Origin of the sequence: Streptomyces lothianensis (assembly GCF_047779955.1) — a bacterium.
GTDB lineage: Bacteria > Actinomycetota > Actinomycetes > Streptomycetales > Streptomycetaceae > Streptomyces.
Window position 1 is genome coordinate 57,672 of sequence record NZ_JBLMKT010000028.1, and the last position, 115,343, is coordinate 173,014.

Annotated in this window: 92 protein-coding genes and 1 pseudogene (2 of these 93 cut by a window edge); 28 read left to right on the forward strand and 65 right to left on the reverse strand. The window is 71.2% G+C overall.

Annotation, left to right across the window (positions count from 1 at the left end; all coding sequences use genetic code 11):
- From ACLF6P_RS08300 to ACLF6P_RS08320, 5 genes are all read right to left on the reverse strand, one after another.
- On the reverse strand, positions 1-2,388 hold the 5' portion of the coding sequence (locus ACLF6P_RS08300; RefSeq protein ID WP_415949205.1) for an ATP-binding protein. It extends 339 nt beyond the left edge of the window; the window shows 2,388 of its 2,727 coding nt (coding positions 1-2,388); the start codon lies at positions 2,386-2,388; its stop codon lies beyond the left edge, outside the window.
- Positions 2,389-2,529: 141 nt separating this feature from the next.
- Positions 2,530-3,264 carry an ABC transporter ATP-binding protein gene (locus ACLF6P_RS08305; protein WP_415949343.1) on the reverse strand — a complete coding sequence of 245 codons (735 nt, stop codon included), beginning with the start codon at positions 3,262-3,264 and terminating at the stop codon, positions 2,530-2,532.
- 288 nt (positions 3,265-3,552) lie between these two features.
- Positions 3,553-4,314, reverse strand: coding sequence for a DUF3710 domain-containing protein (locus tag ACLF6P_RS08310; protein ID WP_415949206.1), 762 nt, complete (start codon positions 4,312-4,314; stop codon positions 3,553-3,555).
- Position 4,315: 1 nt separating this feature from the next.
- On the reverse strand, positions 4,316-4,852 hold the full coding sequence (gene dut / locus ACLF6P_RS08315) for a dUTP diphosphatase (RefSeq protein ID WP_415949207.1): 537 nt from the start codon (positions 4,850-4,852) through the stop codon (positions 4,316-4,318).
- Positions 4,849-5,433 (reverse strand): PaaI family thioesterase, encoded by a 585-nt coding sequence (locus ACLF6P_RS08320; protein WP_415949208.1) that lies wholly within the window; start codon positions 5,431-5,433, stop codon positions 4,849-4,851. Before ACLF6P_RS08320 ends, dut begins: the two co-directional genes overlap by 4 nt.
- Positions 5,434-5,490: 57 nt before the next feature.
- Here ACLF6P_RS08320 and ACLF6P_RS08325 point away from each other — a divergent pair, with 57 nt between their 5' ends.
- Positions 5,491-5,937: a DUF3093 domain-containing protein gene (locus ACLF6P_RS08325; protein WP_415949209.1), complete on the forward strand. Its 447-nt coding sequence runs from the start codon at positions 5,491-5,493 to the stop codon at positions 5,935-5,937.
- A gap of 49 nt (positions 5,938-5,986) precedes the next feature.
- Here the strand turns inward: ACLF6P_RS08325 and ACLF6P_RS08330 are convergent, their stop codons facing one another.
- The 4 genes from ACLF6P_RS08330 to ACLF6P_RS08345 form a co-directional block, all read right to left on the reverse strand.
- Positions 5,987-6,985, reverse strand: a complete 999-nt coding sequence (locus ACLF6P_RS08330; protein WP_415949210.1) for a hypothetical protein — start codon at positions 6,983-6,985, stop codon at positions 5,987-5,989.
- Between the two features lie 14 nt (positions 6,986-6,999).
- Positions 7,000-7,296, reverse strand: coding sequence for a DUF4193 domain-containing protein (locus ACLF6P_RS08335; RefSeq protein ID WP_093611216.1), 297 nt, complete (start codon positions 7,294-7,296; stop codon positions 7,000-7,002).
- Positions 7,297-7,693: 397 nt separating this feature from the next.
- Positions 7,694-8,950 carry a sensor histidine kinase gene (locus ACLF6P_RS08340; protein WP_415949211.1) on the reverse strand — a complete coding sequence of 419 codons (1,257 nt, stop codon included), beginning with the start codon at positions 8,948-8,950 and terminating at the stop codon, positions 7,694-7,696.
- Between the two features lie 6 nt (positions 8,951-8,956).
- Positions 8,957-9,610: a response regulator transcription factor gene (locus tag ACLF6P_RS08345; protein WP_415949212.1), complete on the reverse strand. Its 654-nt coding sequence runs from the start codon at positions 9,608-9,610 to the stop codon at positions 8,957-8,959.
- 528 nt (positions 9,611-10,138) lie between these two features.
- Between ACLF6P_RS08345 and ACLF6P_RS08350 the strand changes: the two genes are divergently transcribed.
- Positions 10,139-10,300 (forward strand): hypothetical protein, encoded by a 162-nt coding sequence (locus ACLF6P_RS08350; protein WP_415949213.1) that lies wholly within the window; start codon positions 10,139-10,141, stop codon positions 10,298-10,300.
- A gap of 119 nt (positions 10,301-10,419) precedes the next feature.
- Here the strand turns inward: ACLF6P_RS08350 and ACLF6P_RS08355 are convergent, their stop codons facing one another.
- Positions 10,420-11,235, reverse strand: coding sequence for an inositol monophosphatase family protein (locus ACLF6P_RS08355; RefSeq protein ID WP_415949214.1), 816 nt, complete (start codon positions 11,233-11,235; stop codon positions 10,420-10,422).
- A gap of 247 nt (positions 11,236-11,482) precedes the next feature.
- Positions 11,483-12,604, reverse strand: a complete 1,122-nt coding sequence (locus tag ACLF6P_RS08360; protein ID WP_415949215.1) for a ferrochelatase — start codon at positions 12,602-12,604, stop codon at positions 11,483-11,485.
- A 185-nt stretch (positions 12,605-12,789) separates the two neighbouring features.
- On the opposite strand from ACLF6P_RS08360, the gene ACLF6P_RS08365 reads away from it, so the two are divergent.
- Both ACLF6P_RS08365 and ACLF6P_RS08370 read left to right on the forward strand, forming a co-directional pair.
- Positions 12,790-14,049 (forward strand): MFS transporter, encoded by a 1,260-nt coding sequence (locus ACLF6P_RS08365; protein WP_415949216.1) that lies wholly within the window; start codon positions 12,790-12,792, stop codon positions 14,047-14,049.
- Complete coding sequence (locus ACLF6P_RS08370; RefSeq protein WP_415949217.1) at positions 13,991-15,328, forward strand: D-arabinono-1,4-lactone oxidase; 1,338 nt, start codon at positions 13,991-13,993, stop codon at positions 15,326-15,328. The genes ACLF6P_RS08365 and ACLF6P_RS08370 overlap by 59 nt, the downstream gene beginning before the upstream one ends.
- Before the next feature lie 64 nt (positions 15,329-15,392).
- Here the strand turns inward: ACLF6P_RS08370 and ACLF6P_RS08375 are convergent, their stop codons facing one another.
- Positions 15,393-16,565 (reverse strand): hypothetical protein, encoded by a 1,173-nt coding sequence (locus ACLF6P_RS08375; protein WP_415949218.1) that lies wholly within the window; start codon positions 16,563-16,565, stop codon positions 15,393-15,395.
- 473 nt (positions 16,566-17,038) lie between these two features.
- Here ACLF6P_RS08375 and sepH point away from each other — a divergent pair, with 473 nt between their 5' ends.
- Positions 17,039-18,196 (forward strand): septation protein SepH, encoded by a 1,158-nt coding sequence (gene sepH, locus ACLF6P_RS08380; RefSeq protein WP_415949219.1) that lies wholly within the window; start codon positions 17,039-17,041, stop codon positions 18,194-18,196.
- A 19-nt stretch (positions 18,197-18,215) separates the two neighbouring features.
- On the opposite strand, the gene ACLF6P_RS08385 is transcribed toward sepH, so the two are convergent.
- Entirely contained in the window at positions 18,216-19,202 is a 987-nt protein-coding gene (locus ACLF6P_RS08385; RefSeq protein WP_415949220.1) for a sulfurtransferase, read from the reverse strand.
- A 151-nt stretch (positions 19,203-19,353) separates the two neighbouring features.
- Between ACLF6P_RS08385 and ACLF6P_RS08390 the strand changes: the two genes are divergently transcribed.
- The 5 genes from ACLF6P_RS08390 to ACLF6P_RS08410 all read left to right on the forward strand — a co-directional run bounded on the left by ACLF6P_RS08390 (position 19,354) and on the right by ACLF6P_RS08410 (position 26,466).
- The gene (locus tag ACLF6P_RS08390; protein ID WP_415949221.1) at positions 19,354-20,133 is read left to right on the forward strand and encodes a VOC family protein; all 780 of its coding nucleotides are present in this window, start codon (positions 19,354-19,356) and stop codon (positions 20,131-20,133) included.
- Positions 20,134-20,283: 150 nt separating this feature from the next.
- A complete protein-coding gene (gene glxA, locus ACLF6P_RS08395; RefSeq protein ID WP_415949222.1) occupies positions 20,284-22,302 on the forward strand; it encodes a radical copper oxidase GlxA in 2,019 nt (672 codons plus the stop codon).
- Positions 22,303-22,494: 192 nt separating this feature from the next.
- On the forward strand, positions 22,495-24,384 hold the full coding sequence (locus tag ACLF6P_RS08400; RefSeq protein WP_415949223.1) for an NAD-binding protein: 1,890 nt from the start codon (positions 22,495-22,497) through the stop codon (positions 24,382-24,384).
- A gap of 398 nt (positions 24,385-24,782) precedes the next feature.
- Positions 24,783-25,220 carry an NfeD family protein gene (locus tag ACLF6P_RS08405; protein WP_415949224.1) on the forward strand — a complete coding sequence of 146 codons (438 nt, stop codon included), beginning with the start codon at positions 24,783-24,785 and terminating at the stop codon, positions 25,218-25,220.
- A gap of 37 nt (positions 25,221-25,257) precedes the next feature.
- Entirely contained in the window at positions 25,258-26,466 is a 1,209-nt protein-coding gene (locus tag ACLF6P_RS08410) for an SPFH domain-containing protein (protein WP_415949225.1), read from the forward strand.
- A gap of 51 nt (positions 26,467-26,517) precedes the next feature.
- On the opposite strand, the gene ACLF6P_RS08415 is transcribed toward ACLF6P_RS08410, so the two are convergent.
- Positions 26,518-26,745 (reverse strand): hypothetical protein, encoded by a 228-nt coding sequence (locus ACLF6P_RS08415; protein WP_415949226.1) that lies wholly within the window; start codon positions 26,743-26,745, stop codon positions 26,518-26,520.
- Between the two features lie 104 nt (positions 26,746-26,849).
- Positions 26,850-28,178 carry a cation:proton antiporter gene (locus ACLF6P_RS08420; protein WP_415949227.1) on the reverse strand — a complete coding sequence of 443 codons (1,329 nt, stop codon included), beginning with the start codon at positions 28,176-28,178 and terminating at the stop codon, positions 26,850-26,852.
- A 568-nt stretch (positions 28,179-28,746) separates the two neighbouring features.
- On the opposite strand from ACLF6P_RS08420, the gene ACLF6P_RS08425 reads away from it, so the two are divergent.
- Together ACLF6P_RS08425 and ACLF6P_RS08430 are read left to right on the forward strand one after the other, a co-directional pair.
- Positions 28,747-31,290: a penicillin acylase family protein gene (locus tag ACLF6P_RS08425; protein WP_415949228.1), complete on the forward strand. Its 2,544-nt coding sequence runs from the start codon at positions 28,747-28,749 to the stop codon at positions 31,288-31,290.
- A gap of 54 nt (positions 31,291-31,344) precedes the next feature.
- Positions 31,345-32,439, forward strand: a complete 1,095-nt coding sequence (locus tag ACLF6P_RS08430) for an alpha/beta hydrolase (protein ID WP_415949229.1) — start codon at positions 31,345-31,347, stop codon at positions 32,437-32,439.
- A gap of 134 nt (positions 32,440-32,573) precedes the next feature.
- Here ACLF6P_RS08430 and ACLF6P_RS08435 read toward each other — a convergent pair whose 3' ends face one another.
- From ACLF6P_RS08435 to ACLF6P_RS08480, 10 genes are all read right to left on the reverse strand, one after another.
- Positions 32,574-34,508, reverse strand: coding sequence for a glycosyl hydrolase family 32 (locus ACLF6P_RS08435; RefSeq protein WP_415949230.1), 1,935 nt, complete (start codon positions 34,506-34,508; stop codon positions 32,574-32,576).
- 121 nt (positions 34,509-34,629) lie between these two features.
- A complete protein-coding gene (locus ACLF6P_RS08440; RefSeq protein ID WP_415949231.1) occupies positions 34,630-36,186 on the reverse strand; it encodes a twin-arginine translocation signal domain-containing protein in 1,557 nt (518 codons plus the stop codon).
- Positions 36,187-36,389: 203 nt separating this feature from the next.
- Positions 36,390-37,967, reverse strand: coding sequence for a serine/threonine-protein kinase (locus ACLF6P_RS08445; protein ID WP_415949232.1), 1,578 nt, complete (start codon positions 37,965-37,967; stop codon positions 36,390-36,392).
- On the reverse strand, positions 37,964-38,791 hold the full coding sequence (locus ACLF6P_RS08450; RefSeq protein ID WP_415949233.1) for a serine/threonine protein kinase: 828 nt from the start codon (positions 38,789-38,791) through the stop codon (positions 37,964-37,966). Before ACLF6P_RS08450 ends, ACLF6P_RS08445 begins: the two co-directional genes overlap by 4 nt.
- A 350-nt stretch (positions 38,792-39,141) precedes the next feature.
- The gene (locus ACLF6P_RS08455) at positions 39,142-41,241 is read right to left on the reverse strand and encodes an N-acetylmuramoyl-L-alanine amidase (RefSeq protein WP_415949234.1); all 2,100 of its coding nucleotides are present in this window, start codon (positions 41,239-41,241) and stop codon (positions 39,142-39,144) included.
- Between the two features lie 169 nt (positions 41,242-41,410).
- Positions 41,411-42,403 carry an alpha/beta hydrolase gene (locus ACLF6P_RS08460; RefSeq protein WP_415949235.1) on the reverse strand — a complete coding sequence of 331 codons (993 nt, stop codon included), beginning with the start codon at positions 42,401-42,403 and terminating at the stop codon, positions 41,411-41,413.
- Between the two features lie 223 nt (positions 42,404-42,626).
- Positions 42,627-43,277 carry a thymidine kinase gene (locus ACLF6P_RS08465; RefSeq protein WP_415949236.1) on the reverse strand — a complete coding sequence of 217 codons (651 nt, stop codon included), beginning with the start codon at positions 43,275-43,277 and terminating at the stop codon, positions 42,627-42,629.
- Between the two features lie 70 nt (positions 43,278-43,347).
- Positions 43,348-44,541, reverse strand: a complete 1,194-nt coding sequence (locus tag ACLF6P_RS08470; RefSeq protein WP_415949237.1) for an alkaline phosphatase family protein — start codon at positions 44,539-44,541, stop codon at positions 43,348-43,350.
- Complete coding sequence (locus tag ACLF6P_RS08475) at positions 44,541-45,128, reverse strand: DUF5998 family protein (protein WP_415949238.1); 588 nt, start codon at positions 45,126-45,128, stop codon at positions 44,541-44,543. The genes ACLF6P_RS08470 and ACLF6P_RS08475 overlap by 1 nt, the downstream gene beginning before the upstream one ends.
- 398 nt (positions 45,129-45,526) lie before the next feature.
- Positions 45,527-48,778 (reverse strand): bifunctional acetate--CoA ligase family protein/GNAT family N-acetyltransferase, encoded by a 3,252-nt coding sequence (locus tag ACLF6P_RS08480; RefSeq protein ID WP_415949239.1) that lies wholly within the window; start codon positions 48,776-48,778, stop codon positions 45,527-45,529.
- A 206-nt stretch (positions 48,779-48,984) separates the two neighbouring features.
- Here ACLF6P_RS08480 and ACLF6P_RS08485 point away from each other — a divergent pair, with 206 nt between their 5' ends.
- Positions 48,985-49,266, forward strand: coding sequence for an HPr family phosphocarrier protein (locus ACLF6P_RS08485; protein WP_415949240.1), 282 nt, complete (start codon positions 48,985-48,987; stop codon positions 49,264-49,266).
- 205 nt (positions 49,267-49,471) lie between these two features.
- On the opposite strand, the gene ACLF6P_RS08490 is transcribed toward ACLF6P_RS08485, so the two are convergent.
- The 4 genes from ACLF6P_RS08490 to ACLF6P_RS08505 form a co-directional block, all read right to left on the reverse strand.
- Entirely contained in the window at positions 49,472-50,179 is a 708-nt protein-coding gene (locus ACLF6P_RS08490; protein WP_415949241.1) for a GntR family transcriptional regulator, read from the reverse strand.
- Positions 50,180-50,279: 100 nt separating this feature from the next.
- Positions 50,280-51,065: a M23 family metallopeptidase gene (locus ACLF6P_RS08495; RefSeq protein ID WP_415949242.1), complete on the reverse strand. Its 786-nt coding sequence runs from the start codon at positions 51,063-51,065 to the stop codon at positions 50,280-50,282.
- A 432-nt stretch (positions 51,066-51,497) separates the two neighbouring features.
- A complete protein-coding gene (locus ACLF6P_RS08500; RefSeq protein ID WP_415949243.1) occupies positions 51,498-52,883 on the reverse strand; it encodes a M16 family metallopeptidase in 1,386 nt (461 codons plus the stop codon).
- On the reverse strand, positions 52,880-54,274 hold the full coding sequence (locus tag ACLF6P_RS08505; protein WP_415949244.1) for a M16 family metallopeptidase: 1,395 nt from the start codon (positions 54,272-54,274) through the stop codon (positions 52,880-52,882). The genes ACLF6P_RS08500 and ACLF6P_RS08505 overlap by 4 nt, the downstream gene beginning before the upstream one ends.
- A 269-nt stretch (positions 54,275-54,543) precedes the next feature.
- Here ACLF6P_RS08505 and ACLF6P_RS08510 point away from each other — a divergent pair, with 269 nt between their 5' ends.
- Positions 54,544-56,997, forward strand: a complete 2,454-nt coding sequence (locus ACLF6P_RS08510) for a DNA gyrase/topoisomerase IV subunit A (RefSeq protein ID WP_415949245.1) — start codon at positions 54,544-54,546, stop codon at positions 56,995-56,997.
- A 100-nt stretch (positions 56,998-57,097) separates the two neighbouring features.
- On the opposite strand, the gene ACLF6P_RS08515 is transcribed toward ACLF6P_RS08510, so the two are convergent.
- Positions 57,098-57,703 carry a helix-turn-helix domain-containing protein gene (locus ACLF6P_RS08515; protein WP_415949344.1) on the reverse strand — a complete coding sequence of 202 codons (606 nt, stop codon included), beginning with the start codon at positions 57,701-57,703 and terminating at the stop codon, positions 57,098-57,100.
- 168 nt (positions 57,704-57,871) lie between these two features.
- Between ACLF6P_RS08515 and ACLF6P_RS08520 the strand changes: the two genes are divergently transcribed.
- Positions 57,872-58,858: an alpha/beta fold hydrolase gene (locus ACLF6P_RS08520; RefSeq protein WP_415949246.1), complete on the forward strand. Its 987-nt coding sequence runs from the start codon at positions 57,872-57,874 to the stop codon at positions 58,856-58,858.
- Here ACLF6P_RS08520 and ACLF6P_RS08525 read toward each other — a convergent pair.
- A complete protein-coding gene (locus ACLF6P_RS08525) occupies positions 58,849-59,988 on the reverse strand; it encodes a CobW family GTP-binding protein (RefSeq protein WP_415949247.1) in 1,140 nt (379 codons plus the stop codon). The genes ACLF6P_RS08520 and ACLF6P_RS08525 overlap by 10 nt on opposite strands.
- 347 nt (positions 59,989-60,335) lie before the next feature.
- Here ACLF6P_RS08525 and ACLF6P_RS08530 point away from each other — a divergent pair, with 347 nt between their 5' ends.
- Both ACLF6P_RS08530 and ACLF6P_RS08535 read left to right on the forward strand, forming a co-directional pair.
- A complete protein-coding gene (locus tag ACLF6P_RS08530; protein ID WP_415949248.1) occupies positions 60,336-60,866 on the forward strand; it encodes a DUF6082 family protein in 531 nt (176 codons plus the stop codon).
- Between the two features lie 87 nt (positions 60,867-60,953).
- Positions 60,954-61,190, forward strand: coding sequence for a hypothetical protein (locus ACLF6P_RS08535; protein ID WP_415949249.1), 237 nt, complete (start codon positions 60,954-60,956; stop codon positions 61,188-61,190).
- 755 nt (positions 61,191-61,945) lie between these two features.
- Here ACLF6P_RS08535 and ACLF6P_RS08540 read toward each other — a convergent pair.
- A complete protein-coding gene (locus tag ACLF6P_RS08540) occupies positions 61,946-62,635 on the reverse strand; it encodes a type III effector protein (RefSeq protein WP_415949250.1) in 690 nt (229 codons plus the stop codon).
- A gap of 128 nt (positions 62,636-62,763) precedes the next feature.
- Here ACLF6P_RS08540 and ACLF6P_RS08545 point away from each other — a divergent pair, with 128 nt between their 5' ends.
- The 4 genes from ACLF6P_RS08545 (at position 62,764) to ACLF6P_RS08560 (ending at position 65,614) form a co-directional block, all read left to right on the forward strand.
- Complete coding sequence (locus ACLF6P_RS08545; RefSeq protein ID WP_415949251.1) at positions 62,764-63,195, forward strand: Hsp20/alpha crystallin family protein; 432 nt, start codon at positions 62,764-62,766, stop codon at positions 63,193-63,195.
- A gap of 105 nt (positions 63,196-63,300) precedes the next feature.
- On the forward strand, positions 63,301-63,696 hold the full coding sequence (locus ACLF6P_RS08550; protein WP_415949252.1) for a DUF2267 domain-containing protein: 396 nt from the start codon (positions 63,301-63,303) through the stop codon (positions 63,694-63,696).
- A 53-nt stretch (positions 63,697-63,749) separates the two neighbouring features.
- Positions 63,750-64,193: a DUF2267 domain-containing protein gene (locus ACLF6P_RS08555; RefSeq protein ID WP_415949253.1), complete on the forward strand. Its 444-nt coding sequence runs from the start codon at positions 63,750-63,752 to the stop codon at positions 64,191-64,193.
- A 443-nt stretch (positions 64,194-64,636) separates the two neighbouring features.
- Entirely contained in the window at positions 64,637-65,614 is a 978-nt protein-coding gene (locus ACLF6P_RS08560; RefSeq protein WP_415949254.1) for a sucrase ferredoxin, read from the forward strand.
- Between the two features lie 56 nt (positions 65,615-65,670).
- Here ACLF6P_RS08560 and ACLF6P_RS08565 read toward each other — a convergent pair whose 3' ends face one another.
- From ACLF6P_RS08565 to ACLF6P_RS08595, 7 genes are all read right to left on the reverse strand, one after another.
- Positions 65,671-66,048: a nuclear transport factor 2 family protein gene (locus ACLF6P_RS08565; protein ID WP_415949255.1), complete on the reverse strand. Its 378-nt coding sequence runs from the start codon at positions 66,046-66,048 to the stop codon at positions 65,671-65,673.
- A 101-nt stretch (positions 66,049-66,149) separates the two neighbouring features.
- Positions 66,150-67,742: a solute symporter family protein gene (locus ACLF6P_RS08570; protein WP_415949256.1), complete on the reverse strand. Its 1,593-nt coding sequence runs from the start codon at positions 67,740-67,742 to the stop codon at positions 66,150-66,152.
- Positions 67,739-68,218 (reverse strand): DUF485 domain-containing protein, encoded by a 480-nt coding sequence (locus ACLF6P_RS08575; RefSeq protein ID WP_415949257.1) that lies wholly within the window; start codon positions 68,216-68,218, stop codon positions 67,739-67,741. The genes ACLF6P_RS08570 and ACLF6P_RS08575 overlap by 4 nt, the downstream gene beginning before the upstream one ends.
- Before the next feature lie 229 nt (positions 68,219-68,447).
- Entirely contained in the window at positions 68,448-68,627 is a 180-nt protein-coding gene (locus tag ACLF6P_RS08580; protein ID WP_415949258.1) for a response regulator transcription factor, read from the reverse strand.
- Complete coding sequence (locus ACLF6P_RS08585) at positions 68,552-69,016, reverse strand: hypothetical protein (protein WP_415949259.1); 465 nt, start codon at positions 69,014-69,016, stop codon at positions 68,552-68,554. The genes ACLF6P_RS08580 and ACLF6P_RS08585 overlap by 76 nt, the downstream gene beginning before the upstream one ends.
- A gap of 236 nt (positions 69,017-69,252) precedes the next feature.
- The gene (locus ACLF6P_RS08590) at positions 69,253-69,678 is read right to left on the reverse strand and encodes an NUDIX hydrolase (protein ID WP_415949345.1); all 426 of its coding nucleotides are present in this window, start codon (positions 69,676-69,678) and stop codon (positions 69,253-69,255) included.
- Positions 69,679-69,732: 54 nt separating this feature from the next.
- On the reverse strand, positions 69,733-71,862 hold the full coding sequence (locus ACLF6P_RS08595) for a DNA gyrase/topoisomerase IV subunit B (RefSeq protein WP_415949260.1): 2,130 nt from the start codon (positions 71,860-71,862) through the stop codon (positions 69,733-69,735).
- A 499-nt stretch (positions 71,863-72,361) separates the two neighbouring features.
- On the opposite strand from ACLF6P_RS08595, the gene ACLF6P_RS08600 reads away from it, so the two are divergent.
- Positions 72,362-72,592: a DUF7455 domain-containing protein gene (locus tag ACLF6P_RS08600; RefSeq protein WP_415949261.1), complete on the forward strand. Its 231-nt coding sequence runs from the start codon at positions 72,362-72,364 to the stop codon at positions 72,590-72,592.
- A gap of 133 nt (positions 72,593-72,725) precedes the next feature.
- Here the strand turns inward: ACLF6P_RS08600 and ACLF6P_RS08605 are convergent, their stop codons facing one another.
- The 6 genes from ACLF6P_RS08605 to ACLF6P_RS08630 all read right to left on the reverse strand — a co-directional run bounded on the left by ACLF6P_RS08605 (position 72,726) and on the right by ACLF6P_RS08630 (position 81,150).
- Positions 72,726-73,595, reverse strand: coding sequence for a S1 family peptidase (locus ACLF6P_RS08605; protein ID WP_415949262.1), 870 nt, complete (start codon positions 73,593-73,595; stop codon positions 72,726-72,728).
- Between the two features lie 525 nt (positions 73,596-74,120).
- Positions 74,121-75,677, reverse strand: coding sequence for an RNA polymerase sigma factor (locus ACLF6P_RS08610; RefSeq protein ID WP_415949263.1), 1,557 nt, complete (start codon positions 75,675-75,677; stop codon positions 74,121-74,123).
- A gap of 434 nt (positions 75,678-76,111) precedes the next feature.
- On the reverse strand, positions 76,112-77,002 hold the full coding sequence (locus ACLF6P_RS08615; RefSeq protein ID WP_415949264.1) for a FadR/GntR family transcriptional regulator: 891 nt from the start codon (positions 77,000-77,002) through the stop codon (positions 76,112-76,114).
- A gap of 160 nt (positions 77,003-77,162) precedes the next feature.
- Positions 77,163-79,073 (reverse strand): ATP-binding cassette domain-containing protein, encoded by a 1,911-nt coding sequence (locus ACLF6P_RS08620; RefSeq protein ID WP_415949265.1) that lies wholly within the window; start codon positions 79,071-79,073, stop codon positions 77,163-77,165.
- Positions 79,074-79,239: 166 nt separating this feature from the next.
- The gene (locus ACLF6P_RS08625) at positions 79,240-79,986 is read right to left on the reverse strand and encodes an NUDIX hydrolase (protein ID WP_415949266.1); all 747 of its coding nucleotides are present in this window, start codon (positions 79,984-79,986) and stop codon (positions 79,240-79,242) included.
- Positions 79,987-80,157: 171 nt separating this feature from the next.
- Positions 80,158-81,150 carry a GlxA family transcriptional regulator gene (locus ACLF6P_RS08630; protein ID WP_415949267.1) on the reverse strand — a complete coding sequence of 331 codons (993 nt, stop codon included), beginning with the start codon at positions 81,148-81,150 and terminating at the stop codon, positions 80,158-80,160.
- Positions 81,151-81,224: 74 nt separating this feature from the next.
- On the opposite strand from ACLF6P_RS08630, the gene ACLF6P_RS08635 reads away from it, so the two are divergent.
- On the forward strand, positions 81,225-81,812 hold the full coding sequence (locus ACLF6P_RS08635) for a cysteine hydrolase family protein (protein WP_415949268.1): 588 nt from the start codon (positions 81,225-81,227) through the stop codon (positions 81,810-81,812).
- A gap of 135 nt (positions 81,813-81,947) precedes the next feature.
- On the opposite strand, the gene ACLF6P_RS08640 is transcribed toward ACLF6P_RS08635, so the two are convergent.
- From ACLF6P_RS08640 to ACLF6P_RS08650, 3 genes are all read right to left on the reverse strand, one after another.
- On the reverse strand, positions 81,948-84,026 hold the full coding sequence (locus ACLF6P_RS08640) for a glycogen debranching N-terminal domain-containing protein (protein ID WP_415949269.1): 2,079 nt from the start codon (positions 84,024-84,026) through the stop codon (positions 81,948-81,950).
- 218 nt (positions 84,027-84,244) lie between these two features.
- Entirely contained in the window at positions 84,245-85,801 is a 1,557-nt protein-coding gene (locus tag ACLF6P_RS08645; RefSeq protein WP_415949270.1) for a DUF4192 domain-containing protein, read from the reverse strand.
- Between the two features lie 289 nt (positions 85,802-86,090).
- Positions 86,091-88,325, reverse strand: a complete 2,235-nt coding sequence (locus tag ACLF6P_RS08650; RefSeq protein ID WP_415949271.1) for a RecQ family ATP-dependent DNA helicase — start codon at positions 88,323-88,325, stop codon at positions 86,091-86,093.
- Between the two features lie 372 nt (positions 88,326-88,697).
- Between ACLF6P_RS08650 and ACLF6P_RS08655 the strand changes: the two are divergent.
- Positions 88,698-89,240, forward strand: a pseudogene (locus tag ACLF6P_RS08655) (hypothetical protein); the annotation flags it as partial.
- Between the two features lie 344 nt (positions 89,241-89,584).
- Here ACLF6P_RS08655 and ACLF6P_RS08660 read toward each other — a convergent pair.
- From ACLF6P_RS08660 to ACLF6P_RS08670, 3 genes are all read right to left on the reverse strand, one after another.
- Positions 89,585-90,253, reverse strand: coding sequence for a hypothetical protein (locus ACLF6P_RS08660; protein ID WP_415949272.1), 669 nt, complete (start codon positions 90,251-90,253; stop codon positions 89,585-89,587).
- Between the two features lie 131 nt (positions 90,254-90,384).
- A complete protein-coding gene (locus ACLF6P_RS08665; protein ID WP_415949273.1) occupies positions 90,385-91,089 on the reverse strand; it encodes a ribonuclease HII in 705 nt (234 codons plus the stop codon).
- Between the two features lie 214 nt (positions 91,090-91,303).
- On the reverse strand, positions 91,304-91,936 hold the full coding sequence (locus ACLF6P_RS08670; RefSeq protein WP_415949274.1) for a TetR/AcrR family transcriptional regulator: 633 nt from the start codon (positions 91,934-91,936) through the stop codon (positions 91,304-91,306).
- A 400-nt stretch (positions 91,937-92,336) separates the two neighbouring features.
- On the opposite strand from ACLF6P_RS08670, the gene ACLF6P_RS08675 reads away from it, so the two are divergent.
- The gene (locus tag ACLF6P_RS08675) at positions 92,337-93,824 is read left to right on the forward strand and encodes an MFS transporter (RefSeq protein WP_415949346.1); all 1,488 of its coding nucleotides are present in this window, start codon (positions 92,337-92,339) and stop codon (positions 93,822-93,824) included.
- A gap of 110 nt (positions 93,825-93,934) precedes the next feature.
- Here the strand turns inward: ACLF6P_RS08675 and ACLF6P_RS08680 are convergent, their stop codons facing one another.
- From ACLF6P_RS08680 to ACLF6P_RS08700, 5 genes are all read right to left on the reverse strand, one after another.
- Entirely contained in the window at positions 93,935-95,677 is a 1,743-nt protein-coding gene (locus ACLF6P_RS08680; protein ID WP_415949275.1) for a DUF4153 domain-containing protein, read from the reverse strand.
- A 307-nt stretch (positions 95,678-95,984) separates the two neighbouring features.
- Positions 95,985-96,914, reverse strand: a complete 930-nt coding sequence (locus ACLF6P_RS08685; RefSeq protein ID WP_415949276.1) for an ADP-ribosylglycohydrolase family protein — start codon at positions 96,912-96,914, stop codon at positions 95,985-95,987.
- Between the two features lie 12 nt (positions 96,915-96,926).
- Complete coding sequence (locus ACLF6P_RS08690) at positions 96,927-97,598, reverse strand: histidine phosphatase family protein (RefSeq protein WP_415949277.1); 672 nt, start codon at positions 97,596-97,598, stop codon at positions 96,927-96,929.
- A gap of 66 nt (positions 97,599-97,664) precedes the next feature.
- Complete coding sequence (locus tag ACLF6P_RS08695; protein WP_415949278.1) at positions 97,665-98,759, reverse strand: C45 family autoproteolytic acyltransferase/hydolase; 1,095 nt, start codon at positions 98,757-98,759, stop codon at positions 97,665-97,667.
- A 232-nt stretch (positions 98,760-98,991) separates the two neighbouring features.
- Positions 98,992-100,056, reverse strand: a complete 1,065-nt coding sequence (locus ACLF6P_RS08700) for an amidohydrolase (protein WP_415949279.1) — start codon at positions 100,054-100,056, stop codon at positions 98,992-98,994.
- On the opposite strand from ACLF6P_RS08700, the gene ACLF6P_RS08705 reads away from it, so the two are divergent.
- The gene (locus ACLF6P_RS08705) at positions 99,976-100,251 is read left to right on the forward strand and encodes a hypothetical protein (RefSeq protein WP_415949353.1); all 276 of its coding nucleotides are present in this window, start codon (positions 99,976-99,978) and stop codon (positions 100,249-100,251) included. The two genes, ACLF6P_RS08700 and ACLF6P_RS08705, sit on opposite strands and share 81 nt — an antisense overlap.
- A 48-nt stretch (positions 100,252-100,299) precedes the next feature.
- Here ACLF6P_RS08705 and ACLF6P_RS08710 read toward each other — a convergent pair whose 3' ends face one another.
- Positions 100,300-100,905 (reverse strand): YdbC family protein, encoded by a 606-nt coding sequence (locus tag ACLF6P_RS08710; RefSeq protein ID WP_415949280.1) that lies wholly within the window; start codon positions 100,903-100,905, stop codon positions 100,300-100,302.
- Positions 100,906-101,012: 107 nt separating this feature from the next.
- Here ACLF6P_RS08710 and ACLF6P_RS08715 point away from each other — a divergent pair, with 107 nt between their 5' ends.
- Positions 101,013-101,540 (forward strand): TerD family protein, encoded by a 528-nt coding sequence (locus tag ACLF6P_RS08715; RefSeq protein ID WP_415949281.1) that lies wholly within the window; start codon positions 101,013-101,015, stop codon positions 101,538-101,540.
- A 104-nt stretch (positions 101,541-101,644) separates the two neighbouring features.
- Here the strand turns inward: ACLF6P_RS08715 and ACLF6P_RS08720 are convergent, their stop codons facing one another.
- The 3 genes from ACLF6P_RS08720 to nrdR all read right to left on the reverse strand — a co-directional run bounded on the left by ACLF6P_RS08720 (position 101,645) and on the right by nrdR (position 106,321).
- The gene (locus tag ACLF6P_RS08720) at positions 101,645-102,514 is read right to left on the reverse strand and encodes an alpha/beta fold hydrolase (RefSeq protein WP_415949282.1); all 870 of its coding nucleotides are present in this window, start codon (positions 102,512-102,514) and stop codon (positions 101,645-101,647) included.
- A 149-nt stretch (positions 102,515-102,663) separates the two neighbouring features.
- Positions 102,664-105,549, reverse strand: coding sequence for a vitamin B12-dependent ribonucleotide reductase (locus tag ACLF6P_RS08725; RefSeq protein WP_415949283.1), 2,886 nt, complete (start codon positions 105,547-105,549; stop codon positions 102,664-102,666).
- A gap of 178 nt (positions 105,550-105,727) precedes the next feature.
- A complete protein-coding gene (nrdR, locus tag ACLF6P_RS08730; RefSeq protein WP_415949284.1) occupies positions 105,728-106,321 on the reverse strand; it encodes a transcriptional regulator NrdR in 594 nt (197 codons plus the stop codon).
- Between the two features lie 455 nt (positions 106,322-106,776).
- Between nrdR and lexA the strand changes: the two genes are divergently transcribed.
- Positions 106,777-107,562, forward strand: a complete 786-nt coding sequence (gene lexA / locus ACLF6P_RS08735; RefSeq protein ID WP_415949285.1) for a transcriptional repressor LexA — start codon at positions 106,777-106,779, stop codon at positions 107,560-107,562.
- A gap of 200 nt (positions 107,563-107,762) precedes the next feature.
- On the opposite strand, the gene ACLF6P_RS08740 is transcribed toward lexA, so the two are convergent.
- From ACLF6P_RS08740 to ACLF6P_RS08760, 5 genes are all read right to left on the reverse strand, one after another.
- Complete coding sequence (locus ACLF6P_RS08740) at positions 107,763-109,763, reverse strand: ATP-dependent DNA helicase (RefSeq protein WP_415949286.1); 2,001 nt, start codon at positions 109,761-109,763, stop codon at positions 107,763-107,765.
- Positions 109,764-109,803: 40 nt separating this feature from the next.
- On the reverse strand, positions 109,804-111,663 hold the full coding sequence (locus tag ACLF6P_RS08745) for an IucA/IucC family protein (RefSeq protein WP_415949287.1): 1,860 nt from the start codon (positions 111,661-111,663) through the stop codon (positions 109,804-109,806).
- Between the two features lie 169 nt (positions 111,664-111,832).
- Positions 111,833-112,720: a GNAT family N-acetyltransferase gene (locus tag ACLF6P_RS08750; protein ID WP_415949288.1), complete on the reverse strand. Its 888-nt coding sequence runs from the start codon at positions 112,718-112,720 to the stop codon at positions 111,833-111,835.
- Positions 112,721-112,747: 27 nt separating this feature from the next.
- On the reverse strand, positions 112,748-114,931 hold the full coding sequence (locus ACLF6P_RS08755; RefSeq protein ID WP_415949289.1) for an IucA/IucC family protein: 2,184 nt from the start codon (positions 114,929-114,931) through the stop codon (positions 112,748-112,750).
- A gap of 34 nt (positions 114,932-114,965) precedes the next feature.
- Positions 114,966-115,343, reverse strand: the final stretch of a protein-coding gene (locus tag ACLF6P_RS08760; RefSeq protein ID WP_415949347.1) for a diaminobutyrate--2-oxoglutarate transaminase family protein. The gene runs 984 nt beyond the window's last position; only the last 378 of its 1,362 coding nucleotides appear in the window; its start codon lies beyond the right edge, outside the window; its stop codon occupies positions 114,966-114,968.

Below are 115,343 nucleotides of genomic sequence, written 5' to 3' on the forward strand. Positions count from 1 at the left end.
GCCCACGCCCGCGCCGCGCGGGGCGTCCCCGTACCGCTGGAAGGGCTCGAAGACGCGCTCCTTGGCCTCGTCCGGAATCCCGGGCCCCCGGTCCACGACCCGGATCTCGACCCGCTCCCCGATCGCGCTCGCGCAGACCCGTACCGGCGTCCGCTCGGGACTGTACTTCACGGCGTTCTCGACGACATTGGCGACGGCCCGTTCCAGGAGCCCCTTGTCGACGCGGACCATCGGCAGCGTCTCGGGGATGTCGAGATCCGCCGAGCCCTCCGGAACGCCGCCGAGCGCCATCGGCACCACCTCGTCGAGGTCGATCCCGCGGATCAGCGGGGTGACGGTCCCGGTCCGCAGCCGGGACATGTCGAGCAGATTGCCCACGAGGTGATCGAGCCGGTCCGCGCCGTTCTCGATGCCGGCGAGCAGTTCGGCCCGGTCCTCCTCGGACCATTCGACATCGTCGGAGCGGAGCGAGGAGACGGCCGCCTTGATGGCGGCGAGCGGTGTGCGCAGATCATGCGATACGGCGGCGAGCAGGGCGGTACGGATCCGGTCGCCCTCGGCCAGGGCACGGGCCTGCTCGGCCTGGTCCTTCAGGCGCTGGCGGTCGAGTACGACAGCGGCCTGGGCGGCGAAGGCGGCAAGGACCCGGCGGTCCTCGGCGGGCAGCACCCGTCCGGTGAGCGCGAGCGCCATGTGGTCGCCGACGGGCATGTCGACATCGGCGTCCTCGGGCCGCTCCATGGGGGTGTCCGCGCCGACGCTGCCCGCACAGCTCCAGGGCTCGACATCGCTCGTGCGTTCCAGGAGCGCGACGGCCTCCATGTTGAAGGTCTCGCGGACCCGCTCGAGCAGGGCGTCCAGGGTGGTCTCGCCGCGCAGGACACTGCCCGCGAGGAAGGAGAGGATCTCGGATTCGGCGCGCAGCCGCGCCGCCTGGTGCGTACGCCGGGCCGCGAGGTCGACGACGGAGGCCACCGCGATCGCTACGCCCACGAAGACCACGATCGCCACGATGTTCTGCGGGTCGGCGATGGTGAACCGGTGGAAGGGCTGTGCGAAGTAGTAGTTCAGGAGCAGCGAGCCCATCGCCGCGGAGGCGAGCGCGGGCAGCAGACCGCCGATCATGGCAGCGGCGACGGTCAACGACAGGAAGAGCAGCATCGTGTTGGCCAGGCCGAGGTCGCCCGGGACGGCCCTGAGCAGCAGCGCGAGCAGTACCGGGGCGAGCACGCCGGTCAGCCAGCCGGCGATGATCCGGGAGGTGCCGAGCCGGGCGCCGCGGGCGACCGGCAGACCGCGCCCCTTGCCCACGGCATCGTGGGTGACGATGTGCACGTCGAGGTCGGGGCCCGATTCCCGGGCCACCGTGGCGCCGACGCCGGGCCCGAACACGTACTGCCAGGCCTTGCGGCGGCTGGAGCCGAGGACGATCTGGGTGGCGTTGACGCCGCGGGCGAAGGCGAGCAGCGAGGTGGGGACGTCATCGCCGACGACGTGGTGGAAGGTGCCGCCGAGGTCCTCGACGAGGGTGCGCTGGAGTGCGAGCTCCTTGGGCGAGGCCTCGGTGAGGCCGTCGCTGCGGGCGATGTAGACGGCGAGCAGCTCGCCGCCCGCGCCCTTCTCGGCGAGGCGTGCGCCGCGGCGGATCAGGGTGCGGCCCTCGGGTCCGCCGGTCAGGCCGACGACGATGCGTTCGCGGGCCTGCCAGGTCGAGTCGATGTTGTGCTCGCCGCGGTACTGCTGGAGGTAGGCGTCGACGCGGTCGGCGACCCACAGGAGGGCGAGTTCACGCAGGGCCGTGAGGTTGCCGATGCGGAAGTAGTGGGAGAGCGAGGCGTCGATCTTGTCCGGCTGGTAGATGTTGCCGTGCGCCATGCGGCGCCGCAGCGCCTGGGGAGACATGTCGACCAGCTCGATCTGGTCGGCGTGCCGGACCACCGCGTCGGGGACGGTTTCCCCCTGCCGTACGCCGGTGATCGATTCGACGACATCGCCGAGTGACTCGAGATGCTGGATGTTGACGGTGGATATGACGTCGATGCCTGCGGCGAGCAGCGCCTCGACGTCCTGCCAGCGCTTGGCGTGCCGGGAGCCGGGCACGTTGGTGTGCGCGAGCTCGTCGACGAGGGCGACCTGGGGACGGCGGGCCAGGACCGCGTCCACGTCCATCTCGGTGAAGCCGGCGCCGCGGTGCTCCAGCGGGCGGCGCGGGATCTGCTCCAGGCCGTGCAGCAGAGCTTCGGTCCGCGGGCGCTCGTGGTGCTCGACGAAGGCGAGTACGCAGTCGGTGCCGCGCTCCACGCGCCGGTGCGCCTCGGCGAGCATCGCGTACGTCTTGCCGACGCCCGGTGCCGCACCGAGATAGATCCGAAGCTTCCCGCGTCCCATGGGCCCATTGTCTTTCACCGCGCGCAACGGGCCTGCGGGGGTTTCCCTGCACTGCCCGCGACTGGCCCGTGGGGGGCCCTGCCCCGCACGCGGCGGGCCGCGAAGATTGCCTGGCACCGCGTGCGGTGGGCCCGCGAGGGCTCAGTCGGCCTCGACGATCTCGCCGTCGCTGAGCTCGAGGACCTGGTCCGCGAGGTCCAGCATCGCTGCGTCGTGGGTGGCGACCAGGGCGGTGACGCCCTCGCTGCGGACGACGGCGCGCAGCAGTTCCATGACCGCGTGTCCGGTCTCGGCGTCCAGCTGTCCCGTGGGTTCGTCGCAGATGAGGAGCGCGGGCCGGTTGGCGAGGGCGCGGGCGATGGCCACCCGCTGCTGCTGGCCGCCGGAGAGCTCGGCCGGGCGCTGCTTGGCGTGGTCGGCGAGCCCCACCAGGGAGAGCAGCAGTTCGACGCGCTCCTCGCGCTCGGCGGGATCGGCCTTGCGCAGCCGCAGCGGCACGCCCACGTTCTCGGCCGCGGACAGGATCGGGATCAGTCCGAAGGACTGGAAGACGAAGCCGATACGGTCCCGGCGCAGCGCGAGCCGCCCGCTCTCGCCGAGCTCCCCGATGTCGAGACCGTCCACGGTGACGGTGCCGCTGTCCGGCGCGTCCAGGCCGCCGACCAGGTTGAGCAGCGTCGTCTTGCCCGAGCCCGAGCGGCCCTTGAGGGCGACGAGCCTGCCGTGCGGCACGCTGAACGAGACCCCGCGCAGCGCGTGCACCGCGGCGGCCCCGCTGCCGTAGGAGCGGTGCACGTCCTCGACGACCACCATCGGCGCGCCGTCACCGGCCTCGGCCGCGACCGTCTGCGTGGCCCCGCTCGCGCTCTGCGTCATGCTCAACCCCCGTACGGTGCTGTGTCTGCGCGCCAGTATCACCACTGGCGCGGGGCCGGGGCAATGGACAGGCCTTCGATCATCGGATCCGTCCATGGCCGGCGGCGCACGCACCACGGACGGCCGGCGGCGCACGCACCACGGACAGCGGCGCACGCACCACGGACAGCGGCGCACGCAACGCAGGCATGAAGGCAGGCACGAAAGGGCCGCACCCTCAGGAAAGGGTGCGGCCCTCGCGTAGCGGAAGAACGGCGCACAGCGGAGAACCGCGCGCCGGGGAAGGGCTCAGCGGACCTCGGAGATCTCCGGTCCGCGCTGCAGCTGGCCCATGCCGCCCGAGAAGCGGGACTCGCTCTGGGCCTCCTCCTTGACGCCCTCGGGGACCATCTGGGCGTCCTCGGGGAGCTTCAGGACGATCGGATCGCGCGGGGCCATCGGGCCCTCGCCGCGCACCACGACCGTGTCGCGGAAGATCTGCTCCAGGAGGCCGGCGGTCTGCGGCTGCACGGCACCCTGGCCGGAGATCACCCCGCGCAGGAACCAGCGCGGCCCGTCCACACCCACGAAGCGCACCACCTGGACACCGCCCTTGCCGTCGGGCAGCTGGACCGGCACCTGGGCACGCAGCTCCCAGCCGAGCGGGCCCTCGACCTCGTCGATCACGCCGCCCTGCTGGGTGATGCCGGAGGCGATCTCCTCGCGGACCTCGCCCCAGATGCCCTCCTTCTTGGGGGCGGCGAAGGCCTGCAGCTGTACGGCGCTGTCCTGCAGCACCACGGTGGCCGCGACGATCGCATCGCCGGCGACCTCGACGCGGAGCTCCATGCCCTCGACGCCGGGTACGAACAGACCACCCAGGTCGACCCGGCCCTCGGCGGGCTTGCCGACCTCGGAGACATCCCACGGCCCGTCGGGGCGCGGGGCCGGCGGAAGGTTCGGCCGCTTCGGCTCGCCCTCCTCGTCGGTCTCCTGATCCAAGTCCTCGACGACCTGCTCGGCCTCGCCCGCCGCAGCCTCGGCCGCGTCCTTCTTACGACGTCCGAACACGTCACTGTCCTTCCCGGTCGGATACGACCGAAGCGTATCGATTCCCACCCTTGCCGGCGGCTGCATCTTCGACGCCGCCCGCCTCGCCGTCCACCGCGGCATGCCCTCCGGTGGACCCGAAGCCCCCCTCGGCCCGAGCCGATCGGGGAAGCTCCGCCACCTCGTGGAAGCGGACCTTCTCGACCTGCTGGACGACGAGTTGGGCGATCCGGTCGAAGCGCTCGAACCGCACGCTCTCGCGCGGATCGAGATTCACCACGATCACCTTGATCTCTCCACGGTACCCGGCATCCACCGTCCCCGGGGCATTCACGAGCGCCACACCACAGCGGGCGGCGAGCCCGGAGCGCGGGTGCACGAAGGCCGCGTACCCCTCAGGGAGCGCGATGGCCACCCCGGTGGGCAGGACGACGCGTTCGCCGGGTGCGAGGACGCAGGCCTCGGTCGTGCGCAGGTCGGCACCCGCGTCGCCCGGCATCGCGTACGCGGGGAGCGGGACCTGCGGGTCGAGGCGCCGGATGCGTACGTCGAGGCTCACGGGTTCACCTCGAAGGCGCGGGCCCGGCGGATCTGGTCCGGGTCGCTCATCGCGGCGTCGATCTCCTCGGCGCGGCCGTTGTCGATGAAGTGATCGACCTTGACCTCGATGAACAGGGCGTCCGCGCGGACCGCCACCGGGCCCTCGGGGCCGCCGATGCGGCCCACGGCCGAGCAGTAGATCTTCCGTCCGGCCACCGCCGTCACCTCGGCGTCCAGGTGCAGCACGGTGTCGACGGGCACGGGCCGTACGAAGTCCGTCTCAAGGCGGCCGGTCACGGCGATGACGCGCAGCAGCCAGTTCAGGGAGCCGAGCGTCTCGTCGAGCGCGGTGGCGAGCACGCCGCCGTGCGCGAGGCCCGGGGCGCCCTGGTGCTCGGGCTTGACGGTGAACTCGGCGGTGATCGCCACACCTTCGCCGGCCCTCGCCTCAAGGTGCAGTCCGTGCGGCTGTGCCTCGCCGCAGCCGAAGCAGTGCGCGTAGTGCGCGCCGAGCAGTTCGCCGGGGGCCGGGGCGTCGGGGTGCCGCACCGGGGCCTTGGCGTCCTCCGGCGGCGTCAACGATGGGGTTCGTCCACTCACAGGCGCAGACCTTACCCGCGCGGCCGGGTGACCTGGACACCGTGCCAAGCTTGAGGCATGCAGCACGCCACGGAAACGTACGACGAACGACTCACCGCCCCCCGCTCCTGGTGGGTGATCGCGGCCCTCGTGGGGGTCTCGTGCGCCCTGATGCTGCTGCCGCTCGGCGCGCTCTGGCTGCTCGGCGGGCTGATCGGCGGGACGGCGCTCTCCGCGGTCCTGGTCAGCTCCTACGGCTCGGCCCGGGTCCGGGTCGTGGCGGACTCGCTGGTCGCGGGGCAGGCGCGGATTCCGCTGTCCGCGCTCGGGGTGCCGGAGGTGCTGGACGCAGAGGAGGCGGTGGCGTGGCGTACGCACAAGGCCGATCCACGGGCGTACCTGCTGCTGCGCAGCTATGTGCCCACGGCGGTACGGATCCCGGTCACGGACCCGTCGGATCCGACGCCGTACGTGTATGTGTCGACACGGTCGCCTGAGCGGCTGGTGGCGGCGCTGAAGGGCTGAGTGAGGCTTCGCCCTCCTGCCTCCTGCCTCCTGTCGCGCCCATCGCGCCTCAAGGGCGCTCGTCCCGAGCCGCCGGACGCGCCGGCAGCAGCGGGTTCAGGGGGTCCACCGGGTTCTCCGGGCGTTCCAGGGCCGGGAGGGAGGCCAGGGCGTCCCAGGGGACCTGGTGGGCGCGGAGGTCCTTGCGGACCTTCTCCGCGAGTTTCTTCGTGTCGCGGCGGTTCATCACGGCGCCCACCGCCGCGCCGACCATGAACGGCATCAGGTTCGGCAGGTTGCGCACCATGCGCTTCATGATCTGCTGGCGCAGCTCGCGTTTGACCTGGCCGCCGAACGCCCCGTTCATCGTCTGTGGCTTCGAGATGTCGATACCGCGCTCCTCCGTCCAGGCGGTCAGATACGCGGTGGAGCGGGTCTTCAGGCCGCCGGGCGGCCGCTGCCCGTAGACCTCGTGCAGCTCGGCGACGAGCTTCAGCTCGATCGCGGCCACGCCGGTGATCTCCGCGGCCATCTCGGCCGGCATCGCGGGCGGTACGGGCAGCATCGCGGCGGCGCCCACTCCGGCGCCGACGGTCGAGCTGGCGTTCGCCGCGCCGACGATGAGTTTGTCGGCGAGCTGCTCGGGGCCGAGGCCCGGGAACTGTCGCCTGAGGGCGGCCAGATCGCGTACGGGCACGCGCGGGGCGATGTCCATGACGCGGTCGGCGAGGTAGCCGATGCCGGCCTTGGCGCCCTCCTGGCTCCTGCGCACGCCTGACTTGACCTTCTCGAGCCTGCGCGCACGGGCGGCGGCGGACAGCTCGCCGTCCGTGGAGGAGGGCTCCGTGGTTGTCTCCACGGGCGCGAGGGTGCCCGTGGAGACGGGGTCACCGGTGGCGTCCGTGGTCTCGAGCAGGGCCGCCGGGCCCCGCTCGTCCTGACGTGCGCCGTCGAGCGGTGCGGACTCCCCCGAGCTCTCAACTGCATTCGAGCGGGGAGTTACCCCCTTTGAGTCGTCCGCCTTACGCTTCCGGAACGGCCGCTTCCGCGGCGGGGTCGAACCATTCACGGCCGACCCGCGCCTCAGTCGCAGTCGCGGCAGATGGGCTGGCCGTTCTTCTCGCGGGCCAGCTGGCTGCGGTGGTGGACCAGGAAGCAGCTCATGCAGGTGAACTCGTCCGCCTGCTTGGGCATGACCCGGACGGCGAGCTCCTCGTTGGAGAGGTCTGCTCCGGGCAGCTCCAGGCCTTCCGCGGCCTCGAACTCGTCGACGTCGACGGCCGAGGTCGACTTGTCGTTCCGCCGGGCCTTCAGCTCTTCGATGCTGTCGGACTCGACGTCGTCATCGGTCTTGCGTGGGGTGTCGTAATCCGTTGCCATGTCGCTCTCCCCCTCTGGGTGTCTGCGGGTGTCTCCAGCGCACGTAACGCGTGAGAGGCCGGACTTGTGCCCGACCCGAGGCGGAGATTTTGCCTCACATCAAGGTCTGTTACTCAATCGACACCCAACCTCGCCCCGCTTTGGGGCCCGGCTGGGATGGCGATGGGGACCGTACACGGTCCTGCGGGTTCGGCGCACGGGCGCCACCCCGTGTACTTCCCGTGATCAGGATCCCCGAAAACCCGGGCTTTTCCCGGCTTTCCGCCCCCTCTGGTGATCACGGAGAGTAGACGGCCGAAAATTCGCCCCTGTGATCGATTCCACATGAAGCTTTTCGGATCAGATCCCGAAAATTCCGCTATAGGCGAACATCTTCTGTGGGTTCGAAGGCAGCATCTCAGACGGGGAGGGTGACTCGCATCACGAGACCACCCCCCTCACGCGGCTCGGCGATGATACGGCCCCCGTGGGCGCGTGCCACGGACTGCACGATGGACAGGCCCAGGCCCACGCCCTTGTCACTGCCGGTCCGCTCCGTACGAAGACGCCGGAAGGGCTCGAAGAGGTTGTCCACCTCGTACGCCGGCACGACCGGGCCCGTATTGGAGACCACGAGGACCGCCTGGCCCTCGGTGAGCTCCGTGGTGACCTCGACCCAGCCCTTCCCCTCTCCGGGGGTCAGGTTGTACCGCACGGCGTTCTGCACGAGGTTCAGCGCGATGCGCTCCAGGAGGACGCCGTTGCCCTGGACCACAGCCGCGGCCCGCTCGCCGCGGATCTCCACGCCCTTCGCCTCGGCCTCGGGCCGCACCTGGTCGAGGGCGCGCGAGGCGACCTCCGCGAGGTCGACCGGCTTGCGCTCCACGATCTGGTTGTCGCTGCGGGCGAGCAGCAGCAGGCCCTCCACCAGCTCCTCGCTGCGCTTGTTCGTGGACAGGAGCGTCTTGCCGAGCTGCTGCAGTTCGGCGGGCGCGCCCGGGTCCGAGAGGTGCACTTCGAGAAGCGTGCGGTTGATCGCGAGCGGGGTGCGCAGTTCGTGCGAGGCGTTGGCGACGAAGCGCTGCTGGGCCGTGAAGGCCCGCTCCAGGCGCTCCAGCATCTCGTCGAAGGTGTCCGCGAGCTCCTTCAACTCGTCGTCCGGTCCGTCGAGTTCGATCCGCCGGGCCAGGTCCGAGCCGGCCACCTGGCGGGCGGTCCGGGTGATCCGGCCGAGCGGGGACAGGACACGCCCGGCCATCGCATAGCCGAAGCCGAAGGCGATGACGCTGAGGCCGAGCAGGGCGAGCAGGGAGCGGCTCAGGAGGTCGTCCAGGGCCTTCTGGCGCTGGTGATCGACACAGATGCGTACGGCGTCGTTGAACACATCACTGCTGGTGAACTTGCGGCCGGAGAGCGCGGGACAGGTGTTGGATTCGATCCGGAACTCGCCGTCGGTCACCCGGAACGGCAGGTCATTGCCCGCATGTACGGCCTGTGCGGCGAGCAGGTAGATGATCGAGAGCAGCAGGATCCCCGCGATCAGGAACATCCCGCCGTACAGCAGCGTGAGCCTTATCCGGATGGTCGGGCGCAGCCACGGGAAGGGCGGATCGCTCTTGTACGGGTCCCACGTGGGCTTGGGGGGCGCCGATGGCGGCACCGGAGTGGCGGCCATCGGGCATCAGATCCGGTAGCCGGAACCGGGGACCGTCACGATCACCGCGGGCTCGCCGAGCTTGCGTCGCAGGGTCATGACGGTGACCCGGACCACGTTCGTGAACGGGTCGGTGTTCTCGTCCCAGGCCTTCTCCAGTAGCTGCTCGGCGGAGACCACGGCGCCCTCGGAACGCAGCAGCACCTCGAGGACGGCGAACTCCTTCGGGGCTAGCTGGATCTCGGTGCCGTCCCGGAAGACCTCGCGGCGGTTCGGGTCGAGCTTGATGCCCGCCCGCTCCAGGACGGGCGGCAGCGCCACTGTCGTACGTCGGCCGAGGGCCCGTACGCGGGCGGTGAGCTCGGTGAACGCGAACGGCTTGGGCAGATAGTCGTCCGCGCCCAGTTCCAGGCCCTCCACGCGGTCGCTGACATCGCCGGAGGCGGTGAGCATCAGGACGCGGGTGGGCATCCCGAGCTCGACGATCTTCCGGCAGACGTCGTCGCCGTGGACGAGGGGGAGGTCGCGGTCGAGTACGACGACGTCGTAGTCGTTGACCCCGATGCGCTCCAGGGCGGCGGCGCCGTCGTACACGACGTCCACCGCCATGGCCTCACGGCGCAGCCCGGTGGCCACGGCATCGGCGAGCAGCTGCTCGTCCTCGACGACGAGTACGCGCACGTCGCAGTCCCTTCTGTGAGCCCGGTGAGCGGGCCGGATCGTGGTGAGCCCGCTGAGCAGTGGGCCGCGTCGGTGACCGGTCCGGCGCGCGGGCGACGGACTCCGGTCACATGGTGATGCCTCCATCCTGCCCCTTTGGCCCGTAAACCGGCTGTAAGACGACCCCCGTCCCAGCTAGGGACGGCCCCCGTCCCAGCTCGGGGCGGCCCTCGCCCCACCTCGCGGACCCGGGGTGTACCGGCGGGCCTCCGGGGGATGCCCGTGGGCCTCAGGGTGAACGCCCGGAGACTGCGGGCCGTCGCAAGGGAATCGGACAGATCCGTGGGGAGGTTGAGGTTTCCCGGGGAGGAACCGAGGGGAGGACCGCCTTACACCCGCGATCACTCTTAGCAAGTGGCACGCCACGAACCGCTTCCGCCGAGCGGCACCCGGTCCGCATCGGTTTGGAGTGGCCAGAGACGTGATCGCCCCTTCCCGAGGGCACACCCCCGTGCCACCGAAACTCGACCCACGACGAGGGGGCGCACCATGGACGCTTTCACCGCAGGACTGCTGCAGCGCATAAGGGCCACGGAGTCGGACCTCACGCGGGCACGTGAGGACGGCGACGACTTCCTTGTGGAGGTGGAGCAGGGAGAGCTCGACGACCTGCATCGCCTCGCTGCCGAACATGGAGTGCAGGTCGCCTGAGGGCGGTCGGCGCAGGTTTTCGTACGGAGGGGCCCACCGCAATCCATGCGGTGGGCCCCTCCGTGTGTGCGTCCGGTGGTGCGTACCCCCCCCCCCCGGGGAGGGCCGACAGGTCCGGCTCAGTCGTGCCAGGCGCCCAGTTCTTCGAGGTGGGCCTGCAGCGGCTCGAAGACGCCCGGGGAGGCGGCGACCGTCAGGTCCCAGGAGGGGCGCTCGCCGGGACGGCCGCCGGTCAGTGCGCCCGCCTCGCGGGCGATCAGGTCGCCCGCCGCGAGGTCCCAGGGGTGGAGCCCGCGCTCGTAGTAGCCGTCGAGGCGGCCCGCGGCCACATCGCACAGGTCGACCGCGGCCGAGCCGCTGCGCCGGATGTCGCGCAGCAGCGGGATGAGCCGGTGGGCGATCCCGGCCTGGTGGGCGCGGACCTCGGCGACGTAGTTGAAGCCGGTGGAGACCAGCGACTGGTCGAGCGGCGGTGCGGGGCGGCAGGCGAGTCGGCGCTCGCCCTCCCAGGCGCCGGTGGCCCAGGCCCCGCCGCCGCGGACCGCGTGGTAGGTCTCGCCGCGCATCGGGGCGGCGACGACGCCGACCACCGTTTCGCCGTCCTGTTCGGCGGCGATGGAGACGGCCCAGGTGGGAAGCCCGTAGAGGTAGTTGACGGTGCCGTCGAGCGGGTCGATCACCCAACGGATGCCGGTGGTGCCGACGGTGGCGGCACCCTCCTCGCCGAGCAGCCCGTCCTCCGGACGCCGCTCGGCGATCAGGCCGGTGATCAGCTTCTCCGCCGCGATGTCCATCTCGGTGACGACGTCGATGGGGCTCGACTTGGTCGCGGCCACCGCGAGATCCTCCGGCCGCCCGTCCCGCAGCAGCGCTCCGGCGCGGGCGGCTGCCTCCTGGGCGAGGGCGAGCAGGTCCTGGTGCAGGGAGTGGTTCAAGTCAGGTGTTTCCTCACGCGTAGGGGGTGTCCGGCGGATCAGGCCGGCGTCGGGCTGCGGCGCCCTTGGTGGACGGGTGAGCGGTGGTCTGGTGCGTGCAGCTGCAAGGCGGAGGAATGAGTCGACGCGAATGGGGTCTCCCCTGCTCGAGCGAAGCCGAGAGCTTGGGGAAGTCGGCGACTGACGACAACGCAGCAGATGTGCGTGCCGGACCACCGCGTCGGCGGCATGATCCGCCGGGCACCCCCTAAGGACTGTCGGCGCCCGCGGCAGCCGGCTTGGGGGTGCGCGCCGGGCAGCAGCCCGCCGGGCACAGGTCGTGGCTCGCGCCCAGGGCACCGAGCGCGCAGGGCGTGACGCGCTCGCCGCGCTCGGTCGCGGCGCGCTCCAGGAGCAGCTCGCGCACGGCGGCGGCGAAGCGCGGATCGGCGCCGACGGTGGCCGAGCGGGCCACGGGCAGGCCCAGTTCGGCGGCCTTCGCGGTGGCCTCGGTGTCGAGGTCGTAGAGGACCTCCATGTGGTCCGAGACGAAGCCGATCGGGACCATCACCACGGCGGGCACGCCCTTGGTGTGCTGCTCCTCCAGGTGGTCGCAGATATCGGGTTCGAGCCAGGGGATGTGCGGGGCACCGGAGCGCGACTGGTAGACGAGCTGCCAGTCCCGCTCGACACCGCTCTCCTCGCGTACGGCATCGGCGATGATCCGGGCGACGTCCAGGTGCTCCCGTACGTACGCACCGCCCTGGCCGTGGCCCTCGGCCGGTCCGGAGGTGTCGGCGGAGGCGTCCGGGATGGAGTGCGTCGTGAAGGCGAGGTGGGCGCCGTCCCGTACGTCCTCGGGGAGCTCGGACAGGGACTTCAGGACGCCGTCGATCATGGGCCGGATGAAGCCGGGGTGGTTGAAGTACTGCCGCAGTTTGTCGATCCTCGGCAGCGGCAGGCCCTCCGCCTCCAGGGCGGCCAGCGCCTCCGCGAGGTTCTCGCGGTACTGGCGGCAGCCCGAGTACGAGGTGTACGCGCTGGTGGTGAGGACCAGGATGCGGCGGTGGCCGTCGTCGACCATCTCGCGCAGGACGTCCGTCAGATACGGCGCCCAGTTGCGGTTGCCCCAGTACAGCGGCAGGTCGAGGCCGTGCTCCGCGAAGTCCTTGCGCAGGGCATCGAGCAGGGCGCGGTTCTGGTCGTTGATCGGGCTCTTGCCGCCGAACAGGAAGTAGTGCTGCCCCACTTCCTTCAGCCGCTCCTTGGGGATGCCGCGGCCTCGCGTCACGTTCTCCAGGAACGGGACCACGTCGTCGGGGCCTTCGGGCCCGCCGAAGGACAGCAGCAGGAGGGCGTCGTACGGGGTGGGGTCGGGCGCGTGGGACATGCTCCCGATCCTAGGTCTTCGCGCCGACAGGACCTCCCGGACCTCCCGGACCTCCGGGACCTCCGGGACCTTCGTCCCGGCCCGGGACGTCTGGCGTCCCTGATGGATCCGGAAATCGGCGGGCATACCTCCGCATCACGGCCGTAAGCTGTATCCACCCATCACACGCCTTACCGGAGCGCTCCTTGGCCAGCCCCTACCGCGAGATATTCACGCCGCCCGGCACCCGGTCCTTCTCCGCGGCAGGACTCATCGGGCGGCTGCCCCTGGCCATGATGAGCATCGGCGTCGTGACGATGATCTCCGAGCTCACCGGGCGCTACGGCCTCGCGGGCGCCGTCTCCGCCACGCTCGCACTGTCCGCGGCCGTGATCGGACCGCAGATCTCCCGGCTCGTGGACCGCTACGGCCAGGCCCGCGTCCTGCGCCCGGCCACCCTGGTCTCCCTCACCGCCGTGGCCGCGCTGCTGCTCGCCGCGAAGTTCTCGGCGCCGGACTGGACACTGTTCCTGTGTGCCGCGCTCGTCGGCGCCGTACCGTCGATGGGTTCGATGGTGCGCTCCCGCTGGGCTGCGGTGTACCGCGGCGACCGGCGGCTGCTGCACACCGCGTACTCCTTCGAATCCGTCGTCGACGAGATCTGCTTCATCTTCGGGCCGATCATCTCGATCGGCCTGTCCACGGTCTGGTTCCCCGAGGCGGGGCCGCTGCTCGCCGCCGTGTTCCTGGGGACCGGCGTCTTCTGGCTCACCTCGCAGCGCCGCACCGAGCCGGTCCCCCACCCCCGCGAGCACCACACGGGCGGCAGCGCCCTGCGCTCCGGGGGCCTTCAGGTGCTCGTGGCCACCTTCGTGGCCACGGGTGTGCTCTTCGGCGCGATCGACGTCGTGACCGTGGCCTTCGCCGAGCGCGAGGGCGCCAAGGGGGCGGCAAGCCTGGTGCTCGCCGGGTACGCGGCCGGATCCTGCCTGGCCGGCGTGGTCTTCGGCCTTGTGCACTTCAAGGGCCCGGCCGCGAAGCGGTGGCTGCTGGGCGTGTGTGCGATGGGCGTGAGTATGATCCCCCTCCTACTGGTCGGGAACTTGCTGTTCTTGGCCGTGGCGCTGTTTGTCGCGGGCCTGGCCATCGCACCGACGATGATCACGACGATGGCCCTCGTCGAGCAGCACGTACCCCGGGCGAAGCTGACCGAGGGCATGACGTGGGTCTCCACGGGTCTCGCGGTCGGTATCGCTCTCGGTTCCTCGGTGGCCGGCGCGGTCATCGACGCGATCGGCGCGGACCGGGCGTATGTGGTGCCGGCGGTTGCCGGCGGCGCCGCGGTCGTGATCGGGTTCCTCGGCTACAGCCGGCTGACCAGGCCGGTTCCGCTGCGGGGAGGACCTGATGGGTACCACAGGCACGACCGAGAGCCCGAAGCCGTCGTACGGGACGACATGGCGTAACTGGGCGGGAAACGTCACCGCAAGGCCCGAGCGGGAGGTCACCCCCGCCTCGGTGGAGGAGCTGGCCGCGACGGTCCGTCAGGCGGCCGAGGACGGCAGGCGGGTCAAGGCAGTCGGCACCGGGCATTCGTTCACCTCCACCGCGGCCACGGACGGGCTGCTGGTCCGGCCCGATCTGCTGACCGGGATACGGAGCCTCGACCGCGAGGCCGGCACGGTCACCGTCGAGGCGGGCACCCCGCTCAAGCGCCTCAACCTGGCGCTCGCCCGCGAAGGGCTCTCGCTCACCAACATGGGCGACATCATGGAGCAGACGGTCGCGGGTGCCACCAGCACCGGAACCCATGGCACCGGGCGTGACTCGGCCTCGATCTCGGCGCAGATCAAGGGCCTGGAGCTCGTCACGGCCGATGGTTCGGTGCTGAACTGCTCGGAGAGGGAGAACCCCGAGGTCTTCGCGGCGGCCCGGATCGGGCTCGGCGCGCTCGGGGTGATCAGCGCGATCACCTTCGCCGTGGAGCCGGTCTTCCTGCTGAGCGCCCGCGAGGAGCCGATGAGCTTCGAGCGGGTGACGGCGGAGTTCGACGCGCTGCACGCGGAGAACGAGCACTTCGAGTTCTACTGGTTCCCGCACACCGGCAACTGCAGCACCAAGCGCAACAACCGCAGCGCGGGCCCCGAGCAGCCGGTGGGCAGATTCAGCGGCTGGTTCGAGGACGAGTTCCTCTCCAACGGGCTCTTCCAGGCGGTCAACTCGCTGGGCCGCGCCGTGCCGGGGACCATCCCCACGATCGCGAAGATCTCCAGCCGGGCGCTCTCCGCCCGTACGTACACCGATATCCCCTACAAGGTCTTCACTTCTCCGCGCCGGGTGCGCTTCGTGGAGATGGAGTACGCCCTGCCGCGCGAGGCACTCGTCGAGGCGCTGCGTGAGCTGCGGGCCATGGTGGAGCGCTCCGGGCTGCGGATCAGCTTCCCCGTCGAGGTGCGCACGGCGCCCGCCGACGACATCACGCTGTCGACGGCCTCCGGGCGGGAGAGCGCGTACGTGGCGGTTCACATGTACAAGGGGACGCCCTACCAGGCCTACTTCACAGCCGCCGAGCGGATCTTCACGGCGCACGGCGGGCGGCCGCACTGGGGCAAGGTGCACACGCGGGACGCCGCGTACTTCGACTCCGTCTACCCGCGCTTCGGCGAGTTCACGGCGCTGCGCGACCGGCTTGACCCGGAGCGGATGTTCGGCAACGACTACCTGCGGCGGGTGCTGGGCGACTGAGCCCCGCGGGCCTCTCCCTCCCTGCCGCCCGGTCCCGCTGCGGCCGCTGCGGGACCGGGGCACCTCACCCGGCCGTCTCGCCTTCCTCCGGTTCCGGTGCCGACGGCTCCGTGGTCGGGTCGTCCGGGGTCGGGGTGGGGGTGGGGGTCGGCGTGGGAGTGGGTGTCGGTGTCGGCGTGGGGGTCGGCGTCGGTGCGGGCGTATTCTTGCCGCCGTCGTCCGGCGTGGGCTCGGGCCGGACGGTCGGGGTGCCGTCGCCCTGCTTCCGGCCGGTCCCGGTGGACGGGTCGGTGTCGGGCGAGGGGTCCTGGGACGGCGGCGTGTCGTCCCCGCCCCGGTGGGTGCCGCCGCCGGAGAACACACTGCCGATCGTGGTCGAACCGCTGCCCGTGCCGGCCAGGTTCCGGTTCGCCACCTCCTCGTAGACGGTGATCCCGCCCATCGTCACACCGAACACCGCTGCGGCCGCGAGCACCGGCCGCGTCCAGCTGCGGATGCGCCTGCCCTGAACCTCCGAGACGCGGTACGGGGGCGGGGTGGCGTCGGGTGGCGTGGGCCGTACGGTGCCGAGGACGCGGGTGGCGTCCTCGGGAACGGGTGCACGGCTCGCGTCCGCGGAGGCCAGCACGCGAGCGACGTCCTCGGAGGCGAGTGCGCGGGTGGCGTCCTCGGAGCCTCCGGTCTCGCCCAGCAGCCGCGTGACCTCGGCCGATTCGAGCAGCTGCGTGCGGTCGGCGTCCGGGCTCGGTTCCGGTCGCGGACCGGCCGCCGGGAGCACCGTCGTCGCCTGCTCGTCCAGCGCAGCCAGCTCGTCCTGTGTGGTCGCCGCGGCGGGCACGTCCACGACGCCCGGGCGCCAAGTGGTCGTCATCGCCCGGGTGTTCGGTGCGGTGCTCGGTGCGGTGTACGTGACGGGGTCGGGCCGGGCACGGAAGGTCTCCGGCACCGGCGAGCCATCTCCCGTCACCGGGACCTGGCGGGAACGGCCCGGCTTCGCCTTGACCGCGGCCTCGCGCACCTGCTCGCCCGTGCGCTTGAAGAAGTGCTGGAAGACCGGGCCGCCGCAGGTGGCCACGATGCTCATGACGCCCGCGCCGAGGATCGTCCCGTACACCCCGAAGCTGGAGGCGAGTTTCGCGGCGAGCACCGCCGCGAGCGCACCGCCCGCCACCTGCGGGACATTGACGTCTATGCGCTTCTTCTTCTCGTCCGCCCCGTTTTCCACCTGCTGCGCCATCCCCGTCCCTTGGTCTCCGAATCACCTGACTGCCACCCTTAAGGGACCTTTGGGCGAAGCGGATAGTTCCGTTTCCGGAGTTTCTGTGAAGCAGCACACCTCTGTAAGCAGGGGATATGGGAGCGACGGGGGCCAACTCCCTTGCCGGGGGACAACTTCGGCGGCGCGGCGGTCCACCCAGGTGGCCCGAATGGAGTACTGTTGCGAGCCCTGGGTTCGGACTCCCGCCTGGGTGCCCAGGGCCCGCGAGGGACCTTCGGGAGGGGGATCGCTGCACAGGGTGACCAATGTGGGCAACTTCGGTCACTTTGCGTGGCGAATACGTAACCGTGCCATAGCGGCGATCAAGGACCCATGCCCGACACGCCGGGCAACTCGGCAAGGTTGTGGCAGGCTGCACCCGGGCAGGCCACACTCGACTAGCGGAAGCAGCGACGCACGTGACGTCGGCAGGCACCACCCGGGAGGTCCCCATGCCCGAACTGCGTGTCGTGGCCGTCTCCAATGACGGCACACGGCTGGTGCTGAAGGCTGCGGACGGGGCGGAGTACACGCTTCCGATCGACGAACGCCTGCGCGCCGCCGTGCGCGGTGACCGGCCACGACTCGGCCAGATCGAGATCGAGGTCGAATCGCATCTGCGTCCCCGGGACATCCAGGCGCGTATACGTGCGGGTGCGACCGCGGAAGAGGTCGCCCAGCTCGCCGGCATCCCCGTCGACCGCGTCCGCCGCTTCGAGGGCCCGGTGCTCGCGGAGCGTGCCTTCATGGCGGAGCGGGCCCGCAAGACGCCGGTGCGCCGGCCCGGCGAGAACGCGGGGCCGCAGCTCGGGGAGGCCGTACGGGAGCGGCTGCTGCTGCGCGGCGCCGACAAGGACACCGTGCAGTGGGACTCGTGGCGTCGCGACGACGGCACCTGGGAGGTCCTGCTCGTGTACCGGGTCGCGGGTGAGCCGCACTCGGCGAGCTGGACCTACGACCCGCCGCGGCGGCTCGTGGCGGCCGTCGACGACGAGGCGCGCTCGCTGATCGGCGAGTCCGATGACATCGCGGCCCCCGAGCCGAGCTTCCCGTTCGTGCCGCGGATCGCGCGGCTGCCGCGTGACCGGCCGCTCGACCGTGCGCTGGACCGCCAAATGGAGCGGCCCGACCGGCAGATCCCCGGCCCCTCGCCCGAACCGGCGGAGGAATCCACGGGCTCCGAGCGCGACTCGCTCACCAGCCTGCTCGAGGCGGTCCCGAGCTTCCGTGGCGACCTGGTGGTCCCGGAGCGCCCCACAGCCGCTCCGGCGACCCCGTCGGCCCCCGCCTCGGCCTCCCCGTCCACCGCCGGGCCCGGGTCCCCGGCCCCGTCCGGCGCTCCCTCGCCGGAGCGGACCGGCGAGGAAGGGCCCCTGAAGGAACCCGAGGACCAGGAGCCGGAGGCCGAGGAGCCGCCCGCACCCGCGGCATCGGCGGGCGCCGCGTACGCGGACGTCCTGATGCCGCGCGCGGTGGCCGGCCACCGCGACCGCCTCGTCGGCACGACCGACCGGCAGGCCGAGGCGGACGGGGTGCGGCCCGGGCGCCGGGCGGCGGTCCCGAGCTGGGACGAGATCGTCTTCGGCACGCGCCGCAAGAAGAAGGACTGACCCCCCGGCCCCGTACCTCCTACGGGTTCGGGCCCGTGGCCACTGGGCGGCTCTCGTCCGAGGACCAGTTCGACCACGAGCCCGCGTACAGCTCGGCCTCGATGCCGGCGATGGCCAGGGCGAGGATTTCGTGGGCGGCGGAGACTCCCGAACCGCAGTAGACGCCCACGCGGGGTGCCTTGTCCGCGCCCAAGGCGTGGAAGCGGGTGGCCAGTTCGGCGGCGGTACGGAAGTGGCCGTCCGGTGCGGCGTTCTCCGTCGTCGGGGCCGAGACCGCGCCCGGGATGTGACCGCCGACGCGGTCGATGGGCTCCACCTCGCCGCGGTAGCGCTCGCCCGCGCGGGCGTCGAGCAGGAGTCCGGAGCGGGCGAGGGCCGCCGCCTCGTCCGCGTCGAGGACGGGGAGCGAGCCGGGGCGCGGGACGAAGTCGCCCGGCGTCACCGGGGGCGTCCCGGATTCGAGGTCGCCCGGGGCGAGCGAAGGCGTGCCGGCTTCACGCTGGGCGGCCGGGGAGGCGTCGGGCGCCGGGGAGGCGTAGAGCGCCGGGGCAGTCGGGGCCGGTGCCACGGTGGTCCCGTCCGGTGCCGGGGCGGTCGGCGCCGGTGTCCGGCCGGCCGTCCACGCCTTGAGGCCGCCGTCCAGAACGCGGACCGAGTGGTGGCCCGCCCAGCGCAGGAGCCACCACGCGCGGGCCGCGGCCCAGCTCTGGCCGCCGTCGTAGATGACGACAGGGCGGTCCGAGCGTACGCCCGCCGCACGCATCACGGAGGCGAAAACCTCCGGCTCGGGGAGCGGATGGCGGCCGCCCGCGCCCGGCGGGCCCGCGAGCGCGGTGTCGAGGTCGACATAGGCGGCGCCGGGGATGTGCCCGGCCGCGTAGGCGGCGCGGCCGTCGAACCCGGACCCGCCGGCCAGCGTCATCTGCCAGCGCACGTCGAGCAGGACCGGAGGACTCTCGCCGTTCGACTCGCTCGCCAGTTCGGCAGCGGAGATGATGGGATGCATGGGCACATCCTTGCGCATTCCCATGGCGCCGCGGACCCTGCTCATGACAGCGGGGGGATGAGCGGGCCCGCAGTGGGCATGCTGCCCAAGACACGGCGGGCACGCTGCTCATCACGCCCCGGCCTGTGGCCGCCCCGAGGAGAGAGTGACGATGACCGAGTCAGCAGCTCGGCGCGAACCCGGCACGCCCTGCTGGGTGAGCCTGATGGTGCACGGCCTGGCCGATACCCAGAAGTTCTACGGCGCGCTCTTCGGCTGGGACTTCCTGCCGGGCCCCAAGCAGCTCGGCCCCTACGTACGGGCGGTCCTTGACGGCCACGAGGTCGCCGGGATCGGTGTCCTGCCGCGCGACCGGCATCTGCCGATCGCCTGGACCCCGTATCTGGCCTCCGATGATGTGGACGCCACCGCGGACACCATCCGCCACTGCGGCGGCACGGTCGGCGTGGGCCCGCTCGACGCGGACCGCGCGGGTCGGCTGCTGATCGCCTCGGATCCGGCCGGCGCCGTCTTCGGTGTCTGGCAGGGCGCGGAGCACGCGGGTGCGGGCGTCACCGGCCTGCCCGGCACCCCGGTGTGGAACGAGCTGGTCACGCGCGACACCGCCTCGGTCGCGAAGTTCTACCAGGCGGTCTTCGGCTACACCGAGCAGCCCGTCGTCTCCGCCGATTTCGACTATCTCTCCCTGTGGGTCGGCGATCACGCGGTTGCCGCGATCCATGGCGTGGGTAACGGGCTGCCCCGCGACCGCGGGCCGCACTGGACGACGTTCTTCGAGGTCGAGGACGTGGACGGCACGGTGGAGCACGCCGTCGAGCTGGGCGGGCATGTGGTGCGCGGCCCGCACGACAGCGGGCACGGGCGGATGGCCACCGTTGCGGACCCGGAGGGCGCGGCCCTCAACCTCGTACGGAGCACCGAGCCGGCGTAGGTCCGGCCCGGCGGAGCGAACACACCACCGGCCGAAGCGGGCAGCATCCTGCATGCCGCCGACCGGGCGGGCCCGCGTGCGGGGACCTTTGCACTGTCCTAAGGTCGCATTCCGTAACAAACCGCACACATCGCCCGCAGGAGCCGCTGTATGCCGGAGCCGAAGCGCCGCCGTCCGCGCCATCGACGCACCACCAAGTTCCTGCTCGGTACGGGCGCCGTGCTGGTGCTCGGCGCGGCCAATGCGCCCGCCGCGTACGACTTCGCCTCCACGCGCTACCACGCGTACAAGATCGGTCAGCCGGAATACAAGGCCGGGCACGGCGAGTGGACCGTGGTCGACGTGCCCGAGAAATACCGGATCAACACCATCCACGCGGCGCTCCTGCACACCGGGAAGGTGCTGCTCGTCGCGGGTTCGGGCAACGACGCCACGCAGTTCGACGCGAAGACCTTCCGCACAGTCCTGTGGGATCCGGAGAAGAACACGTTCAAGAACATCCCCACTCCCGCCGACCTCTTCTGCGCGGGCCACACCCAACTCCCCGACGGGAAGCTGCTTGTGGCGGGCGGAACCCAGCGGTACGAGACGCTCGAAGGCGATGTCGAGAAGGCCGGCGGCCTGATGATCGTCTACAACGAGAACCCGGACAAGCCGAAGACCCTGCCCGAGGGGACCCGGTTCACCGGGCGGGACAACGGCAAGACCTTCGTCTCACAGGCCGGCATCGTCGTACCGCGCGCGGAGAAGAAGACCGATCCGAAGACCGGGAAGACCGAGGTCACGGCGTCGAGTGCGCGGGTGTACGTGGAGGCCGAGAAGAAGGGGCCCGAGCACCAGACCGGCGCACAGGACCAGTACGCCGTCTCCGGTCTCCAAGGCGCGGAGAAGCAGAACATCTACGGGATCGCGCAGAAGCTGTCCTTCGACAAGAAGGACTTCCAGGGGATCAAGGACGCCTTCGAATTCGACCCGGTGGCCGAGAAGTACATCAGGGTCGACGCGATGCACGAGGCACGCTGGTATCCGACGCTGACCACGCTGGAGGACGGCAAGGTCCTGTCGGTCTCCGGGCTCGACGAGATCGGGCAGGTCGTGCCCGGCAAGAACGAGGTCTACGACCCGAAGACGAAGGAATGGGAGTTCCTGCCCGAGGCACGGTTCTTCCCCACGTATCCCGCGCTCTTCCTCGCCTCCGACGGACGGATCTTCTACACCGGCTCGACCGCCGGCTACGGGCCCGCCGACCAGGGGCGCGAGCCGGGGATCTGGGACCTTGACAGCAACGAGTTCGACAAGGTTCCGGGGCTGAGCGACCCCGATCTGCTCGAAACCTCGATGTCCGTGCTGCTGCCGCCCGCCCAGGAGCAGCGGTACATGGTGCTCGGCGGCGGCGGGGTCGGTGAGTCGCCCAAGTCGACGGACCGCACGGCGATCGTGGACCTCGACGCGGATGCCCCGCGTTTCCGTGACGGGCCGAAGCTGTACGAGAAGGCGCGCTACCCGAGCAGTGTGGTGCTGCCCGACGACACCGTACTGACCACCAACGGCTCCGGTGACTATCGCGGGAAGTCCGACAGCAACGTCCTCAAGGCCGCGATCTTCGATCCGAAGACGAACAAGTTCACCGAGGCGGCCGCTCCGCTGGTCGGCCGCAACTACCACTCGGGCGGGCTGCTGCTGCCCGACGGCCGGGTGATGACCTTCGGCTCGGACTCGCTCTTCGCCGACAAGGCGAACTCCAGGGCCGCCACGTTCGAGCAGCGCCTGGAGCTGTACACCCCGCCGTATCTGCACCAGGGCGGCGAACGGCCCGTGCTGCGGGATCCCGAGGGCGGGGAGCGGACGGTGCGGCTCGGCGCGACGGTGGCGTACGAGAGCGAGGACCCGCAGGCGATCGACCGGATGCGGCTGCTCAGGCCCGGCTCGTTCACGCATGTCACCAACGTCGAACAGCGGTCGATCGCGCTGGACTTCGAGCGCACGGACGGCGGCGTGGAGGTCACGCTGCCCGAGAACCCGGCGCTCGTGCCGCCCGGCTGGTACATGCTGATGGCGGTCGACGAGCGCGGCGTGCCCTCCGAGGCGGTGTGGCTGCACGTACCGGTCTCCAAGGACGCGCCGACGCACAAGACGACCAGTAAGGACCCGGAGCCGGCGCTGAAATAGCCTCGGCCGACCGGGGCTTGTACCCGGTGCCACGGCCGGGCGACCACGGCTTGCACCCGGTGGCACGGCCGGGCGACCACGGCTTGCACCCGGTGGCACGGCCGGTGTCGCCTTGGCAGCACCGCACCTCATGCGGCACGCTTCACCCTCGTGTCCGATGCTTCTGATCACTCAACTTCCGTCACCGGCCGCATGATTGTCTGCGGCGACGACGCCCTCGCCCAGCGCCTGGCCGGAGAGTTGCGCGAGGTGTACCGCGCGCAGGTGACCTTGGTCGTGCCGCCCGCGGGAAGCCGGCCCCAACTGCCGCTGACCGGGCGGGAACGGGCGGGTGCCCTGCTCGGCAGGGTCTCTGCGGTGCTCGGACGGGGTTCGGGCGACGCGGAACAAGCGCCGCAGGAGCAGAGCGTGATGGAGGCGGCCGAACTCAACGACGAGGTACTGGCCGAGGCAGGCGTACGGGAGGCCGCGGCCCTCGCCCTGGTCAACGACGACGACGAGACGAACATCCGCGCCGCCCTCGCCGCCCGCCGGCTCAACCCGCGGCTGCGCCTGGTGATCCGGCTCTACAACCGCAAGCTCGGCCAGTATCTGGCGGAACTCCTCGACCAGGCCACCCCCTTGCCGTACCCGCCCGCCACCATCCGCGATGCCTCCACCACCGTGCTCTCGGACGCCGATACGGCCGCCCCCGCCCTCGCGGCCGCCGCAGTGGCCGGCACCCGCAAGGTGCTGCAGACGGACGGGCTGCTGCTGCAGGCGGTGGAGCAGCAGCCGGGCCGCCGCGGCGAGGCACCCGCCGAAGGCCTGTGCACGCTCGCGCTGCTGTCCACCACGCGCGACGGCGGCGCCGGCGAGGGCTTGCAGCTGCTGCCCGACGACATGCAGGTCGCGGCGGCCGCCGCCGAGCGCGGCACGGTCGTCCTGCAAACCGTCCAGCACAGCGCCCCCGCCCTGGCACCGCGCCGCGCGGCCCGGGGTGCGCCGCTGCGCGAGCTGTTCTCGCGGCAGCTGCGCTTCGCGCTCGCCGGGCTCCTGGCCGCGGTGCTCGCGCTCGCGGTGACGTCCTCGCTGACCACCCACGCGCATCCGCTGCACGCCACGTACACGACCCTGCTCGACCTGTTCGCCCTGAACGACCCGGCGACGGACGGTCCGCACAGCCGGCAGATCCTGCAGCTGCTCGCCGCCCTGGCCGGGCTGCTGCTCCTTCCGGTGCTGCTCGCGGCGGCGCTCGAGGCCTTCGGCACCTTCCGTACGGCCTCGGCGCTGCGCCGCCCGCCGCGCGGTCTGTCGGACCATGTCGTGCTGCTCGGCCTGGGCAAGATCGGCAGCCGGGTCCTGACGCGACTGCGTGATCTCGACATCCCCGTCGTCTGCGTCGAGGAGGACCCGGAGGCGCGCGGCATCCCGCAGGCGCGGCGACTGCGGGTTCCGGTGGTGCTCGGGGATGTCGCCGAGGAGGGCGTCCTGGAGGCGGCGAAGATCCACCGCGCCCATTCGCTCCTGGCGCTGACCAGCATCGACACCACGAACCTCGAGGCCGCGCTGTACGCACGCTCCGTGAAGCCGGACCTGGGTGTGGTGCTGCGCGTGTACGACGACGAGTTCGCCACGGCCGTCTTCCGTACCCTGAGCGCGGCACACCCCCGGGCGACCACGCGGAGCCGCAGCGTGACCACCCTGGCCGCGCCCGCCTTCGCCGGGGCGATGATGGGGCGCTCGATCCTGGGCGCGATCCCGGTCGAGCGCGAGGTGCTGCTCTTCGCCGCGCTCGACGTGGCCGAGCACTCCGAGATGCGGGACCGCACGGTCACGGAGGCGTTCCGGCCCGGCTTCTGGCGCGTCGTGGCCCTCGACACCTCCGCCCCCGCACAACGCCTCCCCGACCTCTCCATCACCCCGTCCCCGTACTCCCAGGGCCACACCCCGGGACTCGTCTGGAACCTGCATCCCGGCCAGGTCCTGACCGCCGAGGACCGTGTGGTCGTGGTGGCCACCCGGCGCGGCCTCGCGGAGCTCCTGGGCGGTCGGCGGGGCCCGGGGCGGGTGGGGCCGCCGCGGACGGGCGGGCCCGAGTGAGCTCGCGGGGGTGAATCCGGCGGGGGCTCCACGGAGCGGGTCCCGCGCAAGGTGGACCAGCCGAGGGTGGGTCCTGCGGAAGGTCGGTCGTACGCAGGGGTGGGCCTGCGGAGGGTCGGTCCCGCGGAGGGTCGGTCCCGCGGAGGATCGGTCCCGCGGAGGATCGGTCCCGCGGAGGATCCGTCCGGCTGAGGATCGGTCGTACGCGGGGTGGGTCGTCCTGTGACTGCCGAGGCCCGGCAACGTTGCGTGTGCCTTGGCTGCCGTGCGTATGCAGTCGCTCCCTCGGACGGCATCTGGCCTGCGGGGTTCCGCTCCGTGGGGCGCTTCCGGGACCTGTTGTGGCGCGGTTCCAGGGCGTAGCGTGGTGAGTAGGTTCCCCGAGGGAGGGTGATCCGATGCCGTGGTTCTTGTGGCTGCTCGCCGCCGGTGTGCTGGGCGCGGCAGAGTTCTTCACGCTGACGGTGGTGTTCGGGCTCCTGGCCGGTGCCGCACTGGTCGCCGCCGTGGTCTCCGGCCTGGGTGTCGGCCTGCTCGGCCAGCTCGTCGCGCTCAGCGTGGCAGCGGCGGCCGGGCTCGTGGTCGGGCGTCCGTTCGTGCTGCGGCAGATGGCGCGCCAGCCCCTCACGTACGAGGGCAGTGATGCGCTGATCGGCCGGAGCGGCGAGGTGACGAGCGAGGTCACGGCCACGCACGGCCTGGTGAAGATCTCCGGCGAGGAATGGTCCGCACGCGCCCTCGACGAGACGCTTGTGATCCCGGTCGGAGCCATGGTGGACGTGATGGAGATCGAAGGTGCGACCGCCGTCGTCTATCCGCGGGAGCTGCTGCCATGACTTCCGCGACGGCTGATGACAGACCTACGGAGGAAGCATGGATCCGCTGATCATCCCGATTTTCGTGGCCGCGATCGTCGTCGTCTTCCTCGTGGCGTCCACCATACGGATCGTGCCGCAAGCCCGCCGGTACAACATCGAGCGCTTCGGCCGGTACCGACGCACGCTGCAGCCGGGCCTGAACTTCGTGCTGCCCGTGGCGGACCGGGTCAACACCAAGCTCGACGTGCGAGAGCAGGTGTACTCCTCCGACCCCAAGCCGGTGATCACCGAGGACAACCTCGTGGTCAACATCGACACCGTGCTCTACTACCAGATCACCGACCCGCGGGCCGCCGCCTACGAGGTCGCCGACTACCTCCAGGCGATCGACCAGCTCACCGTGACCACGCTGCGCAACGTCATCGGCAGCATGGACCTGGAGGAGACCCTCACCTCGCGCGAGGAGATCAACACCCGGCTGCGCACGGTCCTGGACGACGCGACCGGCAAGTGGGGCATCCGCGTCAACCGCGTGGAGATCAAGGCCATCGACCCGCCGCACACCATCAAGGAGGCGATGGAGAAACAGATGCGCGCCGAGCGCGACAAGCGCGCGGCGATCCTGCACGCGGAGGGTGAACGGCAGGCCAAGATCCTCACGGCGGAGGGCACCAAGCAGAAGGACATCCTGGAGGCACAGGGCACCCAGCAGGCCATGATCCTGCGGGCGGACGGCGAGGCGAAGGCGGTGGAACGGGTCTTCCAGGCCGTGCATCGCAACAACGCCGACTCGAAGGTGCTCGCGTACAAGTACCTGGAGACGCTGCCGCACCTGGCGGGCAGCGACAACAACACGTTCTGGGTGATCCCGGGTGAGCTGACCGAGGCGATCCGTTCGGTGTCCCAGGCGTTCGGCGACCACACGCAGACGGGCGCGGCCGGGCTCTCCGGCGATCAGTCCGGAACCGCCCCCGCGCCGCCGGACACGGCCGCAGTCGAGTCCGGCACGGGCGGCGAGGCGGGCGCAGCGCTCGCAGCCGGCACGGGCCGCGGGTCCGGAGCGGCTCTGGGCTCCGGCGCGGACAACGGCGCCGCAGATCCGGAGATCGAGACCGGCTCGACCCTCGCCCTGGATGCCGCCGCGGCGGCCGAGGAGGTCGCCCGTCAGTCGGCGGCGGTCGTCAGCGATGCGAAGGCCGAGGCGGAGGCGGCGCGTACCACCACCCAGGCACCGGGACTCAACACCTCGTCACCGGAGGAGTGACCGCACGGCGGCGGCCACTTCGCCGGACTGCGACTCGGATACGCCGTGCGGTCATGCCTGCGCCCGGGTCGTCTGGAGGTTGGGGTTCACGAACATGTGGACGTATCCGCAGGTCCAGCAGATGAGTCCGGTCGCGGCCTCGTTCGCCCAGGCGAGGTTGAACAGCTCCATGCCGGAGCTGTTCAACAGCACCTCGCGCTCACGGAATCGGTCGCCGCCGCAGACGTGGCACCGTATCCACATGCTCCCCAGCTGTGCGTGTACAGGCTTGGCTGCCATACGTCCCCCTTGGTGAAGCCCTCGCCGGGTGTGCGACGGCGATGCCCGGTCACCGTGGGCACCCCCGGATTCATGCGCGGGAGTGCGCTCGCTCCCCCTGCGCCCTACTTGCCCTTCTCGCTCATCGCACCTTCCCCACTCCTCGCGGGCTGCGCACTCCTCTCGCCCTGCGTGCCCTCCGCACCCTTCCCGCTCTCCTCGCCGTGCTGCGCCGGTACGGCGGCGCCCTCCGGTGAGCCGTCCGCGCCGCCGGGGATGCCGGCGAGGTCGTTGACGTGGAAGAGGCGCGCGATCGGCACGTCGGTGCTGCTGTGCGCGATGATCGACACCGCGATGCACACGGCGATGAGGGTGAACGCCTCCTCGCCCTGCGGAATCCCCGCCTGCAGCACGAGCAGCCCGTAGACCACCGAGGCGAAGCCCTTCGGGCCGAACCAGGCGGCGACCAGCTTCTCCTGCCGCGTGAACCGCGTGCCGAGCAGCGAGACCAGCATCGAGGCCGGGCGGATCAGGACGATCGCCAGGACGACCGCCACATAGCCGCCGAACGACAGGTCACCGAAGAGCTGCGGGGTGAGCAGCGCGCCGAACACCAGCAGGGCGGCGAACTTGGCGAGCTCGGCGAGCGCCTCGCCCAGGGGCTCGAAGGCGCTCTTCGACTCCGGTGCGATGGCGGTGATCACCGCGCCCGCGGAGAACGCGGCGAGGTAGGGGTTGGCGTGCGTGAGGTGGCACAGCGCATACAGGATCACGCCGGTCGCGAGTGGAAGCAGCGGCTGCAGCTTCGGCTCGGCGCCGAGCAGACGGAAGCGCACCAGAGCGTTCACGATCAGCGGCAGCGCGACACCGAAGGCGAGGCCGAGGCCCAGTTCGAGACCGATCTCGCCGCCCGAGGTCGTGATGTGGCCGGAGGTGGGACCGGCCATGGCGATGAAGATGAGGACGATGGGCAGCGCGAGGCCGTCGTTGATCCCGGACTCGACGTTCAGCAACTGCCGCAGCTTCGCCGGAACTTCCTTGCGGCCGATGATCGCCGAGGCGAAGACCGGGTCGGTCGGCGCGAGCACCGCACCGACGAGGAACGACGTCGTCCAGTCCAGGCCCACCACGAAGTGCGCGAGCAGCGCCATCCCGATGAAGGCGAGCGGCATGCCGAGCCCGAGCGCGCGGGCCGGGTGCTTCCAGTTCTCCTTCAGCTTGCCGAAGTGGACGTGCATGCCGTCGGTGAACAGCACGGCGAACAGGGCCAGATCGGCTGTCACGGCCACGATCTCGCTGTCCGGCGTGATGTGGATCAGCCCGAGAAAGCCGTCACTGACGAGCGCGCCACCGACGAGGAAGAGGAAGGACGTGGACAACACGGTCCGGGCGGCGAGTCCGGACAGTAGTACGGCCACCAGCAGCGCCACCCCGAACACGGCTACCAGCAACATGACATACGCTCCCGATCGGCACAGTTGTCCACCTCGCGGCCCTTGCCGCCGAGTTCGCCGACCAGAGACTCCCCTGCTCAGCACTGCGGACCTTACCTGCCCTTTAGACGATCTTGACAGGCTGGTGGCGTGCAAACGGCCGGGGGTCCGATTGCCGTGTTCCGGCAAATGAGAGCGTGTTGGCAAACCCCCGTCCGGATCAGACCACTCGGGCCCGGGCGGGGGATTGCCAACACGCTGTGAGATGTGCGGCGCGACGCAGAAGCGGGCAGCCCGGCCCGATCAGCCGATTCCGGAGGAGCGTACGGACGGTGCGGGGCTTGGGAATCCGGAACGCTACGGAGTGACGGGGGTCGGCGACCCGGGATAGGACCCCTTGTATACCCACGGCCCCGTGGTCAGGCCGTGCGGTCGGCCCTGCCCCGGGGGACTCTTCTGCGCCTTCGAGTCTCATCGGTCCTCCTTGGCATGGCCGCGCCCGGACAACGGCCCATACGACAGGAGGAAGACGCCGATGGCGCTGAGCAGGTCATGGAGGGGACGCCGAGCGAGACTGCTGGTGCCGGTCATGGCGGCAGCGGCCGTGATGAGCACGCTGGCGGCAACCGGGACGGCCGCCGGCAGTGCGGCAGCGGCGGCGGCCGATACCGGCCCTGACAAGCCGACGATCCGTTACACCGAGTACGGAATCCCGCACATCATCGCCTCGGACTGGGAGGGTCTGGGAACGGGCTACGGATACGCGGCCGCGAAGGACAATATCTGCACCCTCGCGGACACCTATCTGATGGTCAACGCCCAGCGATCCCGATACCTGGGACCCGACGGCAGGGCGAGCCCCGGAGAGAAGCAGAACACCACCACCAACCTCAACAGCGACCTCTACTTCCAGCGGATCAAGGACGACCGGGTGGTGGAGCGGCTCCTCGACGAGCCCGCGCCCGAAGGACCGGCGCCGGAGGTCAGGGAGGCCATCCGCGGCTATGTCCAGGGGTACAACAGGTATCTGACCGAGACCGGCGTGGACAACATCACCGACCCTGCCTGCCGAGGCGCGGACTGGGTGCGTCCGATCACGGAGCTGGACGTCTACCGGCATGCGCATTCCGAGATCATCATGGGCAGCGCCGACGCGTTGCTGGACGGCCAGGTGAACGCCGCGCCCCCGGGGTCCTCGGCCACCGCGCAGTCGACGCCCTCGTCCTCGAAGAGCGCGGCGGAGACCTCGGCGCTGGACGCGAAGAACGACGCCGAGAACGACACGGAGAAGGACGCCGAGAAGGACGCCGGGAAGGACGCGAACAAGTCCACGAAGAAGGCCGCGAGGGAGACCGCGGAGAAGATTCGCGACGCGCTGGCCGTGAGCCGCCGGCAGGGCATGGGCAGCAACGCGCTGGCGGTCGGCTCGCAGGGCGTGTCCGAAGGCACCAGCATGCTGCTGGCCAACCCGCATTTCCCGTGGCAGGGCAAGAACCGGATGTGGCAGAGTCACCTGACCATCCCGGGCAAGGTGAACGTCTCCGGGGCGAGTCTGCTGGGATTCCCCGTGGTGAACATCGGCCACAACGAGAACGTGGCCTGGAGCCATACGGTCGCCACGGTGGCCCCATTCGGGCTCTTCGACGTGCAGGTTGATCCGCTGAACCCCACCAAGTACCTGGTGGACGGCGTCTGGGAGCAGATGACCTCACAGGAGGTCTCGGTCGACGTGCGGAAGCCGGACGGCTCCCTCTCCGAGGTCACCAGGACGCTGTGGTCCACCCGCTACGGCCCGGTCACCACCTCGATGCAGGGCGTCCCGCTGCCCTGGGTGGTCAGCGCGCACGCGGTACGCGACGTGAACATGCACAACCTGCGGGCGATGAACACCTGGTTCGGCCTCGACCAGGCCGACGACGTCCATGACGTGGTGAACGTCCTGGAGACCACCCAGGGCATCCCGTACTTCAACACCGTCGCCTCCGACCGCAAAGGCAACGCGCTGTACGCGGACATCCAGGCCACCCCGAACATCACCGACAAGCACGCGCGATCGTGTCTCACCGAGACCGGCAAGCTGCTGTTCAACCAGTCGCTGCGGCTGCCGAACGTGCCGCCGATCTCCATCCTCGACGGCAAGCGCAGCGCGTGCGACTGGCCCGACGACCCGAACGCGGCCGCACCGGGCCTCCTCGACCCGCACGAACAGCCACGCCTGATCCGGTCCGACTTCGTGGGCAACGCCAACGACAGCCCCTGGCTGGCCAATCCCGAGGAGCCGCTGTCCTTCCCCCGGGTGATGGGTGACACCTCGGCGCCGCGGTCGCTGCGCACGCAGGAACTCATCCTGACCGCGCAGAACCGGATCAACGGGACCGACGGCCTGCCGGGCAAGGGCTTCACACCGGAGACGATGGGGCGGCTGCTGTTCGCCGACAACAGCAGGGCCGCCGACCTGGCCCTGGACGCGACGGTGAGGATGTGCCGGAACACCGCCTTCGGACTCATCCTGGTGGACGGCACCCTGGTCGACGTGAGCGAGGCGTGTCCGATCCTGGCCGCCTGGACGAGCCACGACTACACGGCGGACAGCCGGGGTTCCTGGCTCTTCGCGAACTACTGGGCCTTCCTGCAGAACGGCCGGGGAGTCGAGAAACTGCCGTGGCGGGTTCCCTTCGACCCCAAGGACCCGGTGCACACACCCAATTCGCTGGACTCGGGGAACTCGGAGGTCAAGGCGGCGTTCGGCCGTGCCGTGCTCGCGCTGCGCAGGGCCGGCATCCCTCTGGACGCGCCGCTGTCCGACGTCCAGCACGTCACCCGCGGCGGCGAGCGGATCCCGGTCCACGGCTCGCTCAGCAGTCTGGGCGTGCTGAACGTGATCACCCCCGGCCAGGTCGACGGAGAGACGGACGTCGTGTTCGGGTCCAGCTTCATCCAGCAGGTGCGGTTCACCGCGGACGGGCCGCCGCAGGCGTTCTCCGTCATGGCCTACTCCCAGTCGGCCAACCCGAACTCGCCGCACCACGCCGACCAGACCAAGCTGTTCTCGGCCGGTGAGTGGGTGACCGAGCGGTTCACGGAGGAACAGATCGCGGCCGCTCCGGAACTGCGGACCAAGGTACTGAACTGAGCGCGCTGACAGCCCGAAAGCCGTGGGTCGACAACCCTGGAGAAGGAGAACGCAGTGACAAGGAGAGCCCACTGGTGGCGCCTGACCGTGGCGTGGATGCTCGCCGCCGTGGCCATGACCGTGGCCGCGCCGCCGAGTTCGGCACAGTCCGCCGACTCGGGCGGCGCACCACCGCCGATGGACGACGGTTTCGGCCTGACCCAGGTCGGCGCGGCGAACGGAAGCGCCACCGACTTCTACCTCACCGTGAACACCCCCGAGGTCGAGGGCGAACAGCATGTCAAGATCATTCTGCCGAGCGGCTACTACGCCGATCCGGACCGGCGTTACCCGGTGCTGTACTTCCTGCACGGCTCACCCGACGATCCGGTGGGGCAGACGTATCCGGCGCTGTCCATGTCGGATGACATGATCACCGTCATTCCGGACGGCGGCGCTCGGGGCTGGTATGCCAACTGGCTCGACCAGAACACCCCGGCAGGGGCCCAGAACTGGGAGAACTTCCACCTCAAGCAGGTGATCCCGTTCATCGACGCGAACCTGCGGACCATCGCCGCCAAGAAGGGCCGGGCCATCGCCGGGGTCTCGATGGGCGGGTTCGGCGCCTTCCACTACGCGCAGGTCCGTCCCGACCTGTTCAGCCACACCGCGTCCCTGTCCGGCGACATCGACCTCTCCGCCAGGTCCATGGACCTCCGGTTCGCCGTCGTCGCCTCGCTCATCGACGCGCAGGGCGCTTGGTGCGCCTCGGCGTCCGGAACCTGTGACCCCGCAGACTCCCCGTACCAGCCCGCAGTGGACAGCGATGCCGCGTTCGGCTCGCCCTATCCGGTGTTCAACGTCGACTGGCGGTGGAACGAGGTCGACCCGTCACAGCACATGAAGGTCCTGGCCGACGCGGACGTCGGGATCTCCGTCTACACAGGCGACGGCGGTGGCTCGCCCGACACCCTGGAGTTCTGGGTCTCGGGAGCTGCCAAGAACGTCAAGGCCGCCATGGACGCCCTGGGCATGTCCTACTACTACGTCAACTACGGCGACGGGGCCGCCTGGGGCACCCAGTGCGACGGTCGCCACAACAGTGGCTGCTGGGAACAGGACCTGCGGGACCTGATCCCCAGGCTGGAAAGGGAATTCGCCGCCGCCTGACGCCAAGCGCCGTCGCCGTCCCGCCCACCGCAGCAGCAGCGTGGGCGGGACGGCGACGGCGTCATCGGCCAGGCCCGGAACACCGGGTCCGGCCCCGCAGCTTCGGCAATGACGCCGAAGCTGCGGGACCAGGCTCAGCCGAGCGTCGGGCCGCCGACCGGGATCCAGTTCGACCAACCACCGCTCGGGGTCAGTTGATACCTGCCGAACAGCGAGTCGTACGAGGTGCCGGCGATGATCTCGATGCGCCCGTCGGCGTTGGTGCCGTAGCCGGACCCGTGGGCGCCCGTTCCGAAGTTCTCCCAGGCGGACCAGCCGTTGCCGTTCTCCCAGCGGTGTGCGGTGGTCGTGGCGTTGGCCGCGATGATCTCGAGCCTGCCGTCGGCGTTGCGGGCGAGGTGCACCCGCGCGTTCGTGGGCCCGCCGAAGGCCGTCCAGGGCGACCAGGTACCTGACGGCCCGGACTGGGCGCGTCGGAAGATGCCCGTGGAGCCGCTTGCGACGAGTTCGAGCGCACCGTCCGGGCGGCGTTCGAGGGACACCTCGACGACGCCGGGCACCGTGCCGAACGTCTCGAAGCCCGCCGGCCAGCCGCCGCCCGGTGTGCTCTGCCGGCGACGGTGGACCACCCCGTCGGCCGCCGCGATGACCTCCAGGCGGCCGGCGGCGTCCCGTCCGGTGGCGATGGTGGAGTCGGCGGGTCCGCCGAACGGGGTCCAGCCGCCCCATGGACCGCCTGGGGACTGCTGCCACCGGTGGTAGATGCCTTGCGGACCGCTGGCGAAGACCTCAAGTCTGCCGTCGGCGTTCTGTGCGACGGTCAGGTCGTGTGCGGACGTACCGAAGTTCTCCCAGCCCTGCCAGGAGTTCGGCGCGGACTGCGCCCTGCGCTCCACTCGTCCCTCACCGGAGGCGAACAACTCGATCCGTCCGTCACTGTTGCGCGCCGCGGAGAGCATCGCGGACCTCGGACCGCCGAAGGGGTACCAGTCCGACCAGGGCGAGTTGCGGGAGGTCTGGTAGCGCCCCCACACCTGGTCCGGGCCGCCGGCGAAGGCCTCCTGCCGGCCGTCGGCGGAGGAGACGATCACCACCCTGCTCGCGGCGGGCGACGAGGCCTCGACCGCGTACTGCTGACTGCCGTTGCCGAAGTCGAGGCCCGCCAGCCACACTCCGCGCTGTCCCCAGCCTGCGTGACTGACCCGCCATCGGCCGCCGTCGTCGATCACTTCGGCGGCGTGGCTGAATATGTGGCCGGCGAGCTGGTCCGCCGAGAACCGGAACGGGTCGGTGCTGCGGAACACGTCGGTGCCGGCGTATCCGCTGCGGGGTCCCAGGAAGAGATGCCAGGCGCCGTTGGCGTACACGACGAACGGCGATTCGGTGTCACCGCCGCCGAAGCCGCTCGCCGTGCTGGTGAACGCGACGGACCGGCCGCTCCAGTGGATCAGGTCGGTGCTGGTGCGGTAGGCGACGACGTGGTGGCCGCCGCGAGGGTTGTCGGTCGCGGTGTAGTACATCACCCACCGGTCTCCGATGCGGGTGACGAACGGGTCCCGTGCCACAGCGCCGTCACGGAACAGCGGCCCGCCGGGGTGCCGGGTCCAGGAGTACAGGTCGGTGGAGGTGGCGACGCTGATGGCGTGCCGGCTCCCGTCCGGGCCGCCGCCGGCGTAGAACATGTAGTAGGTCGATCCGCTCCTGATCACGTGTGGGGCCCACAGATGGGTCTCGCCGTAGCCGGGGTCGGCCGTCAGCGCGGGCGGTTGCTTCGTCCACGGACCGTCCAGGGCGGGCGCGGTCGCGTGAGCGAAGGTCTTCTCGTCCTCGTCGTCGGACGGTTCGGCGTGCGTGATGCCGAACAGGTGCCAGGTGCCGCGCTCGTCCTGCACGAACGTATGGTCGTTGATGTACCACGGACTCGACTCACCCACGCTGGGGTCGTAAATCTGAACGAACGGGGTCGCCCCGACCTGCCCGGACGTCGCTGCCGTGGCTTTCGGGGGCGATCCGATCAGGACCGTGCCCAGTATGAGCGCCAAAGCCATCGCCAGCAGTCCGGTGCGCATGGCTTGGTTTCCTCTCGCAGGCATGACTCTCCATTCATGGCAAGGGGCCGTCTACGTTCATGGCAAGGGGCCTTCCACGGCCGTGCAGGCGGTGGAAGGCCCTCTGAGGCAGGTGCGACGGTCAGGGCATGGAGGGTCCGGGGCCGTTGACCGGTGCCCAGTCGGCCCAGGTCGTGGCCCCGGTCTGCCACCTGTGGTAGACACCGGTGGAGTTGGTGCCGAACACCTCGATCCGGCCGTCGGCGTTGTTGGTGGCGGTCACGCTCGTACCTGGTCCGCCGAACGTCTCCCAGTCCGAGTACGGCTGGTTCTCACCCAGTTGCCAGATGTGCGCCGCGGTCCGGTCGCTCATGGCGAACACCTCGACCCGGCCGTCCGGCGTGCGCGCGCAGCTCAGCTTCGCGTTCGCCGGTCCGCCGGTGCCCACCCAGTCCGACCACGTCGTCGGGCTGCTCTGCCACCGGTGGAAGACGCCACTGGAGTTCGATGCGAAGACCTCCAGGCGACCATCGGAATTGTGCTGGACCGTGACTTCCCGACCGCCGGTACCGAAGTTCTCCCACGCGGACCAGCCGCCGCTGGGAGCGGTCTGGAAGAGGTGTTCGAACGTCGAGTCCGACAGCGCGAACACCTCGAGACGACCGTCGGGTGCCGTCTCCATCGCCAGTCGGGAGTTCGCCGGTCCCCCGGCTCCGGCCCAGTCCGCCCAGCCCGAACTGGGGGCGCTCTGCCACCGGTGGAAGACGCCGCTCGAATTCGAGGCGAACACCTCGATCCGCCCGTCGGCGTTGTTGCCGACCGCGACCCGGTAGCCACCGGTGCCGAAGTTCGCCCAGCCCGACCAGCCGGCGTTCGGGGCGGTCTGCCATATGTGGTCGAACGTGGTGCCCGACAGCGCGAACAGCTCCAGACGGCCGTCGGCGTTCGGCGCGATCGCCAACTGCGCGCCGCGCGGGCCTCCCAGGTTCTCCCAGGCCGACCAGCCGCCGTTCACCGCCGTCTGCCAGGCATGGTGCACACCGTCGCCGCCGGCCGCGAACAGCTCCAGGCGTCCGTCCGCGGAGCGGCCCGACACCACACGGCCCGACATGTAGGGATGCTGTACGGCCGACGGGGCGCCGTCCTCGATGATGTGGTGGTACCGGCGCGCCTTGTAGTCGCCGTTGGGATGGCCGTCGAGCGTGGCGTCGTAGATGTTCGCGGTGAAGTACCCCGGAGGCTCGACTCCGCTGGCTCCGCCGCCGAAGCTGTAGTACCTGAATCCGCCGTGGTCGTCCACCCACTCGTGGAAGAGGAACACGTGGTCGTAGTACGAGTTGAGGATGTCTCCGGCACGCAGCTCGTCGCGCGAGATCTCGTAGGAGATGTCCGGCAGCGACCTCGTGGACGCGTCCCCGTCGAAGTGCCAGGCCATGATGACGAATCCGGAACAGTCGGTACGGTATCGGTGGTCGCCTCCGGGGCCCGGAATGTAGACCTGCTGGCTGTACGGCGGCGCCTGGTCGACCCAGATCCGGGCGCGCTGGATCACCTCGTTCCGGGTGATCGGGCCGCCCAGGTCCGAGGCCGAGGCCGGCGCGGCCGCCGCGAGGACGCCTCCGGCTCCCAGAGTCATCGCGGCCGAGACACCGCCGGTGAGTTTCAGGAAGTTCCTGCGTGATGGGTGCTGCCCGCTCAACGTGACCTCCAGGTGTCGGGAGCATGGCGAACTGTCCGGGAGCAGCGAAGGGCTGGGCACGGCCTGAACCAGGGGCGTTGCGTTCCTCGGCGCCACGAGCGCCCGCCCGCCGCGCTGAGGAACGTAACGACCCGGGCGGGGACCGGGAATCCGCGACCTTACGGAGTGACAGGAGCAGGAGGGCGGCCCTCGCCGCGCCGGCGCTACGGGGCAAGAGCGTCCGGGGAGGTCAGGGAGTCCGGACAGGGCTGGAGGCTCGGGCGGTCCTTCGTGCGTACGGCGGGCAGCCAGGCCGTGGACCGTACCGGGTCGTCCGGGAGACGGACTCGGTACCAGGCGGTCGATCTGCTGCCCGCCTCGTCGATGATGGGCATGCCACGGGCGAGTCGGCACTCGGCGTCGATGACGTCTCCGTGCCACACCCGGGTCAGTGCCACGTTGTCGGCGGTATAGGGCTGCAGAGGGTCGATCGCCAGACCGAGACTGCACTCGTACCGGCGTCGGGTGTCCGCCTGGCAGGGCCGCTCCGCGTTGAACACTCGGACCTGGCCCTTGGCACCGGACACCGGACCCGTGCCGTGCGTGACGGACGCTCCCGATGTGCCCAGTGCCCCGCCGGCCCGCGACGTACTGAATGCGCCGTCGTCCGCGGTGAACGGCAGCAGCGTCGCGGCGATCACGCACGCCACGACGGCCGTCACGGCCGCGACGGCGGACCGCTCACTCCGGCGTCGGCGTCGCGACGCGATCTCGTCACGGGTGCCGGTGGAGGCAGAAGCGACCTGACCGGTGGGCACCGGCTCACCAGTACGCCGTGCCGCGATGCGCGCCAGCAGGCTGTCGGCGGTATGCGCACTGCGGGCGGCATGGGTCGGGGCCAGGCAGTCGGCGGCCAGCCCGCGCCAGAACCCAGGCACCGAGTCGGCCATGCGCAGCGGGGCGCGCCCTTGGGCGTATTCCTGTACGGCGGCGCCTCGCGCCATCGGCGTGGCACCGGGAAACGGCGAGGTGCCGGACGCGAACACCTCGTGGATCACGACTCCGAGGGCCCAGATGTCGGCGCTGGGTCGGACCTGCACGCCGTGTTCACCGAGTGGGGCCTTCCAGCGTTCCGGCGGGAGGTAGTCGAAGGTGCCCATCGGAGGCGCGTATCCGTGCGTTCCGCGCGTCCCGGTCAGCTCGGTGGCGAGCCCGAAATCCGAGAGCCTGACCGAACCGTCCGCCATGAGCAGCACGTTGTCCGGCTTGAGATCGCCGTGCACCCAGCCGCTGCGGTGCAGATGGGCCAGGCCCTCGCAGATCTCCGTGCACAGCCGCTCGCTCTCGGCCTCCGCCGGGCCCGCCGCGCCCCCCTCCTCCGCCGCCCCGGCCCGGAGCAGATCCCGCAGGCTGCGACGGGCCCGCTCCATGACGAGGACGATCGCGCCGTCCAGGCAGGGGTCGTCGGGTTCGCTGAGCACGACAGAGTCCAGCAGACGGATCAGTCTCGGATGGCGGGCCCGCCGGCCGAGTTCGACTTCGCGCCGCGCGATGTCCACGACGTTCGCCGCCTGGCGGGGCGAGAGCCCCGCGGTCGGCATGAACTTCAGCGCGACATCACCGGCGACCGCCGCGCTGCCGCCCGTGCCGTCGCCCACCGGGCGCCCCGCGTAGACCGTCGCCCAGCCGCCGCTCCCGATGAGCTCGGCGACTTCCCAGTCGCCGATACGGTAGCCGCGCGGCAACGGTGACGGGTGACTCCCCGCGAGCCTGCCCGCCCGAGCACCCCCGGACAGGCTCACGGAGCCACGCTCACCGACGGGTCTCCCTGCCGTCCGCTCGCGGCACCGCTCCTGGCCCGGGGCGGGAGCAGAGCGAGATGTTCCTCGCGTACGAGACCGAACCGCACCGCGAGCCCGACGATCGCCTCCCGCTTGCCGTTGCGCCGGTTCTGCCTGCGTGACACCTCACCGGCCGACGGGCCGATCCGCATCTTCTCCGCGGCGAGGTAGTCGAGGTGCGAGGTGACCGCACGTGGCGTCAGGCTGCGGCAGGCGGCGTGGCCACTGAGCCGCTCGACGATCTGCGGGGTGGTCGGCACCGCGACCGGCGACTCGTCGCGCAGCCGCGGTTCGCAGAGCGCGACCAGGATCAGGAAGTACAGGGCCGTCTCGTCCAGGGAGTACGCCGTGACCGTGCGGCTCCCCGACTGGTCGCCCACGCCGTCCGGGTCGAGGTAGACGTGGTCGGGCGCGAACACCTGGAAAGAGACCGTGGTGTTGTGCCGGGTGGGCAGCACGACCCTGGAGAACTCGAAGGGAACGGGGGCTCCGGCCCGCCGTGGCGGCACGCGGAGATACTCTCCCGCGCCCTCCGGGTTCTCCACCAGGTAGCTCTGGGTCGTACTGAGGTTGCTGAGCTGCCAGTGGTCGTCCGTCGCCCGGATCTCCCCCGCGAGGCGGGATATCGCGGTATCGAAGAGGCGGAGCTCGACAGAAACGGACGCGGAACCCCGGCCGAAGCGCAAGGTCTCGCCGGGGCCCAGCCGCACCGTCGTCGTGCCGCCGCACGGCACCCCGCCGAACGCGCCGCACCCTCGCGGCAGATGGATCACCAGCCCGCTCACCGCTCCCCCTGACTCTGCGTCACCGCTCGTCGCGCACGTCGCACGCTACACACCGGGTACGGGTGGCCACCACACGAAGTCGGCCGATTTCGATGTGACGAACTCGTCGCTCGAGAGCTCGGATTTCGCTTGTGCGGTGGGCGGTTTCCGGTGCCGATCGCGACGACAGCGGCCGGGAGCGGCGCTTCGGCCGTCAACACGGAGGCGGGGGGGCGGGGGCTTGGTTGTGTGCGTCGGGCAGCGGGGGTGCCGGCCGGGCGGCGGGAGCACGAACGACTCCCGCCGTCCGGCCCTCCGCAGCAGGTTCTGTCTGCTGCGGAGGGCCTACGGCAGTCCCCGGAGGGACTGGATCAGTCGATGGCGGGTCCGGGGCCGTCGTTGAGCCAGCCCCACTGGGACCAGCTGGAGGGGCCGGTCTGCCACTTGTGGTAGACACCCGCGTGGCTGGTCCCGAACACCTCGATGCGGCCGTCGGCGTTCGCCGCGGCGATGATCTCCGTGCCGCCGCCCCCGAAGGAGTCCCAGGAGCCGTAGGGCGCGTTGACTCCCGTCTGCCACAGGTGCTGGGCGGCACTGCCGTTGATCGCGAACACCTCGACGCGCCCGTCGGGAGAGCGCTCGCTGGTGAGCTGTGCGTCGGCCAGGCCGCCGGTGGGCTCCCAGCCGGACCAGTCGGTGCTGCTTGTCTGGTACTTGTGGAACACGCCGACCGGACCCGAGGCGAAGACCTCCAGGCGCCCGTCCTGATTGTGGTCGACCGTCAGATCGTGCCCACCGCCGCCGAATTCCTCCCAGCCGGACCAGCCGCCGTTGACCGCCGTCTGGTAGAGGTGCTGGAACGTGTCGCCGTTGAGCGCGAAGACCTCCAGGCGCCCGTCCGGGGCCTTCTCCATCTCGACGCGGCTGTTCGCCGGACCGCCGCCCGCGGACTCCCAGCCCGACCAGCCGGCGTTCGGTGCGGTCTGCCACCGGTGGAAGACGCCGACCGGACCGGAGGCGAAGACCTCCAGGCGCCCGTCGCCGTTGGCACCCACGGCGATATCCCTGCCGCCACCACCGAAGTCCTCCCAGCCCGACCAACCGCCCGAGGGCTGGAGTTGATATCGGTGCTGGAAGACGTTCCCGTTGATCGCGAAGAGTTCCAGCCGCCCGTCCGCGTTCGGCCCGATCGCCAACTCCGCGTCACCCGGACCGCCCAGCGGCTCCCAGTCGGACCACGCACCGTTCACCGCGGTCTGCCAGGCATGGTGGATCCCGTCCGCCCCCGCCGCGAACACCTCGAGACGCCCGTCCGCCGACCGTGCCGAGACGACCCGGCCGGACTCCGCCGGATGCCCGGCGACCGGCGGGTTGCCCCCGGAGCCGCCGACCAGCTGCATGTAGTAGTCCCAGTTCCAGTGCGGGCCCGGGTCCGTGTGGTCGTTGCCGGGGACCTCGGCGTGACCGACGATGTGCGCGCGGTCCTTGGGAATCCCGTAGCGGTCGGCCAGGTGCCTGGTGAGTGCGGCCGACGAGCGGTACATCGAGTCGGTGAACCAGGTCGGGTCACTCACGTAGCCCTCGTGCTCGATCCCCAACGACGAGGGGTTGGCGGAGCGCGCGTGCCACGCCGTGTCGGCGTCCCGCACCATCTGCGTCACCTCCCCGTCCGAGGAACGCACCACGTAGTGGGCACTGGCCTCTGCCTGAGGATTCTGAAACCAGCTGATCGTGCCGGCGTACGAACCCTGTGTGACGTGGACGACGATCTGGCTGATCGGCTCGGAGCGCCCCTGGCTGAAGTTGCTCGAGGAGGCGGGGACCCACCCGGCGGGTGGGTAGTCGGCACTCGTCGTGCGGAGACCGCTCTCCTGGTAGGCGCCTTTGTCCGGGGTGACATCGCGCCGGGCGACGGACACCTTCTCGCCCTCCGCCATCGCGTCGATGCCCTGGGCGAGGAACGCGTACACGGCGTCCGCATACAGCCTGGCGGCGGCGCCCTCGGCGCCGCTGTAGCGGGCGACGGCGGGGTACCAGGCGTCGATGTCGCGCCGCTCGGCGCGGTCGAGGCCCAGCGCGTCGGCGTGTGCGCGCAGGACGGCCGCGCCGCCTTCGATGTTCGCCGCCGTGTCACGGCGCAGTTCGGCGGGGGAATGTCCGGTGAGTTCGGCGGCCCGGTCCAGCGAGTGGTTGACGGGGTTGCTGACCAGGTGCATGACGCCGTAGCCGCGGGCCTGGCTCGGCCGGCCGTCGTGGCCGTCGAGGTGCGTCTCGCTGTAGCCGACGGTGGCCAGCAGGTCCCGCGGAACGCCGTACTCCTTCGCAGCCCGTTCGAAGGCGGCGTTCATCGGAGTGTCGTCCGGCCCGGGTGCGGCGGTGGCCTGCGGCCCGGCGACGGACAGGGCCGCGGCGACACCGAGGGCCAGTACCGACGCGCGTAACCTGGTGGCCTTCTGAACGAATCTGAACACGATCGATCCTGTTCTGTGCGGGTCATGGGGGAAGTGGCTGCCCGCCCGCGTTGCTCCGAGAGAGCCGGGCGGGATCAGTCGAGTCCGGGTCCTCGGCCGTCGGCCGTCGGCCGTCGGCCGTGCGCCGACCGGTCAGCTGACCGCGAAGAGTTCCAGCCGCCCGTGGCCGTCAGGCCTTGCGCAGGCGTGCGATGACGCCGTTGATGTCGCGCTCCAGCATTTCGCGGCGGACGAAGTGGCCGCCCGGCAGCTCGTGTGCCTCGTGTGGGATGCCCACGCGGTCGAGGTGGTACCGGAACTCCCGCTGCGTGCGGAGCACCATCCCCTCGTTGGCCTGGTCCCACCAGTTGATGGGATCGGGGCTGGTGCCGGCGACCAGGAACACCCGCTTGTGCCGGTAGCTCTCGATCCGCTCGACCGGGTTGTCGGCACTGACCCTGGCTTGGTCCCAGTTCGGCATTCCGTAGACGCTGCCGCCGCCCAACTCCACGGCGGCGGAGGAGAAGTTGGCCCAGTGCGTCACCAGGTCGCCGTTGGCCCCGCGCAGGTTGGCCGGGCCGGAGTGGGCGCTGACCGAGGCGAAGTGGCCGTAGTACTTGGCCGCGTACTTCAACGCGCCGAAGCCGCCCATGGAGAACCCGGAGACGGCGCGGCCGTCGTACTCGGCGTAGGTACGGAAGTTCGCCTCGACCCACGGCAGCAGTTGCGCCATGTGGAAGTGCTCCCAGCTGCGGGGGCCGACGTTGGTGGTGACGGGGTTGGAGTACCAGCCCGCGCGTCCGCCGTCGGGCATCACGACGATGAGGTTCTTCCAGGCGGTCAGGCCCCGGATGTCGTCCTGCGCGTCGAAGGTGATGAAGTCCTGGTCGCCGCCGTGGAGCAGGTAGAGGACGGGGTAGCGGCGTCCGCTGGTGTGGTAGCCGTCGGGCAGCAGCACATTGACGGCGGGGTCCCAGCCGATCGCGTCGGTCCGGAACCGGTAGTACCACATGCGGTGGTCGTGCTCGTTGCGGTCCACGATGCTCAGGCCGAAGCCGTTGCCGACCGCCGAGGCCGCCGGCGCCGCCGCGAGGACGCCTCCGGCTCCCAGGGCTGCGGCGGCCGTGAGTCCGCCGGCACTCCTGAGGATGCTCCTGCGGCTGGGGTTGTGTGCGGTCAACATGACCTCCTGAGGGCGAGCGTTACCAGGAAAGACCCGGCCGCCAACCCGGCGGCAGGACCGTTCGGAACCTAGCGACGCCGCTCCGACGGGAGTATCCGCAATCTTACGGACTGACAGAACCGGCACAGGTCCGCTACGACCGCCACGGAGGCGCGATCCGGAGCTCGGCGGAACCTGCCGAGCTCCGGCAACGGGCATCGGCCGCGCGACGCCGACAGGAAACTCAGCTCGACGCCACCGGCAGCACATCCGGCGACAGCGCCGCGGCCCGTGCCGCCGCGGCCGTCATACGGCGGCGGTGGTGCCGTCGGCACAGCACCTCGTAACCGACCTCCTCCGGCGACCGGTTCACATCGCCCACGACGACCTGCTCGCCGTCGACGACCATCGCACCGGCCACCGTCCGCGCGTTGTGCGTGGCCCGCGCCCCGCACCAGCACATGGCCTCGACCTGCAAGGTCTCTATACGGTCCGCCAGCTCGATCAGCCGCTGCGAACCCGGGAACAGCTTGGTGCGGAAGTCCGTCGTGATGCCGAAGGCGAAGACGTCGAGCTCCAGGTCGTCGACGATGCGCGCCAGTTGGTCGATCTGCCCCGGTGCCAGGAACTGAGCCTCGTCCACGATCACGTAGTCGACCCGGCCGCCCTTGGACAGTTCGTCGACCACATGCGCGTAGAGGTCGAACCCGGCACCCGCCTCCACCGCGTCGGTCACCAGGCCGAGCCGGGAGGACAGTTTGCCCTCGCCCGCGCGGTCGTCGCGCGTGAAGATCATGCCCTGCAGTCCGCGGGCCGAGCGGTTGTGCTCGATCTGGAGAGCGAGGGTGCTCTTTCCGCAGTCCATCGTTCCGGAGAAGAACACCAACTCGGGCATGGGGAGGCGAAGACCTTTCAGGCGGAGGGAGGAGGGGGCGTAGGCGCGGGGCGAGGTGATCGGGGCGGGGTCAGGTGCGGACCTGGAGCAGGGGGACCAGTTGTTCGGCCGGGGTCATCGAGCCGTGGTTGCCGGTCATCAGGGACTCCTTCGGCTCGCGTTCGGTCGCGATGATCAGGACGTCGTCGCGGGCCGCGGCGATGACGTCGCCCAGGCGGTGGTAGACCCGCTGGTCGTACGCTCCGGGCGGGCCGAACCAGCCCGCGGCCAGGGCCTCTTCGCGCGAGGCCACCCAGAACTGCTCGCCGAGCACCTCGCGCCAGCAGGTCAGGACGTCCGCCTCGGCGCCGGGCACGGCGTAGACGTGGCGGGCGCGGCCCTCGCCGCCGAGCTGGGCCACGCCCGCGCGCAGCTCCCAGTCGTGGTCGAAGTCGATGCGGTGCTCGTCGTCGAAGGGGATGTCGACCATGCCGTGGTCGGCGGTGACGTAGAGCGCGCTGCGCGGCGGGAGCTGTTCGGCGAGGCGCTGGACCAGGCGGTCGACGTACATGAGCTGGCCGCGCCAGGCGTCCGAGTCGACTCCGTAGCGGTGGCCGTTGCTGTCGACCTCCGCGTAGTACGTATAGACCAGGGAGCGGTCGCCGGCGGCCAGTTGCTCGGCTGCCAGGTCCATGCGCTCCTCGCCGGAGAGGCGGCCGTGGAAGGTGCCGCCGCTGAGGGCGATCTTGGTGAGCGGGGTGTTCTGGAAGTGCGGCGAGGAGACCTGGGCGGTGTGCACGCCCGCCCGGTCGGCGAGCTGGAAGACCGTGGGATACGGCTGCCAGGCCTGTGGGGAGGTCCACGGCGTCCAGCGGAGCTGGTTCATCAGCTCGCCGGTCTCGGGGTTGAGTGCCGTATAGCCGGGGAGCCCGTGGTTGCAGGGCGCGAGACCGGTGCCGACCGAGGCGAGGGAGGTGGCGGTGGTCGCGGGGAAGCCCACGGTGATCGGGCGGCCGGTGCCGCCGCGTGAGCTCGCCATCAGGCTGTGCAGATAGGGAGCCTCTTCAGGGTGCGCGAGCACCTGGTGCCAGCCGAGGCCGTCGATGAGGAAGACGCAGTTGCGGTCGGCGGTTTCGAGTTCGCCGATGCGCTGTTCGAAGCCCGGCACCTCCATCCCGGCCGCGAGTGTGGGCAGCAGGTCGGCGAGGGAGCCGCTGCCGTAGGCCGGGACAGGGGCGCTGTCGACCGGGAGGATCTCCGGGTCCTGCCAGGCGGGTGCGGCCATCAGCGCTGGGTGGCCGCGGTCGCCTCGGAGAGCGCCTGCGCGAAGGCGAGGGTCTGGCGCACGGTCTCCGGGCCGTCGCCCGCCTCGCTGACGCGCAGGCTCAGGTCGTCGGCGGTCGAGCTGCCGGTGTAGCCGTGGTCCGCCTCGCAGTTGGGGTCGCCGCAGGCGGCGGGCTCCAGGTCGATACGGGAGACGGCGCCCCAGCCGATGGTGAGCAGCACCTCCCGGGGCAGGGTGCCGGTCTGGTACTTCTCCGGGTTGGCGACGACCCGGCTGACCACCACGGAGGAGATCCGGCTGAGCTTCACGGACTCCGTGGAGGTGGTGGCGTACGGGGTCGGGGAGCTGGAGTCGGCCGCCTGCTCGTCGGTGTGGCTGACGATGAAACGGGTGCCGGTCAGGACGAGGACCGTGACATGGCGGCGGACCTCGTTGGCGTCGAAGGTGGTCTCCTGGTGCACGAGGTACGAGGCGATCGGCTCGCCGCCGACGGCGGCCTCCACCGCCTCGGCCACGAGGGCCGGGTAGTAGCCGCTGCGCTCGATCGCCGTGCGCAGGCCCTGGGTCGTCGTACCGGTCTTCGCCATGGGGTTCATCTTAGAGCCTGCTTGCGAGCCCCCGTCGTTCGCCCGAAGGGCGGCGCAGCGGCGTTCGGTGCGTGCTCTCGGCGTGCGGTGTTCCAGGTCATGAATGGGGCCTCCCCTGCTCGAGCGAAGCCGAGAGCTTGGGGAAGGAGCCACCTGTCCTGGGGCGCCGTGCGGCGAGAGTGCGTGCCGGGCGTCGGGGCGCAGGCGGGGGCTCGCAAGCAGGCTCTTTGGGGGTGAGGTGACAGCGGTGACCGGGCTGGGGGCGGGATTGCCGTTCACGGGCCGGGCTCGGAACGGGGTGGGCGGGGTCGGCCGGAAAGCGCTGGGTGCGGTCGCCGGAGCGGGCCGGGTGGGGGCAGTACGTCGGCAGGGGGTGAGGTCAGTACGTCGGCGGGGTGTCAGTACGTAGGCAGGGTGCGTGGGCCCAGGTCGTCGCGGGCCGGTGGTGGGGCGAGACGGGCCCGGGCGGCCAGGACGTGGACGCCGCGGGTCGCGACGATCACGGGTTCCAGGTCCACGGCCACGATCTGGGGGTGATCGTCGAGAAGGCGGGACAGTCGCTGCAGAAGTTCCTCGAGCGCTGCCGTGTCCGCCGGGTCGGAGCCGCGCCAGCCGAAGAGGAGCGGTGCGGTGCGGATCGAGCGGACGAGTTCCGCGGCCTCGCGGTCCGTGACCGGGATCAGACGGTGCGCCGTGTCGCCGAGGAGCTGGGAGGGTGCGCCCGCCAGGCCGAAGGAGAGGACGGCCCCGACGCCCGGGTCCACCGCTGCCCGTACGACCGTGTCCACGCCCCTCGGCACCATGGGCTGCACGACGAGCCGCGATTCCTCGCCCTTGCCGAGCAGGGCGGTCAGCTCGGCGTGGGCGGCCCGCAGCTGCTCCTCGTTCGCCAGGTCGAGGCGTACGGCACCGAGGTCGGGGCGGTGACGGAGGTGGGGTGCGGTGGCCTTGAGCGCCACCGGGTAGCCCATGGCGGCGGCCGCGGCGACGGTGGCGGCCTCGTCCTCGGCGGGCTGCGAGCCGGTGACGTCGATGCCGTAGAGGCCCAGGAGCGCGGCGGTGTCCTCGGCGCCGAGTTCGAAGCCGGCGGGGTCCGTGTGGCCGCGCCCGGCCGCCTCGATCCAGGCCTCCGCGCCCTTCTCGTCGATCCGTTCGAGCTCGGGCACCTTCCCCGGCTCGGCAGCCGCGCGCCGCCACTGCGTGTAGGCCCAGGCCTCTCCGAGGGCGCGGGCGGCGCGTTCGGCGGCGGGGTAGGTGGGGATGGCGAGGGGAGCACGGTCCGGCTGCGGGCCGAGGGGCTGCTCCTGCTGCCCTGCCGGCGGGGAGTCGGCCCCCGCCGCCGCGGCGCCGGCTTTGGGGGCGCCTGCCGCCTGGGTCCGGCCGGCCTGCTCCGGCGGGGTGGGCCCGGCCGCGGTCGCCGCAGTGGCCGCCGCGGCCTTTGCCGCGGACCGCTCGCCGGCGGTCGTCTCACCGGTAGATGCCTCACCGGCGGTCATCAAACCGGACGAGGCCGCCGGACCGGCCATGCCGGTCGCACCGGGCGAAGCCCCCGCCCCGCCGTCCGCACGCCCCGGCGCCGTGCGCGTCGCCGCCGAGAGGGCCTCGGCCAGGCCGCCGAGTTCCACCGCCACGACCACCACCGGTTTCGGCGGCCCGGACGCGGTCGCCTCGCGCAGGGCCGCCGCGAGGTCCTCGCGGCTTGCGGCGCCGCCCTCCCGCACCCAGGGGATCGCCGTGACCACGACGGCATCGCAGGTGTCGTCCGCGAGCGCCCGGCTCAGCGCGTTCCGGAAGTCCTCGGGCGTGGCCGACGTCGTGAGGTCCAGGGGGCGCTTCGGGCGCAGACCCCGGGCGAGACACGCGTCGTACGTGAGCAGGCCGAGGGATTCCGAATTGCCGAGGATGGCCACCCGGGGCCCGGCCGGCAGGGGCTGGCCGGCGAGCAGCAGCCCGGCGTCCACCAGCTCGGTCACCGTGTCGACGCGGATGACACCGGCCTGGCGCAGCAGCGCCGAGACCGTGGCGTGCGGCAGCCGGGTGCCGGGCACGGCATGCCCGGCGGGTGCGACGCCGCCGTGCCGGGCGCCCTGCACCACGACAAGCGGCTTCGCGAGGGCGGCTCGGCGGGCGAGGCGGGTGAACTTGCGCGGGTGGCCGATCGACTCCAGGTACATGAGGACGACGTCGGTGCGCGGATCGTCGTACCAGAACTGCAGGACATCGTTGCCCGAGACGTCCGCCCGGTTTCCCGCGCTGACGAAGGAGGAGAGCCCGGCGCCGCGCCGGTGCAGGCCCGCGAGCAGGGCGATCCCGATGCCGCCCGACTGGGTGAAGAGCCCGATCCGGCCCCCGGCGGGCAGCTCGGGTGCGAGGGAGGCGTTCAGCCGCAGATCGGGGGCGGTGTTGATGACGCCGAAGGCGTTCGGACCGATCAGCCGCATGCCGTACGAGCGGGCCTGACGCACGAGTTCCCGCTGGCGTCCGCGTCCCTCGGGCCCGGATTCGGCATAGCCCGCGGAGAGGACGACGAGCCCCCGTACACCCTTCTCGCCGCACTCGGCGACGACGGCCGGCACCTGTGCGGCCGGGACGGCGATGACGGCGAGGTCGACGGGCTCCGCGACGGCGAGGACCGAGGGGACGGTGGGGACGCCCTCGATGAGGGGCACACCATCGGTCCCGGGCGCCCGCTCGGCCTCCGGCACCCCCTCGGTCCCGGGCGCCCGCTCGCCCTCCGCCGCACCCTCGGGCCCGTCGGGTACCCGCTCGGCCTCCGTCCTGCCCTCTCCCCCGGGTTCCGCGGCCGGGAACGAGGAGTTCACCGCGTGGACCCGCCCGGTGAACCCGCCGCGGACCAGCCCCTGCAGCACCGTCCGGCCCACTCCCCCGGGCCGCCGGCCGACGCCGATCACGGCGACGGAGGCGGGCGCGAGCAGCCACTGCACCGAGCGCGCCTCGGCGCGCTGCTCGCGGGCGCGCTGCACGGCGAGGGAGGCCTCGGTGGGTTCGAGGCCGAACTCCAGGCGGACGACGCCGTCCTCGAAGCTCCGCTGCTGGACGTATCCCGCGTCCCGGAACACCTTGATCATCTTGTTGTTGTTCGGCAGCACCTCGGCCACGAAGCGCCTGATCCCCCGCTCGCGGGCCACCGCCGCGATGTGTTCGAGCAGCGCGGAGGCCACGCCGCGCCCCTGGTGGGCGTCCTGGACGAGGAAGGCGACCTCGGCCTCGTCCGCGTCGCCGGAGGCGGGCCGCCCGTTCTCGTCGATCCGGTCGTAGCGCACCGTCGCGATGAACTCGCCGGCGACCGTGACCGCGAGCCCCACCCGGTCCACGTAGTCGTGGTGGGTGAACCGGCGCACGTCCTTGGCGGACAGGCGGGGGTAGGGCGCGAAGAAACGGTAGTACTTCGACTCGTCCGAGACCTGCTCGTAGAAGCTGACGAGCCGCTCGGCGTCCTCGGTGGTGATCGGCCGGATCCGGGCGGTGCCGCCGTCGCGCAGCACCACATCGGCCTCCCAGTGCGCGGGATACGCCTGGGAGGACTCGGGCGAGGGCTCGTGCGAAGGCCCGCGCGGGGGTTGCTGCGTGGGACCGCGCGAAGGGTCCGGCTGGGACGGCTGCTGCATCGGCTCCGGCGGCGGCTGCATGGGGCCAGAGTACGGGTCGCGCGCCCGGCGGGAGCGTTGCAGTCTTGGAGGACTCCGGACCCTCGGTCCTGCTGGGGCCGGGCGACCGTGGGGCGGCATGCCGCCCTGGGTCTCATGCTGCGGCGGATGGTCCTGCAGGACCATCCGCCGCAGCATGAGACACTGGTCTAGACAAGGCTTGAGCGAAACCTGAAGGGCAGCATCACATGGCTGAGCGCCGCGTCAACGTCGGCTGGGCCGAGGGCCTCCACGCCCGTCCCGCCTCCATCTTCGTCCGTGCGGCCACCGCCTCCGGCGTCCCGGTGACGATCGCCAAGGCCGACGGCAACCCCGTCAACGCCGCCTCGATGCTCGCGGTCCTCGGCCTGGGCGCCCAGGGCGGCGAGGAGATCGTGCTGGCCTCCGAGGCCGAGGGCGCGGAGGCCGCGCTCGACCGCCTGGCGAAGCTGGTGGCCGAGGGCCTCGAGGAGCTGCCCGAGACGGTCTGATTCCCGGACCGCATCCGCACTGAGCCGCTGCCACCGAATCGGTGGCAGCGGCTCAGTCGTTTTCCGGGAAAGGCGAGCGGCCCGCCATCAACGGCAATGCCGTCGCTGACACCTGAATACGAGCGCACACGAACTGCGCGGGCTCGATTTCAGGCGCATGAAACAAACCCCCGTCGAATTCACCTCTTTTTATACGGACACATTGTTAAATCTGCCCGCTCAGCTTGTTTACGCGATGTTGCGAACCGCTCACAGTGTTCATGGGGTTCATGCCGTTCATGGGGTTCATGCCGTTCACGCCGCTCGTACGACGGTCGGCACGTTCGGCGTGCTGGGCGGCGAGCAGGCGGGCCCGTTCGGCATCGCCGCGGGCCACCGCGTCCACGATCGCGCCGTGTTCGGCCCAGGTCTCGGCGGGCCGCTGCGGTGACTCGGCCCCGTACATCCAGGCGATCTTGTGGCGCAGCTGGGTGAGCAGGGCGATCAGGCCCGGGCTGGCCGAGGCCTGCGCGAGGGTCTCGTGGAACCAGCCGTCGAGGCTGCGCAGATCCTCGCTCCGGCCGCGCCGCGCCCGCTCCTGCCCGAGCCTGACCAGGCCGCGGAGCACTTTGACGTGCGCCTCGCTGCGCCGCTGGGCGGCCCGTGCCGCGGCCAGCGGTTCGAGCAGCATCCGTACGTCGAGGAGGTCGGCGCCCTCCTGGGCGGTGGGCTCGGCGACCTGCGCCCCTGCGTGCCGGCGGATGACGACGAAGCCTTCTGCCTGCAGGGTGCGCAGGGCCTCACGGACGGGTACGCGGGAGACGCCGTAGCGGCGGGCGAGCACACTCTCGGTGAGTCTGCCGCCGCGCGGGAAGACCCCGGAGACGATGTCGTCCCTTATGGCCGTGCATACCGCCTGCGCGGGAATGCGCATGTCCTGACCACCGCCCCGTTGCCCACACTCCGGATAACTTCCAGGGAGCTTATTGCAGGTTCCCTGGATTTTCCGAGGGGTGGCGGGAATTCGACGGAATTCAGAGACTGACGCCGCGCGAACGCAGATAGCCGACGGGGTCGATGTCCGATCCGTAGTCGGGGGTGGTGCGGGCCTCGAAGTGCAGATGCGGGCCGGTCACGTTGCCGGTGGCGCCGGAGAGACCTATCTGCTGGCCGGGGGTGACCTGCTGGCCGACCGTGACGTTGATCGCGGAGAGGTGGCCGTACTGGGTGTACACGCCGTCCTTCATCCTGATCACGACGTTGTTGCCGTACGCGCCGCCCCAGCCGGCCTCGACGACGGTGCCCATGCCGACGGAGCGCACCGAGGTGCCGGACGCGGCGTGGATGTCGATGCCGGTGTGGCTGCCGGAGGACCAGACGGCGCCGCCTGCCTTGTAGGCGGCGGAGACGTAGCTGCCGGCGACCGGGGCGACGAAGGAGTTGAGGCGCTTGCGCTCGGCCTCGCGGGCAGCACGCTCCTTGGCCTCGCGCTCGGCCTTCGCCTTGGCCTTGGCCCTCGCCTCCGCCTTGCGCTTGGCCTCGGCCTTCGCCTTCTCCTCGGCGGCAGCCTTCTCGGCGGCCTCTTCCTGCGCCTCGGCCTGGGCGTCGATGCGCTCGGCGAGGGTGTCCGCGAGGGAGGACGACGCCAGGGTGGTCAGCCCGTTGTCCTCGACGGTCTTGGATTCCGCGGCGTACGCGGTGGAGCCGAGCGAGCCGATCACGCCGGTGGCGGTGAGGGCGGCGACGCCCGCGATGCCCGCCGTCCTGCGGGTGAGCGCGGAGGCACGACGGTGCTTCCCGGTGGCACGGGAGAAAGCCATGGAGCGGCGGTGTCCTTTCCTTCCCTCTCGCCTACCGGGTTAGCAGGGGGCACCCCCTGGCCCTTAAGGCCTTGGGGGAGGGTTCGGAGCAGGAAGGTCTCCTACGGGCGACCGCCGGGCGGCCGTCCGATTCACCCCAGGGACTGCGTGTGGGTCCCCGGCTCCCCAGGCTCGCGCCTGACGGGGACTCGGCGATGGCTGCCCGTTGCCACGGATGCGGCGTACTGCGGACGAACAGCGGGACCCGACGCTAAACGGGACATCTGACAATCAACAAACGGAACCGGCACTTTGTCGCGCATGCCACAGGACAGACCCTCAACCTCCCCACTAATTCGGACATACAGGGATATCAACGGCGAACAGGGGCCCCGGAATGCCTCCGGAGCCCCTGTCAGCCACGGTCGGTCGCCTCGCGCACGACCGTCCCGACTAGCCCGTGACCACCGTCACTTCGCCGATGCCGAGCGCCTTCACGGGCTCGGCGATCTCGGAGGCGTCGCCCACGAGGACCGTGACGAGACGGTCCACCGGGAAGGCGCTGACGACGGCGGCCGTCGACTCGACCGTGCCGGTCTCGGTGAGCAGGCGGTACAACTGCGCCTGGAAGTCGTCCGGGAGATGCTGTTCCACCTGGTCGGCGAGGGTGTCCGCGACGGCCGCCGCGGTCTCGTAGCGCAGTGGCGCCACCCCGACCAGGTTCTGCACGGCCGTCTCGCGTTCGGCATCGGTCAGGCCCTCGGCCGCGAGGGTGCGGAGCACCTTCCACAGGTCGTCGAGCGCCGGGCCCGTGTGCGGCGTGTCCACCGAGCCGTTGATGGCGAGCAGGGACGCGCCCGTGCCGTCGGGGGCCGAGCGCAGCACCTGGCCGAAGGCCCGTACGCCGTACGTATAGCCCTTCTCCTCGCGCAGGACGCGGTCCAGACGGGAGGTCAGGGTGCCGCCCAGGCAGTACGTGCCGAGCACCTGGGCGGGCCAGACGCGGTCGTGCCGGTCCGGGCCGATGCGGCCGATGAGCAGCTGCGTCTGAACGGCGCCCGGGCGGTCGACGATGACCACCCGGCCGGTGTCGTCGGCGGTGACCGGCGGGACCGGGCGGGCCTGGCCGGGCGCGGCGGTCCACTCGCCGAGGGTCTCGGCGAGCAGGGCGTCCAGATCGGTGCCGGACAGGTCGCCCACGACCACGGCGGTGGCGGTGGAGGGCCGCACCCACGCCTCGTAGAACGTCCGTACGGCATCGGCGTCGATGCGGGCGACCGTCTCCTCGGTGCCCTGGCGCGGGCGCGACATGCGCGCGGTGGCCGGGAACAGCTCCTTGTAGAGCTCCTTGGCGGCGCGGCGCGCCGGGTTGGCGAGCTCGTGCGGGATCTCGTCGAGCCGGTTGCGTACGAGGCGGCCGACCTCGTCCGGCGCGAAGGCAGGTGCGCGCAGGGCGTCGGCGAGCAGGCCGAGCGCCTTCGGCAGCCGGGACACGGGGACTTCGAGGGAGACCCGCACGCCCGGGTGGTCGGCGTGGGCGTCCAGGGTGGCGCCGCAGCGCTCCAGTTCGGCCGCGAACTCCTCGGCGTTCAGCTTGTCGGTGCCTTCGAAGAAGGCGCGCGCCATGATGGTCGCGAGCCCGTCCAGGCCCTCCGGCTCGGCGTCGAGGGGCGCGGCGAGGAAGATCTCGACGGCGACGACCTGCTGACCGGGACGGTGGCAGCGCAGCACGGTCAGCCCGTTGGGCAGGGCGCCGCGGTCGGGGGCGGGGAAGGCCCAGGGCCTGGCCTCGCCGGCCTGGGGCTGCGGGTGGAAGTCCATGGTGGCGAGCTCGCTCACTGCGCCCCCTCCTCTGCGTGCTGCACGCCCTCGGCGGCCGCGGCCGCCCGGGTGTCGTCCTCTTCCTCTTCCTCTGCCTCTGCCTCTGCCTCGACCGGTTCGTACACCAGCACCGCCCGGTTGTCGGGGCGCAGGCGGGCCTTGGCGACCGCCTGCACTTCCTCGGCCGTCACCGACAGGACGCGGTCCACGGCGGTGAGGGCGAGCTGCGGGTCGCCGAACAGGACCGTGAAGCGGCAGAGTTCGTCGGCGCGGCCCGCGACCGTGCCGAGCCGGTCCAGCCATTCGCGCTCCAACTGGGCCTGGGCGCGCTCCATCTCCTCCGCACTCGGCCCCTCGGCGGCAAAGCGCGCGAGCTCCTCGTCGACCGCGGCCTCGATGACCGGCACCTCGACATCGCCGGAGGTCTTCACGTCCAGCCAGCCGAGCGAAGGCGCTCCGGCCAGGCGCAGCAGCCCGAATCCGGCGGTCACGGCGGTCTGGTCGCGTCGTACGAGACGGTTGTAGAGCCGCGAGGACTCCCCGCCGCCGAGCACGGTCAGCGCCAGGTCGGCGGCGTCGCACTCCCGGCTTCCGTCGTGCGGCAGGCGGTAGGCGGCCATCAGCGCGCGGGCCGGCACCTCCTCCTCGACCACGACGCGCTGCTCCCCGCCGTGCACCTCGGGCAGGGCGCCGTCGCGCGGCGGCTGCTTGCCGTCGTGGGCGGGGATCGAGCCGAAGTACTTCTCGATCCAGGCGAGGGTCTGCTCGGGGTCGATGTCGCCGACGACCGAGAGGACCGCGTTGTTCGGCGCGTAGTACGTACGGAAGAACGTCCGCGCGTCCTCGAGGGTGGCCGCGTCCAGATCGGCCATCGAGCCGATCGGCGTGTGGTGGTACGGGTGGCCCTCGGGGTACGAGAGGGCGGTGAGCTTCTCGAAGGCCGTGCCGTAGGGCACATTGTCGTAACGCTGGCGGCGCTCGTTCTTCACCACGTCGCGCTGGTTCTCCATCGACTCCTCGTCGAGGGCGAGCAGCAGCGAGCCCATGCGGTCGGCCTCCAGCCAGAGCGCGAGCTCCAGCTGGTGGGCGGGCATGGTCTCGAAGTAGTTGGTGCGCTCGAAGCTGGTGGTCCCGTTGAGCGAACCGCCCGCGCCCTGTACCAGTTCGAAGTGGCCGTTGCCCTTGACCTGGCCCGAGCCCTGGAACATCAGGTGCTCGAAGAGGTGGGCCAGGCCCGTACGCCCCTTGACCTCGTGCCGCGAGCCGACGTCGTACCAGAGGCACACCGCCGCAACCGGGGTCAGATGGTCCTCGGAGAGCACGACGCGCAGGCCGTTGGCCAGGCGGTGCTCGGTCGCTGTCAGGCCGCCGGAGCCGGCCTCGGCGGTGGCCGTGTGACCCATGGGCATGTGGTCCCTTCGATGTCGGACGGAGAGTTCTGTCACTGTATGCAAGCGCGCGGACATCCGGGTAAGTTCCCTGCCCGGCTCAGCCCTGAGCGATCACATCGGGTGGCGCTGCAGCGGGCCACCGGTGGGCGCTGCCGCCGGTCTCGGCGGTCACATCGGGTGGCGCTGAGCCGGGTCGGCGTCCGCGATGTCAGTGGGGCGGTCCACAATGGTCCGCGTCAGAGATCCGCGTTGATCCGCACTTGATAGGTGAAGGAGCCGCAGCAGCGATGGCCCGCCGCAGCACGAAGACCCCGCCGCCGGAGGAAGATTTCGAGGAGAAGATCCTCGACATCGACGTCGTCGACGAGATGCAGGGCTCCTTCCTGGAGTACGCCTACTCGGTCATCTACTCGCGCGCCCTGCCGGACGCACGGGACGGGATGAAGCCGGTGCACCGCCGCATCGTCTACCAGATGAACGAGATGGGCCTGCGCCCCGACCGCGGCTATGTGAAGTGCGCCCGCGTCGTGGGCGAGGTCATGGGTAAATTGCACCCGCACGGCGATGCGTCGATCTACGACGCGCTCGTCCGCATGGCGCAGCCGTTCTCGATGCGGCTGCCGCTGGTCGACGGCCACGGCAACTTCGGTTCGCTCGGCAACGACGACCCGCCGGCCGCGATGCGGTACACCGAGTGCAAGATGGCCGACGCCACCTCGCTGATGACCGAGTCCATCGACGAGAACACGGTGGACTTCACGCCCAACTACGACGGCCAGGAGCAGGAGCCGGTCGCTCTCCCGGCCGCGTATCCGAACCTCCTGGTCAACGGCGCCTCCGGGATCGCCGTCGGCATGGCCACCAACATGCCGCCGCACAACCTCGGCGAGGTCATCGCCGCGGCCCGCCACCTGATCAAGCACCCGGGCGCGGACCTGGAAACGCTGATGCGTTACATCCCGGGCCCGGACCTCCCCACGGGCGGCCGGATCGTCGGGCTCTCCGGCATCAAGGACGCCTACGAGAAGGGGCGCGGCAGCTTCAAGATCCGCGCCACGACCACGGTCGAGACGGTGACCGCCCGCCGCAAGGGCATCATCGTCACCGAACTGCCGTTCACGGTCGGCCCCGAGAAGGTCATCTCCAAGATCAAGGACCTGGTCGGCTCGAAGAAGCTGCAGGGCATCGCGGACGTCAAGGACCTCACGGACCGGGCGCACGGGCTGCGCCTCGTCATCGAGATCAAGAACGGCTTCGTGCCGGAGGCGGTCCTCGAACAGCTCTACAAGCTGACGCCGATGGAGGAGTCCTTCGGCATCAACAATGTGGCGCTGGTCGACGGCCAGCCGCTCACCCTCGGCCTCAAGGAGCTCCTTGAGGTGTACCTCGACCACCGCTTCGAGGTCGTGCGCCGCCGCAGCGAGTTCCGGCGCGGCAAGAAGCGCGACCGGCTGCACCTGGTCGAGGGCCTGCTCGTCGCACTGCTCGACATCGACGAGGTCATCCGTCTGATCCGCTCCAGCGAGAACTCCGCACAGGCCAAGGAGCGCCTGATGGAGCGGTTCTCGCTGAGCGACGTACAGACCCAGTACATCCTCGACACGCCGCTGCGCCGCCTCACCAAGTTCGACCGGATCGAGCTGGAGGCGGAGCGCGACAAGCTCACCGCCGAGATCGAGAAGCTCACGAAGATCCTCGAATCGGATGCCGAGCTGCGCAAGCTCGTCTCCTCCGAACTCGCCGCGGTGGCGAAGAAGTTCGGCACCGACCGGCGCACCGTGCTCCTGGAGTCGGCGGGCGCCCCGGCGGCCGCGGTGCCGCTGGAGGTCGCGGACGACCCGTGCCGGGTGCTGCTCTCGTCCACGGGGCTGCTCGCGCGTACGGCCACGGCCGATGTCACCTTCGACGCCGACGCCAAGCGGGTCAAACACGATGTGATCATCTCGGCGGTGCCCGCCACGCAGCGCGGTGAGGTCGGCGCGGTGCTCTCCTCCGGGCGGCTGCTGCGACTGAACGTCATCGATCTGCCCCAGCTGCCGGACACTGCGGCGGCGCCCAGCCTCTCGGGCGGAGCACCGATCGCGGAGTTCCTGAGCCTGGAGGACGGCGAAAGCCTGGTCTGTCTGACCACACTCGACGAGTCCTCACCCGGCCTCGCCCTCGGTACGGAGCAGGGGGTGGTCAAACGCGTCGTGCCGGACTATCCGTCGAACAAGGACGAGCTGGAGGTCATCACCCTCAAGGACGGCGACCGGATCATCGGCGCCTGCGAACTGCGCACCGGCGAGGAGGACCTGGTCTTCATCACCGATGACGCCCAGCTCCTGCGCTACCAGGCCTCGCAGGTCCGCCCGCAGGGACGGGCGGCCGGCGGCATGGCGGGCATCAAGCTGTCCGCCGGGGCGAAGGTCATCTCGTTCGACGCGGTGGATCCGGCGGCCGATGCGGTGGTGTTCACCGTCGCGGGCTCACGCGGCACACTCGACGACTCGGTACAGACGACCGCCAAGGCAACCCCGTTCGACGTCTACCCGCGCAAGGGCCGCGCGACGGGCGGCGTCCGCGCCCAACGCTTCCTCAAGGGCGAGGACTGCCTGGCCTTCGCCTGGACGGGCCCGGTCCCGGCCAAGGCCGCCCAGCGCAACGGCTCACCGTCCGCCCTCCCCGAACTGGATCCGCGCCGCGACGGCTCGGGGGTCTCACTGGGCAAGCCGGTGGCGGCGGTGTCCGGGCTGGTGTGATCCCTCCGGCCGGGGCCCGTCCAGGGGGCGGGCCCCAGGTGAATGAGTCCGGTGTCTGCAGTGGTTGCAGGCGATCAGAGGTGGGGCCGGTCGCACCTGCTCATTCAGCGGCCTTTCTGTCACCGGTGCCGCGACCGGATGGTGGCGGGGTGCGCAGCCGTAGACGTTCCCCCTGCGGGCCGAACATGATCAGATATTCGACCGGCCCGTCGGATCCGGCGTTCGCGACTCCGTGAAGGACGCGGGTGTCGAACTCGGCGACCTCACCGGCAGTCAGGACAAGGTCCTGGCTGCCGAGTGCGAGCCACAGCCGCCCGTACAGGACACACAGCCATTCGTAGCCCTCGTGGGACGCCTGCCGGGGCCGCTCGGGCGGCTCCGCACCGGCAGGCAGGACGTGCTTGTGAGCATGCAGGCCACCGACGTAGCGGGTCAGCGGCAGCACCGCCTTGTCGTCGCCGAAGCTGCGCGGCGCCGTACTGCGGGGCTCGGCCGCAGGAGCGGGTGCGGTGCCGGCCAGCTCGTCCAGGGCGACTCCGTACTCCTTCGCCAGCTGTAGCAGCACTTCCAGGGTGGGCCTGCGTCGGCCGGTCTCGATCCGCGACAGCGTGCTGGGGGAGATGCCGGTCGCGCGGCTGACATCGGCGAGTGTGACGCCACGGCGCTCGCGCACGCCCCGCAGCCTGGGCCCCATCTCCGCCAGCATCTGCGCCGAATTGTCTCCTGGCACCGTCCCCGTTCCTCTCTCTGTGCCGCTTCACCCCGTTGGCCTGCAAGCTTGCCAGGTTGGCAAGGGTGATCGCGTCGGGAGGCCGCCACGTCGCATGATCGATGGGCACCCGCCGGCCGCCCGCGAACCGAGGAGAAGCCGCCCATGCGAACCGAGCCGACCGCCACACCCAGCCACCGCGTCGTCGAAGGCCCGGCCGGACGCCTGCATCTGGCTGAGCAGGGCTGCGGCCCGCTGGTCCTTCTCGTGCACGGCTTCCCCGAGTCCTGGTACTCCTGGCGCCGCCAGCTCCCGGCTCTCGCCGCAGCCGGGTACCGGGCGGTGGCGATCGACGTGCGCGGCTACGGCCGTTCCTCCAAGCCCGCCGCGTCCGACGCCTACCGAATGCTCGACCTGGTGGAGGACAACGTCGCCGTGGTGCGTGCCCTCGGCGAGGAAAGCGCGGTGATCGTCGGCCACGACTGGGGCTCCAACATCGCCTCCGCCTCCGCTCTGCTCCACCCCGGGGTCTTCTCCGCGGTCGGCTTGCTGAGTGTCCCGTACGCGCCGCCCGGCGGCCCCCGCCCCACCGACGTCTTCGGCCGGATCGGCGGGCCCGATCAGGAGTTCTACGTCTCCTACTTCCAGGAGCCCGGCCGTGCCGAAGCGGAGATCGAGCCCGACGTCCGGGGCTGGCTCGCAGGCTTCTACGCGGCCCTGTCCGCCGACACCATGCCGGGCGAGAGCGAGCCCGACCCGCACTTCGTCGCGCACGGCGGCCGGCTGCGCGACCGCTTTCCCACCGGCCCGCTCCCGGCATGGCTGAGCGAGGAGGACCTCGACGTCTACGCCGGGGAGTTCGAACGCACCGGCCTGACCGGCGCCCTCAACCGCTACCGCAGCATGGACCGTGACTGGGAAGACCTCGCCCCCTACCGCGGATCCCCCATCAGACAGCCCGCCTTGTTCGTCGGCGGCACACTGGACGCCTCCACCACCTGGATGGCCGATGCCATCGACGCCTACCCCGCCACCCTGCCCGCCCTGTCCGCCTCCCACCTCCTGGGCGGCTGCGGCCACTGGGTCCAGCAGGAACGCCCCGACGAGGTCAACAGCCTGCTGATCAACTGGCTCGCCTGTGTTCAGGGCTGAACCAGGCGAGCCACCGCGGGCGGGGCGTCTTCGTGAGCGTCGGCACGGGCATCGGCGTGGGACGCCTCGGCCTCTTCGCTGCCATCACCTCGTACGAAACGCAGCACGCCCCACATGGACTCGGGCCGGGCCTTCTGCGGCAGATCGTCCCGGCACGCGTCGAGGCCGGCGCGCAGCGCTGCGGCATCAACACCGGATCCGATCAGCACAAGCTGAGTGAGCCGCGTCTCCCCCGGCCCCCAGGGCTCGGGCGTGAACCGCAGGAACCGGCCGACGGCGTGCAGCGCATACCGGTTGTGCTCGTCCTGCACACCGAAGTCGACGAACCCCTTGATCCGGTACAGCCCTTCGGGCCGTCCGTCCAGGAAATCGAGCAGCCGCCGCGGACTCATCGGCTCCTTCGAGGTGAACGAGACGGTGTCGTAGCCGGCGTGCAGATGATGCCCGTGCGGGCCGCCACCCGCCGCGCCGTCCGAGCCCTCGGCGTCCTCCCGCACGTCGTCGAACGACAGCTGCCCGATCCGTTCGGCACTCGGCCGCCGCTCGAAGAGCAGCTCGGGGTCGATCCGGCCGTACGAGGCCTCAACCACCGCAGCCGTCGCACCCGCCTCCCTGACCTCCCTGCGCACCCGCACAAGGTCATCCTGTCCGACCCGGTCGGCCTTGTTGAGCACAATCAGGTCGGCGGGCACAAGGTGCCGTTCGATCTCGGGATGACGCTCGCGGGTGGCCTCGAACTCGGCCGCGTCGACCACCTCGACCAGGCCGCCGTACACGGCGTACGGATTGTCGCTGGCGAGCAGCATCCGCACCAGTTCCTGCGGCTCGGCGAGCCCGCTCGCCTCGATCACGATGACGTCGAGCCCCACCGAGGGGTGGGTGAGCTTCTCCAGATACGTGTCGAGCTCGCTGCTGTCGACGGCACAGCAGAGACAGCCGTTGCCGAGCGAGACGGCCGAGCCGACCTGCCCCGACACGGACAGCGCATCGATCTCGATGGCCCCGAAGTCATTGACCACGACCCCGACCCGGGTACCGCCACTTCCTCTGAGCAGGTGATTGAGCAGGGTGGTCTTGCCCGCACCGAGGAATCCGGCGAGGACGACGACGGGAATCTGACGCTCGGTCACGCTGCGCCTTTCGTGGAGCGACGGTGGAACCGGGACAGCATAGGCAGAGCGGGCGGCGGGGGCGGCGGGGGCCGTCTGTGCGGCCCGTGACGGCACTGAGTGCAGAATTTTTTGCCGTACGGACCGTGGTAAACGATTGTTCACACCGGATGTGGGGCACAGAGACAGCACGGCGTGCATGTCGTGACATCAGTACGGCGACGGTGCACCGCCCCTCCCCCTCCCGCAGATCAGCGTCGATCGGCACTCCGGGGGGCTGCAAGCGCTCCGCCCACCGCTCGCCGGTCCCGCTCCCTGTCGCCCCGCACCCGACGGCCGGCGGACGGTCGCCTTTTCCGGGGGTTGACATGGCCACAAAGAGTTGCCTCGCACTGCGGTACGTGACCGCGATCGTCGCCGGCTTCGCCGCCGGAGCTTCGGCCCTGCGCCATCAACAGGGCACTGCACCGGTCTGCGACCACGCCGTGTTCGCGGAGTCGAGGCGGCGCGACGCCCGGGCGCATCAGCAGCGCATGCACTGGGAGTTGCTCAGCAAGGCCATCGACGATCCCAGCCTTGCCGTGGTCATCGACAACTACCGGGTCGAACTCTGCCCCGAGAAGCGACGCCAGATGATCTACGCCAATCTCTGGTACGTGAACGCGCTCCATCTGCATACGTCCGGCCTCCTCACCAAGCGCGAGCTCTTCGGTCATCTGCGTGAGCTCTTCCAGAGCCCGTACATCCGTGAGTACTGGGAACTGACGCGCGACCACCGTCTGGCCCTCGACCCCTCATCCGAGGAGGCGCAGATCGGCCAGATGGCCGAAGAGCTGTTCCAGGAGCTGCAGGACGGTGACGGGGACTGGTTCGTGGTGGGTGTCCCGCCGCCGGACTGAGCCCAACAGAGCTAATTCAGTAACTCCTCCGCCGTTCACGCCGATACCTCCAGTGTCAGCTGTCACTGCACACCGAAGGACCGGTCCGTGAAGATTGTTCGCCGCATCGGGGTACCCCCGAGCGCCCGCGGAAGCGCCTCTGCCGCCACCTGCCCCGATGTCTTCGAACTGAGCGACGGCAACTTCGCTGTGATCGGGACGGAAGCCACAGCCGACCTCAAGGACAAGCTCCCCGCCGACGCCGGCGTCGCCGACTACGAGCGTGTCGTGATCGTCAGCAGAGAGACCCTGGTACGCGCGAAAGCGGACATCCCCGACGCGTGACGCACCGGCCTGCGTTCGGCCGGACTGTGGACAACGGCCTCAGCCGAGCGCAGGCACCTCCTGAGTGGGTTCCGCTCCCTCCTATCGCGCCGCCGGAACGGCACCCGACGTTCGCGCGGAACTCACAGCCCGGCTCGGGCTCCGCGGGGATCGCTCCACCTCGCGCCCCACCTCGTGGCGAAGTCGCCCAGCGGGCCGCCGAGTTCCTGCGCGATACCCCGCAGCACTCACGAGCACGGATGCCCGGTGCGGTGGTCGGCGCATTGCAGCCATGCCGATCGTGGACGTCAAGCAGCGCTCGATGGCACGGGCGTGTCGCGGGATCCCTTCCGAACCGGCGAGCGCCTGGCGTCAGTGGGCGGGGCACGGATGAGTCCGGGCAGGGTGCGACCGGTTCCAGGCCCTGCGCGGGCCAGTGGAATGAAGCCCCCCTCCGAGGCAACGCCTCCACACGACATGTCCAGGAGGTAGCCGAAGTCCCCTGCACCCTCCGAAGCTGAAGCAGACGCACGGACCCACCCCGCACGCGCCGCCATGCCCCCAACCACGCGCTGGCGCCGCCCCGTTCGCGCTCAGGAATCCGCGAACCCGCGCGGTTCCAAGCCGGGCGGGAGCAGCTGCCCTCGCACCCCCGACGGGACACCCCTTGGCTGTGTGCCGGTCAGCCGGCGGATCTGCCGTCCGACGGAAGATCCGGGTATCGGCGCACCGGCGGCGCACCCCGAGGACGATCTGCCGCTGGGCTTCGAGGGCAGTCAACGGTTCCGCCCGGGGGCGGAGGCTGGCTGGGCTGCTGCGGGGCAGCGGGCGGAAGGGGGAGTGAGCGTGTCGAGCCGGGCTGCGAGGTCCGGGTGGGCGGCGGCCAGGTGGGGGCGGGCGGCCGCAAGGGGGGTGATGAGGTCCACGGGGTCGCTGTGGGCAAGGGCCGCGTGCAGCTCATCGAGCGGGCGGCGGGCGGCGGGGGGAAGGTCGGTGAGGGCGGTGATCTGGCCGGCGAGGCGGCGCAGGTCGGCCGCATTGCGGCGGGCCCAGGCGGCGGTGTCGCGATCGGCGGCACGGGCCTGGCGGGTGGCCGTCACGCGCTGTTCGCCGGTGGTCCCGGCCGGGCCGGGACGGCCGCGGAGGTAGCGGCGCTCGGCGGCCTGGCGGCTGGCGACACCCAGCGGAGAGGCGAGGTCGGCCCAGCTGGCGCCCGCGTTCCGGGCCGTTTCGATCAGGCCGGTCTCCCATCCGGCGAGCCGCTCACGTACCTGCCGCAGCAGCAGTAGCGAGGCGAGGGCCTGCTCCGGGGCGGGCCCGGCTCCGCGGGTTCCGGGTGTCTCGTGCTGGGCGTCACGCAGGGCATCGTCGATGGCTTTCAGGGCCGCCGCCGCAGCGAGGAACGACGCCGGGCTGTGGGCGTCGGCGTCAGTGTCGGCGGGAACCGGCCGGTCGGGTGCGGTCACGGGCACCTCCCTCGGTTTGTCATCGCAGTGACGACATTCTACTTGTCGTCCATTGGATGACATGATACAACGGTGTCAGTGAAGCGCATTGGCAGAGACTGCCCGAACCTGCTGGAGGTGTTTTCACGATGTTGATGCGCACTGACCCCTTCCGCGAGCTGGACCGGCTGGCGCAGCAGCTGATGGGCCCGGGTACCTGGTCGAGGCCGTCGGCGATGCCGATGGACGCCTACCGCGAGGGTGACGAGTACGTGGTGGCATTCGACCTTCCCGGCGTCAGCACGGACGCGCTCGATATCGATGTCGAGCGGAACATGCTGACGGTCAAGGCGGAGCGCCGGCCGGTGGCGAAGGCCGACGACGTGCAGATGGAGCTGTCCGAGCGGCCGCTGGGCATCTTCTCCCGCCAGATCGTGCTCGCCGACACCCTCGACACCGAGCACATCAAGGCCGACTACGACGCGGGGGTGCTGACCCTGCGTATCCCGATCGCCGAGCGTGCCAAGCCCCGCAAGATCTCCATCGGCGCCGGGACCGGCCACAAGGAGATCTCCGGCTGACATCAGCCGGACGCGTGCGGAGGACGGGCATCTGATCTTCCTCCCCTCCACCCCGTCCTCCGCATCCCGTGGGCAGGCCGAAGAACAGGAAGGGGCGACGGCGAGATGGCTCTGCGACGCGAAGTGTTCCTCGACCGCGTGAAGGAGCGCGGCGTGTACGGCACCGTGGAGGAGGCCGAGCGTGCGGCACGTGTGGTGCTCGCCCTGCTCGGCGCACATCTGGTCGGCGAGGTCCGTGCCCAGCTTGCGGCGCGTCTCCCGGAGGAATTCGCCCTGATCCTGCTCAACCCGCTGCAGAGCGCCGAACCACTGTCCCCGGAACGGTTCGTGAGGGCGACCGCGGCCTGGATCGAGGGTGCCACCGAGCAGACCGCGACCTGGGACGTCAGCGCCGTACTGTCCACGGTCTCCGATACGGCGGGTGAGGACCTCCTGGTGCAGATCCTGCTCCAGCTCCCCGCCGGGTACGACCTCCTCTTCGGCCGCCCCCAGCCCACCTGACCCCTGCCTCGGTACCACATACCCGCACCGCTCCACGAAAGGCATGCACTGCAGTGATCACCGACGTGCGCGAACGGGCTGACCACCAGCAGCCGCACTCGACGGCGTATGAGCAGATGCTGGAGAACGTCCGCCGCGAAGGCGCCTACCCCACCCGCGAGAGAGCCGAGGAAGCCGTCCGCCTTGTTCTCGCGGGGCTGGGACGCCAGCTGACCGGCGAGGAACGCGTCGACCTGGCCGCCTGCCTGCCCCTGGAAGCCGCACGTGTCCTGACCACACAGATCCCCGACACCCGGCCGCTGACCGGATGGGCCTTCGTCGAGGACCTCGCCGGCCGCTCGGGCGCCTCCCTGGCCACCACACGCTGGGACACCGGCTCCGTCCTCGCCGCCGTCGCCACCCACGTCGGCCCCGACCTCATCACCCGCATCCTCCACCAGCTCCCCACCGGCCACGCGCTGCTGTTCGGCCGCGCCGACCTCACTTCCACGGCGTAGACGGCAAGGCCGTGGCGGCCCGGCCACCCGGTCCCGATCGGCCGTCGCCCCGGACCTGCCGACCGCAGGCATCCGCGTCGGCTACGCCCGCTGCTCGCACCTCGGCCAGGAACTCGACCCCAGCTCGATGCCCTCAGCAGGAACGGCATCCCGAAAGGTCGGATCGTCAGCGGGAAGACCAGCGCCCGGGGAGGGGCGAGCTGTACGCCCACGTCGATCTCGCCCCGGCCGTACCGACCCTGGCCTGGTGACGGCTCCGAGGCGGCCGCGCCCCAGCCCGCGGCCGCCCGTTCCGCGCGCTGGGCAGCGCACGCGTACGCTGCGGCCGCCGCCCAGGGCAGCGGCGGGAGGCTGAACGGCAAGGTGCCTGACGCCCCGCAGGCACCGGGCCGCCCGCTCTTCCCACTCCGTCCCGACGGCTGAGTCAGGCTAGGCTCACCTGTGTGAGTACCTGCGCCACCGCCTCCCGTGAACTCGACGAACCTCTCGCGGGAACCGCGGCCACCGCCAGGACCTGGCTGCTCGTGGAGCAGCCGGGGCCGTGGGGCGCCAAGGCGCTCACGTCCAGTCATCTCGACCGTGCGCTCGGCGCCGCGCTCGAAGCGGCCGCCGCCGATACGGGGGTGCGGATCGCGCTCATCCGCCGGCCCGGTCGGCACGCCGACTGCCACTCCCCCGCCGCGCGCCAGGTGCACGCCGCGCATGTACGGCCCACAGCGGGCGGCACCGCGCCCGATGCCGGTACCTGGCTGCACAGCGCCGTCATCACGGATCCCGCCCGGCTGTCCGAACTCGACTTCGCCGCGCTCGGACGGGGTGACGCGGCCTCATTCGACGCGGAGCTGGGCGGCCGCGTGTACACCGATGAGCCGCTCGCGTTCGTCTGCACCAACGGCAAGCGCGACCGCTGCTGCGCTCTGCTCGGCCGCCCGTTGGCCGCCGAGCTGACCGCCGGCGGTGCGGGCGGCACCTGGGAGGTCACCCACCTGGGCGGCCACCGCTTCTCACCGACGCTGCTCGTACTGCCGTACGGATACGCGTACGGGCGCCTCGATGCCCGGGCCGTCAGGCAGGTCCTCACGGCGGCACACGAGGGGCGCATCGTCACCGACGGCTGTCGCGGCAGTTCCGCCTGGGACCGCCCGGGGCAGGCGGCGGAGCTCGCGGTGCGCAGGGCGGTGGGCGAGGAGAGGGCCGGGGTGCTGTCCGTCGTACGGAGTGAGCCGGCCGAAGCGGGCGGCCCGGGGGCCCCGCCGCGCCGACGGGTCACGGTGGCGCATGCGGACGGCCGTACCTGGGCCGTGACCGTGGAGCAGGGCGCCGCGCAGCCGCCGCGGCCGGAGAGCTGCGGGGGTGCGCTCGGAACGCCGGCGCGGATGGATGTGGTGGCACTGGCGCTGCAGGCACCGGCGGGGGTCTGAGGCTCTCCGCCACGGCAGAAGGGTGCCTCAGGTGCCTCAGGGTGCCTCAGGGTGCCTCAGGAGGCGAACGGCTCGATCTCGCCCGCGAAGACGATGATCTGGTCGATGAGGCTGCGTCGCAGATGGACGACGTCGGTTCCCGCCAGGCGGGGACCGCCGTCGGGCGTGGTGAACACCCACTGGTACCGGGCCCATTCGCCGGGCATGTCCACCGCCGAGCAGCGCACCATCGTGCCGGTCCCCGCCGGGTGGCGTCGGATGTCGAGCACGAACCGCTCGACCGCCGCGATTCCTTCGCTGCGGCCCAACGGTCCCCAGAAGACCACGTCCGAGGTCAGGGCCTGGGAGAGCAGGGCAGTCACATAGCTGTCGTCGGAGGCGTTGAAGGCGGAGATGAACGTGTCGATCGCGGAGCGTGCGGTCTCTTCCTGCATGCCCCCAGTAATACCAGCCGTTTCGCGTGCTCTCGGCCCCACGAGCCACCTTCCGCACGCGGTCCCCCATGCTGGTCGCGGCACCGGCCGCCGGACACCTCTCAGACGGCACCCGCCCCCGTCAGCGAACGCACCTCCGTCTCCGCGTGCTTGGCCCGGTCCGGGCCCTGCGGTGAGGTGATGGTGCCGAGCCAGCCGGCAAGGAAGCCGAGGGGGATGGAGATCAGGCCCGGGTTCTCCAGGGGGAAGAGGTGGAAGTCCACACCGGGGAACATCGCTCTCGGGGAGCCCGAGACCACCGGCGAGAAGATCACCAGGAGCATGGCGGGGATCAGTCCGCCGTATACGGACCAGACCGCGCCGCGGGTGGTGAAGCCGCGCCAGAACAGGGAGTAGAGGAGCACCGGAAGGTTCGCGGAGGCGGCCACCGCGAACGCGAGGCCGACCAGGAAGGCCACGTTCAGGTTCCGGGCGAGCAGGCCGAGTCCGATCGCGGTGAGGCCGATACCGACGGCCGCGACGCGGGCGACGGATACCTCGCTGCGCTGCCTGGCGTGCTTGCGCTTCAGCGAGGCGTACAGATCGTGGGCGACCGAGGCCGACGAGGCGAGGGTGATGCCCGCGACGACCGCGAGGATGGTGGCGAAGGCGATCGCACCCACGACGGCGAAGAGAACCGTTCCGCCGGTGGATCCCGCGCCGCCGCCGAGGTCGAGGGAGAGCAGCGAAATGGCGGTGTTCCCGGAGGCGTTGGAGTCCTTGACCTCCTTCGTGCCCACGATCGCCGCCGCGCCGAAGCCGAGCACGATCGTCATCAGGTAGAAGGAGCCGATCAGGCCGATCGACCAGACGACGGACCGGCGCGCGGCCCGTGCGGTGGGCACGGTGTAGAAGCGGGACAGGATGTGCGGCAGGCCCGCCGTGCCCAGGACGAGCGCGAGGCCGAGGCTGATGAAGTCGAGGCGCGAGGTCCAGTCCCCGCCGTAGCGCAGCCCGGGCGAGAGGAAGTCCTTGCCGTGGCCGCTCTTCTCGGCGGCGGTGTTGAGCAGCTGGTTGAAGTCGCCGTTGAAGCGCAGCAGGACGAGCACGGTGAGCGCGATGGCGCCGCCCATCAGGAGCACCGCCTTGACGATCTGGATCCAGGTGGTGGCGCGCATCCCGCCGAAGGAGACGTAGACGACCATGAGCGCGCCGACGCCGATGACCGTCCAGGCCTGCGCCGCCTCGCTCTCGCCACCGAGCAGCAGCGCGACGAGACTTCCCGCGCCGACCATCTGCGCTACCAGGTAGAGCACGGAGACGGTCACCGAGCTGGTGCCCGCCGCGATCCGTACGGGACGCTCCCTCATCCGGGCCGCGACCACGTCGGCGAGGGTGAACCGGCCGCAGTTGCGTACCAGTTCCGCCACCAGGAGCAGCACGACGAGCCAGGCGACGAGGAAGCCCACGGAGTAGAGCACGCCGTCGTATCCGTAGAGCGCGATGAGGCCCGAGATGCCGAGGAAGGAGGCCGCGGACATGTAGTCGCCCGCGATGGCGAAACCGTTCTCCATGGGCGAGAACAGCCGCCCGCCCGCGTAGAACTCCTCGGCGCTGCCATGCCGGTTGCGGCTGACCCAGGTGGTGATCCCTAGGGTGACCGCGATGAAGGCGATGAACAGCAGGAGGGCCAGGGTCTGGTGGTCGCCGGTCAACGCACGACCCCCCGGGTGAGCTCCTGGGTGTCCCAGCGCAGATCGAGCGCGGCACGGTCCCTGCGCAGACGGGCGTGGCGGGTGTAGGCCCAGGTCAACGCGAAGGTGGTGAGGAACTGGCCGAGCCCGGCGAGCATCGCCACGTTGACGGCGCCCACGACGGGCCGCGCCATCAGGCCGGGCGCGGTGGTGGCGGCGACGACGTACGCGACGTACCAGGTGAAGAAGGCGATCGCCGCGGGGAAGACGAAGCGGCGGTAGCGGCTGCGCACCTCCTGGAAGGCGGCGCTCTGCTGAACCTCCAGATAGATCCCGGCCGCGTCGGCCCGCTGCTGCGCCGACCGGGGTGCGGGCGGACCGGGCGCGGGGGCGGGGGCGCCGGTGCTGTCCAGCTCGCCCCAGCCCGAGGCCAGTGCGTCGTACCAAGGGTCGTCGTACCGGATCCGTCCGGTCCGCGGCCCGTCCTGCTTCTCCACCGGACTCTCCTTGTCCGCGGCCCCGTTTGACCGCGTGCCCAAGGATGGGCGGACCGGGAAGATCCCGGACACTCGTGGCCGATCTGTTCACTCCATCAGGTGAAGTGGAATGGAAGTGGCCCGCGTGTCGCGGGGGTTGGTGGCTGTGGGCGTCACCGGCGGACGTCGCGAGGCATCGGCCGGGAAGCTCGGCGTCGGAAGGGAACCTCGGCATTGTCCGGACGGGACGTCATCGTCCCGGCGGTTCGGCGAGGTGGTGCCGACAGGCATAACGCACCGCTTGGGTACGGTCCTTGAGACCCGCCTTGGCGAAGAGATAGTTGATGTGCGTCTTCACCGTGGCGGTCGAGACCTGGAGCGTGCGGGCGATCTCGGTGTTGGTCGGTCCGTCGGCGATACGGGCGAGCACCTCGGCCTCCCGTGCGGGGAGGCCGTCGGGCAGCCCGGCGGGCGGTCGTACAGACCGGCGCGGACGGTGATCCCGCCCGCCCGGACGGCGAGCGTCAGCCTGGTGCCCCGGGACCGGACGGTGCCGTCCTCGGCCCGCTCCACGTGGGCCGTGCGGGCGAGCAGGGAACCGACGGCGAGGTAGAGCAGCAGGTCGAGCGCGAGCAGGGTGCCGGCCGGGACGGTCTGGCCTGTGGCCAGCAGGTCCGGCTTGCGCGGCGCCACGAGGGCGAGCACGACGGGCACCACCCACCACCGCCGTTCCTCGTCCGGCGGCCGCGCCTTGACCTGGTGCAGCACGATGAGTGCGACCGCCGCGACAATCAGCAGCCCGTTGGTGGTCTCCGCCATGGCGTCCTCCCTGTACCGGGGGGCTTTCCCTTGCCTCGAAGTTGGGGAAAGCCGCAGGTCACAGGATCGGAGTGCGGGTGGAACCGAGGTGGAAACGCGGCCTCCACCCGTGGGTGGAGGCGTCCGAGCCCGGCATCCCGCCTCCAGGCCTCTGACGTGCCTCGGCGCCCCTCCTCCAGGCCTCTGGTTGCCTCGGACTCGTACCCGCTGTGTTACCGACCCGTACCCACCGTGCTTCAGACGCGTACCCGCCGGTGGATCAGCTCGCGGTGGACGGGCATCAGCGCCTCCGGGAGCTCGTCGGGCTCGAACCATCCGGCCTCGAGGATCTCGAACGAGTCGGTCCGCAGGGTCCCGCCGGCGAGCACCGCCTCGTACGCGGCTTCGATCCGCAGGCGGAAGCCGCTGTTGAGCATGACGAGCTGCCCGGGCACGACATCGAGGCCGGTCTCCTCCTTGACCTCGCGGACGACCGTCCCCGGGAAGTCCTCGCCGCGCGCCGCATGCCCGGTGGGCAGGCCCCAGCACCGGTCACGGGGCCACATGCGGTGCCGGAGCAGCAGCACCCGGCCCTGCTCGTCGCGCACCACTCCGGTCACCCCGACGGTGAACTTCGCGTGCGCGAGCCACATGACCCGCCACTGCAGCGGGCCACGCAGCATCCGCCAGATCCGCTCGACGATGCCGTACGCCCTGGACACCCCGGTCCGTCCCGGTCAGGCGTCGATACGGGAGCGGTCGAGGGTGGCCGCCGAACTGGTGATGAACTCCTTGCGGGGCGCCACATCGTTGCCCATCAGGAGATCGAAGACCGTCTCCGCGGCCTCCAGCTCGCCGATGTTGATCCGGCGCAGGGTGCGGTGGCGCGGGTCCATCGTGGTCTCCGCGAGCTGGTCGGCGTCCATCTCGCCGAGGCCCTTGTAGCGCTGGATCGAGTCCTTGTAGCGGATGCCCTTGCGCTGGAACTCCAGAAGCGTCTGGCGCAGCTCGCTGTCCGAGTACGTGTAGACGTACTTGTCCTGGCCCTTCTTCGGCTGGACCAGCTCGATCCGGTGCAGCGGCGGCACGGCCGCGAAGATCCGCCCGGCCTCGACCATCGGCCGCATATAACGCTGGAAGAGCGTCAGCAGCAGCGTGCGGATATGGGCGCCGTCCACATCGGCGTCGACCAGAAGGATGATCTTGCCGTAGCGCGCGGCGTCCACATCGAAGGTCCGGCCGGAACCTGCTCCTATGACCTGGATGATCGCGCCGCACTCGGCGTTCTTCAGCATGTCCGAGACGGAGGCCTTCTGGACATTGAGGATCTTGCCGCGGATCGGCAGGAGCGCCTGGAACTCCGAGTTCCGCGCGAGCTTGGCGGTGCCGAGCGCCGAGTCCCCCTCGACGATGAACAGCTCGCTGCGCTCCACGTCGTCGCTGCGGCAGTCCGCCAGCTTGGCGGGCAGCGAGGAGGACTCCAGGGCGGTCTTCCGGCGCTGCGCCTCCTTGTGCTGGCGGGCGGCGATGCGGGTACGGGCGGCGGCGACGGCCTTGTCGAGGACGGCACGGGCCTGGGCCTTGGCATCGCGCTTGGTGGAGGTCAGGAAGGTCTTGAGCTCCTTGGCCACCACATTTGCCACGATCCGGTTGGCCGCAGAGGTGCCGAGGACTTCCTTGGTCTGGCCCTCGAACTGCGGCTCGGCGAGGCGGACGGTGACGACGGCGGTCAGGCCTTCGAGGGCGTCGTCCTTGACGATGTCGTCCTCGGCGACGCGCAGCAGCTTGGCGGAGCGCAGCACCTCGTTGACTGTCTTGGTGATGGAGCGCTCGAAGCCTGTGACGTGGGTACCCCCCTTGGGGGTGGCGATGATGTTGACGAAGGACTTCACCGTCGTGTCGTAGCCCGTACCCCAGCGCAGCGCAACGTCCACGCCCAGCTCGCGGGTGACCTCGGTCGGGGTCATGTGGCCGACCTCGTCGAGGACCGGGACCGTCTCCTTGAAGGTGCCCTGGCCGCTGAGGCGCAGCACGTCACAGATCGGCCGGTCGGGCGCGAGGAACTCGCAGAACTCACTGATGCCGCCGTCGAAGCGGAAGGTCTCCTCGCTCTTGCCCACGCCGTCGAGATCGCGCTCGTCGCGCACGACGATCGTGAGGCCCGGCACCAGGAAGGCGGTCTGGCGGGCGCGCTGGTGCAGGTTCTCCAGGGAGAGCTTGGCGTCCTTGAGGAAGATCTGGGTGTCCGACCAGTAGCGGATCCTGGTGCCGGTGCGGCCCTTGGGGACGCGCTTGCCCTTGGTCAGGCCGCTGCCCGGGGTGAACTTGGCATCGGCTCCATCGCCGGCGAAGGAGCCGGGCACACCGCGGCGGAAGCTGATCGAGTGCACGGTGGAGCGGTCGACCTCGACATCGAGTCGGGCCGACAGCGCGTTCACCACGGAGGCGCCCACGCCGTGCAGGCCGCCGGAGGCCGCGTACGAGCCGCCGCCGAACTTGCCGCCCGCGTGCAGCTTGGTCATGACGACCTCGACGCCGGAGAGCCCGGTCTTGGGCTCCACGTCCACCGGGATGCCACGCCCGTTGTCGTGGACCTCGACCGACCCGTCCTCATGCAGGATCACCTCGATGCGGTCGCAGTGGCCGCCCAGGGCCTCGTCCACCGCGTTGTCGATGATCTCCCACAGGCAGTGCATCAGGCCGCGGCTGTCCGTCGAGCCGATGTACATACCGGGGCGCTTGCGGACCGCTTCGAGTCCCTCGAGGACGAGGAGGTGCCGCGCGGTGTAGTTGGAACTGTCCCTGTCCATCACGCCGCCTGCTCCTGTCAGCAGCGCTGTGGACGGCACGGACGTTTCGGCGGTCACGCGTTTCGCTCCTCGCTGAATTTCAGTTGGGGCCCCGTGCTCGGGGTCCGGCACCAGGTGCCGCGCTAGAGGGTACCGAGGCCTGGTAGAGCGGATGTCACGCCACCCTCGGCTGACAACAGACTAGTGCAGAGTCGTATGCCTGTTCGATCCCTCGAAGGGGTGATACGGATATCACGTTCCCAAGCAGGCATGAACCATTTAGGCTCCGGGCACGTCCTCATGAACAACCCGACCAGCCAGGCCGGGGAGGACCAGGCAGGCCAGCCGCAACAACGACCGACAACAGGACACGACAAGCAACTCGGCAGACAAGCGAAACCGTACGCAGCAAAGCCAGCACTACGGCACCTTCGCCGCCACCCGGTTGCAGCCAACCTCGTCCTCGAGAAGTTCGAAGAGAAAGTTTCGAGGAAAAAGTGCCCCGAGCGGGAACGTTTTCGGGCTGGTTGGATGTTGACCCTGGTACGACAGCTCGTCGAGCTAGAGAAGAGGCGACGTGACTACTGTTCTGACCCCCGCGACCCCGCTGACGGCCGCAGACCGCTGCGACCGCTGCAATGCTCAGGCATATCTGCGCGTCGTACTCCTGAGCGGCGGTGAGCTGCTCTTCTGCGCCCATCACGGTCGCAAGTTCGAGCCGGAACTCAAGAAGATCGCCGCTGAGATACAGGATGAGACGGAGCGGCTCACCGCCGTCCCGGCCACGGCGGACAGCGACGAGCGCTGACGCTTCCTGTACGGACAACGCTGACGTCTCGCATCCGACGACGAGCCAGCGCCGGCCAGGCCGGTCATGGCGACGGGCGGGCAGCCCCCACAGGGGTTGCCCGCCCGTCGCCGTTGCCCGTGCGTCGCCCGCCCTACGGGCGTGCCGCGTCGCGCGCGTTCCCGGCCCTGTCCCGCCCCGCTTCCTTCAGCGCGGCGGTCACCTCGCTGATCCTCGTATAGACGCCAGGGCTGCCCGGAAGGCCACAGCCGCGCCCCCAGGACACCAGGCCGATGAGACGCCCCTCGGCCACCAGCGGGCCGCCACTGTCCCCCTGGCAGGCGTCCCTGCCGCCCACAGCCTCCCCCGCGCAGAGCATCACGCTCCGCAGGTAGGTGCCCTCCGCGCTGCCCGGATACGCGGCCTCACAGGTGGCGTCCGGCAGCACCTGCACCCGGGCGGCACGCAGCACGGCGGAGTAGTCACCGCGGCCCGTGATGTCGCCCCAGCCGTACACCTGGGCGCCGGTGCCCGGCTCGTACGCCGGGTCGCCGGGTCCGGCCATGGGGATGACGTAGCTCTCGGGCAGCGGCTCGTCGAGACGGACGACGGCCACGTCACCGCCGTTGGTGACAGGGTCGTACTCCTCGTTCACCCAGGCCTCACGCACCGCGACCTCCCGGCCGGCTAGCGAGCGCAGGTCGGTGCGCCCCGCGATCACCTTCAGATCGCCCACGTCACCCGGCCGGGTGCCGAGCACCTCCGCGCTGACACAGTGCGCGGCGGTGAGGACGACGGACGGTGCGACCACGGCACCGCCGCAGAACTGCCCCGCACGCGTACCCCCGAACCGGTCACGGCTGGCGAGCGCCACGGTCCAGGGGCTGTCCGACACGTTCACAGGACTGCCGCCGATGATCACTCCATCGGCGGCAGCCGGGACCGGGATGGCGAGCGGTGCGGTGAGCGCTGCCGCCGCCAGGGCGGCAGCAGCGGTGAACCGCCTGCTCAGAGGTCGATGCATGCACACTCCTTGACTCATCGTGACCGAGGGTACGCACAGCGTCAGACAGTACGGCGAGTGCCGCGACCCGGGCCTGCTCCCGGACCCGACCCGCCCATCCGGGCAGTACACCGACGAGCCCGGCAGCCCCGCGGATGCGGGAGTGCCGGGCTCGTCGGTGCACTGCCCCCGGAGAGGCGGCCTGCTTCGCGCCGTATGGACGCGTGGGCCGGTCCGAGGTCCGGGAGTGCAGGGTTCGGGGTCCGGGGCTCAGGGTCCGGGTTCAGGGGCTCGGGGCCAGGATCACAGGATCGAGCGCGGCGTGACGTGGCGGTCGAGCGCGGGGGCGAGGGCCTCCCATGCGGCGCGAATCCGAGCCTGGGTGGGCGCTTGGTGCTGGGTGGGGGCGGTCATGGCTCTGCCCCTCTTCGCTCGTGCTGCCTCTGTCGCGTGTCCACGAGGAGCCCCCGCGCGGCCTTCCGCCGGAAGAAGTGATGCCCCTGACCCGCGCTCTCGCGGATCAGGGGCATCGCTGTGGATCCTGACTCAGTCCAGGTAGTCGCGCAGGACCTGCGAGCGCGACGGGTGGCGCAGCTTCGACATGGTCTTCGACTCGATCTGGCGGATGCGCTCACGCGTCACGCCGTAGACCTTGCCGATCTCGTCGAGGGTCTTCGGCTGGCCGTCGGTGAGACCGAAGCGCATGGAGACCACGCCGGCCTCACGCTCGGAGAGCGTGTCGAGGACCGAGTGCAGCTGCTCCTGGAGGAGCGTGAAGGAGACGGCGTCCGCGGGAACGACGGCCTCCGAGTCCTCGATCAGGTCACCGAACTCGCTGTCGCCGTCCTCGCCGAGCGGGGTGTGCAGCGAGATGGGCTCGCGGCCGTACTTCTGGACCTCGATGACCTTCTCGGGGGTCATGTCGAGTTCCTTGGCCAGCTCCTCCGGGGTGGGCTCGCGGCCCAGGTCCTGGAGCATCTGGCGCTGGACGCGGGCCAGCTTGTTGATGACCTCGACCATGTGCACCGGGATACGGATGGTGCGGGCCTGGTCGGCCATGGCGCGGGTGATCGCCTGACGGATCCACCAGGTGGCGTACGTGGAGAACTTGTAGCCCTTGGTGTAGTCGAACTTCTCGACCGCGCGGATCAGACCGAGGTTGCCCTCCTGGATCAGGTCCAGGAAGAGCATGCCGCGGCCGGTGTAACGCTTGGCCAGGGAGACCACCAGACGGAGGTTGGCCTCCAGGAGGTGGTTCTTGGCGCGCCGCCCGTCCTCGGCGATGATCTCCAGCTCGCGCTTGAGCTTGGGGGCGAGCTTGTCGGCGTTGGCGAGCTTGTCCTCGGCGAACAGGCCGGCCTCGATGCGCTTGGCGAGCTCAACCTCCTGCTCGGCGTTGAGCAGCGGGACCTTGCCGATCTGCTTCAGGTAGTCCTTGACCGGGTCGGCGGTGGCACCGGCGACGGCGACCTGCTGGGCCGGCGCGTCGTCCTCGTCCTCGTCGGAGAGGACGAAGCCGCCCTTGTTCTCGGTCTCCTCGTCCCCTTCGGCCTTGGCCGCCGGGGCTGCTGCCTCCTCGACCGGCTCTTCGGTATCGAGCAGCTCGTCGTCCTTCTTGGACGCGGCCTTCTTGGCAGTCTTCTTCGCCGCCGTCTTCTTGGCGGCGGTCTTCTTCGCGGCCGTCTTCTTGGCGGCGGCCTTCTTGGCAGGGGCGGGCGTCGCCTCGTCGACCGAGGCCTCGACCTCGGCGGCCGGGGCGGCGGTCGCGGCGGAGGTGGACGCGGCCTTCTTGGCGGTGGTCTTGGCGGCGACCGTCTTGGTCGCGGTGCGCTTGGCCGGACTCTTCGCTGCGACGCTCTTGCGGGTGCGCTTCGGCGATTCCGCAGCACTGACCATCAGCGTCACACCCTCTTCCTCGAGGATCTGGTTGAGGCTGCGCAGAACATTCTTCCACTGAGTGGCCGGAATCTGGTCAGCTTCGAAGGCCCGACGCACGTCGTCGCCGGCGATCTGCCCCTCAGCCTTTCCCCGCTCGATGAGCGCCATCACAGATGCGGACTCGGCGATCTCCGGCGGGAGCGTACGGGATGTGCTGGCCGACACGAACAACCTCTCGGAACGATGGAAAACGGCTTCCGGCCCCGCCCACGGTGTGGGAGCGGAGCCGACGTCCGCCGGCTGGGGATTGGCCGACGGCGGGCGGGCGAATCCGCGGAGCTCTCACAGCGCCTGGAACGGCTGCTGTATTCCCTCCTCGGCAGTCACCTCTTAGGTCATCGCGCTGCCACGGAGAGCGTTACGCCCAATCTTCGTGGCCCGAGTCACACCACGTAACTACTGATAACACTCAGAAGCGGACATAAGCCCATAGAAACCGATCGCCGGACCTGGTACGGAACCGGACCTGGTACGAGATCCGGACTGGTACGGACCGGACGTGGCGCAGGGCCCGACCGGATACGGACCGACCCCGGAGCGGAACCCGGGCCCGGTACGGAACCGGCCCGGGTCCGGCGACGGGCGAAACGAGCTGCCGGTCAGTGCTCGCGCGGCGCCGGCACCACGCGCTCGACGTCGGGGTGCGAGGTGAGCAGCTGACGCATCGCCCCCTCGGCGGCGATGCCGTCCCCGGCCGCGAGGGCGTCGGCGATCCGGCCGTGCTGCGCGAGCGCGGCCTCACCGGGGCGGTCGCAGCCGGTGACCGGTCCGCCGGAGACCTGCAGGGCGGCCGAGACGATGCCGGAGAGGTGTTCGAGCATCCGGTTGCCGGCGAGCTGGATCAGGAGGGAGTGGAATTCGGCATCGGCGCGCGAGAACGTGAGTGCGTCTCCCTGCCCGAGCGCGTGGCTCATGATCTCCACCATGTCGGAGAGGCGCTGCTGCACCTCCTCACGGCCGTGTCCGGCGGCCAGCCGAGCGGCGAGCGGCTCGATCGTCCAGCGCAGCTCGGTCAGCTCGCGGCGCTGGTCGTCGCGCTGCGGCCCGAAAGCGCGCCATTCGATGATGTCCGGATCGAGCAGGTTCCAGTCGCTGACCGGCCGCACCCGTGTGCCGACGTTGGGGCGGGCGCTGACGAGGCCTTTGGCCTCCAGAACGCGCAGCGACTCGCGGACGACGGTGCGGGACACCTCGAAACGCTGGCCGATCTCCTCGGGGACCAGCGGGCGGTCCGCGCCGAGGTCGCCGGAGACGATCATCTGGCCGAGCTGCTGCACGAGTTGGCCGTGCAGGCCGCGCCCGCGACTGCCGGCGGCGCGCCGGCCGCCGACACGGCCGAGGTCCTGCTCACGGCCCTCCCAGGCCGGCGCGGGGACACGGTCGGCGCCGGGTGTCTCCGCGTAGGGGTAGCGGTCGAGTTCGCCCGGTCCGGCGAGGCCTGAGTCGGCGGAGCGGGCGGTGGTCATCATGGTGTGCGCAAGGGTACTCACGGATCCTTTGTCGGCGCGGTCCCCAACCGCCTTGAGGTCTTTGGTGAAAAGCACACGAAAGGGTGATCGCTTACCGCACCGCAATTGACGCCTTATCGTAAAGAACACGGCATTGAGGGCGAGTTGTCGGCCTATCAGGCATACCTACTGTTCTGTTCTGCTACCGGAGGCGGGCGCTCACATGCGGGCGCAGCGCGGTGAACAGGTAGGCCGCCAGCAGCGCGAACAGGCTCAACGTCAGGGTGAACGCGATGGGTTGGGTCAGCATCCGCAGGGCCGCTTCGAGATAGGGCTCGCTGCCGAGCGGCCACCGGACCAGCGCGAGATCCCGCAGCCGCCCGGGCAGCCCGGCGGCCGAGCGCACGGACGGACCCTCGAACACCTTCTCCGCGGCGGGTACGAGGAGCACCGGGACGGCGAGCACCGCGGCGAGCCCCGCCGCGGTGGACCGGAAGACGCCCGCCGCGAGGAGGCCTGCCCAGGAGCAGCCGGTGACAAGGCAGAACCAACTCGCCGTGAGCGCGGGCCAGTCCGCGGGCGCCCGGGTGAGCTCCTCGCCGTAGACGAGGTGCAGCAGCATGGCGTCCGCGGCCAGCACGAGGGCCGCCAGGAGCAGGGAGGTCGCCGCGCAGGCGACGAGCTTGGCCGTGAGCAGGCCGAGGCGGCGCGGGACGGTGCCGCGGTCCGCGGCCAGGGCCGGGTGCCTGAACTCGTCACCGAAGGACAGGGCGCCGAGCAGGCCCGCGCCCAGGGCGGCCGGGGGCAGCGGGAGGTCGTACGGCCAGGCGGCGAGGAGGCGGGGCAGTGGGGTGTGACCGGTGCGCGCCAGGAATACGGCGAGCAGGGCGGAGACGGCGACCACGAGCGCCACGGTGAGGTAGCCGGTGGGGATGCCGGTGGCACGGCGGAGTTCGTAGCGCAGGGGGCGGAGGGGGGTGCGGATGGGGCGGACGGTGATGGGGGGAGGCAGGGGGTGCGACGGGAGGAGGGAGCGTGCCGATGACGGGAGGGCAGAGGATCGCGGGAGGGAGTGCGTCGGTGGCGGGTTGACGGAGTGGGGCTTGAGGTTGACGGGCTTGGGTGTGGACGGTGCGGGCCGTGGCGTGGACGGTGCGGTGGGCCGCGGTTGGGCGTTTGTCATGTCCGGCGCGCCGGGCCCCGGCCGACCGTCCGGCGCGTCCGGGGTGCCACGGGGTGGGCTGGAGTCGCCGTGTTCGTCGGCGAGTTGGTGGAGCAGGATGCCGTGCCGGTAGGCCGCCTCGCCGATCGCCGCCGTATCGCTGCCGTAGACGGAGAGGCGGTTGCCGTCCTCACGGACGATCTCCACGGAGCGGCGGGCCACCCGGGCTTCCTTGGTGAGCAGCGCGAGGAGGCGGGTGGCGTGCGGGGAGCGGACGGCGACACGGGGGCGCAGCCGGGTGCGGGCGAATTCGGCTGCGTCCTGGTCGGCCACGACGCAGCCCCGGTCGAGCGTGATGACGCGATCGGCGGTGCGCGCGGCTTCCTTGGCGTCGGACGTGGTGAACAGGACGGTTCCGCCCTGGTCGGCATGGCCGCGGAGCATCGTGTGCACCCAGGCGGATTCACGCAAGGAGAGCAGGCCGGCGGGGGCTTCGAGGACCAGGGTGTGCGGGTCGGCGAGCAGGGCGCAGGCCAGACCGAGGCGGCGGTCCATACCGCGGGACAGACCGCCCAGGCGTTCCTCGCGAAGGCTCACCAGGCCGACCGCTTCGAGGACTTCGTCGGCCCGGGTGACGGGGACACCACTCGCGGCGCACAGTATGCGCAGCTGGCCACGGACCGTGCGGGCGGGGTGGCCGGGGACGTCGCCGAGCAGGACGCCGACCTCGCGTGCGGGGTGGGGGATGCGGTGCAGGGGGCGGCCGCGGAAGAACGTCACGCCGCGGCCGGGCCGGAGTTGGAGCATCAGCCGCAGCACCTGGGCGGTTTCGGTCGGGGCGGCACCGAGCAGGGCCGTGACCCGGCCGGTGCGTGCCTCGAAGGACACGTCGTCGACGGTGGGCGGCAGGCCCTTCCTGGAGATGCTGGTCAGTCCGGTGGCCTGGATCATCGCTTCTCTCGCGCGCGGGGCGGGGGGCGGTCGGGCCCTGGGTACCTTCAGCACGATAACGGGACATTTGACCGTTTTAGGCATCAGCGAGGAGCGGTGTCGGTACGGATCGCGACGGGAGGGCGGTCGACGGAGCCACGGGAGGCGGGAGCCTTCTCCGGGCGGGTCAGACCTCGGGGCGGAGCATGGGCGGGTTGAGGAGCGTGGCGCCGCCCGCGCGGAAGAGCTGTGCCGGGCGGCCGCCCTGGCGGGTGGTGGTGCCTCCGGTGGGGACGAGGAAGCCGGGGGTTCCGGTGACCTTGCGGTGGAAGTTGCGCGGGTCGAGGGCCACGCCCCAGACCGCTTCGTAGACACGGCGCAGCTCGCCCACGGTGAACTCCGGGGTGCAGAAGGCCGTTGCGAGCGAGGAGTACTCGATCTTCGAACGCGCCCGCTCCACTCCGTCGCCCAGGATCTGCGCGTGGTCGAAGGCGAGGGCGCCCTGCTCGCCGTCCTGGTCGAGCACGGACTCGACGGGTGACCAGCGCGCGCTGTGCGCATCGCCGCCCGCGCGCGGTGCCGGCAGATCGGGGGCGAGCGCGAGATGGGCCACGCTCACCACACGCATCCTGGGGTCGCGCTTCGGGTCGCCGTAGGTCGCCAGCTGTTCGAGGTGCGCACCTCCGGCCGACGCCTCGGGGCCCGCGGAATCGTGGACGCACAGTCCGGTCTCCTCGACGAGCTCGCGGGCGGCGGCGGCCGCCAGGTCCTCGTCCTCCTTGACGAAACCGCCCGGCAGCGCCCACCGCCCCTGGAACGGGGGCTCCCCGCGGCGCACCGTCAGCGCGCAGAGCGAATGGCGACGCACGGTCAGTACGACCAGGTCGACGGTGACGGCGAAGGGCGGGTAGGTCGACGGGTCGTAGGGCGACATGCCCGCGATCATAGTCGTCTGGCTGACGATAAACACCTGGTTCGGGTGCGTACGGGTCCTCGGGCCCAAGCCTTGCCGGGCATCGCCACGGAAGGCGGGCATCGCAGGGGCAGGCACGAGGCGGGCATCGCAGGGGCAGGCAGGAGGCGGGAGTGTGCAGCGAGGGCTGGGTCAGCGACCGTGGTCTGCGGGGGTCTGCTCGGCGAAGGCGTTGCGGTAGGCGCGTGGACTGGTCGAGAGGCGGGACGCGAAGTGCTGGCGCATCGTGACCTCGCTGCCGAACCCTGACCGCCGCGCCACCTCGGGCATCGGCAGATCGGTCCGCTCCAGGAGCCGCTGCGCCGCCGCGATCCGCTGCTCCACGAGCCAGCGCAGCGGAGTGGTGCCGGTGGCGGCCGTGAAGTGACGGGCGAAGGAGCGCGGTGACATCCCGGCGCGGGCGGCGAGCTCCCGCACGGTGAGCGGTTCGGCGAGGCGGGCCAGCGCGTACGCCCGCACCTCGGCGAGCGCGTCCGCCTCGCGGTCCGCGCGCCGGGTCGGCTGCTCGATGAACTGGGCCTGGCCGCCGGTGCGGAACGGCGCGGTGACCATGGACCGCGCGATCGTCGCGGCCGCCTCCGCGCCGTGCATCGAGCGCACCAGGTGCAGGCACAGGTCGATGCCCGCGGCGGTACCGGCCGAGGTCCACAGGTTGCCGTCTTCGACGAAGAGCGCCCCGGCCTCGACCCGTACCCGCGGATGCCGCGCACGCAGCTGCTCGGCCAGCGCCCAGTGGGTCACCGCACGTCGGCCGTCGAGCAGGCCGGCCTGGGCGAGCGCGAACGCCCCGCCGCACAGCGCGGCGATGGTGGTGCCCCGGGCATGGGCGCGGCGCAGCGCCTCGCGGACCGGCTCGGGCGCCGGGGCGATGCGGTCGTCCAGGCCCGGCACCAGGATCAGCTCGGCCCGGGTCAGCCAGGCGAGCGTGCGGTCCCGGGTGAGGGCCAACCCGCCGCGCATCGCCACCGGTTCGGGCCCGGCGGCGACCCGCCTCAACTCGAACCCGGGCACCCCGCGGTCGGTACGGTCCGCGCCCCACACCTCGGTGATCACCGAGACGTCGAAGGCCCGGATGCCGGGAAAGGCGAGCAGGGCGATGCGGCGGGCGGGCACCAGCGAGGTCATGTTGGCAGTAAACCATCGACAGCTGTCTTTCTCCGCTCTGGAGCGGGGTCTGTTCCGGCGGCAGGATCTGGGGCATGGAGATCACACAGAACGCGGCACTGGTAGTGGTGGACGTCCAGAGGGGCTTCGACGTCCCGGAGTTCTGGGGCCCTCGCAACAACCCGGCCGCCGACGAGAACATCGCCACCCTGATCGCGGCCTGGCAGGAATCCGAGCGTCCGGTCGTCTTCGTACGGCACGACTCCGACAAGCCTGCCTCCCCGCTGCGCCACGGCCAGGAGGGCAATGACTTCAAGGCGTACGTCGAGGAGCGGCGCGGCAAGGGCGGCGGACCCGAGCTGCTCGTCACCAAGTCCGTGAACTCGGCCTTCTACGGCACACCCGACCTGCATGCCTGGCTCAAGGCGGCCGGCATCGGCCAGATCGCCCTGGTAGGCATCCAGACCAACATGTGCGTGGAGACCACGGCCCGTATGGGCGGCAATCTCGGCTACGACGTGCTGGTCGCCCTCGACGCCACCCACACCTTCGACCTGGCCGGCCCCGACGGAGGGCAGCTGACGGCCGATGAGCTGTCCTACGCCACTGCCGTCTCGCTGCACGGCGGAGGCTTCGCCCGGGTGGTACGGACGGCCGAACTGGTGGACGCCGTCCGCGCCTGACATCCGGAAACACTCTCCAGCATCCCCCGGAGGCAGGGCCGCCGTGAGGATCCTGGCGCTGCCGTGCGGCGACACTCGCCCGCATCCTCAGGGGCAGGGTCTCTCCTGAGCGGCAGGAGTCTCCCGTTCAGTGGCTCATGCGCGCACCCCCAGCTGCAGTCCTTCCCGCGCCTCCTCCACCATCGCGAGCCCGAGGCGGTTGATACGGACGGCGAACGGGGCTCCCGCGACCCGCAGTCCGGTGAGGCTGAGCTGGCCCAGGGGTGCGCTGCCCATCGGGGCGAGGGACACCGTGCCGGCCACGGCGTCCGGGCGGATGCCCACCTGAGCGAGGACGATGTGGAGTCCCGCGGCCGCCGCGGCCGCGGCGGGCCGGCAGGCCGCCGGGTGCGGCACGGGTGCGGCCTCCGCCGTGCGCTGGTCGCCCGCGTACATCTCCGGCAGTCGGCCGCCGAACTGCTCGGCTGCGGCGAGGACTCCGCCGAGAAGCGCACCCGCCTCCTTCTCGTAGCCCGCCGCGGCGAGTCCGGCGACGGCGACCGCCGTCTCGTGCACCCGGACGGATCCGCCGCGGTGTCCGAACGGGTTGTAGCCCGCTTCCTTCGCGCCGAGGCTGCGCAGGCCCCAGCCCGAGTCGAGCGCGGGACTGCCGAGGAGCCGGGCGAGCTGCTCCGTGCGGACCGTGTCGAGCAGGCCGGGAGCGAGCGTGCCCCCGCCGAGCAGCCCGGTGTCGAGCAGGTGGGCGGCTGCGCCGCCGAACTGCGGGATGAGCCGGCCGGCCGCGGTGCGCGCTGCGGCCGGGCGGCCGCCTCCACAGTCCTCGATCCAGAAGTCACGCCGAAAAGCGGTCCTCAACTCGGCTGCCCGGTCCCGCCATTGTCCGACGCCGGGTCTGCCGTGCAGCTCCAGCAGATCGGCGCCGAGGAGAGCGGCGCGGTGCGCGTGGGCCTGGGTCTCGCAGCGTTGTGGGCCGCCGAACGCGGGGTCGGCCAGGTATCCGCCGCTGTCGAGTGCCGCGCCGAGCCACCGCAGGCAGCGTTCGGCAGCGGGCAACAGTGCCCGGGCCTCCTGCTCCGGCAGTCCCCAGCGACGGGCCTCGGCAAGCAGCACCGGGAAGAGCAGGGTGGCCTCGATGCCCGTACTGCTCGGAGGCAGATGCGGACCCGCATCACGCAGCGGGCCGGGGATCAGGCCCGCGTCCGGCCCGTCGCCGCCGCGCTGGGTACGTGCGAGGGTGCGCAGTGTTCCCGCGGCCAGCCGGGTGCCCAGGGGCAGCGTCATCCGGGCCGCGGCGAGCGCTTCGGCCGGTGCGAGTCCGCAGCGCCATGGGGCGCCGGCCGCCGGGTGGAGGTCGGCCGGGTGGGCCGGGTCGCGCAGGAGCAGCGCCTGCAGATCGTCGATGCAGGTCGCCATCATGCGTGGCACGCCGGGGTGGTCGCCTTCCGCGCGCGCCGGCGCCAGTGGCGGGTGCGCGCCCCGCCCGGCCGACCGCAGTGGCTGCGCCGCGTCCTGGCGGACGGAGAGCTCGATGCTGCGGCTGCCGCCGGCGGGCAGGTCGATATCCCAGCGCAGAAGCCCCGTGGAGGCGAGGGCGTCCTGGGGAGCGGGGTCCGCCGAGACGACTGACCGATGACGGCCTGAGGTCCAGCGCAGCCCCGAGCCGTGGACGCTCGCGGCCAGTTCGGGCCCGGCGCTGCCCGCGGCGATCGCGCCGAGCTCGGCCAGGTCGGTGGCGAGCGACAGCTCCACGGGCAGGCGCAGCGGGCGCGTCGCCGAGCTGTGCAGGGTGATGCGCTCCGTGCCCTGGGCATCGCGGGTGCGCTCCACGGTGACGACGGGATCCGGGCTGGCCCGATCGACATGGCGCACGACGGCGACGAAGCGGGCTCGGTCCGCCCCCGTCAAGCGCCCCTGCACGGGGAGCGGTTCACGGCCGGCGACCTCGAGCCGACAGCGGGAGAGCAGGCGCCGTCCCCCGTGGTAGATGCCTTCGAGGCCGTGGCCGGTCAGCTGGCCGTGCTCCGCCGAGATGGTCAGGCCCGGGAGGGCGACGCCGATCAGGGAGGCGTGTGCGGAGGGCAGTTGCCGTGGCGGGCGGGGCACCGGTGGGCCGGCTTCCCCGGCCGCCGCCGGGCGCGGCAGCCGGTTCGGCGGGTGAGGGCCTGCGGGCGGATTCGCCACGTGTGTCGTACCGGACGGCGCGGATGGGGGCATGGCGGGTTTTCCGCTTCGCTTTCTGTGACGGAGTGCGAGGGCAGGTGATGCCGCCGCTCCGGTCGGCCCGTGCTGCGGTGGCCGGGCAGTGCGTCGCCGTCGCGCGGGCCCGCAGGGCTGCCGCACCGGCCGCGGCTGCACGGCCCGGTGCGAACGGCCGGCATCACGAAGGTGAACGGGCCGGTGGCGGCGCAGGTCACGGGCAGGGACGCTGCTGGTCATGCCTCGCCCCCGAATCCCCCACGCCCGTGCTCCCCCGGTTCCGACGGGTCCAGCTGCGACCGCCTGCGCTGGCGTGGCACCGACCTTGCCGGGTGGCCCTTCGGACGCCCGTCCTTCGGTCCCCTCACCGATCGCGCGGCACGCGGGCCGCCCGATCCCGCAGGCCGTACACCTGCCGTACGCGCCTGCTCCGGGAGGCCTTCGCCTTCCGGCCCGGCGACCCCGCGCGCCTCCCCCACCGTCCCCGCCCGCGTGGCGGCTCCGTCCTCCCTGGCGGGATCGGGTCCGGGCCGCGCACTCCCGCTCCCTTGCTCCGACAGCCGGAACAGCTCCTCCTGGACCGACTCCTCTCCGGTCGCATCGGGATCAGCGGGCGGCCACACGCCTTTCGGCAGGCCCAGGGCGGGATACGCCAGGGCGCTGCTGCGCAGCCCCGCTCGCAGCCGGTCCAGCTCCATACCGGACCCGGTCGCCTCGTAGAGGATCTCCGCCAGTGCGCAGTCCGGATCGGCGGCCAGCGCCATCTCCAGGGCGATCCTCGCCTCCGTCAGATCGCCCAGGGACCAGGCCACCCACCCTGCCAAGGTGCGCACCGCAGCGCCGTACGGCGCGTACACCCCGGCGCAGCGCCGGGCCAGCGCCCGCCACAGGCGCAGTGCCGCCGCGGCCTGCGGGCCTGTCATCCAGAGTGTGGCCCGGTCGCGGGTGTGCAGGTCCTGCAGGCCCACCAGGACGCGGGCCGCCTCGGTGTCCTTGATCAGCCGGTCATCCGCGGCATCCGCGTCCGGCACGAGGGCGGGCGGCGGGTGCTCCAGGAAGCGTGTGATCAGGCCGCTGACCAACGTCAGGGTGTCGGCTGCGAGGCCCAGACGGCTCTTCTCGTCCAGGAGCCGCGGCAGCGCCTCACCCACGGCGTCGTCGATCGCCCCCTCCCGCGCGGCGGCCGAGCGGCCCGTCGGCGCGGTCAGGCGTGCCTCCAAGTCCTTCTGTGTGCCGCGGATCCGGATCCCGGCGAAGGTCGCGGACGCCGCCATGACGGAGGTGCCGGGCCGCGGCAGCGGCATGCCCTCGGCCGGGCAGCAGTCCGGTCCCGGCCGCGTACACACGTAGGACCAGTAGCGGTCCTCCGAGAGACAGAGCACTTCCAGGACCCGCAGTCCGATTTTTCGGCAGGTCCCCAACAGGGAGTCGGCCAGCGGGCGCAGGCTCTCCATCACCTGGCGGCCGCTCTCCCCCGGACGTGGTTCACGGCAGAGGTAGGCGACGACGCCGTCGGGTGGTGTGCCACCCGCCCGCCGCTCCACCTCCTGGACGAGACAGCGCGGAAGTTCGCTGCCGATGAAGTCCCAGTCCTCCGTTTCCTCGGGGATGCCGAGTCTGACCCGGCCCGCGAACTGGCCCCGGTCGCCCTGGATCGCGACGAGGACGAGGCTGTCGGAGGGGTGGAAGCCCATGAAGTACGGAAGTGCGTCCGCCAGTTCACCAGGGCTGCGCAAGGTGACCGCCGGGGTAGCGATGTCACTGTCTGCTGCGTGTTCGTTGCGTTGTGTCATGCGTCGAGAGTGCACCGGATCGCCGGATCCTGCTTGAGCCTGTGGATAACTCCGGTTAGGGACATGCCAAGTACCTCTGTCCGATTACCTCCGGCCTGTCCACAGGCGGGGTAGGAGGTGTCCGGCGGAGGAGGGAGTCGACGCGAAGGGGACTCCCCTGCTCGGTGGGGTCTCCCCCGCTCAGTGGGGTCTCCCCCGCTCAGTGGGGTCTCCCCTGCTCGAACGAAGTTGAGAGCTTGGGGGAGTGCCAGCCCCTCGCGTCAGCGGCATGATCCGCCGGACAACACACCTAGCCCGCCGCGGCCAGCACCAGCGGCAGGACGGGCCCGCTCCCCGAGCGGCGCAGCAGCCGGGCCGCGACCGCGAGGGTCCAGCCCGAGTCCGTGTAGTCGTCGACCAGCAGGACCGGCCCCCCGGCCTGCGCGAGCGCGGCGGCGAGCTCATCGCCCACCGTGAAGGCATCGGACAGGGCCTTGAGCCGCTGCGCCGAGTTGCTGCGCCGTACGACGTTCTCCCCGCGGGCGTACGTGAGCGAGCCGAGCAGCGGCAGCCTGCCGATGCCCGCGATGCCCTCGGCGAGCGAGCCCACCAACTGCGGGCGGCTCAGCGAAGGCACGGCGACGATACCGACGGGCCGTTCGACGGCATCCGCCACACCCGGCGCCCAGCCTCCGGGCGAGCGCGCCCAGTCGGCGAGCACGGCCACCGCCGCGCGCAGTACATCGTCCGGAACCGGGCTGTCCGGGGTCTGTTCGGCGAGCAGCGGGCGCAGCCGGTTGCCCCAGCCGATATCGGACAGCCGCCCGAGAGCGCGGCCGGTCGAGCACTGCTCCCCCGCCGGGATCCGCCCCTTGAGCTCGACGCCGAGGGCGGCCATCCCGGTGGGCCACATCTTGCGCGGCTCGACCTCCACGCCGGGCCGGTCGAGTTCCTTGGCGGCGCCCGCGAGCGCTTCGCCGGAGACGGCTGAATCCAGCCACGACCCCGCGCAGTTGTCGCACCGTCCGCAGGGCACCGCGCCCTCGTCGTCGAGTTGCCGTCGCAGGAACTCCATGCGGCAGATGCTCGTTGTCACGTAGTCCCGCATGGCCTGCTGCTCGGTGGCGCGTTGTTCGGCGACCCAGGCGTACCGCTCGGCATCGTAGGTCCAGTCGGCGCCGGTGGCCGTCCAGCCGCCTTTCACGCGCCGGACCGCACCGTCCACGTCGAGCACCTTGAGCATGGTCTCGAGCCGGTTGCGTCTGAGGTCCACGGCGGCTTCCAGGGCGGGCACGGACAGCGGGCGGCCCGCCGCGGCGAGGGCGCCGATCGTCTGCCGTACCTGCTGCTCGGGCGGGAAGGCCGTATCCGCGAAGTAGCGCCAGATCGCCTCGTCCTCCTTGCCGGGCAGCAGCAGCACATCGGCGTGGTCGACGCCGCGGCCCGCGCGGCCGACCTGCTGGTAGTACGCGATGGGCGAGGAGGGCGAGCCCAGGTGGACCACGAATCCGAGGTCCGGTTTGTCGAAGCCCATGCCGAGCGCCGACGTGGCCACGAGGGCCTTCACCCGGTTGTTGAGCAGGTCGTCCTCCGCCTGGAGGCGGTCCGCGTTCTCCGTGCGCCCCGTGTACGAGGACACCGCGAAGCCGCGTGCGCGCAGGAAGGCGGTGGCCTCCTCGGCGGCGGCCACCGTCAGCGCGTAGACGATGCCGGAGCCCTGCAGCTTGTCCAGGTGCTCGGCGAGCCAGGCGAGGCGGTGGGCCGCATCGGGCAGCCGGACCACGCCCAGGCGCAGGCTCTCCCGGTCGAGGGGCCCGCGCAGCACGAGCGCCTCTCCGCCGCCGGTGCCCAGCTGCTCCGCGACATCGGCGGTCACCCTCGCGTTCGCCGTCGCGGTGGTGGCGAGGACCGGGACACCGGCGGGCAGGTCGGCCAGCATGGCGCGAAGGCGCCGGTAGTCCGGGCGGAAGTCGTGCCCCCAGTCGGAGATGCAGTGGGCCTCGTCGACCACGAGGAGGCCGGTGGTGGCGGCCAGGCGAGGCAGGACCTGCTCGCGGAAGTCGACCGAGTTCAGCCGCTCGGGGCTGACGAGGAGCACGTCGGTCTCGCCTCGCTCGACTTCTCCGTAGATGGCCTCCCACTCCTCCGGATTGGCGGAGTTGATGGTGTGGGCGCGGATCCCGGCCCGGGCCGCGGCCTCCACCTGGTTGCGCATCAGCGCGAGCAGCGGCGAGATGATCACCGTGGGTCCGGCGCCGCGCCGCCGCAGCAGGGCGGTCGCCACGAAGTAGACGGCCGATTTGCCCCAGCCGGTGCGCTGCACCACGAGCGCCCGGCGATGGTCCCTGACCAGCGCCTCGACGGCCTGCCACTGGTCCTCGCGCAGGCGCGCGGTGCCCTGTGGGCCGCCCACCAGCTCGGCGAGCACGGCATCGGCTTCCGCACGCAGTTCTGTCGCCCCGCGCGGTTCTGCCGCCCCGCGCAGTTCTGTCGCCCCGTGCGGCTCGGATTCCTCGGTCAGGTCCGCTTCATGTTCCTGGTGCATGCCCCCATGCAACCGGACACCAGTGACAATCGGCCACCTCGTCCACCGAGGTCGCCCTCCCGTGCACGACTCACCCACTCGCTTACCCACGGTAATCATCATCCGGCGCGTGCGGCCCCGCCCGACTGGGCAGGAATATTGGTGGCGCAGCCACCGAATTCGGTCAGCATCCGAGACAGCTCGTTGCCTAGGAGCCGTCGGCGCGGCGAGAATTGAAGCGCTCCCGCACGGCTCTCCTCTCTCCGGCAGCGCTGTGCCGCGGTGCGCTCCCTTCCCCAAGCTCCCGACTCCGCTCGCGGCTCCGCTCGCGCAGGGGAGACTCCATCGTCCGACCTCGCCCGCCGACGCGGGCGCGTAGCCGAAGGGAGGACCGTGACCTTCGGACTCGCTCCGTCCACCGACCCGACGAGACTCATGTCCGTGTCACCGCCCGCCGACGCTTCCAGCCCGCTGGGGCGACTGCTCGAGCCCGCCGAGTGGTCCGCCGCCGGGATCCCGCTGCTGCGCAGTCCGCGCGACGTCGTCCGCGGCCTGTACGAGCGCCACCGGCCCGATCAGGAGACCGCGGTGGTGGCCGTGCTCGACCAGGAGGAACGCCTCAAGGCGAGCGCCTCGTTCGGGCGCCGCTCCGCGCCCGCGGACGGCTGGGTGTTCCGCAATGCGCTGCTCGCCCAGCTGCGCCGGGTGATCCCGCATGATCTGCGCCGCCGTACCCCGGTGCGCACCGCGGTGCTGCTCTACTGCCGGGACGGTGACGGAGGTTGGACCGAGGAGGACGGCGCCTGGATGTGGGGGCTGCGCGATGCCTGCACCCTGCACGGGCTGCGGTGCGGCGCGTACATCACGCTGACCGGCGGCGGCTGGCAGGTGCTCGGCGAGGGGCGCAGCGGTCGGCAGCCGAACGCGGGCCGAGCGAACCCGGTGCGTTCCGTCGCGGACGCCGCACGGGAGGGCGCCGTGCGGATCACTGCCACGCAGCAGGGCGCCGTACGGAACAACGCCACGCGCAGCAGCGGCAGCGGCACCCACGGCCACGGCCCCCACGGCAGCGACACCCGAAGTCCCGGCCCCCACAGCATCGAGCCCGCGTATCCCGCGCACCCGCCGGGCGAGTACGAACGCACCGAACCCCTGCGCCGGGCCGCCTCGCTCTGAAGCCGTGCTCCGGCGTACGAATGGGCCCGTCTCCGCACACGATGGCGCCCGGACTCCGGCAGACGAAGGGGGCCCGTCCTCCAGGACGGGCCCCGCTGCCACGCTCAGACCCCGGCGCCCAGCGCCGAGTTGATCCGCTCCGGGTCGCCGCAGACCACGAACAGCGCGCCCGCGCGGCCCATCGCCTGCGGCAGCGCCGCCGCGGCCTGCTCGTCGGTGCCGCCGTTGAGGGCGACGACCACGACAGGTCGCACTGCAGCGCGGCCGACGTGCTCCGACGAGGCGTAGAACACGTCGTCCCCCGCATCGTGCTGCGCCCAGTAGGCGGACTCGCCGAAGCTCAACTCGTGCGCGGCCCATGGGTGCTGCTCGCCGGTGGTGAACACCAGGACGTCGCCGGGCGCACGCCCCGAGTCGAGCAGCAGGTCCACCGCCTCCTCGGCCGCGTCGAGGGCACCCTCGACGGACGCGGGGATCAGCTGGATCTGCGGCGCCGAGCCGGCCGCGGGACCCGAGACCGCGGCCGGAGCCGAGCCGGCTGCGGGCGGGGCCTGCGTACGCGTGGGGGCGGGCTTGGCCGCATCGCGCGAGCTGCGCTGCACCGGCGGGGCGGGCCTTGCGGGACCGGGGCCGGGACGGCCGGTGCGCGGGGCTGCCGCGGGACGCGGACCAGGTACGGGACGGGGGGTCGGCGCGGTGCGGCCGGCGGCCGGAGTGGCGCGGGGACCCTGGACACTCTCGTGAATCTGAGGCTCCTCGGGAAGGAGAGGCATGACTGGATGTCTATCAAACGCCGGTACGAACCGTAACGGCGGGTGGTGCATCGCCACACCCGGCAGGGCGTCCGATGCGACCGGAGGGGCGGCCGGCGGGACCGGCCGATACAGCGGCGTGCGGCATGGTGTCAGAAATCGAACCCGAGTTGCCCCTTGATTTCCGGCACCGGTTCACCGAGCACGGCGGTCCGCTGCTTCTTCAGGTGTCGCCACTTGGGCAACGCGTCGAGATACGACCACGACAGCCGGTGGTGCGCCGTCGGCCCCTGCTCGGCGAGGGCCGCCTTGTGCACCGGCGACGGATAGCCCGCGTTCGCCTCGAATCCGAACCCGGCGCAGTCCGCGCCCAGTTCGGCCATCATGGCATCGCGTTCCACCTTGGCGAGGACGGAGGCGGCGGCCACGGCCACGCAGGACTGGTCGCCCTTGATGACCGTGCGCACCTGCCAGGGCGCGCCCAGGTAGTCGTGCTTTCCGTCGAGGATCACGGCGTCGGGCCGCACCGGAAGGGCTTCGAGGGCCCGTACGGCGGCAAGACGCAGTGCGGCTGTCATCCCCAGGTCGTCGATCTCCTGCGGTGAGGCGTGTCCGAGGGCATGGGCGGTGACCCAGCCGCCGAGCACCCGGGCGAGCTCGCCCCGGCGCTTGGCAGTGAGCAGTTTGGAGTCGGTCAGGCCCTCGGGTGGGCGGCGCAGACCGGTGACCGCTGCGCAGACCGTGACAGGCCCCGCCCAGGCACCGCGCCCGACCTCGTCGATACCGGCGACGATCTTGGCGCCGGTCTTCGCGCGGATCGAGCGCTCTACGGTGTGGGTGGGTGCTTCGTACGGCATGGCGCTGCCAGCGTACGCCTGCCGGGTGTCGCGGCGACAGCCTGCCCCCTTGGGCCCCCACCCGCACCGCGGCGAAAGCCTGCCCCTTGCCGCCCCATCCGCACCGCGGCCCAAGGTTCACCTCGTAACCCACCCGCGCTGCGCCCCAAGCCGCAGCCCAGCCTCCGCTCACCCTTCCACTGCCCCACGCGTCCCCCCTCTCCCGGCTCGCCCCTCAGTCCTCCCGGCGCATCAGAGGCACCATCAGCTCGTCGATCATCCGGGCCACCTCGAGCGGCGCCCATTCGCTTCCGTACACCTTCGAGCGGTACATCATCATCGCGGGCACGACCTCGCAGACGTAGTCGCTCACGGCGCCCGGCCGCACCTCTCCCCTGTCCACGCCGCGGTGGACGACCTCTCGGATGGCGTCGATGGCGGGCTGCACCACCCGGCCGAAGATCACGGACTGGAAGCGCGCGGCCACGCTGCCGTCGCATTCGTGAAGGACGGCGCGCAGGGCGGAGCCGGGTCGCGAGTACATGGCCTCGCGCAGGGTCAGGCACAAGGTCAGCAGGTCCTCCCTGGCGCTGCCCGTGTCGGGAGCCGGGGACAGCAGCGGCATGCCGGCTTCGAGCGCGTCGGCGACGAGGTCCTCCTTGGAGGGCCACCGCCGGTACACCGCGGCCTTGCCGGTCTGGGCGCGGGCGGCGACGCCTTCCATGGTCAGCCCGTTCCAGCCGACGGTGCCCAGCTGCTCGAGCGCCGCCTCCAGGATGGCGCGCTCGAGCACGGCTCCGCGCCGACGCGGGACCACCACCTGAGCCGGGGACTGGGCGGGAGCGGCCGTCCAGTGCGAAGTAGCCATGCTTCTCTCTCCGTTGAGACCGGGCGCGGCACGACGGAACGGAGTCGGCGGGCGCGGGCACACCGAGGGGAATCTCCGCTTCCGGTACAGCGCGGGATCCCTCCAGCATCCCAGGACGGTGGACGGCTCGCGACGGGCCGCACGCCATCAATTGCGCAGCACCTCGCCAACGCCTCACCCAACACCCCACGCGGCGACCGCCACCCCGCCACGCGAGCTCCAACTCACCAAGAATTTCCTTGTGTTCAAGGAGCGCCGCTCGCTAGTGTCGCCGTTAGTGAACGCTGCCGTTCACTAATACGCCCAGGGAGCATCCGTGACACACCCACCCGAGGACCTACGCGTCAAGGAACCGGATCCGGCCTCCGGCGCACCAACCGCCCCTCCGCCCCACGCCGGGATCGCCCTCTTCATCATCGCCGCGTGCCAGCTCATGGTCGTGCTCGACGCCACGATCGTGAACATCGCACTGCCGCACATCCAGGACGCGCTCAAGTTCTCGACCACCGACCTGACCTGGGTCGTCAGCGCCTACACGCTGACGTTCGGCGGCCTGCTGCTGCTCGGCGGGCGCGCGGGCGACATCCTGGGCCGCCGCCGGGTGTTCATGTTCGGCATCCTGCTGTTCACGGCCGCATCGCTGCTCGGCGGTTTCGCCCAGGAGCCCTGGCAGCTGCTCGCGGCCCGCGCACTGCAGGGCGTCGGCGGCGCGATCGCCTCGCCGACCTCGCTGGCGCTGATCACCAGCACGTTCCCCGAAGGTCCGGAGCGCAACAAGGCCTTCGGTGTCTTCGCCGCGGTCTCGGCGGGCGGCGGCGCGGTCGGCCTGCTCGCGGGCGGCATGCTCACCGAGTGGCTCGACTGGCGCTGGGTGCTCTTCGTCAACGTGCCGATCGGTGTGCTGATCGCGGTCCTGACCCCGAAGTACATCAAGGAGTCGGAGCGCCACCCGGGCCGCTTCGACATCGCCGGCGCGATCACCTCGACGCTCGGCATGGCCGCGCTCGTCTACGGCTTCATCCGTGCGGCGGACGAGGGCTGGCGGGACGGTCTGACGCTGGTCTCGTTCGCCTCGGCCGTCGTGCTGCTCGCGGCGTTCGTCTCCATCGAGAGCAAGGCCTCGGACCCGATCACCCCGCTGAAGATGTTCCGCGACCGCAACCGCTCGGGCACGTATGTGATCATGCTCAGCCTCGCGGCGGCGATGTTCGGCATGTTCTTCTACATCGTGCTCTTCGTGCAGCGCGTGCTCGGTGACACGCCCATCGAGGCGGGTGTGAAGTTCCTGCCGGTGACGGTGGCGATCGTGGTGGGCGCCGGGCTCTCCCAGGCGCTGCTGCCCAAGCTCGGTCCGAAGCCGTTCATGGTCGTGGGCTCCGCCTTCGTGATCGTGGGCCTGGCCTGGCTGACCCTGATCAGTCCGCAGACCTCGTATCTCGGCGGCATCCTCGGCCCGATGCTGATCTTCGGCTTCGGTATGGGCCTCAACTTCGTGACGCTGACGCTCACCGCGGTCTCCGGAGTCGCCCAGCACGAGGCGGGCGCGGCCTCCGGCCTGCTCAACGCCACACAGCAGGTGGGCGGTTCGCTCGGCCTCGCCATCCTGACCACGGTCTTCGGCACGGCGAGCCGCGAGGAGGCCAAGACCCAGATGGCCGACTTCATGGCGAACGCGACCCCCGAGCAGCAGGCCGCCTTCGCCGAGACCCAGGAGCTGCCGATGGATTCGCGGTGGGCCCGGGAGATCCTCTCGGAGGGCATCTCCACGGGCTTCATCCCGGCCGTCGCGATGGCGGTCCTCGCGCTGATCACCGCGATCCTGGTGGTCAGGGTCCGCAAGAGCGACCTGGATGCCCTCAGCGGGACGGGCTCACCGATGGGCCACTGAGGCGGTCTCGCCCGGGAGGCGGTTCCGCCCGCGCGAGCCCTTCCTGTACGAGGTTGGGGGCGCCCTTCGCACACAGGACGCCCCCAACCGTGCCACCGGCCCCCGTCGGCTCAGTGGTCCCGGTCCGAGAGGTCCGAGCCGATCACGTCGAGGTCGTAGCAGTTCACGCCCCCGACGAGCGGCCGCTCCTCGATGAGCGTCCTCGCCTTCCACTGCCCGTAACTCGTGGCGTACCAGGACGTCTCGTCCTCGGCCAGCGCATCGGCCAGCCTCCGCAGCGCGCAACTGCGCACGGGTTCCGGCAACCTGTCCAGAGCGGGTACCGCATCGGCGGAGAGCTCGGAGAGGTAGTCGACGTCGAGCTTGCCGGTGTCCTCGTAGCGCTGGACGTTCTGCCCGGCGACCACCGCGTCCGGCGAGACGAGGCCGAAGACGAGGACACCGCCCGCGGCGCTCGCCGCGACGGCGCGCGGCAGCCACCGCATGCCCCATACGCCCGCCGCCATGATGAGCACGATCACCAGACCGAGCCACAGCTCCATGGCGGTGACGGAGATCCTGAGCCGTGTGAGGCCGTACGCGTCGACGTACATCTGCATCCGGCGCAGCGCGGAGGCGACGACGATCAGGGTCAGCGCGCACAGGGTGCCGAGCACGGCACGCACCAGCGTGCGGTCGCGCCGGTCTTCGCGCGGTGCCCAGCGCAGTGCGACCGCGATCACCAGGAGGGTGAGCAGGGTGGCGAAGAGGAGCTGCCAGAAGCCCTGGCGGGCGTATTCGGCGTATGTGAGTCCGTCCTTGAGGGCGGCCTTGTAGCCGCCGAACAGGACGGTCAGCTGGATGGTGTTGAAAACGGCGAAGAGCAGGTTGAGCACGACCAGGGGCAGCGCCCATTCGGCCCGGCCGCGGGCCCGTCCGGGCTTCACGGCCATCCGGTCCCAGCGCAGCGGGGCCGCGGCGGTGTAGGCGGCCGCGAGGGCGCCGAGCAGGCCGAGCAGGAAGAACAGGATCCGCAGCGGACCGTCGGAGACATCCGAATCCGGCAGGAGGCCGGAGAGCAGACCGGCGAACGTCGAGTCGGCGGCCGCGAACAGACCGCCGAAGACGAACAGCAGCACGATCGCCACGGCGACCGCCCGCACGATCGGGGCGATCGAGCCGCGAGCTCCCCCGGTCCGCTCCCGCAGTCCGCGCCAGGCCCAGACGGCACCGGGCACCACCGCGCCGACCAGGCCGAACGGGTTGAGCAGCACGCCCGGCCAGCGTCGCGCGCCGTGCAGGGCGAGGGAGCCGAGGCCGAAGGCCGTGGCCACGGCGAGGAACGACGGCCAGCCCGCGTCCCGCAGCGCCGGCACGGCGAGCAGCGCGAGGCCGCCGGCCGCCCAGGCCAGCGTCCAGGGCCGGGCGCGGCGGCCTGCGGCCCGGGCGGCGAAGTACGCGGCCAGCGCCGTCGGGATGGCAATGATCAGCAGGTTCACACCCACGCCGTCGCCGAGCAGCAGTGCGCTGAGGAGACCGGCGGCCAGGGCGGCGCCGAGGGTCTCGGTGCGGACCGGGGCCGGGTTCTTGGCCGCGATGCCGTCGAAGGGCGAGGGGTGGTTCGCCGGGACCCCGGCCCAGGGGCCGGAATGCCGGGCACCCGCCTGGGCCGGGACCGTGCCGGTGGCGGCCACCGCCCTGGACGGAGTGCCGTCCTGCGGTCTTGGGGAGGCGGCTGCCACGGCCGGTGGCTGCTCGACGGACGGGGCGGCGGGCTCGGTACGGGCCGCCTCGGGCTCCGGCGCGGGCGGTTCCGGTGTGGGCGGTGTGGGCGGTGTGGCTGGCGTGGACGGCGTGGACGGCGTATCGGACACAGGACCCCTCCCGACCGGCCTGGGCCTGGTGGCTGGCCCCGGGCCGGCATTGCGTCGGCACCCGCCCGCAGAGCATCACGAGCTCATGGATCGGCCGAAGCGGCGAAGATCATCGGGTGGTGTGGGCCGTCAGAGTAGCCCCGCCGCCGCACAAGGGGCGCAGCCTTGAGGCATACACCTCACGTCTGTGGCAGGACCGTGACAGTGGGATTGCGGAACGCGGCCTCCGGTCAACTCACAGTGGGCGTCCGGCAGTCGGACGACCACCGCTGACCGGTCGCACTCGGCCCCGTACTGCCGCCCGGTCTCAGCCCTCTGTCGGCAGCCAATCGGGCCATGCCTCCGTCTGCGCCGCCCACTCGCGCGGCGCCGCGCCCGCCTCCGCCGCCGCGACGACCCCGCCCGCGATCGCGCAGGTGGTGTCCACATCGCCGCCGGCCTGCGCGGTCGTCCAGAACATCGCCTCGAAGTCGCCGAGTCCGCGCGCCGCCGACCACAGCGCGAACGGCACCGTGTCATGGGCGGAGGTGCGCCGCCCGCACCCCAGTACGGCGGCGACCGTGCCGGCATCGCCGTAGTCCAGCATGTCCCGGGCCCTGCGCAGCCCGGCGCCGACGGCGCTGCGCGGCACCAGGCCGATCACTCCGTCCAGCAGCTCACGGCCGCCCATCGGCTCCTTCGCCCCGGCCACGAGCGCGGCGGCCGCGGCCACCGCCATCGCTCCGACGACCGCTTCGCGGTGCTGGTGCGTGGTGTACGCGGAGATCTCGGCCTGGTGAGTTGCCTGCTCGGGATCGTCGGCGTACCAGGCGCCGAGCGGCGCGATCCGCATCGCCGCGCCGTTGCCCCAGGAGCCCTGGCCGTTGAACAGCCCGGCCGCGAGCCCGCGCCAGTCGCCGCCTTCGCGGATCAGGCGCAGCATCCGGTTGACGGCGGGCCCGTAGCCGCGGTCGAAGTCGTGGTGCCGGGCGAAGGACTGCGCAAGCGCGTCCTGGTCGATGCGGTGGTGGGCGGCGAGCACGGCCACGACGGAGCAGGCCATCTCGGTGTCGTCGGTCCACGGCCAGGGCCCGTCGGGGACCTGGCGGCGCCCGAGCAGCGGATAGTTCTCGGGCACGAAGTACTGCGAACCGAGGGCGTCCCCCACGGTGAGTCCGCGCAGGCTCGCGAGCGCGCGGGTGAGTCGGGGGTCGGTGGATGCTGCGGCAGATGCGGAAGAGGAAGATTCAGCGGTCATCGCGCGCTCACTCTAACGAATCCCCCTGTCGGTTCCGCCATATGTTTCCGGCTCGCGCCACCGCACGAACGGCCGGTCCAGGCCGTAGCGCCCGTCCGCGCCGAGCACCAGGATCCGCATCTCGGCATTGCCGGGATTGCACAGCGCCTCGAACTCCGCCACCGACCAGTGGAACCAGCGCATGCAGAACAGCCGCATGGTCAGCCCGTGCGTCACGAGCAGCACGTTCGGCGGATGCTCCGGATCCTCGAAGCTGCGGTACAGGCTCTCCAGGAAGGCCCCCACCCGGTCGTACACATCCGCCCCGGACTCGCCCTGCGCGAAGCGGTAGAAGAAGTGCCCGTACGCATCGCGGTAGGCCTTCTGCAGTCTGACGTCGTCCCTGTCCTGCCAGTTCCCCCAGTCCTGCTCGCGCAGCCGCGGCTCCTCGCGCACCCGGACGCGACCGGCATCGAGCCCGAAGGCCTCGAAGGTCTCCAGCGTCCTGCGGTACGGAGAGACATAGACGCTGACGCGCTCCTCACCGAACAGCTCGCGCAGCCGTTCCCCCGTCTCCTCGGCCTGCTGCCACCCCCGTTCCGTCAACATCAGCGCATGGTCGGGCTCGCGCTCGTACACGGTGTCATCGGCATTGCCCTCCGATTCCCCGTGCCGTACGAGAACGATGCGCCGAGGTCGTGCCATGTCGGAAACCTTAGGCCTCCGCACCGACAATCGCGCGGCAGCGAGGGCGGGTGCATGGCTCGGAGTTCACAGCGCGGCGGTCAGGACCCTCGGGCTCTTGGTGGCCGCGTCGGCGGGTGTCCCGTCGAGGATCCGGGCGGTGCGGCTCGCCGGGTCCAGGGTGACGGTGGCGAGGCTCGCCCACCGTTGGCCCAGGGGCTGCGAGGGATCGGGCAGACAGGTGACGGGCGGCTCCCCCTCACCGGTGACCAGGAGGGCGGCCAAGTCCTCGGCGCCGGCGGGCGGTTGCGCGGCCCGGTCGAGACGGTCGGCAAGGAACGTGCGGCGCTCGCCCGAGTCGGGCTGGTACAGCCAGGATTTCTCCTCGGCGGTGAGCGCGGGTGTGAGGAAGTGGTTGGTGCGCAGCAGCATGCCGCGCACGTCGGGCGTGATCTCGTGCACGCCGGCCGGGCTGATGTCGAGGAGCACCGCATCGCCCGCTGCGTCGAAGAGCGCGAAGGATCCGGAGGAGGCGAGCGCGGCGGACCGGACGAGCTCCACCGCCTCGGCGACACTGCCCGCCTCGGACAGCACGACGGCAGCGAGCACGTGCATCGGTACGCCGCCGATGCCGTCGCGGACATGCCCGAGGATGTTGAAGTGCAGCGCGAGCCCCGCGCTGTTGAGGCCGATCTTGCCGAGGATGCCGTGCTCGGTGAGGCCCACGACGGTGTGGCGCGCGCCCCGGGACTCCAGGGTGTGCCAGTACTCGGACAGCTCCACGTGCCAGTCCCAGGTCTGCGCGCCGAAGGCGCCGTCCGCGGCGCGGCGGACGAGTGTCGAGCACTCCCCCGGTGGCACGGCGGTGGAACGGGCGAGGATCTCGGTGCGCGCGTTGAGCGCACCGATCTGCCACTCCTCGACCCCCGCGCCCCGCGCGATGCCCTCGATCTCCTCACGCGCCGCGGCCCGGAAGCCACCGACCGCGTCCAGGGCTCGTTCGGCGGCCTGGCGGACGGCGGGCCCGGTGATGCCGCCGAGTGCGAACAGCCGCTCGTAGACCTCGAGCGCGGCGGGAATACCGGCCCGCAGCAGCTCCCCGCGGGCCACCCCGCGTGCCTGCGGGTCGGTCTTGCTGAGGGCGAGGTGAAGGCGGTCGGCGGGGCGCGGTATGACGGGCATCGGGGGTTCCTCGGGCGGTGGGGCGGGTGGTTTCGGGGGGACCGGGGGCTACGGGACGGTAGGGGCTACGTCAAGGCAGTGAGGACCAGGTCGGCGGGGGCGGCGGGGAGGGCGGATCCGTAGGCCGTACGAAGGTGCGTACGGGATCCGTCACGGCACCCTCGTACGCCGTACGCCATACGCCATACGCCAGGACCGTTTGCCGCACGGCCCGGGCGGCCCCGGGCGGGCGTCAACGCGCCATCGCCGGACGGGCGTACGCCTGCACGCTGCCACCGACGACGGTGGCGAGCACGGGGTTGCCGGCCTGGGCGCCGGGGTCGAGGCCGAGCGGGTTGGCGGCGAACACCGTGAGGTCGGCGAGGTAGCCGGGGGCGATCCGGCCGAGCTCGTGCTCCCTGCCGCCCGCCCGCGCCGCCGCCCACGTCATGCCGCGGTACGCAGCGCGGGCGTCGAGCGCCTGCGCGGGCTGGACGGGCTCGGTGTGCGGTTCCTCGACCGGGCGCCGCAGCTGGCAGTCGGCCAGTCCGGTGCGCGGGTCGCCGGGCCCGATCGGCCAGTCCGAGCCGAGCGCCACGACCGCACCGGCGTCCAGGAGGTCGCGGGTGCGCCAGCCACGCGCCGCCCGGTCCGGGCCGATGCGGCGCGACCAGGTGTCCGTGCCGTCGGCGCGCGTGAACCGTGTGCCGTGCGCGGGTTGCAGCCCCGCCACGACCCCGAGCCGCGCGAACCGTGCGAGCACGTCGTCCCCCGCGGCCTCCACGTGTTCGATGCGGTGCGGGGCGCGCCCGGCTGGGCCCACCTCCTCCAGTACGTCGAGGGCGTGCCGTACCGCCTGGTCCCCGATCGCGTGCGTGGCGGTGGGGATGCCGCGCTCGGTGAAGAAGAGTACGGCGGCGCGGTAGGCGTCCAGGTCGCGCCAGAGCGGCTCGCGGTTCTCGCCATGGGTGTCGGGGCGGTCGAACCAGGCGGTGCCGTTGTCGGCGGTTCCGTCGAGCATGAACTTGGCGCCCTCCACGTACCAGCGGCGCCCCTTGAGCTGCTGCTGATCGGCGATCCGCTGCCACACGTCGGGCGTGGAGTCGGCGGGAACGAGTGGGGAGCAGCGGACCCGCAGGGGCAGCTCGCCCTGCGCCTCGATGAAGCGGTAGACGCCCTCGGAGGGTTCACCGAAGTCGAGGAACCCCTGCGCCGGGCCGTGGACCGCGAGGAGACCGTGACCCGGACCGCAATGGTCGAGCTCATCGAGCGGGGAGGCTTCGCGACCCCCGCGGGGTCGCTGCGGGCCGCGCTGCACATCCTCATCGCCGTCGACGGCGTGGGGGCGTACGCCAATACCGACGCGCGGGACAGCAATACCGACGCGCGGGAGGGCGCCGGGTCCGAAGAGATCATGGACCTCGGCGACCTGGTCATCGAGACGGCCGAGACCCACCTCGGGCTGGCCCCCGGGACCGTACGGGAGCGTGCCCGCGCGCACGGGGTGGAATGAGGCAGCGGGCGAACGAGGTGCGGTGAAGCTCCCCGGCCGGTCAGCACATCAGACGGTCCACTGCGGCAGCAGCCGGACGATGTCCCCGTCCAGCCCGATCAGGTCCTTGCGGGTCTGCGCCCGCAGCGAGAGCCGCTCGACCCGCTCCTCGCGGTACTTACCGTGCTCCGCCTCGGACTGCCACATCGAGAGGATCAGGAACTCGCTGCCCGGAGCCTCGGAGAAGATCCCCCGCACCATGCCGGGCGAACCGGCCATCGCCGGATTCCACACCTTCTGCTGCATCAGCGCGAAATGCTCGACATGCTCCTCGTGCACCCGGCAGTGCGCGACGCGCACCAGATCCGCGTCGGTGAACTTCGGCTCGAAGCCCGTCTTCACATCGAAGCGGTAGTCGAACAGCTTGACCTGCATATCCGCGTACGTGCCGGCCTGGGCCGAGGCGAGCCGGTCATGGGAGCGGGCCATGAACGAGTCGTAGAACGCCCGGCTCTCCCAGAACGCGAAGACATGCACGACATCGGCCCGGCGCGTACTCCATCCCCCGCCCTGACCCCGAAACCCCGGCTCCCCCAGAAGCCCCGCCCACCTCCGCTGTCCCTGCTCGAACCCCCTGCGGTCCGTCACGGCACAGCGCATCCACTTGACCAGCACCGCGCCATACTACGGCCCGAAGCGGCCTCCCAACTGTGCTCACCGACGGGCGAGTTGTCAGATCGACGACGTAGCGTGTCCCCAGGAGCACGTTCACGGGAGAGCACATGAGCAGTTTCAGCAAGGGACTCACGAAGGTGGAGGCAGGGCTGAGGTGGGACCCTGCGCCAACCGGCAGCCCGCAGCACGACCTCGATCTGATGGCCGCGGTGTACGAGACATCGGATCCGCACGGCACGCCCGCCTACCTGGTCCACTTCGGCAGCCGCTCCCCGGACGGCACGATCACGCTGAACCGCGACAGCAAGACCGGCCAGGGCCTCGGATACGACGAGGTGATGACCCTGGAGCTCGACCGGCTCAGCGAGAACTACGGACGGGTGCTGCTCGGCGTGGCGATACAACAGACGTACGGCACCGTGACCTTCGGCGACACGGTCAACGCCTCGGCAAGGCTGCGGGCCTCCCATACGGACCTGGTCCACTTCGACTTCACGGCCGTCCCGCAGTGCACGGCCGCCGTGCTCGCCGAGTTCACGCGCGACGGCACGCGTACCTGGCAACTGCGGCAGCTGTTCCAGGGCTTCGAGCTGGAACCCGCGGAGTTCGCGCTGGCGATGGGGGCGGTCGACTGAACCGACGGAGGCGACGGAGGCGACGGCCGGTCGAGCCGGCCGCCGCGGCCGGACAGCGGCAGACGCGGCGGCCGGACAGGGGCCGACCCGCCGACGGCTGAGCGTCATGCCGCGCCGTCGAGCACCTCCCGCAGCCGTTGCGCGAACTCGTCCGGCTTCCCTGCGTATCCGAACTCCCCGTCGAGGAAGCCGCCGTGATGGCTCGGGAAGACGCTCACCCGCTGCCCCAGCAGTTCGGCGGTCGCGACGGAGGTGCGTCCGGTCTGCACGTGCGCGGACTCCTCGCCGACGGCGATCACCACACGCGTGGGAGCGGAGGCGAGCGCCCCGGCGTCCGGCCGGTAGCTGCTGACCGCCCAGCAGCGGTCGGAGAGCAGTGGATCGTCACGGGAGCCGTCGTCGTCCACGGGCAGTCCGAACGCGGCCGGATCGGGCGCGGGCCGGGCGAAGTACGCCTCGGTGAACTCGCCTTCCCACGAGGTCATGGCGATGAACACGGCCATCCCCGCACCCCAGCCGCCCTTCTCGTACGCCGCGAGCACACCGGCCCGCGCCCGCTCGGCCGCCGCGCCGTCCGGCGTGAGCGTGATGAGCGGCGGTTCGTGCGCCACCAGGGTGGTCACGTCCGCGGGATACTGCGCCACGAGCGCGAGCGCGGTGACCGCGCCGCCGCTGCTGGCGAACATCTCGACCGGGCCGACCCCGAGCGCCTCGATGACGGCATGCACATCATCGGCCTGGATCTGCGGCGCCTGGTCGACCCGCCCGTCCTTCCGCGTGCTGCGCCCGAGCCCGCGGGGGTCGTACGTGACGACGGTCCGTTCCGGAAAGCGCGCGGCCAGTGCGCGGAACCCGGAGGCGTCCATCGGCTGCCCGATCATGAGCAGCGGCGGCCGCCCGTCGGCGGCGGGCAGCGCCCCGCGCACGTCGTACACGAGGTCCGCGCCTGCCGTCCGGAGCGTGTGCGTCTTCATCTCGGTTTCCATACAGGTGTGGACCGGCCCCGCCGCGAAAACTCATCGCCCCCGGAAGCCGGGGCGCGCGGAACAACCCCACCGGCCCGGAAACAGCGAAGAGGGAGCCGGCCACCAGGGCCGGCTCCCTCACTCACCTACAGGTCACATCAGCTGCAGCCGCTCGTGGAGCCGCAGCCCTCGCAGATGTAGCAGGAGCCCGCGCGCTGCATCTTCGTGCCGCAGGAGAAGCACAGCGGGGCGTCGGCCTGGATTCCCAGCTGCATTTCGACCAGCTCGGCGCTGGTGTGCGCCTGCTTCGGCTCCGCGGTCTGCGACGGCGGGGCGGACTCGACGGTCTGCGGCTCCTGGGCGCGCGGCGCCGACTGGGCCAGGGCCTCCACGTCCACCTCGTCGTCGGCGGGCTCGTACGAACCCGTCTCCAGGTGGCGCTGACGCTCCTCGGCGGAGTGGATGCCGAGCGCGGAGCGCGTCTCGAAGGGCAGGAAGTCGAGCGCCAGGCGGCGGAAGATGTAGTCGACGATCGACTGCGCCATCCGCACGTCCGGGTCGTCCGTCATACCGGCCGGCTCGAAGCGCATGTTGGTGAACTTCGAGACGTACGTCTCCAGCGGGACGCCGTACTGCAGGCCGACCGAGACGGCGATCGAGAAGGCGTCCATCATGCCCGCGAGGGTCGAGCCCTGCTTGGACATCTTCAGGAAGACCTCGCCGAGACCGTCGTCCGGGTAGGAGTTGGCGGTCATGTAGCCCTCGGCGCCGCCGACCGTGAAGGAGGTGGTGATGCCGGGACGGCCCTTCGGGAGGCGCTTGCGGACCGGGCGGTACTCGACGACCTTCTCGACGGCCTCGCGGATCGTCGCCTCGGACTTGGCGGTGACCTCCTCCTTCTCCTCTTCCTTCTTCTTGGCGGAGAGGGGCTGGCCGACCTTGCAGTTGTCGCGGTAGATCGCGAGTGCCTTGACGCCCAGCTTCCAGGCCTCGTAGTAGACCTCTTCGACGTCCTCGACGGTCGCCGACTCGGGCAGGTTGACCGTCTTGGACAGGGCGCCGGAGATCCACGGCTGGATCGCGGCCATCATGCGTACGTGACCCATCGCGGAGATGGAGCGCTCGCCCATGGCGCAGTCGAAGACCTCGTAGTGCTCGGTCTTCAGGCCCGGGGCGTCGACGACATTGCCGTGCTCGGCGATGTGGGCGACGATCGCCTCGACCTGCTCCTCCTGGTAGCCCAGGCGGCGCAGGGCCTGCGGCACGGTGCCGTTGACGATCTGCATCGAGCCGCCGCCGACCAGCTTCTTGAACTTGACCAGGGCGAGGTCGGGCTCGAGACCGGTGGTGTCGCAGGACATCGCCAGACCGATGGTGCCGGTCGGGGCGATCACCGAGGCCTGCGCGTTGCGGAATCCGTTCTTCTCGCCCAGGCGGATCACGTCCTGCCAGGCCTCCGTGGCGGCGGCCCAGACCGGGGTGTCGAGGTCGTCCATGCGGACGGCTTCGGCGTTGGCGTCGGCGTGCTGCTTCATCACGCGCTTGTGCGGCGTGGCGTTCTTCGCGTAGCCGTCGTACGGGCCCACGACCGCGGCGAGCTCGGCGGAGCGCTTGTAGGAGGTACCGGTCATCAGCGAGGTGATGGCGCCGGCGAGCGCACGGCCGCCGTCGCTGTCGTAGGCATGGCCGGTGGCCATCAGCAGGGCGCCGAGGTTGGCGTAGCCGATGCCGAGCTGGCGGAAGGCGCGGGTGTTCTCACCGATCTTCTGCGTCGGGAAGTCCGCGAAGCAGATGGAGATGTCCATCGCGGTGATGACCAGCTCGACGACCTTCGCGAAGCGCTCGGACTCGAAGGACTGGTTGCCCAGGCCGTCGTCCTTGAGGAACTTCATCAGGTTGAGCGAGGCGAGGTTGCAGCTGGTGTTGTCCAGGTGCATGTACTCGGAGCAGGGGTTCGAGCCGTTGATCCGGCCGGACTCCGGGCAGGTGTGCCAGGCGTTGATCGTGTCGTCGTACTGGATGCCCGGGTCGGCGCAGGCCCAGGCGGCCTCGGCCATCTTGCGGAAGAGCGACTTGGCGTCGACCTCCTCGATGACCTCGCCCGTCATGCGGGAGGTGAGTCCGAACTTGCCGCCCTGCTCGACCGCCTTCATGAACGCGTCGTTCACGCGGACCGAGTTGTTGGCGTTCTGGTACTGGACGGACGTGATGTCGTCGCCGCCCAGGTCCATGTCGAAGCCCGCGTCGCGCAGGGCGCGGATCTTCTCCTCCTCCTTCACCTTGGTGTCGATGAAGGACTCGACGTCCGGGTGGTCGACGTCGAGGATGACCATCTTGGCAGCGCGTCGGGTGGCACCGCCGGACTTGATGGTTCCGGCGGAGGCGTCGGCGCCGCGCATGAAGGAGACCGGGCCGGAGGCGTTGCCGCCCGAGCTGAGGAGCTCCTTGGAGGAACGGATACGGGAGAGGTTGAGGCCGGCGCCGGAACCCCCCTTGAAGATCATGCCCTCTTCCTTGTACCAGTCGAGGATCGACTCCATGGAGTCGTCGACGGACAGGATGAAGCAGGCGGAGACCTGCTGCGGCTGCGGCGTGCCGACGTTGAACCACACCGGGGAGTTGAAGCTGAAGATCTGGTGCAGGAGGGCGTATGCCAGCTCGTGCTCGAAGATCTCGGCATCGGCGGGCGAGGCGAAGTACTTGTAGTCCTCACCGGCCTTGCGGTAGGTCTTCACGATCCGGTCGATCAGCTGCTTGAGGCCGGTCTCGCGCTGCGGGGTGCCGACAGCACCGCGGAAGTACTTGCTGGTGACGATGTTGACCGCGTTCACCGACCAGAAGTCGGGGAACTCGACGCCACGCTGCTCGAAGTTGACCGAGCCGTCGCGCCAGTTGGTCATGACGACGTCACGGCGCTCCCACTGGACCTCGTCGTACGGGTGCACGCCGGGGGTGGTGTGAATGCGCTCGATACGCAGACCCTTGCTGGCCTTGGATCCCTTGGCGCGGGAACCTCGTGCCGGGCCGCTCGTCGTCTCGGTCATGCCGCCTCCCTATATCGGGCTAAAACGCCCTAAAATGCCCCGCTCTTCCCGAGGCTTGGTGTGTGTCTGGTGCCGCGAGGGCAGCTCTGCCGCCCGCAACAGGTCTTGTGGCCGCCGATCGGCCGCCGGCCCGGCCCGCGAACAGCCCCTCGTGAGGGCTGGCGCTCCGGCCCGCCGGTCAGTCGGCGGCGGTGGCGGGCACGGGGACCGCGGCCCCCGAAGCTCCCGCCCCCTCCGCTTCGGGCGCACGCCCGGCAGCGGCTTCGTTCTCGGTCTCGGACCCGGGCTCCGCTCCGGGCTCGGGCCGAGCTCCGGGCTCGGCAGCGTCCTGCGTGTGCCGCAGTTCCGTGATGGCGGCCTCGAAGTCCTCGAGCGAGTCGAAGGCCCGGTAGACGGACGCGAAGCGAAGGAATGCGACGAGGTCGAGCTCCTGCAGCGGGCCGAGTATGGCCAGACCCACGTCATGAGTGGTCAGCTCGGCACTGCCGGTGGCGCGCACCGCCTCCTCGACCCGCTGGCCGAGCTGGGCGAGAGCATCCTCGGTGACGGGCCGCCCCTGGCAGGCCTTGCGCACGCCGTTGATGACCTTGGTGCGACTGAAGGGCTCGGTCACCCCGCTGCGCTTGACCACCATCAGCGAGCAGGTCTCGACGGTGGTGAACCGGCGGGTGCAGTCCGGGCACTGCCGACGCCTGCGGATCGAGGTGCCGTCGTCGGTCGTACGGGAGTCGACGACCCGGCTGTCGGGGTGTCTGCAGAAGGGACAGTGCATGGCTCCCAACCCTCCTTCACAGCACGACTGAATGGCCTCACCGCGAGGCTCGGTTCTTCACCGCCGCCCCGCTCGAAGCGACCCCCAGCATAGGCGATCCGTGAGGCTCGCAGGACCAGGGACCACAACTTCTGGGTGGCTGCGCCAATCCAACCACTAGATCTGGGGTTTGGGCGCATCTTCGACAGCATCGCGTGTCGTTCGGAGTGTCGCCCGCACAGGGCCCGGCGGGAGGCCTTGACGAGGGTACGCGAAGGGGCGGGGGACCCCGCACGGAGGGATGGCAGACTGTGAGCCCTGACGGGCCCCAGAACCTGTTCGAGCCTCGCCAGTACACCCGGACACATGATCACGTCAGGCAATACAGAGTTTTTCACTCGAACGTGTGTTTGGCGCAACCTTTCGAAAGCAACTACCGTTGTCCGACTAGGGAGACCATCTCGGAAGGGGCCGCCGTGACCACCACCGCAGACAGTGCCAGCATCACCGCCCAGGACCGCTCCCAGGGCCGGCTCGAGGCGGTGCACGCCATGAACGAATCAGCCATGCCACCGGAGGGCCAGAAGCCGGCACGCTCGCTGCCCGGCCGACCTCCCGGGATCAGGGCGGACAGCTCGGGACTCACGGATCGCCAGCGCCGGGTGATCGAAGTGATCAGGGACTCGGTGCAGCGGCGCGGTTACCCGCCGTCGATGCGCGAGATCGGCCAGGCCGTGGGCCTGTCCAGCACATCCTCCGTGGCCCACCAGCTGATGGCCCTGGAGCGCAAGGGTTTCCTGCGCCGCGACCCGCACCGCCCGCGGGCGTACGAGGTGCGCGGTGCCGACCAGGGCAGCAGCCAGCCCACGGACACCACGGGCAAGCCCGCCGCGTCCTATGTGCCGCTCGTCGGCCGGATCGCGGCCGGTGGCCCGATCCTCGCCGAGGAGTCGGTCGAGGACGTCTTCCCGCTGCCGCGCCAGCTTGTCGGTGACGGTGAGCTCTTCGTGCTGAAGGTCGTCGGTGACTCAATGGTCGAGGCCGCCATCTGCGATGGCGACTGGGTCACGGTCCGCCGTCAGCCCGTCGCGGAGAACGGGGACATCGTCGCCGCCATGCTCGACGGCGAGGCCACGGTCAAGCGCTTCAAGCGCGAGGACGGTCATGTCTGGCTGCTCCCGCACAATGCGGCGTACCAGCCGATCCCCGGCGATGACGCCACGATCCTGGGCAAGGTCGTGGCGGTCCTCCGTCGCGTCTGACCCGCGACGGGCAGCTCCGCCCGGCCGCCCCTGACCGGGCCCCGGAACCACCTGCGCCGGTTCCGGGGCTCGATTTCTGCGCGCCTGGATTCCACGCCCGGCGTTCCTCGGTCTGCACCCGGCGCAGGGCTGCTCCCCTCGGGGCTCCTCCAGGGCTGCTCCCCTCGGAGCTCCTCCTCCAGGGCTGCCCGCACCTCGGGCTACTCCCCCGAGCCCTCACCCTCCCTGGCCGCCGCGTCGATCGCCGCGAGGGACTTCCTTACCTGGTTACGGTCCGTCGTGTACCAGAAGTCCGGCATCGAGGCCTTGAGGTAACTGCCGTAGCGTGCCGTGGCAAGCCGCGGATCGAGTACCGCCACCACGCCCTTGTCCCCCGTGGCCCGGACGAGCCGACCGGCGCCCTGAGCCATGAGCAGCGCCGCATGGGTGGCCGCCACGGCCATGAACCCGTTGCCTCCGTTCTCCTCCACCGCCTTCTGCCGCGCACTCATCAGCGGATCATCGGGCCGCGGGAAGGGAATCTTGTCCATGACCACGAGCTGGCAGCCCGTCCCGGGAACGTCCACGCCCTGCCAGAGCGACAGCGTGCCGAAGAGGCAGGTCCGCGGATCGGCGGCAAAGTTCTTGATCAGCTCGCCCAGGGTTTCCTCGCCCTGCAACAGGATGGGGAACTCGGGGATCCGCGAGCGCAGCTCCTCCGCCGCCTGCTGGGCGCCCCGCATCGACGAGAACAGTCCGAGCGTACGGCCCCCGGCGGCCTGGATCAGCTCGGTGAGCTCGTCCAGCATGTCCCCGCGGTCGCCGTCGCGCGCCGGACGCGAGAGATGCTTCGCCACGTACAGGATTCCCTGTCTGCGGTAGTCGAAGGGCGAGCCGACGTCGACGCCCTTCCACACCGGCAGGTCCTCGGACTCCGTCCCCGCGGCGCCCGCCGTGCCCTCCGGGGCGAGCCCGAGGGAGGCGCCCACGCCGTTGAAGTCGCCGCCGAGCTTCAGCGTCGCCGAGGTGAGGGTGACCGAGCGGTCGGTGAAGAGCTTCTCGCGCAGCAGGCCGGAGACGGACATGGGTGCCACCCGCAGCGAGGCCCCGAAGCGGTCGTGCCGCTCGTACCAGACGACATCCCATTCCGAGCCGTTGGTGATCCGCTCCGCCACATCGTGGATCGTCTCCACGGAGGCGAGCGCCTGCTTGCGCACCGCGTCCTCGTCCTGCACGGACCGGTCGCGGGTCGAGCCGAGCGCGGAAATCACATTGCGCGCGGCATCACGCAGCGCGAGCAGCACATAGCCGAGGTCCTCGGGGATCTCCTCCAGACGCCCGGGCAGGGCCAGCTCCATCAGCCGCTCGAAACCCTCGGCCGCGGTCTGCAGCTGGTCCGCCGTCTTCTCGTTGACCAGCTTGGCCGAGCGCTTGACCGCCCGGTTGACCTGCCCCGGGGTGAGCTCGCCGGTGGCGACCCCGGTCACCCTCGACACCAGTTCGTGCGCCTCGTCGACGATCAGCACCTCGTGCTGCGGCAGCACCGGGGCGCCTTCGATGGCGTCGATGGCGAGCAACGCGTGATTGGTGACCACGACATCGGAGAGCTTGGCCCGCTCGCGCGCCATCTCCGCGAAGCACTCCGCCCCGTACGCACACTTCGTGGCGCCCAGGCACTCCCGCGAGGAGACCGAGACCTGTGCCCAGGCACGGTCGGAGACGCCCGGGGTGAGATCGTCCCGGTCGCCGGTCTCGGTCTCGTCCGCCCAGTCCCGCATCCGCAGCAGGTCCTTGCCCAGCTTGCTGGTGGGAGCGGCGGTCTCGAACTGGTCGAAGAGCCCCTCCTCCTCGTCCTGCGGCGCGCCTTCGTGGAGGCGGTGCAGGCACAGGTAATTGGAGCGGCCCTTCAGCATCGCGAACTGCGGCTGCCGGCGCAGCAGCGGATGCAGCGCATCGACGGTGCGCGGCAGATCGCGCTCCACCAGCTGCCGCTGGAGAGCGAGCGTGGCGGTCGCCACGACCACGCGCTCCCCGTGGGCCAGGGCCGGGACCAGATAGCCGAGGGACTTTCCGGTGCCCGTGCCCGCCTGGATGAGGAGATGCGAGCCGCCGTCGATGGCCTCGGCGACCGCCTCGGTCATCGCCACCTGGCCAGGCCGCTCCGTGCCGCCGACGGCTGTGACGGCGGCATGCAGGAGTTCGGGGAGTGAGGGTTTCGTCATAGGCCGACCACCTTAAACGGCAGCACTGACATTCCTTCCCTCAAGCCCGGTGCAGAGGGTTGGGCACCGTCCCGTGCACCGCCGCATGCGGGCGCTCGGAACGGTCACGGTAGCCGTCGAGGTGGAGGCGGTTGCGGTTGAGGCAGAGCCGGGCGATCCGCTCCGTCAGCAGGTCGAAGGCCTCGAAGCGGTCCTTCAGCTCCGGGAAGCGGGCCTGGTAGCGGAGGATCTCCGCCCGTACGAGCGACCAGAAGTCACTCTCGGGCACTCCGAGCTGCTGCTCGCACAGCGGTGCGAGATAGCGGAAGACGCCGACGAACAGGCCGGAGTGGATGAACTGGGTGAGGAACTCCGGCGGCTCGGTCAGCAGGACGGCGCGTACGTCCGCGGGCATCGAGGCGTGCTCGGGCAGCGGCTCGGCGCTGATGTTCACATCGTCGACGAAGTCCTTGACCGCGAGGCGGACCGGGACGTCCTGCTCGTCGTAGACGACGATCGCGTTCTCGCCGTGGGGCGAGAAGACCGTGCCGTAGCGGTAGAGGAAGTGCAGCAGGGGCGGGAGCAGCGCCGCGAAGAGGCGGCGCAGCCAGACGTCGGGGGCGAGCCCGGAACGGCTGACGAGCTCCGCGGTGAACGCCCTGCCCTGTGGGTCGACGTGGAGCAGGGAGGCGAGGGTGCGGGCCCGCTCTCCGGGGTCCAGGTAGCGGCCCAGGGGCTCGCGCCAGATCGCGCCGAGGAGTTCCTTGTACTGATACGGGACCTCCGCGAGGCCGTCGTAGACGGGGTGCTCGACCGTGACCGAGGCGACCTCGCCGAGCAGCACCGGGCGGGCTTCGTCGCGGAGGTAGGGGTCGCTGTCGCGCAGGGAGTGGACCCATGCGGTGACGGCGGGGGCGGCGGTGGTGCGCTCCGTGGGCAGGCCGCGCCAGACCAGGGTGTTGAGGACCGACAGGGGCAGTTTCACGGTGTGCCGTTCCGGGCGCGACACATTGAGAAAGGTACGGATGGACTGCTGGGGCAGCCGCAGATCACCGTCGGGTGCGAGCGGCACGATGTCGTCGGCCGCCACGGACGGCGCGAAGAGGGGCAGCACGATCTCGTTCCACTGCCAGGGGTGCACGGGGAGCAGGAGGTAGCGCTCCGGGTCGAGGCCGCGCGCCTGCAGACGCTCGGCGAAGGCGGTGCGGGTGCTGGTGTCCAACTCGCGCGCGTACAGCTGTTCGGGGGTGTCGAGGCCACGGATGCCCCGGTACGAGGCGAGCCTGTCGCTGACGGCGATCCAGGGCAGGCGTGCGGGGGTGCGCGCCTCGGGAGCCCACTGTGCGCAGTCCTCTGCGGAGAAGCCGAGGCGACCCTTGTTGAGGACCAGCCAGGGGTGGCCGGTCTGGTGGCCTTCGAGGGCGGCGTAGTCGAGGTCCGCGAGGGCGGCGGCGGTCAGGGCCGTGTGGTCGAGCCGGGTGTCGGCGGCGAGTGTGGCGTTCAGCTCGCGGATGAGGTGGCCGAGGGTGGAGCCGTCCAGGCCCAGGGTGTGACGGGCTTCGGTGAGGAAGCGGATGGGGTCGGTGTAGTCGGTCCCGGGGAGCTCGGTGGGGCCGGTCACGACGAGGGTGGCCGGGTCGACGCGCCAAGAGTCGTAGGCTCCGCGGCTCGCGTGGAAGGTGAGCAGGCGGCCGTCGTCGAGGCGGATGAAGTGGCGGGGGTGGGGCTCCGCGTGCGGGTGTGGGTGCGGTTCCGGGTGTGGGTGCGGTTCTGGCTCGATGATCTCCTCGTGGGCGAACTCGGCCAGCATCTTGGCGAGGAGCCTGCGGCCTGCCAGGTGCCAGGCCGCCCGGCTGAGTTCCGGCGGATCGTAGAGCTGGGGCGGCTCTGCCGGATCGGGGGCGGCGGCGGATTTGTGCACGGGGTCTCCGGAATCAAGCGGGTACGGGCGGCCGGGGTGGGCGGTGACGAGATCTCTTGGCCGGGAGGCGGAACCTCGTCGGCGCGAGCGGTGTATCAGAAGTGAAATCAAGCGAGAGCCGGTGAGGATCCGGCCAGTCGGAAGGTGCGTCGTATGAGGTCGAGGTCGTTCAGAGCCGGGTGCGCAGTGCGCGGTCGCGGATCATCAGGGCGGCTCGCTTGTCAGGAAGCTCCAGCTCGCCCCCGAATCGGAAGCCGGCGCTCAGGAAGGCGGATACGGAAGGGGTGTTACGCAGGTCCGGCTCCGCCACCACACGCGCGCATGAGGGCCTTTGATCGAGTACGAGGTCGGCCACGGCTCGCAGGAGAGTGCTTCCCACGCCCCGGCCGCGGTCGGCGACTCCTCCGATGAGCAGGTGGATTCCGGTGTCGTTCGGGCGGGCCGGGTAGTGCCGGGCGAGCGGGTCGAGATCGGCCCGGTAGATCTCCCAGTAGCTCATCGGGGTGCCGTCGAGCAGGCCCACGCAGGGCACGCTGCGTCCGTCGCCTTCGAGTTGGCGGTGCAGGTGCTGCGCGGTGGCGGAGGGGGCGCCGTCCAGCTCCCAGAACTCGGCCACGGCAGGGTCGTTCATCCACCGGCTGATCATGTCGAGGTCACGGTCGATCCGGGCCGGCGTCAACTGGAACGCACCGAGGGGTGTCGCAGCGGCCCGCCAGGTGGAGACGCCGTCGAGCAGGTCTTCGAGAGGGGGGTAGCCGTGCACCGGGTCCGTGGGGTGGGTGTGGGCAGGCATGCGGGCGCTGTCCGGTGACGCGGGACTCGGTGCCGGTGCCGCGGCCTCAAGCGTCTTGTCCTCACGCGTCTTGTCCTCACGCGCCTGGTCCTCACGCGCCTTGTCCTCACGCGCCTTGTCCTCGGCGGCGCACAGGGCGAGGAATTCGGGGGGTAGTCGCAGGTCGAGGGTGTCCTCGGGTGAGGGGGTCGAGGGGGTCGCGGTGCTCGAATCTGTGGCGGTCGCGACGTGCTGGGGATCGGTGCTCGCGTCGGTGGGCGGCACGGCGTGGCTCCTCTCTACGGCTGATGGTCATGTACGGGTGGAATGAAGGGGGTTGTCGATGGTCACGTAGACCGACTGGGTGTCCACGGGGCCCACGAGTTCGTCGAGGCCGTGCAGCCGGGTCAGCAGATTGGCCTTGCAGCGAAGCACCGGGGCGTCGAGCAGTTGGGCGGGCAGCGGGCTGCGCAGCCTGCCCGGGCCGGAGGCGCATTCGGTGAGGAAGCGGCGGAAGGCGGCGAGAAGCAGGCGCTCGTCGGCGAGCTGCTGCGAGCCGAAGGCTCCGATGAGGCCGAGGACGTTGTTGATGCCGAGGTAGTAGGCGAAGCGTTCGTCTGTGACGGCATCGGCGACGAAGGTGTCGCTGTGCTCCGCGATGCCGGGGAGCCGCTGGTCGAGCTCGGTGCGGCGTGACTCGCGGAAGTAATAGCCCTGGTTGTCGCGGTAGCGGCCGCCGACGGGCCAGCCGTCGGGGTCGAGGACGACCAGAGTGTTCTGCTGATGGGCTTCCAGGGCGATGCCCGCTTCCCCGTCGAGCCAGAGAACGGGGCGTACGACCTGCTCCAGGTAGCGCAGGAACCACTCGGCGGCGACAGCTCCGCGGGGGCGTCCGGTGCGTGCGGCGAGTGCTCCGACGAGCTCGGCGAGGCGGGAGCGCATCGGGGCTCCGGCTGCGCCGACGGTGGCAACGAGGGGCGCGTCGGTGGTCGCCTCGGTGGCCGAGTTCACGGGCTCGGTCGCATCGGCGGCCGGGAAGGGCCCGCGGACAGGGCGGGGTGAGACGAGGCCCGCGATGCAGGTCACGTCATCGCCGGGGGTGAAGGGATTGTTGCGGATCACCGCGTCCAGGCCCGGGATTGGGGCTCCGTCGGCGTCCAGGACTGCCAGCCAGGCGGGGTCCCGGACGATGTCGAACCCGGGGTGCGCCGACTGCCACTCGGCGAACAGACCGGACCGCAGCAGCCGGTGGACCTCCACGCCCCGGTGGAGTTCCTTGTGCAGGTTTTCGCGACGGGAGTTGGTGATGCGCAGGCCGAGGGAGAGTTTCAGCATGGCGCAGGCGCCGGTCCGGTAGACCGTGCGGACGGAGGAGGAGGGGTACCAGGGGTCGCCCAGCGGGCCGAGATCCTTGATCAGCCCGCGCTCGAAGAGCTCGGTGACCTCCGGGCGGTGCGCCAAGTCGGCGGCCTGCCAGGGGTGCAGGGGCAGCAGGGCGTATCCGTCGGGGAGTCCGGAGGCGTGCGTGGCGGCGGCCTGCTCGGCCGCGGGGCCAGCGAGGCGGGCAGTGAGCTGTTCGGCGGGGATGGTGCGGCCGCGTTCGGTCCAGGCCGAGTCGGCGGCGAGCGCCGAGGGGGCGACGGCCATCCAGTGCAGGGCGAACCTGCCGTACGACTCGGGTGAATAGCGAGCTGCCTCGGCTTCGGAGAGCCCTTCACGGCTCTTGGGAGTCGGGTGCAGGGGGTGCCCGAGGACGAGCGACTGCTCGGACCCGAGGAAGTGGTCCGCTGTCGGCGAGGGCGCGGGGGTCTGGGAGGCGGGGTCCACGTGGGCGGGTGGTGTGTTGACGGTGCGGCGGCGCACGGTCAGGAACTCACTCGTGCGCCGGACCGAGTCGGCAACCCGTCCCACCAAGTCGCTGCCGTCCCCGCTCGCCGCCCAGGCGGCGGCCGGTGAGGTGCCGCCGTCCCCCTCGCGATCAGGTCCGCCTTCCGCGGGTTGCGTGGTCTCGCGGCTCAGGAGGGCCGCCAAGGTCACGGCATCGACCGGGGGTGCGGTGGCGGACACGGTCTCGAGGACGGGTGGGCCGAGGCGGTGCCAGCCGGTCGGGGACCAGTAGTGCACGGGCACGAGCAGCGTGAGGCCGCTGGCGGGCAGGTCGAGGCGCAGCGTGCGGCTGCCGGGCTCCGGGGCGAGGTTCCGTTCGCGGATCCAGCAGCGGAGCAGATTCTCCGTCCCTGCCGCGTTCGCCGCGGCGGCGGGATCGGGATGCTCCAACAGATCGGTGAAGGAGGGGGGTTCGGTCGTGCGGACGGCAGGAGCGGTCGGCTCGGGGAGGTTCGTCCCGCCTGTCGCCGGTGGCCGGGTGGCGGGGTCGTCCGCCCGCGTCTTCTGGCGGGGCAGCATCCCTGGCTCGGCCTGGCGCGGGCCCGGCGTCGTGCCGGTGGCGCGCTCGGCGGTGTGCGGGGGGCCGTCTGGTGCGGGTGTGCGGTTCACGTGGGGTTCCTTGTGCGCTGGTAGAGGCTTGGTGTCACGACGCGTCAGCCGGGCGGGCGGACTCGGTCCCTCGTGCGGGCGAGGGGTGCGGGCGGCCGGTCCGGTGGGCTTCGCAGGCCGCCTGCACGGCGTCGGCGAGACGGTCGAGGACGGCCGTGGCCTGCTCGTCGGTGATGGTCAGCGGAGGCAGCAGACGGACGACGCCGGAGTGGCGTCCGCCGAGTTCGACAATCAGCCCTCGTTCCAGGCAGGCCCGCTGCACGGCGGCCGCGAGCGCCGGCGCCGCGGGAAGCGGCCCGGAAGCGCCGTCGGCTCCCTCCGGGTCCACCAGCTCCACGCCGATCATCAGGCCCCGGCCGCGCACCTCGCCCACGCAGGCGTGTGCTGTTGCCAGCTCTCCCAGTTGCGTGAG

Bases quoted from the DNA above. Each gene is read 5' to 3' on its own strand.
- ACLF6P_RS08340 (WP_415949211.1), bottom strand. From the start codon at position 8,950: ATGGCCGCCACTCCGGTGCCGCCATCGGCGCCCCCCAAGCCCACGTGG.
- ACLF6P_RS08620 (WP_415949265.1), bottom strand. From the start codon at position 79,073: ATGATCCAGGCCACCGGACTGACCAGCATCTCCAGGAAGGGCCTGCCG.
- ACLF6P_RS08405 (WP_415949224.1), top strand. From the start codon at position 24,783: ATGCCGTGGTTCTTGTGGCTGCTCGCCGCCGGTGTGCTGGGCGCGGCA.
- ACLF6P_RS08485 (WP_415949240.1), top strand. From the start codon at position 48,985: ATGGCTGAGCGCCGCGTCAACGTCGGCTGGGCCGAGGGCCTCCACGCC.
- ACLF6P_RS08665 (WP_415949273.1), bottom strand. From the start codon at position 91,089: ATGCCGTACGAAGCACCCACCCACACCGTAGAGCGCTCGATCCGCGCG.
- ACLF6P_RS08505 (WP_415949244.1), bottom strand. From the start codon at position 54,274: ATGCCCATGGGTCACACGGCCACCGCCGAGGCCGGCTCCGGCGGCCTG.
- ACLF6P_RS08685 (WP_415949276.1), bottom strand. From the start codon at position 96,914: ATGACCGCTGAATCTTCCTCTTCCGCATCTGCCGCAGCATCCACCGAC.
- ACLF6P_RS08565 (WP_415949255.1), bottom strand. From the start codon at position 66,048: ATGCAGGAAGAGACCGCACGCTCCGCGATCGACACGTTCATCTCCGCC.
- ACLF6P_RS08425 (WP_415949228.1), top strand. From the start codon at position 28,747: ATGGCGGCAGCGGCCGTGATGAGCACGCTGGCGGCAACCGGGACGGCC.
- ACLF6P_RS08715 (WP_415949281.1), top strand. From the start codon at position 101,013: ATGAGCAGTTTCAGCAAGGGACTCACGAAGGTGGAGGCAGGGCTGAGG.
- ACLF6P_RS08720 (WP_415949282.1), bottom strand. From the start codon at position 102,514: ATGAAGACGCACACGCTCCGGACGGCAGGCGCGGACCTCGTGTACGAC.
- ACLF6P_RS08645 (WP_415949270.1), bottom strand. From the start codon at position 85,801: ATGACACAACGCAACGAACACGCAGCAGACAGTGACATCGCTACCCCG.
- ACLF6P_RS08335 (WP_093611216.1), bottom strand. From the start codon at position 7,296: ATGGCAACGGATTACGACACCCCACGCAAGACCGATGACGACGTCGAG.
- ACLF6P_RS08470 (WP_415949237.1), bottom strand. From the start codon at position 44,541: ATGGCCGCACCCGCCTGGCAGGACCCGGAGATCCTCCCGGTCGACAGC.
- ACLF6P_RS08650 (WP_415949271.1), bottom strand. From the start codon at position 88,325: ATGCACCAGGAACATGAAGCGGACCTGACCGAGGAATCCGAGCCGCAC.
- ACLF6P_RS08390 (WP_415949221.1), top strand. From the start codon at position 19,354: ATGACCGAGTCAGCAGCTCGGCGCGAACCCGGCACGCCCTGCTGGGTG.
- ACLF6P_RS08660 (WP_415949272.1), bottom strand. From the start codon at position 90,253: ATGCCTCTCCTTCCCGAGGAGCCTCAGATTCACGAGAGTGTCCAGGGT.
- ACLF6P_RS08325 (WP_415949209.1), top strand. From the start codon at position 5,491: ATGCAGCACGCCACGGAAACGTACGACGAACGACTCACCGCCCCCCGC.
- ACLF6P_RS08435 (WP_415949230.1), bottom strand. From the start codon at position 34,508: ATGCGCACCGGACTGCTGGCGATGGCTTTGGCGCTCATACTGGGCACG.
- ACLF6P_RS08625 (WP_415949266.1), bottom strand. From the start codon at position 79,986: ATGTCGCCCTACGACCCGTCGACCTACCCGCCCTTCGCCGTCACCGTC.
- ACLF6P_RS08495 (WP_415949242.1), bottom strand. From the start codon at position 51,065: ATGGCTTTCTCCCGTGCCACCGGGAAGCACCGTCGTGCCTCCGCGCTC.
- nrdR (WP_415949284.1), bottom strand. From the start codon at position 106,321: ATGCACTGTCCCTTCTGCAGACACCCCGACAGCCGGGTCGTCGACTCC.
- ACLF6P_RS08725 (WP_415949283.1), bottom strand. From the start codon at position 105,549: ATGACCGAGACGACGAGCGGCCCGGCACGAGGTTCCCGCGCCAAGGGA.
- ACLF6P_RS08690 (WP_415949277.1), bottom strand. From the start codon at position 97,598: ATGGCACGACCTCGGCGCATCGTTCTCGTACGGCACGGGGAATCGGAG.
- ACLF6P_RS08400 (WP_415949223.1), top strand. From the start codon at position 22,495: ATGATTGTCTGCGGCGACGACGCCCTCGCCCAGCGCCTGGCCGGAGAG.
- sepH (WP_415949219.1), top strand. From the start codon at position 17,039: ATGCCCGAACTGCGTGTCGTGGCCGTCTCCAATGACGGCACACGGCTG.
- ACLF6P_RS08640 (WP_415949269.1), bottom strand. From the start codon at position 84,026: ATGCCCCCATCCGCGCCGTCCGGTACGACACACGTGGCGAATCCGCCC.
- ACLF6P_RS08475 (WP_415949238.1), bottom strand. From the start codon at position 45,128: ATGGCGAAGACCGGTACGACGACCCAGGGCCTGCGCACGGCGATCGAG.
- ACLF6P_RS08530 (WP_415949248.1), top strand. From the start codon at position 60,336: ATGGCCACAAAGAGTTGCCTCGCACTGCGGTACGTGACCGCGATCGTC.
- ACLF6P_RS08510 (WP_415949245.1), top strand. From the start codon at position 54,544: ATGGCCCGCCGCAGCACGAAGACCCCGCCGCCGGAGGAAGATTTCGAG.
- ACLF6P_RS08520 (WP_415949246.1), top strand. From the start codon at position 57,872: ATGCGAACCGAGCCGACCGCCACACCCAGCCACCGCGTCGTCGAAGGC.
- ACLF6P_RS08515 (WP_415949344.1), bottom strand. From the start codon at position 57,703: ATGCTGGCGGAGATGGGGCCCAGGCTGCGGGGCGTGCGCGAGCGCCGT.
- ACLF6P_RS08410 (WP_415949225.1), top strand. From the start codon at position 25,258: ATGGATCCGCTGATCATCCCGATTTTCGTGGCCGCGATCGTCGTCGTC.
- ACLF6P_RS08465 (WP_415949236.1), bottom strand. From the start codon at position 43,277: ATGCCCGAGTTGGTGTTCTTCTCCGGAACGATGGACTGCGGAAAGAGC.
- ACLF6P_RS08415 (WP_415949226.1), bottom strand. From the start codon at position 26,745: ATGGCAGCCAAGCCTGTACACGCACAGCTGGGGAGCATGTGGATACGG.
- ACLF6P_RS08490 (WP_415949241.1), bottom strand. From the start codon at position 50,179: ATGCGCATTCCCGCGCAGGCGGTATGCACGGCCATAAGGGACGACATC.
- ACLF6P_RS08460 (WP_415949235.1), bottom strand. From the start codon at position 42,403: ATGTTGACCGCACACAACCCCAGCCGCAGGAGCATCCTCAGGAGTGCC.
- ACLF6P_RS08740 (WP_415949286.1), bottom strand. From the start codon at position 109,763: ATGACGAAACCCTCACTCCCCGAACTCCTGCATGCCGCCGTCACAGCC.
- ACLF6P_RS08350 (WP_415949213.1), top strand. From the start codon at position 10,139: ATGGACGCTTTCACCGCAGGACTGCTGCAGCGCATAAGGGCCACGGAG.
- ACLF6P_RS08550 (WP_415949252.1), top strand. From the start codon at position 63,301: ATGGCTCTGCGACGCGAAGTGTTCCTCGACCGCGTGAAGGAGCGCGGC.
- glxA (WP_415949222.1), top strand. From the start codon at position 20,284: ATGCCGGAGCCGAAGCGCCGCCGTCCGCGCCATCGACGCACCACCAAG.
- ACLF6P_RS08370 (WP_415949217.1), top strand. From the start codon at position 13,991: ATGGGTACCACAGGCACGACCGAGAGCCCGAAGCCGTCGTACGGGACG.
- ACLF6P_RS08605 (WP_415949262.1), bottom strand. From the start codon at position 73,595: ATGCATCGACCTCTGAGCAGGCGGTTCACCGCTGCTGCCGCCCTGGCG.
- ACLF6P_RS08635 (WP_415949268.1), top strand. From the start codon at position 81,225: ATGGAGATCACACAGAACGCGGCACTGGTAGTGGTGGACGTCCAGAGG.
- ACLF6P_RS08480 (WP_415949239.1), bottom strand. From the start codon at position 48,778: ATGCAGCCGCCGCCGGAGCCGATGCAGCAGCCGTCCCAGCCGGACCCT.
- ACLF6P_RS08305 (WP_415949343.1), bottom strand. From the start codon at position 3,264: ATGACGCAGAGCGCGAGCGGGGCCACGCAGACGGTCGCGGCCGAGGCC.
- ACLF6P_RS08590 (WP_415949345.1), bottom strand. From the start codon at position 69,678: ATGCTGCGTGGCCCGCTGCAGTGGCGGGTCATGTGGCTCGCGCACGCG.
- ACLF6P_RS08585 (WP_415949259.1), bottom strand. From the start codon at position 69,016: ATGGCGGAGACCACCAACGGGCTGCTGATTGTCGCGGCGGTCGCACTC.
- ACLF6P_RS08695 (WP_415949278.1), bottom strand. From the start codon at position 98,759: ATGCCCGTCATACCGCGCCCCGCCGACCGCCTTCACCTCGCCCTCAGC.
- ACLF6P_RS08630 (WP_415949267.1), bottom strand. From the start codon at position 81,150: ATGACCTCGCTGGTGCCCGCCCGCCGCATCGCCCTGCTCGCCTTTCCC.
- ACLF6P_RS08420 (WP_415949227.1), bottom strand. From the start codon at position 28,178: ATGTTGCTGGTAGCCGTGTTCGGGGTGGCGCTGCTGGTGGCCGTACTA.
- ACLF6P_RS08385 (WP_415949220.1), bottom strand. From the start codon at position 19,202: ATGCATCCCATCATCTCCGCTGCCGAACTGGCGAGCGAGTCGAACGGC.
- ACLF6P_RS08545 (WP_415949251.1), top strand. From the start codon at position 62,764: ATGTTGATGCGCACTGACCCCTTCCGCGAGCTGGACCGGCTGGCGCAG.
- ACLF6P_RS08360 (WP_415949215.1), bottom strand. From the start codon at position 12,604: ATGTCCCACGCGCCCGACCCCACCCCGTACGACGCCCTCCTGCTGCTG.
- ACLF6P_RS08670 (WP_415949274.1), bottom strand. From the start codon at position 91,936: ATGGCTACTTCGCACTGGACGGCCGCTCCCGCCCAGTCCCCGGCTCAG.
- ACLF6P_RS08375 (WP_415949218.1), bottom strand. From the start codon at position 16,565: ATGGCGCAGCAGGTGGAAAACGGGGCGGACGAGAAGAAGAAGCGCATA.